This window comes from Flavobacterium sp. BFFFF1 (assembly GCF_002256285.1).
Taxonomy (GTDB): domain Bacteria; phylum Bacteroidota; class Bacteroidia; order Flavobacteriales; family Flavobacteriaceae; genus Flavobacterium.
This window is the reverse complement of record NZ_NKJE01000010.1, coordinates 1-115,343: the sequence shown is the minus strand read 5'-3', so window position 1 is coordinate 115,343 and position 115,343 is coordinate 1. Positions and strand designations below refer to the sequence as shown.

Here is a 115,343-nt window from a genome sequence, read left to right as displayed (position 1 = left end):
ACGAACCCCGTGGCGGCAATTAAATATTTGTCCGAAAATAAGGTCGATCTGGTATTTCTCGACATTGAAATGCCGCTCATAAATGGTGTCGATCTTGTTGATGCCCTGAATCACAAACCCAACCTAATTTTTACTACGGCGTTCCCACAGTATGCGATCGAAGGGTTTAATCTTGACGCTGTTGACTACCTTTTAAAGCCTGTGTCGTATAAGCGCTTTTTAAAAGCAGTCAATAAGATTACTAAGACATTGCCTGAAGGCGATGGTCAGCAGCCGTTGAATTACCAAAAGAAATCAGCGTCAGAACATCGGTTTATCTTCGTTAAGTCTGACTACGAAAATCTTAAGGTAAATATTCATGAAATCACCTATATTGAAGGGCTGAAAGATTACTTGAAAATAAATCTATGCAACGGTAAATATGTTTTGACCTTATCGAATTTTTCATCACTCATCCAAAAAATTGACACTCCGGATTTTATCAGGACGCATAATTCTTTTATAGTTAATCTAAACTACGTCGTCTCCATTCAGAAAAACAAAGTCCTGGTAGGGGATAAACGAATCCCTATTAGTGAAACCTACAAAAAAGACTTTTTTGATAAAGTCAGGCTCACTTAAATAGCCTTATGCCGCAGTAACGATCTGTTAAAACACAATACCTGTAGACAGATACATTGTGGTTGTAGAACTTTTTTTTTAACCTTTTTTATCCGTTGTAACTTCGTCAGAAATCTACTGATGATGAATCCAATATACACACAATTTCTTTCCATCGTCTCTTTTTTCATGCTTCAGGCAAAAAGTGACCCACTCATCGGCACATGGAAATCTAAAGAAACTAAGCCTAAAACAATTTACTTCACTGAAAAGGACGGTTTCCTGCAAGGTAAAATTGTGATGAATGATAACGATTCTTCTGCCGGAGGTGAAATTAAACAGCTGATTTTTAATCCCAAACTCAAAGCGTACGAGGGTGAAATGTCACCTCCAGGCGAAGACAAGTCTCTAAAAATCAAGATCATGATAGTCCAAAAAAATGAATTAAAACTAATACTAGAAAAATTCTACCTGTCTAAAACAATCTATTTTACCCGAGTTCAATAAGTATGAAGAAAATTGTTACCGTGCTGCTTGCATTAACCGTAAACATTGTTGCTGCACAGATTAAGTTCAACAACTTTAATGACGTGTTGGTTCATGTAAGACAGAATAATACGACACTCGAAAAAGACCAGTTAAAAATCGAGCAGGCACATAAAGCAAAGATTGCAGCCGTAGTCAATGTCGTCAACCCATTAATAAACAACACCATGACATACGTTGACAACATCAAGCTTCCTGTATCGGTGTTCCCGTCTGAAATACTGGGTGGCACGCCCGGAACATATTCAGAAGTAGAAACAGGGATCAGGTATACGAATACGATCAACCAAAATGTAGAATTGAATTTGATAAATTTCCAGGCATGGGAGAATGTAAGGCTTACAAAATGGAATGAACTGGCGGTTGGCCTGGACAGCAGCCTTAATAAAAAGTCGCTTTTTGAAAATATAAATGCCAGCTACTACAATATCCTGACATTGCAACAACAGCTAAGAAGTACCATCACGAATCAGGTTGCGGCAGACAGCCTATTTAAAGTAGCCACAGAAAAATATATGCACGGATTGGTCCGCCAGCAAGATGTAAATGACTCCCGGGTAAACTATATAGCAACTCGGGAAAACGCCCGCCAAATTGCATTCCTTCTGGAAAACAATATTTTAGAGTTCAAGATACTATGTGATATCCGACCAGATGAAACGATAGATTTTAACGACCCTGTCGGGCAGGAACCCATATCAGAAATTAACGTAAATGAGAATGGTCTCGAATTGTCGAGGCAGTGGGCGTTGGAGCAGTATGCCTTAAGCAACCTGAATTACCAAAGGAAAGAAAGTCTTCCAACACTCTCGCTAATAGGATCTCAATCATGGCAACTGTTCAACAATGATTTTAAGGTTTTTGACGGCCGTTGGGTGAATTCAAGTTACATCGGCTTTAAATTGTCATTGCCACTGCCGACCTCCAAATCTGTTGGCAGTCTGGCAAAGGCAAAATACGAGTACCAGATTGCACAAAAAAATACTGAACAAGCCCGTATAAAATCCAAAAACCTTTCGATGCAGTTAAAAAACGATTTCGATAAAACAGTTTCTCAGTATCATACAGATGAGGAAATTTTTTATTTGAGAAAAGACACCTACAACAAGAACAAAAGCCTGTATGCTGAAGGATTAATTGGGATGGACCAAACATTAAACAGCTACAATGCCATGGTGAATGCGGAGTATAGCCTTACTGCGTCGAGACTGAATATCAAGAAACTCGCCACAAAAATTTCAATTAATAATGACATAAACCAATGAAAAAAAACATACACCTCACGATACTGATTACTTTTTGCCTGTTGTCATGCGGCAGGAAAACAGAGGAAGTCACCCCAATCAGGAAAGACGTAACGGAAGCGGTTTTTGCGTCTGGTATTCTCGAAGCTGACAACACCTATACCTTAAAAGCCCAGACTGATGGCTATCTAAAAGAGATCCATTTTGTAGAAGGAGATAGGATCACCATAGGATCCCTATTGGCAGTGATTGATAACAGGGAAAATGTAATCAATGACAAAAGTGCAGCAGCCCTCTATCAGATAGCCGAAAACAACATAAAAGTCGATGCTCCTGCACTCCTACAGGCCCAAAATAATATTGCTGTCAATAAACTGAAAGTCAGCCAGGACTCGCTACAGTTGGCGCGATACAAATCCTTGTGGCTGCAAAATAGTGTTTCAAGGGTAGATTATGAAAATGCATCATTGCAATACAACACGTCGCTGGCGAACTACGAGAACGCGCTTGAAAGTTTCAATATCCTGAAACAGCAGGCGAGACAGCAGTTAATCAGCAGTACGGCTTCAAAGAATGTGAATAAAAGTCTGTTTAACAATAATACGCTCAAGGCCATTGTTCCGGGAAAAATACTCAGGAAGTACAAACAAGCTGGCGATTATGTGTCGCGTGGTGAAGCGATTGCTCTGATTGGAGATTCGAATGCGTTATATGCCAAAGTAAATGTTGATGAAGGCAACATCGGCCGGGTTAAATTAGGGCAAAAGGCCTTGGTACAGCTTAATACTGACAAAGGTATTGTATATGACGGGGTGGTTTCGGAAATATATCCTTCTTTTGACGAAGCCAGCCAATCTTTCCTGTGCAAAATTAAATTTTCGAAAAAGCCCGGATTTGAAGTGGTCAATACACAACTTCAGGCCAACATTATTGTAGGCTTTACGAAAAATGCGATGCTCATTCCAAGAAACTATGTGGACTACTCCGGAAACGTGATGATAAAAGGAAGAAAAAACAGCACCCGAATTAAAACAAAGTTTATGAGTAGTGATTGGGTGCAGGTGATTAGTGGTATTCATGACTTTACCATTTTGAGTACTGAAAATATCGCCGAAAATAATGTACCTGTATCTGAACTAGGTTCTCAAATGCACTAGTACCATGGTAAAAGATGTAAATATAGAAATTGCGTTGACCCATGTAATCACGAGAAAAAAACAAACCATCGTCGCTGCCCTGGGTGTTACAATTGGCGTTGGAATTTATCTGTTCATGAATTCGTTGGGTTCGGGGTTTACCAGTTTTTCAAGAAATGAGATATTTAAGAACAATGCGCACATTAAAATATATAAGGACGACGAGTTAAGTGTACCCATTACTAAAAACACTACAAATACAGGTATTACATTGATTGTAAACCCGCAGATAACGACGCTGTCAAAAAAAATAATCAATCCGGAAGCGCTTTTACAACAGGTTAAAAAACAACCCTACGTTACGAATGCATTAGCCCAAGTCAATTTCGATGCGTTTTATAACAAAGGAAAGGCACAAATAAAAGGTACTGGAAATGGTGTCGTTATCGCAGATTATAACGCGATGTTTAACCTGGGAAAGTATATGGTTGCGGGAAGTATAAATTCATTGAATGGAAATAACAACGGCATCATTATCGGTAGCGGTATAGCCAAAAAATTATGTTTAGGCCTTAACAACAGTATCACGGTGTCCTCTTCGTTCAATGTAATCAAGGTGATGAAAATCGTCGGCATATTTACTACTGGAAATAGCATGAACGACCAGCAAAAATCATATGTTAATATCGCCACTGCACAGCAGTTCCTGAAAGAAGGTCCCTCCTATGTAAGTACCATTTTTATCAATACGCCAAATCCGGACAATACAGAAAGTTACGTAAAAAAACTCCAGCGTTTAACCCACTACACTGTAGAAGACTGGAAGACCACAAATGCCGACGTGTTGATGGGCGCCATATCTTTCTCTATCCTATTCGTGGCCGCTTTCGGGATTTATAACATTTTAAGTGCTACGATAACACAAAAAATAAATGATATCGCGATTTTGAAAGCAACTGGGTTTTCCAGTGGAGATGTCGTAAGGGTTTTTGTTCTGGAGGCATTGATAATGGGGTGTATAGGCACTTTTTTTGGTTTAATACTGGGTGCAATTCTGATAGCAATAATGTCAAAAATTTACATGGGGGGGCCAGTAGGATACTTCCCAATATCTTTTGAATTAAATCTGTTTGCCTACAGCCTGATGCTGGGAATATTTATAACCGTATGCGCCGGCTATTTTCCCGCGAGAAGGGCTGCCAGAATTGATCCGGTAGAAATATTCCGAAAATAGCCCAGGTATACGCAGGAATCATTTTCAAATTTTAACCTATGGAGAAAGAGATCGTTTTAAGCACGGAAAATATCAATAAGTTTTTTCACGAACCGGTAAAGTTTCAGGTTTTGAAGGATATTACTTTCGACGTTTTCAGTGGAGAATTCCTAACACTCGTAGGAAAAAGCGGTTCTGGGAAATCGACGCTGCTGTATTGTTTGAGCACTATGGACACTCAGTATGAAGGGAACCTGTACATCAAAGGCGAAAATCTGCAACATAAGTCGATTAATGAATTGGCTGCTATTAGGAATGAGAACATCGGATTCGTTTTTCAGTTTCATTACCTTCTTCCCGAATTTTCCTGTTTAAAAAACGTCATGCTGCCCGCCCAAAAACTGGGTAGACACTCCATACAGGAAATAGAAGAAATGGCCTATAATAAACTCGAATTGTTGGGTGTAAAGGATCAGGCCTTAAAACCCGCTTCAAAATTAAGTGGTGGCCAGCAACAAAGGGTTTCAATAGCGAGAGCGCTTATAAATAATCCTGCCATCATCATGGGCGATGAACCTACTGGTAACCTTGATTCGAAGAACGCACAAAACGTATTTGAAATTTTTAAGGAATTAGCACATGACTTTGGTCAAACCATTATTGCCGTCACGCATGACAAAGATTTTGCCGATAATAGTGACCGGATCATTGTTTTGGAAGATGGCAGGATCGTGTGATCTGAAGGCTTACGGAGAATATCCTTCTATGTAATTATATAATAGAACATCAAAATCTTATGCTTTGGAACCCCGAATTATTATAATTACTGACTGCGCTGATGGCAGCCGTCTGAGAGACTTCCTGATGGTAAATGATGTCAACGTGACCACTACTACCCACGTTGAGCGCGGTTTTAAAAAACTGGGAACAGCGTTTTTTGATGTGTGCATCATTTATACGCAAGCGGTTTATAGCGATCTCCTGGATGAAATTCGAAAAAACAGGGCGGACAACATCAGATTGCCAATATATATTATCGCGCAGCATTTTTCAAAAACTAACGTTCTCGATGCCTATGCCTCAGGAATAGACGATTTTTTTGATAGTGCCTTCGATGCAGAAATCTTATTAATAAAAATCTCAAATGTTATTCGGAGAAGATCACTACTGACTGCTGAAAGCCAAGGTATCGTCTTCGGCAAATACCATCTCAGGCATGAATTAAGGCAACTCGTCTATGATGGTGATACGGTCATCCATCTCACGATCAAGGAATTCGAGCTACTTTTTTTAATGGCATCAAATTTTGGTGAATTGGTTCCTAAAAATCAGGCCATGCGGACGGTTTGGAAAAGGAACGATTGCTTTACGAGTAAATGTCTCGATGTCTATATCTGGAAATTAAGAAAACACCTGGCAATGGATGTAAGCCTGTCAATAAAAAACGTAAGAAACAGTGGATTTTTACTTACCAACAAAAATTAGTATTCGCAATTGTCTATAAAAATCGGGCTGTCATGCGAACAAACAGCCTATCGGTATAATGGTTTTTTTTATCTGAAATTATACCTGGTATTTTGCCGCAGTGAACCACGCAATAATAGCAATTAAAATCCAGGCACCTGGAAACACCTCATATGACACATCTTACATTAATAGAAAAAACCGCTTTAGTTTTTCTTTTCTTCGTAAATGCAGCGCTTGCTCAAACGTTTACAATAAATGGGAAAGTTACCGACGCGTCTAATGGAGAGACGCTGCTGGGTTGTAATATTTTAGTTATCGGGGAAGGGAAATCCATTCGCGCATCTACGAATGAATATGGATTCTATTCCATAACCCTTGCGAAAGGAACGTATGAGTTAAGATTCAGCTACGTTGGATATATCGAATATGGAACCGATATTGCGCTAAACGGGAATACAGTATTGAATGTTGTCCTAACGGATAATAGTACACTCAGCGAGGTGGTAATAAGTACTAATAAAAATGATAAGACCAAGTCTACCTCCATTGGGTCCGAAAGGATAAACATCAAAGACATAGAAAATCTGCCGGTGATATTCGGTGAAAAAGATATCCTTAAGACCATACAGCTTTTGCCCGGCGTAAAATCAAATGGTGAAGCAGGAATTGGCTTTTCTGTACGTGGGGGCGGATTTGATCAAAATCTGATTTTACTTGACGAAGCGCCAGTTTACAATGCGTCACACCTACTGGGCTTTTTCAGTACTTTTAACAGTGATGCGTTAAAATCTGCTACATTAATCAAAGGAAATCCACCTGCACAATATGGTGGGAGACTTTCATCTGTTCTCGATGTCGTTATGAAAGATGGGGGGAATCAGGAAGCTACTTACAGTGGGGGACTTGGCTTGATCAGTAGCCGAATTAATATCGCTGCCCCTATCCAAAAAAATAAATCATCCTTTTTAATTTCTGCACGAAGGACTTATGCCGATCTGTTTTTAAAGGCATCAAAGGATTTTAAGGACAACCAAATTTACTTTTATGATCTGAATTTTAAGGCGAACTATGAAATTAACGCAAAAAACAAAGCCTACCTTTCCGCCTATTTTGGTCGGGATGTACTGGGTATAGGAACAGGGTTTGGCATCGATTGGGGAAATGCAACCGCAACATTTCGGCTGAACAGTATTCTGAGTCCAAAAGTCTTTGTAAACACATCACTGATTTACAGTAAATACTCCTACAACGTTTCCATCAATTCCGGAAGTGATGTCGACTTTGGCTCAACATTGGAAGACTATAATTTAAAACAGGACTATCAATGGTATTTCAATACCCGGAATAAGCTTCGATTCGGCTTTAACACCATATTTCACAACATTGACCCCACACGTGTTTCGGGCGACCAGATCAGTCAGGACGTCTCTGCAAAAACCATAAGGAAAAACATCGAAAATGCCTTATACCTATCGCATGAATATCAGGTCTTTGATTGGATGAAGACCGAATACGGCGTTCGATACAGCGCCTTCAGCATTATGGGTTCCGGGCTTTATAATTACTATTCCGCTGGCGTTAAAACAGGGTCTGTAGAACTAGAAAAAGGGGAAATCGGTAAAACTTACTCCAATCTTGAGCCGCGCCTTTCCGTTAACTTTAATTTGTCACAGCATTCGAGCATCAAATTAGCCTATGCGAAGAACACACAAAACCTGCACCTTTTAAGCAATTCTACTTCCGGACGCCCTTCGGATCAATGGATAGGAAGTACGTTCAACGTTAAACCTGAAATCAGCCATCAATTTTCAGCAGGATACTTTCGGTACTTCGGAAATGGAAACTATGAACTCAATACGGAGGCTTATTACAAAAAGCTTACGAACCAAATAGATTATAAAAATGGGGCCAATATTAATACCGCACCAGATTTGGAAAGCGAACTACTTTATGGGAAGGGAAGGGCGTATGGGTTTGAAATGCAAATAAAGAAAAACAAGGGGAAATTTACAGGCTGGCTCAGCTATACCCTATCAAAAACCGAAAAGCAAATTGATGGAATCAATAACGATCGGTGGTATAACGCAAGACAAGACCGCACCCACGACCTATCACTTGTCAGCACGTATGAGTTTAACGACAAGTGGACATTCTCCGCTTTATTCGTTTACAATACGGGGAATGCAGTAACATTTCCGAGCGGAAAATATGAGATTAATGGCTCGACCGTCTTCTATTACAACGGGCGAAATCAGGACAGAATGCCAGATTACCATCGCCTGGACTTAAGCGCTACATTAAAATTACGATCATCTAAAGAATACAATAGCAGTCTCAACTTCAGTCTTTACAATGCTTATGGCCGGGAAAACGCATACCTTATCGATTTTGAAGATGATCCAGATAATCCGGCGCAAACACGTGCAGTCCAAACAGCACTATTTAAGTTTATTCCAAGTGTGACCTACAATTTTAGCTTTTGATCTTATGAAAAAATATCTTTTACTAAGTGTGCTTTTTTGTTTGATATCCTGTGAGAAAGAAATTACATTATCACTGGATCCAATGCAAAGCCAGTATGTTATTGAAGGGGTTATTACAAATAGCGCAACGACACAAACGGTCCGTATCAGCAAATCTGTTGACTTTTATGATGCAGCACCCTATCCTGCAATATCCGGAGCCACCGTAACGGTTACAGATGGTGGCAACAGCCCTGTCGCATTTACTGAGACGAGCCCTGGCACCTATACTGCAGAAAATTTCCAGGGTATTCCAGGACACACCTATACCCTTTTAGTGACGATTAACAACATCGCATATTTTGCGACAAGCACCATGCCATTGGTTGTTCCATTAGACGGTTTAGCGTATGAGGAAAATAGCTTTAATCCCCCGGGAGAAGAGACCAACTATGTCGTAACGCCTAAATTCATCGACCCCGCTGATGAAAAAAATTTCTACAGGTTTGATTTGGTGGTCAACGGCATTAAAGATAAAGGCTTTTTTACACTTGACGACAACCTCATCAATGGCCAGATAAATACGTTCGGTATTTCAAGCACTGACGAAAACAATACCATAAAATCTGGTTCGACAGTAGATTTAGATTTGATCGGAATTGACAAAAATTGTTATGATTATTTTTATGTTTTAGAGCAAAATGCTGATAGCCAGAATACCCCTAACAACCCTAACTCGAATATATCCGGTAATATTCTTGGTTATTTTTCAGCACAGAATAGGCAAACTCAAAGCGTCACAATACCGTAATACTGGCCATGCTATTTGGCTTAAAGGCTATGGGTGTATTCACTCATCTGAATGAATCGACAGCGGCGGAAGGAAACACCCTATGGCGTAACCGAAAACCATGTATCGGCCGGATGTAAACGCTCGATTATCGCGCATTCAATTCCGGTGCTAATAACGCAGCGCACATGTTCACTCACGGTTGTAACCAAAAACTAAAATAACATGTAAAAAAACAGCCACAACGCACCGCAATAATACGGTACGCTGTGGCTGCTTATGAAAACCAACGAGACTTACACGACCATGGTGTCAATGACGTTTTGCAGGACTTTGTCGCCATCGGGCATTTTGAGGCCTTCGGCACGGAACGTCGTGATGTCGGTGAGGCCGATGAAACCAAGGGCCTTGCGCAGGTAAGGATCGGTGAAATCATAGGCTGACATCGCCCCTTCGGCATAGATACCGCCCGAGGCAATGGCCAGGTAGATCTTCTTGTCGCCGAGCAAACCGATTGGGCCGTTGGGACCGTAACTGAAGGTTACACCGGCCCGAAACACGTGGTCGATCCATGCTTTTACCGTGGATGGAATTCCGAAATTGTACATCGGGATGCCGATCACGACAAAATCGGCTTCGCTGAGTTCGGCGATGGCCGCATCGGATTTTGCGATGGCAGCCCGTTGTGCCTCGCTGTGGATGTCTGCCGGGGTAAACAATGCGGCAAGCAGCGTATCGTCTAAATGGGGCAAAGGGTTTTGGGACAGGTCGCGCACCGTCACTACGCTGCCGGGATTTTCGTCCTCAAGGCGCGCGGCAATGCTCATAGACAATTGGGTACTGGTGGATTCCGCACCTCTTGGGCTGGAAATAATAATCAATATTTTTTTCATGGTTTTAAATGTGATGCCGTTTCCGGCGTTATGCCGACAATTTTGCTTGTTTTGTCGATACAAAATTACATACCTTTGCTATACAAAAGGAAGTACTATACCGTTGTATAGTGCTATACTCTGATATAGTGATCCAAAAAACCTACAGCTATGATGGACAAACCTGAAAGAAACCGCACGGAATGCCAGTCTTTGATACGCCCGGTGCATGATGCGCTCGAAGTACTGCAGGGCAAGTGGAAGCTGCCGATTATTATTGCGCTGTCGTTTGGCAGCAAGCGGTTTTCAGAAATGGCCAGGGAGATCCCAAAGATCACGGACAGGATGTTGTCGAAGGAACTTCGGGATATGGAGGTCAACGGGCTGGTCAAACGTACGGTACATGACAGCATCCCGGTGGTGGTGGAATATTCGCTCACCGAATACGGGCAGTCGCTCGACCCGGTGATCATCGAACTGCGGAAATGGGGTATGGAACACCGCCGCCGTGCCGGTGTGGCAGCCGGACAAAGTGAATAGCTGGGGTAAACCAGTAATGCGCCTGCTTTCCGCTATCGTGGGTTGGTTATAGTTGAAGTGGGAACTGCAAAGCGGCTTCAGCGTGCCTCCTCACATTCACCGTAGGAAAAATGTTTGACTTATTTCAAAAAATCATCCAAACCAATAGCATCTTTCCTGACGTGTTCCTGCCAGGCTTTGCCATATTTTTTTGACAGGTATTTAAAGACCAGCCTATTGTATCGGCGTAAGTATTGTGGCTTATGGTCTGCATAGGGATTGTAGACAATTTTATAGGTTTGCTGAAAGGAAACGTCTACATCACTCAACGCTGGCGTCGCCGAAATGTATAATACGTAGACATTGGTTGTACTACTTCGCTTAAATTGATACCTTGGATTGTTGGCGTTGTTTAAGTCTTTCACACTGACTTTTGTATGTCTCAGCGCCACATCCGATTTCATTTTTTCACGCGCTCTGAATCCTAACCCACTGTCCTGCAATGCGGCATTGACCTCCACTTGATCGGCTTTTACGATTTTGCCTTTCATGCCTTCCAACCGGAACATCAGGGACTCGTCAGGTGCAGCCATGATGGTGTAATTGCCATCTGGATCCGTTTCTGCATACCGGGTCCGGTCGGTTAAAACAGAAACCCATACGTTCATCATCGGCAGTCCCGTTAGGCTATCAGTAACCACGCCGGAGACACGCCTTTTCTCTACATCATAAACCGTAACTTTTATCGAAAGCACAATGATCTTATCATCGATATTCGTCCCCACCATGACGGTCTGTCGGGTAGTACCCGCGAAATCTGTCGGCATTTTAAACAGCAGCACCCCTTCCCCATTTGGTGGGATGGGATCGAGCGGCCTGCTTATCGACGGTGCTCCCTGCCCCCGTGCGCTGGTGATGATCAATGGCTGGTCGCCGGTGTTCCTGAACGGGATATTTAGAGATGCCGGTGCGCCTTTCTTAACGGGTGCCATGGTATACTCGAGGGTGTCGAATGCGATTCTGGGCTGTGCTGATGCGCTGCCGATCAGGAGCAGGCTGAAAATAAGGATTTTGAGGATCCTGCGGATGCTTGTATTTGGGGTGGCACTTATCATTTGTGTAAATTAGTAATCATTCAAAGATTGGAATTGTGAGACATCTTGTAAAATTCATTGTCCTGCCAATTTCTGTATTTAAAAAATACTTCCTTCGGAATTTCGTACTTTTCCAAAGTATCGTCGTCTACAGCCAGGTATTTTATGACGTCCTGATTCCAGTAATAGGTTACCACCCAATATTTTCTTCCCTTAGCAATAACGGGATTGATGATGATGTACCGGGATTTGGAACCCTGGATAGCGACGGGCGGTTTTGGAAAGATCTCTTTCGCAATGTAGACGATGGCTTTAGTATCCTGTTTAAAATCATTGCAGCTGTGATCGACGGGATTTCCTTTCGCCGTACGGTCAATGGAAATAAAATCCAGGTAGTTTACCTCCAATGAGTCACTGATCACCGTGGAGCCCTGTAGCGTAAACTGCTTTAATTTCCCGTCCGGAAAATACTCTACATTCCCTTCGCAATCGATACGGTATTTGTCCTCGGTACCGGGAATCAAATCCCGGCCCCGAACATTCATGTTAACCCGGTAGGCCGTCTCCGATTTCGATGAAAAATAATAATACATCGTAGTATCCCCAATGCTTCTTTCGATCATGCGATCACCAGATCCTCCCCCATTTTCGGTGAATTCAGAACCCTCCTCATACTTTAAGTCCTTAAGCCTGGGCACATTTTTAAACCGTTTGTTCAGCTCCATATGCTTTAGCCAATCCAGGTCAAACGTTTCCCAGGGGTTGTCATCGGCTACAAAATCCGATTCTTTAATCGCCGGTGCCTTTTTCAAATATTGTGAAAACTGCGTGATGGCCTTTTTATTCGCATCGCTGCTGCCTTTGACGTAAGCATTGATCCGCTCCATGAATGTCCCGATTTTTAAATTCATATCATAGCCTCTCCGGTAAAGGATCAATCCTTGCACTGTCATGGCGGCAATTGTTTTCATATCTTCCTTATCAAGGTATCCCGGAGTAGCAAAAGCTGCGGCCACTGCGACGGCATGGTTTTCAATATACCGCGCCAGCCTGTAATACTGTTCCGTTCCGAAATAGTCTTTGCGTGTGGACGGCGCGCTTTTACAGATGTTGAGGAACGCCCGGAGGTTAAACTGTACACGCTCGACAGTTAAAGGCTCCAGGGTCACAGCAACCAGGGATTTCGCTTCGCGATACAATGGCTGAACATCATAGAAATCGTCGGCGGTCAGCTGATTCAGGTAGGCTTTTTTTGCCAGTGCGCTTATGGAGGAATCTGTAAGGAATGGGCTGGTATGAAGCGTTGTGTCTCCACTATTTCCATTTTGACATATGGCAAGCTGCGCAATAAGAACCGAAAAAAGTAATAGACATATCCTCATTGAAAAAATGTTTTGATTATGAACTTTGAGAGTGAGGGACGAACTTTAAACATATGATGCATTTATCGGCGTGATGGTTGTACATTCTTTAAAAAAAATGATGTTGTCCTAAAATAATGTGCAAAATAAATTTAAGAAAAAGTCTGGTTTTCCCGTAAGATTACATTCCGGAAAATTTGTATTTTTACCTTATGGGAAGGGGATAATGGAAGTATTCCCTACAAAATTCCCGAACCATTTCGATACGGAAATTCCATATATTTTGTTAATATTTTCATTGGTAATTACATCATATTACACTCCAATTTAGGACAATGCTTAAAAAAAAGGCGAAATCTTAAGGACTTCCATTTAAGACCTGCAATATATTCAGAAGCGGTGTGGCATATTACACAATCCCTTTATTCACACAACGGATAAAAATTGTAGGCCATACTACTGCCAAATACGCAATTGCCTTTGATTTGCAGGACCCGATGGTCATCATTGCACACTACTTCCTTCCCGTTTCTCTTGCTGGCAACGTTTCCCCGTAAATCTCAAAATCCTTTACCTGAAATTTTTGCTTTAACCAGGCAGTCAGCCTTTCTTTTTCGGCCTTATCAAGGTCTCTTCCTGTTTTATACAACATCACATAAACCGTTTTTGTGCTGTCGGTGCCTTCATTGAACAGGTGTTTCGCTATGGAAATATTTGTAATGCCGGGAAACAGGATTGTTACTTCAGGTAATACTTTGGAATTGTCGACCCCTGACAACGCCAATTGCTTCTGAAGATTGGCAATGGCTACGTCCTTCTGATTGAGCGTTTTTCGCTCTGCTCCGATTTCATTGAGGATATCCCTTTTTAAATCGGTGGTATCCTGCCGGATTCGCAGCACTGAATTTTCGATGCCATACGCCCGCATCCGGCTGGTGAGCTGTGCCACTTCGTCCTCACTGAATTTATGCGAAAGGAAGGCCAGTTCTATGGTATGTGGATTGGCGAGGTAGCGTGTTTTCCTATACAACACCGTATAACCCCTGGCATCAAATTCTTTTTCGATGAACTGGTCCACCTTTTGGTTGTATTTCTTTTCTTCATACAGGCGGAATGCAAACCAAATGCTGGGCAGCAGCATCACGGCAATCAGGAAGGTCATCACATATTTCACCTGACGCTGCCGGCGGGCGTCGAGCTGCTCCACTGGCGGGTACTTCAGATACTTGACTATCAGGAAGGTTGCGATGCAGATGAATACGCAATTGATCGAATAAAGGTATAAGGCTCCGAAAAAGAACTTAAAATTACCAATTGCCAAACCATATCCGGCGGTACAAAGCGGGGGCATTAACGCAGTGGCGATGGCTACCCCGGGTATAGGGTTTCCCTTTTCGACCCTGGTGATGGCGATGACACCGACCAACCCGCCGAAGAAGGCGATGAGGATGTCGTAAATATTCGGCGCGGTCCTTGCAAGCAATTCAGTTTGTGTTTCCTTAAACGGACTCAGGTAAAAGTAAATCGTTGAAACGGTCAGGCTCACCACGGTGGCGATCAGGAGATTTTTTAATGACTTGCGCAGCAGCGAAAAATCGTACATCCCCAGTCCGAAGCCTGCCCCGACGATGGGACCCATTAATGGGGAAATCAGCATCGCGCCGATAATCACTGCCGTGGAATTGACATTGAGGCCAATGGAAGCGACAACGATGGCGCAGGCCAACACCCAGAGGTTGGAGCCACGGAAGGAAATATTGGACACTACATTTTCCACGACCTTTTGACGGTCCTCTTCGCCGCGGTTTAGGTTTATAAATTGGAGTATTTTATTCATCTGTTTCTGCTATCTCTTTGTTAAGTATGAACTTCAGGGATACAAATCCCAGCAGCCCCGCCACAAGCGAGGAAAGCATGATAATACACTTTGCATTGCTGATGATGGCCTGATCGTCGAATGCCAGCAGCGTAATGAATATCGACATCGTAAATCCAATACCGCCTAAAAAACCGACGCCCAAAATAGATTTCCAATTCAAATCGTCCGGCAACTTGCATAAACCACAGGTTGCGGCAATATATGTGAGGATGAAAATACCCAAGGGCTTGCCGACAATAAGCCCTAACGCGATCCCAATGCTGTAATGGGCGGTCAGCACAGCACCAAAATCCGAACTCAGTACAATGGCTGTATTGGCCAGTGCAAACAGCGGAAGAATGATAAATGAAACAGGCTTATGAAGAAAATGCTGCAGGATGTATGAAGTTGACTTTTCGTCTCCGTTTCCGAATGGAATGGCGAACGCCAGCAACACGCCCGTGATGGTGGCATGCACTCCCGAATGCAGCATGAAAAACCACATGGCAACGCCGCCGATCAGGTACGGAATCAGGTTCCTGACTTTCAGCCTGTTCAACACCAGCAGGATGCCGAATATGCCTAACGAAATAAAAAGGTCTGTAAAGGCAATGGTCTTCGTATAGAAAAATGCGATGACGAGTATGGCCCCCAAGTCATCAATGACTGCGAGCGCCGTAAGGAAAATCTTTAACGATGTGGGAACGCGGTTCCCCAGCAAAGCCAGGATGGCCAAGGCGAACGCGATGTCTGTAGCCATTGGGATTCCTGCGCCGGATTGTGTGGCTGTCCCAAAATTGAACAGCAAGAATATTCCCGCTGGGACAAGCATGCCACCGGCCGCCCCGAAAATGGGCAGCATGGCATCTTTGATGTTTGAGAGTTCACCAAGGTAAATTTCGCGTTCCAGTTCGAGCCCAATCAACAGGAAGAAGATGGTCATCAGGCCATCATTAATCCAATACTCTATGGTCTGGTTCCCGAGTGCACTATGCCAGAAATGCTGGTATCCATCGGCTATTCCGCTGTTTGACAGCCCGAGCGATACGATTGTACAAAAAATCAGGACAAGTCCCGCGGTCTTTTCGTTTCTGAAAAAATCCTGAAAAAGGCGTGTAAGTTTCATTGGTTTGCCGCGTTTTTGTTTTATACTGTATTTTGGTGTCCCTTGAGTTACCATCGTTACGGACAGCATCGGCCAAATATGGTCGGCTATCCCTATTACAAAGAAAACAAAAAAGAAATGAACTGCTTTTATAAAAGCGGGAACTACTCTTGCAAAATTCACCCATTCGCTTATAAGATGGAAGCTTTACTTTCTTTTCCTCATTTTTCAACTGCACCTGTCCAAACCAGGCCACAAAAAAGCTATTGTATTTTACATGGAAATCCCCATGTTCAGGAACGGGATGTGTTCCTAATGGGCTTAATCAAATCGGCGTGTTCCATTATAAATAAAGCTTTTTCCGTTTCGTTTTTTCCATCATTCATTGAACCGGGCAGCATAATTAACCTATTTTTCAACTTTCCATTTTCATCTTCAAATCCAATTTCAAAATAGGCCCGGGTTCGTCCGGGTTTTGCCGAATGAAACGTCACACCTTTTATTTTATCACGCATAATAATAGGAGTTGCTGAATTATTGACGCTTTTGGTTATTCCATACACGATGTAGGATACGATAAAAAGGTACAACAGTGCAAATCCATTTTCTCCGCTTTTAAAACTGGTAAATGCGAAGTACAATGAAGACAAAGCGATCACGCCGTAGATGATCAGCATCCTAGATATTCCGTTCCCAACGACGATTTTGGAGACTTCACCCACCGTTCCGCTGCGGGTTAATATAATTTTGTCAGGCAAAATATGACAATATCCGGTTTTCGTTTTGAATTTGCTCTCGTTATGCATCGGATTGGGATTTCATTAAGGTTAATGCCCAAATATAAAGCTGTTGGCCAAAATATCGGTCGCCGTAAAGATACATAACAGTCTCGTTACATTTTCTTGACAATGAAGCCTTGATAATCAATATTCTCATCAATTTCTTTAACATTTCGTAAATTGATTTTAACATATATATAACAAAGTGACGGTAGTTTAGCAAAATTAAACTTACAAACATGAAATTTTGCTACGCGCTGCTGTTATTGCTATGTTCTCAGGTTATTTTCAGTCAATCCGCATCCCTATCGGGGACCGTTGTTGAAGAGGCAAACGGGCAGCCGCTCCCCGGTGTGACCGTTTCGATTAAAACGCTTAATAAGGAAACCATTTCTGATTTGAATGGTAAATTCCAATTCCGTAACGTTCCGTTTGGCAGTTACGAGGTGACCTTCCGTTACATTTCTTTTCAGACAAAAGTGATCCAGGATGTTACCATCACCAATGCAGAGGGCGTCGTTTTAGACGTCATGATGTCGGAAAATTCCAAATCACTCGATGAAATCGTGATTACGGCACCAAAACTGAAAACGGAATCGGTGAAGCTGTTGCTGCTGACCCAGAAAAACAGCGCCAGCGTATCCGATGGAATATCTGCTGAAACCATCAAAAAGACGCCGGATAAGAATGTTTCGGATGTTTTGAAACGGATCTCCGGAGCGAGCATCCAGGAAAATAAGTTTGTCATCATCCGCGGATTGAATGACCGCTACAATACTTCTTACCTAAACGGCGCGCCGCTGCCCAGTTCTGAACCAGACCGTAAGGCATTCTCATTCAATATTTTCCCAGCCAATATGATCGACAACCTGATCATCAACAAAACGGCAACACCGGACATGCCTGGCGAATTTGCCGGCGGAATCATTCAGATCAATACCAAAGGCATTCCGGAAAAAGACTTCCAGACGCTTTCCATCGGGAGCGGTTACAACACCTTTACGACGGGTAAAAAACAATTGTACTATAAAGGAGGCAATACAGACTGGATTGGCCTTGATGATGGTACAAGGGATTTGCCTTCCGGGTTTCCGGGCTATACCGCGTTTCAAAACCTCGACTATCTTGACCGCGCTGAACTGGCAAAATCATATAAAACAGATTGGAGTATTCGAAGCAAAAACTTTGCACCAAATCTTGCTTTTCAGTATTCAGCCGGATACCACCTGCAATTTGGGGGCAAAGAAATGGGTATCCTTACCGCAGTGACGTACAACAGGACCAACAACTATACGGAATCCATCAGCCGTGACTTTGAGGAACAGGGAGCAGGCCTGCGTCCGGTGATTTACAAAGATTACTTTGATAAAAACTATAATGTCCAGACACTTGCGGGAGGCATGGCCAATTTTTCGCTTAAATTCAACAACAACAATACGATTGCCTTTAAAAACCTATATTCGATTAATTCGGATGATCTGGTCGTTGAGCGTACTGGCATCCCTTTTGAAGCTACAGCGGTGAATCCGATACTGATCTATTCTACTGTCCGTTGGTTTACAAGCAATACCATTTATTCAGGGCAACTGGTGGGAGAACATTACCTGCCCAGGGATAAATTCAGGATTAACTGGGTGGTTTCGTATAACGATATCCAGCGGTCGATTCCAAACCTTCGAAGAAATATTTACACCCGCTTCAAGGATTATCAAGACCCTTCCAACCCAAATCCACTTGATATTACCAATACAGCCAATATTGCCAATGGAAATATTGGGCCTGATTACGGCGGCGGAATCTTCTTTTCTGAAAATACTGAGACCAGCTCCAGCGCAAAATTCGACCTGTCCCAGAAATTCAATTATGGCAGTGTATTGTGCGATTTTAAATTTGGGATTTTCCTACAGAACAGGAACAGGAATTTCTACGCAAGGCAATTGGGCTACAACCAGCTCGGCGGTGTAGGCGATTTGGTATTTGACCAAACTTTGCTCAACCTCGATGACGACCACATCTTCGACCAACAGAATATGGGGATCATTGCTCCCGGCGTCGGAGGGTTTACACTTTATGACGGAACAAAATACTTTGATGCTTATGATGCGTCCTCAAACCTGCGGGCAGCATTCATGATGATGGACAACACGTATAGGAAATTCCGTTTTGTGTATGGGATTCGAATTGAAAATTACCACCAGAAACTGAACACCAAACTTAGTGAAACAGAATTGCTCAAAATAGACGTGGAAAAAATGGATTTCCTGCCTTCAGCGAACATCATTTTTGCAGCGACTAAGGAACAAAACATCAGGCTGAGCTATTCAAAATCGCTAAATAGGCCGGAATTCAGGGAATTGGCACCATTTGCATTCTATGATTTTATGACACGGTTTGTTACTTCCGGAAATCCGAATCTTAAGCGGGCCATTATTGATAACGTGGACTTCCGTTATGAAATCTATCCCGGAAAAGGACAAATCCTGTCGCTATCAACCTTCTACAAAAAATTCAAGGATCCGATAGAAATAAAAGCAACTGTAAACAATAGGGAAATCACTTACGACAATGCCAACAGCGCTACGAATTATGGGTTCGAGCTGGAATTCAGGACATTACTGGGTTCGTTGATGCATAGCGAAAATAGTATCCTGAACAACCTGACCGCATTCTCTAACCTGGCGATCATCAAATCCAAAGTAGATGTGTCCAACCTAGCTGCCGTTTCAGACACGGAAAAAGAAAGACCGATGCAGGGCCAATCTCCTTATGTATTTAATGCCGGTTTACAATATATCACAACCGATAAAGACTGGTCTGTTTCCTTAAACGTGAACCGGGTGGGGAATCGGATCGCCATAGTCGGAAATACAGAAGTAGAGCCTACGCTTTGGGAGAAAAGCAGGACCTTCCTCGATTTCCAAATTTCCAAATCTTTCCTGAACAACAAGCTAGAGCTAAAACTAAACGGTCAGAACATCCTGGCCCAGGATTTGGTGTTTTACCACAACCGGGATTTGGGCGTATCGGAAGGCACCGGAGTAAAAGGCTTTTTTAATGCTGTTTTTACCGGTGACCGAGACAATAAAAATGGATACAACAGCAAAGAAGACGATTTAATCTGGTCTACGAAGTACGGCCGAACGTTCTCATTAACCGCAACCTACAACTTTTAACTTTACGTTGGCTGCCCATTATAAGTTTTTTATAATGAATAATTTAAATTGTTAACGTAAGGGTATTCTTAATATAAAAAAGTGTTAAGAATTAGTTAACATCACCGCGATACCTTTACCATTATAAACCAAAACTTTTATTTAAAATGAAAAAATTCTATTTATGGGCATTGCTCATTCTGGTGAGCAGTGTGTCAAAGGCACAGATCACGCCAACCAATTATCGCGGTGCGTTTGCGCCTGCACCAATTGCCATGTGGACCGATTCCTGGACCAATTATGATCCACAGAATACAGTGTATCCTACGACGGCAATTAATGTAAACACAAACATTACCACAAACACTACCTGGACCACAGGCAACACCTATAAGTTGCAGGGACAGATTTACGTTAAAAACAACGCAACACTGACGATCCAGCCTGGTGTTGTCGTATTGGGTGACCAGATTTCCAATGGGGCCGGTTTGTTTATTACAAAAGGAGCGAAACTAAACGCTGTGGGTACTGCAGCCAACCCAATTGTCTTTACCTCGGATAAACCAGCCGGACAAAGAAACAGAGGTGACTGGGGTGGTATTATCCTTCTGGGAAAAGCTTCCTTTAACATTAACGGAGGCGTAAACAACATCGAAGGTATTGCTCCAACTGCCGACACGCAATACGGCGGTGGTACAACGCCAAACGACAATGATTCTTCGGGTACGCTGAAATATGTTCGTATCGAGTACGCTGGCTATGTTTATGCGCCAAACAATGAGATCAATGGTCTTACTTTTGGTGCTGTTGGAAGAGGTACGGTTGTTGACTACGTACAGGTTTCGTTTTCCAATGATGACGCTTTCGAGTGGTTTGGTGGTTCAGTAGACTGTAAGCACCTTGTTTCTTACAGGAATCTTGACGATGACTTTGATACTGACAACGGTTACAACGGAAGGGTACAGTTTTGTCTTTCTGTAAGAGATCCTCAAATCGCAGATGCTCCATCTGTATCTACCTCTGAAGGATTTGAATCGGATAATAATGCTGCGGGTTCTGCAGTAAGTCCATATACCAGCGCCATCTTTTCGAATATGACCATGGTTGGGCCAACATTCCGTACCACATTGGCTAACGGTGGTTCATTGGCAGCAGGTTACAAACGTGCTGCCCGTATCAGAAGGAATTCACAGTTGAAAATATTCAACTCAATCTTTGTGGATTACCTTGAAGGATTGCATATTGACGGTATCGCCTGCGAAAACAATGTACTTGCCGGTACTTTGAAATTCAACAACAACATCCTTGCAGGAATTACCACTACTTCAAAAGTATTACAGGTAACTTCACCAGGAACCATTACTGCAGGAAACAATCCTTCTTTTAACATGACATCCTGGTATGCTGCAAGCAACAATACAACGGTAGCATCAAGTAACGGCTTACTAGCTGCTCCTTACAATACCTCAAATGCGTTAACGTATACGGGATTAGACTACAGACCCGCTTCGAATTCAATTGCTTTGTCAGGGGCGAACTTCACTGACAGTGCATTTGCCGGAATGCTGAGCGTAGGAGAGCCAATTGTAACTTCCTCTTTAAAATATTGCCAAAATCAGGTTGTGCCAGCATTGACCGCAACTTTAGTTAACGCTACCTCTTTAAAATGGTATACTGTACCTGCCCTTGGGTCGGCCAGTTTAACAGCACCAACACCATCAACTGCTATTGTTGGAACAAAATACTACTACGTTTCACAGGTAAGCAACGGTGTGGAAGGACCAAGAGCAGTAATTGAAGTTGTGGTGCTGCCACTCGCTACAAGACCTGCGATGATCACTGGACCTGATGCGGTTTGTAACTATGTTGGAACCACTACCCCGGTAACCTACTCTATTCCAGCTGTTGCTGATGCCGTTTCTTACCAATGGAGTGTTCCTACCGGAGTTACTTTAGTATCGACTGCAACAGATGGTTTAAGCATCATTGTACATTTCAATAACGTACCAGCAGGTGCAGGAAATGTTGGTAACATCAGCGTATCGGCTGTATCGGCTGCAGGTTGTAACAGTGCGTTGAGATCCATTGCACTAAGCAAAACACTGCCCTACAGACCAGGTTCGATTGCAGTAAAGAATGCTGCCGGTAGTTCGATCAATACAAGCCTTTTTGGTAACTATGTAGGAACTGCAATCCCGGTTACATTTAGCGTTGCCGCTGTACCATCAGCACAAACATACCAATGGGATATCCCTGCCGGAGCCCAGATTCTTTCAGGAGACGGAACCAACACCATCACGGTAAGTTTCCAAAACGCTTCAACTGAAGTTGGTGTGTTCGTCGTATCGGTTAAATCAGTGGCACAATGTGGTGTCTCTACACCTAGAAACGTAGGTTTAACAAAAGCGCTTCCATTGGCTCCTGCTGTAATTACCCCATCCCTTACTAACGTGTGTGCCGTAGTGGGTACAGGAACAGCTGTAACTTACAGTGTTGCTCCAAATCCTTTCTACAGCTTCATCTGGACGGTTCCTGCTGGTGCTTCGATAAGCGGTGCCTCAAACGGTTCGACAATCAGTGTGATCTACAGCAACGACTTTACTTCAACCGGCGTAGTTACAGTAAAAGCTGTAAACGGCGTTGGACCAAGCCTGCCAAAAACCATCACGGTAAGCAGAAACCTTCCTTCACTACCAGGTTTAATCTCTGGCCAGAATTATGCAGTTTGTTCAGGAACGCCTTACACGTACACATTCCCAGGGTCTGCTTATGCTTCGTATTGGATCATTACAGTTCCAACTGGTGCTGTCGTTAAAACCGCGAATCACCCATCCAATACTTCAAATGTATTGACTACAAACGAGACTTCATTCACTGTAGTTTACCCTGCAAATTATGTTTCCGGGTCAAGCATTTCGATCACTGCATACAACGGTTGTGGGTCTAACCCAATGCCAAGCACGATGAAAGTATACACTACTTTGGCTACGCCATTGAGTATTTCTGGTCCTGCTACCATCGAGTGTAGTATGATTGGCGTTCCTCAAACATACAGTACTCCAATTGATCCACAGGCTTCAGGTTACATTTGGACTGCCCCTGCAAATGCTACTATTGTTTCTGGTCAGGGTACCAATACAGTACAAGTTACTTTCTCAGAGGCATTGGTTTCAGGCACCATCCTTTCTGTGGCGAAAACAGGTACCGTTTGCGGTGCACCGACGCAAACTTCATCTAAGAAACTGACGCTGACAAAACCTTCATGTGGTCCTGCTCCACGTCCTGAAAACACAGTACAATCAAAAGAAGCCACTTATTCAGAATTGTATCCAAACCCAACCAATGGTAATTTCAATGTTGATGTCGTACTCGATAAAGCATCGAAAGTAAAACTGGTGGTGTATTCTTACAGTGGAAATGTCGTAAGCGAAAAAACGTATGACATTGCTGCAGGTAAAACTTCATTGAATACGGACATTTCTACACTTCCAGGTGGACTTTATTTCGTGAAGCTGATTGACTCAGCAACGGATTACGTTGTTACTAAAAAAGTATTGAAAAGGTAATACTTGTTTGTTTGTTATTTAACTATATTACCCAAGCTGCCCGAAAGGGCAGCTTTTTTTTGCTTTATTCCTTATCAAACAACCACAACACATTTTCCTGTGTCAACATGATCGGCCTATATTTGCTCGAAACGTGATTCTTTTAATCCCAGCCATCGGTTAATTGCAATGGAATCAAGTGGTGGAACGATTCTTAGTGTCTTCATCGCCTCTTATTCCATAAACTTCTATATCAAATTTCCACAAAGCAGGCATTGTATAAAAACATTTGTTATTTTTACCACCGTGAAAACGTTGAGCCTCATATTGTCCTGCCTTTTTGCCGTGCTGTCCTGCATACCCTGTGCAGATGGCGGCGATGATGCCGGTTGCTCCGATTCAAAGGCAACGACAGAAAAGGGATCCGCCGATAACGACCACAAGGGAAGCGACCTTTGCTCCCCATTCTGCATTTGCAGTTGCTGTGCTGCACACGCGATCAATTTTTCGACAGCACTCACTTTTGAACCCGTCATGATCTCTGAACTGATCTCAAGACAGGAAATCATATACAAATCTCCCCTCGCCTCCAGCTTTACAGGAAGCATCTGGCAACCGCCTCAATTGGTATAATGGTGCCCGTTTGATTACGGGTTAAAACGGCGTGCACTGGCACGAACATCAGGATAAATCCTGTGATTTCCATTTCTTATACCATACTGAAAATGTTAAACAAAATCATTGCGTTCTCTGTGCAGAACAAACTGGTGGTTGGTCTTATGGTTTTTGCGCTGATCCTTTGGGGCGTATACTCCGTCAGGCAGCTGCCCATCGATGCCGTTCCTGACATCACCAACAACCAGGTCCAGATTATAACAACTTCCCCAAGCAACGGCGCGGAGGATATCGAGCGTTTTGTAACGTTCCCCGTAGAACAGACCATGGCCACCATTACCGATATTGAAGAAGTGCGCTCGTTTAGCCGCTTCGGATTGTCGGTTGTAACCGTAGTTTTTAAAGAAGATGTTGATGTGTACTGGGCACGTCAGCAGGTCAGCGAAAGACTTGCTGCCGCCACTGAGCAGATTCCTCCCGGAATGGGCCGTCCTGAAATGGCTCCGGTTTCGACGGGATTGGGCGAAATCTACCAATATATTATCCATACCAAAAAAGGATATGAAAAGAAATATGACGCGACTGAACTGCGCACCATACAGGACTGGATTGTCCGCAGGCAGCTGCTTGGCGTTCCCGGTATCGCCGACGTCAGCAGTTTTGGTGGCTTCCTGAAACAATATGAAATCGCGCTAAACCCTGACAAATTGCGCAGTATGAACATCAGTATTCACGACGTTTTTACGGCTTTGGAAAAAAACAACCAGAATACGGGTGGCGCCTATATCGATAAAAAACCCAATGCTTATTTCATCCGCAGCGAAGGCTTAATTAAAAACATTGACGACATCGAAAATATCGTTGTCAAAACCAATGCCAACAGCATTCCGGTACTGATCCGGAATGTTGCCGACGTCACCATCGGGGCGGCAACAAGATACGGCGCGATGACCCGCAACAGTGAAGGTGAAGTGGTCGGTGGTATTGTACTGATGCTTAAAGGTGCCAATGCTTCAAAAGTCATTAACAATGTCAAAACACGGATGGCACAGATTGAAAAAACACTGCCAGCAGGTGTTACCATCGAGCCCTTTCTCGACCGTACGAAACTGGTGGACAACGCGATCGGTACCGTCACAAAAAATCTGGCCGAGGGCGCACTGATCGTGATCTTTGTATTGGTATTGCTGCTCGGTAACCTCAGGGCGGGATTGATCGTGGCATCCGTAATTCCGCTATCGATGCTGTTTGCGATTTGCCTGATGAACCTTTTTGGTGTAGACGGCAACCTGATGAGCCTCGGTGCGATAGACTTTGGACTGATTGTCGATGGCGCCGTGATCATCATTGAAGCCACGATGCACTATTTGTATGTGAAGCACAAGGGATCGCAGATTACACAAGACGAAATGGACTCCGGAGTCATCAGCAATGCCAGAAAAATGATGCGCTCTGCCGCTTTCGGGCAAATCGTCATCCTGATCGTCTATCTACCGATCCTTGCTTTGGTGGGCGTTGAGGGCAAAATGTTCCGGCCGATGGCACAAACAGTGTCTTTTGCGATCGTCGGTGCGTTTATTCTGTCGCTTACGTATGTACCGGTCATGAGCGCGTTGTTTCTAAATAAGAAAATTTCGGATAAGCCGAATATCTCTGACAAGATCATTAATCGCGTGCAGCGCTGGTATACGCCAATATTGCAATTTGCCTTAAGGGCGAAAGTAATGGTGGTAGGCATCGCCGCAGGTTTTTTGGTGTTGAGTTTTGTCGTATTCAGTTTTCTTGGTGCCGAATTTATCCCAACACTTGATGAAGGGGACTTTGCAGTGGAAATGCGCGTATTGACCGGAAGCAGTCTGTCACAAACGGTCGAAGCCGCACAGAAATCGGCTAAGGTTATTAAAGACAATTTCCCTGAAGTGAAGGAAGTGATTGGTAAAATCGGCTCTTCAGAAATCCCCACCGATCCCATGCCGGTTGAAGCCTGTGACCTGATGATTATCCTCAAAGATAAAAGCGAATGGACCAGTGCCGATAATTCGGAAGACCTCGCTGAAAAAATGCAGGCCACGCTGGAACAGCACATTGCCGGAACAACCTTTGGATTCCAGCAACCGATACAGATGCGTTTTAACGAATTGATCTCGGGTGTGAAACAGGATGTTGCGATAAAAATATATGGCGAAGACCTCAACAAACTCACAAAATATGCGAAACAGATAGGCAGTATCGCCAGAAAGATCGAAGGCGCTGAGGATATTTATATAGAGGAGGTTTCAGGCCTGCCGCAGGTGGTGATTGCTTTTCACCGCGACAAGATCGCCCAGTTTGGCTTAAATATTGAAGATGTCAACTCGGCTATACGCGCGGGATTTGCAGGCGAATCCGCCGGACTGGTCTTTGAGGGGGAAAAGCGGTTTGACCTGGTCGTTCGACTGGCGCACGACAACCGCCAGACGCTCGACGATGTGAAAAACCTTTTTGTTACTGCACCGAATGGCAATCAGGTTCCTCTAGAGCAGGTTGCCGATATTGATTATAAAGAAGGGCCAAACCAGATCCAGCGCGACGATGCCAAACGGCGTATTATTGTCGGCTTTAATGTACGGGGCCGTGACGTGGAGAGCATCGTTTCGGAGATACAGGAAAAAATAGCCGGACAGGTACAATTTGATTCCGGATATTACCCGACCTATGGTGGTACGTTTGAAAATTTGCAGGCCGCAAAAGACCGGCTTTCCATTGCCGTCCCGGTATCGCTGGCGTTAATATTCCTATTGCTGTTTTTAGCATTCCGGTCTGCGAAGCAGGCGTTGTTGATCTTTACAGCCATTCCATTGTCTGCGATTGGCGGAATTTTTGCGCTGTGGTTGCGTGGGATGCCGTTCAGCATTTCGGCTGGTGTGGGCTTTATCGCCTTGTTTGGCGTGGCGGTGTTGAATGGGATTGTATTGATCGCCGAATTCAATGCCTTGAAAAAAGAGGGCATGACAAATCTTCGTGACATCGTAATCCGCGGAACATCGGTACGCTTACGCCCTGTCATCATGACCGCGCTTGTTGCATCATTGGGTTTTCTTCCGATGGCCATTTCGCACGGCAGCGGTGGTGAAGTACAAAAACCGCTCGCTACGGTAGTGATCGGCGGGCTGTTTACGGCGACGCTGCTGACATTATTGATCCTGCCGATTTTATACATCTGGTTTGAAAATTTTAAACGAAAAACAATGAAAATACCTTCCGCAATAATCATTTTAATCCTGCTATTCAGCGCCAATATGTCCCAGGCACAGATGAAGCCAATTACCATGGCTGAAGCGATTGCGTTGGGACTGAAAAACAATAAGGACATAGCCGCTTCGCAGCTCGACGTGACCTATCAGGAACAGCTTAAAAAGGCAGCGATTGAAATTCCAAAAACGGAATTCTCAGGGCAGTTTGGGCAAATCAACAGTGCTGCTAAAAATGACAACTATTTCTCCGTTTCCCAGACTATCCCCTTCCCTACTGTCTTTTCTGCACATGCCGCTTTGGGCAATGCGATGGTCAAAAGCAGCACCCTTCGGGTAATAATTGCTCAAAACGAAGTCGCCTATCGGATCAAACAGGCCTACCTCAATCTGCAATATCTGTATGCAAGGCGCGCACTGCTCAAAAAACAGGACAGCATTTACAGCGGTTTCCTAAAATCAGCGGCATTGCGCTATAAAACGGGAGAAAGCACGCTGCTGGAACAAAGTACCGCTGAAACCCAGCTGAATGAAACGCGGAACATCCTGGGTCAGGATGAAGCCAATATCGAGATTTATCTTTCGCAATTGCAGGTGTTGCTGGGAAGCGATGAGAAGATCGACATTGCAGAAACTGGTTTCGATGCATATGAATTTGAGGCTTTCGGCGATCCGGCAGCCATCAGTAACAACCCTGCTTTGGCTTATTTCCAACAGCAGCTCGAAGTTGCCGATAAACAAAAACAACTGGAGCGGTCGAAAGCCCTTCCCGACCTGACCTTCGGGTATTTTAACCAATCCCTGATTGGAGCAACCATTGATGGATCCGGTTTAGCGATCGCCGATTCGGGCAACCGGTTCCAGGGATTCCAATTCGGCATTTCGGTACCAATATTCTTTGGCGCGTATAACGCCAGGGTAAAATCAGCTGCCATCAGCCGCGAGATTGCCGGCAAAAATCTCGAAAGCCAGCAAGTCAACCTGAAGGGCCAATATGAACAAGTGTTGCGCGAATTTGGGAAAAACCGGAAAAGCCTTGAATACTACAAATCATCAGGACTACCCAATGCGGACCTGTTGCTGTCAAAAAGCGAAAGTGCTTACCGCAACGGTGAGATCAGCTATTCGGAAAACCTGTTCAATTTACGCACGGCGAACAGCATCCGCGAAAATTACCTCAACGCGATATTGCAATACAACCTTAGCATCAGTCTGTTAGAATACCTTTCAGGAAAAAACAATTAAACAATAAGATGAAAAAAATATACACCATCACGGCACTGCTTATTGCATCCTTACTCCTGGTACACTGTAATGACAAACCAAAAGAAACACCAGCAGCCGCAGAGCCGGAAGTTCCCGCAAACATCGTGGAAATCAATCCGGAACAATTTAAATCTGCCGACATACAGTTTGGTATGGTCGAGCTGAAAGCGCTTAGTGGCACTACCAAAGTCAATGGCATGCTGGACGTTCCGCCACAAAACCTTGTTTCGATTTCTACGCCTTTCGGCGGCTTTGTAAAAAGTACGGCCATGCTGCAGGGCATGAAAGTGCGCAAAGGACAGGTGGTTGCGATGATGCAAAACCCTGATTATGTGCAGCCGCAACAGGATTATATCGACCTGAAGAGCCAGTTAAACTACCTGAAGCAGGATTATGAACGCCAGCAGGAATTGTCCAAAGAAAATGTAAATGCGCTGAAGACGCTGCAGAAATCAAAGGCTGAGTATGAAAGCATGCGTGCCCGCGTGGCCGGATTAAAAACGAAACTGCAGCTGATGAACATCAACATCAGCAGCCTTGAAAACGGTACCATACAAAGCACCATTCCACTCTACTCTCCTATTGACGGCTACGTGACGGAAGTGAATACGAATATCGGTGCGTATGCAAATGCTACGGACGTATTGTTTGAAATTGCCGATACCGGACACTTACATGCGGAACTCACCGTATTTGAAAAAGATGTCCCAAAACTGCAGATTGGCCAAAAGGTGCGGTTTACGCTCGCCAATGAAACCACCGAAAGAATGGCGACCGTATACCTCGTCGGGAAAGAAATCAGCGCCGAAAGGACTGTCCAGATCCATTGCCACCTTGACAAGGAAGACAAAAACCTGCTTCCCGGTATGTACCTTAAAGCTTTGGTAGAAAGCGGGACACAGCAGGTTCCGGCAGTGCCCTCAACGGCTGTTGTGGAATTCCAGGGAAGCAAATACATTTTCATCGAAAACAATGAGGGAAAAGCCGACAAAAAGACCATGCAGTATAAGCTGATGAATGTAAAAGTGGGTGTTACGGAGTTAAACTACACCGAATTGATCCTTGAAGAAAGTGCGGATTATACAAACTGGAAAATCGTGACCAATGGCGCGTATGAACTGCTTTCTAAAATGAAAAACAGTGAGGAAGAAGAATAGGCTATTTCCTAAAAACCAGCATGGGCGTTTTGGTCCCAAAACCCAACTCGGCAGTTTTGCTCGACAGGAATAACCGTTCGAACCAATTGCGGTCCTGCTTTGTAAACATTACAACCAATGATGGTTTGGACAAACGGATGTCCTTTTCCAAGTGACTTAGCAAGGGATATTCCGGAACAAGTTTTCTGAAATGGAACGAGACCGAGGGGGAACAGTGTGCAGCAGCTGCGGCATCCAGTTTGCCCATCACCCCATTGTCTTCCAGAAAATAATCATAATGAAAAACCTTGATGTCTGCCGCTAAGGGAAGTGAAAATTGGGAAACAACCTTGAGTTCTGCTGCAATGTTCTCCATGTCGGAGGCATATAAGATCGAGTCCAGCCACTTGCTGTGGTACGTTTGCGGTACCACAAATAATGGTATCGGTGATGTCGTAATCAATTTTGATACGTTGCTTCCCAGCAATTTGCGAACTGTGCCACCGCCACGGGTACCGATACAGATAAAATCTGCGTTGATCTTTTGGGCGTAAGCAATCATAGCCGAATCAGTATCCGCACTATTGTCAATCACACATTCCAGCTTCCCGCCCTGTTTTCGCGCTGTCCGGTATACTCCCGCAACAAATTTCCGCAGCTTTTCTTTTAGCTGCGCATTTTCGGCCGACTTAAAGTCGCTATAATTCAAGTCTGTCCATGCATTGATGGACGAAACCTCATTAACATTAAAGAAAACGAGCTCAAATGGTGCCTGTGATGCCAATTGTATGGCAAAGCGAATGCCTGCTTTAGAGTTGCCTGAGAAGTCGGTGGCGACAAGAATCTTTTTCATAGCCTATTTTTTTCGTTTAAACAGTCCTGCTTTTGGACCGGCTATTTCTCCTTTGGCAATCCCATCTCATTCAATTGCAGATCAAGCCGTTTCCATTTGGAATGGTCAATATTAGTCGTATCCACGTCCGCGACCCAATCCATAAATGGCGCAATCCGGTATACGCCAATGACCCGTTCCTTGTACCCGAAGGCAAACCGGTCGCCTCGCAGTTGGATGTTAATCGTCTTGTTTTTATCGGTGTTACTTTCATAAAGAACCGTCTGCGTTTTCCAGTCGCCACTCCATGTCAGGAAACCTCTTACGAAACACAATGCGGCGATGACAATACACGTTACGATCACAGAACGGCGGCTTTGCAGTTTTTTAAACAAACGCCCTGCAATGATGACAAAAGAACTCGCTGCAAAAAACAGGAAGAAAAAGTGCACACGATAATCGTTGATATAAAACGAGGTAAAGCGATTCAGTAGCACAATGGATGCGGTAATTACAAAAAGGAAATACAACAACAGGTCAGATTTTTTCATAATATTTTTCATTTACGGATGGATGCGTATTGCTGTTATTTTAAATGGGAACGTAGGAACCATGCCATTTTTTCATGCGTCTCCATCAGGCCGGTAATAAAATCACTGGTACCCGCATCATGGTACTTTTCAGAAAAAACAGCGACATTAGCGCGCAGGAATATGATGAGACTTTCATGATCGGCAAGCAATTCCCGAATGTGGCCCGCGCTATCGTTTCGTTCGCGTTTTTGTTCCGTAAAATGCGTCACACTGAGAAAGGCTTTCAGCATTGCATCAACATAATGCCCTAATGTCCGGATTCGCTCCGCCACACTGTCGATAATTGCATCGAGTTCTCCCGACTGTGCTTCAAAAAATTTATGCTTTTCATAAAAGTCCGGCCCCTCAACATTCCAATGCGCATTCTTGGTTTTCGTAAACAGTACATACTCATCGGCGAGAACTTTTGAAAGCTCATTTGCTACCGCTTCCCGCGCGTTTTCAGTCAATCCAATATTTGTTTTCATATAAGCCATTTTAATTTGTTTAGTTGTGCTATTCGTCGAATTCTACATAAAGGTCATTCTGTACCTGCACCACTCCCGGCGCGTTCCAGGCGATTCTTGCCGATTCGCATTTCTGGTACCAGGAATCGACGTGGCCAGTCAGCGTGACCACATTATTCAGTACATAAACGCCAATATTCTTACAGTCGATGGCACTGTTGCGCTGGATGGCCAGCTCAATGTCCTTTTTCTCCAGACTGTCTTTCGAACAGCTTATGATATTAATATTGTTCGTAATACCCTTGATACCAATCAAATTAGTAACGGCATTTTTAGCAGCTTCCTTCTGATAATTCCATTCCAGCTCTCCTGTCATGAATACCCATCCGTCTTCGACAGCAACATGCACGCGCTCCGTTGGAATGTCCCAGTGCCATTTAAATACATTCTCAATGGCCGCCTTAATTTCAACGTCGGTACGTTGGTCTTTTTCATTTGACACCACGCTGATGCCTGTTATTACTGACTTGACCCCGGCTAGGTTCTTGGCTACTAGTTCTGCTTCCGCTTTCTTGGCATAATGGTCAACAACGCCTGACAATGTCACCACGCCATTATTCGCCACAACCGTAATTCTTGCCTTTTGCAAAAGTGGCTCCCAATAGATTGCGTCCTGAACGCTCTTTTGCAGTTCTTCGTTGTTTTTCATCTCCAGACGGTTCGTTGTTGATTCCCTACAAAGGTGCGCGTTTCACATAATCGGTGAAATGACAGCGCGGGTGCAAAAATGTGATGGGCATTACTTTATCATTGATTCAGCAACATCTTTGGCGTTGCAGCCGTAACTTCATTCTCGCTCACAACACCCTGTTCGAAATGATCGAAGTTTTCTATCGTAATGTCGGCAATCGCGGTAAGGGCTTCAGTGGTAAAAAATGCCTGGTGCGGGGTAATCAGCACGTTGTTAAACGACATCAGCCTCTCAATCTGGTCGTCGTTGATGATGGTGTCTGATAAATCGCGGAAGAAAATATTTTCCTCCCCTTCATATACGTCGATGCCGAGGTAACCGATCTGCCCCAACTTAAGCGCCTTTATGGCATCCTTCGTATTGACGATCGCCCCGCGGCTTGTATTGATTAACATTAACCCCCGCCTGATTTTAGAAAAAGCCATCGCATCAAACAGGTATTTTGTCATTGGGGTTAGTGGACAATGGATTGAGATAATATCGCTCAGGGCCAAAAGCTTTTCAAACGAGACATATTTTACACCCTTTTCTATCAACGGCTCCGATTTCGTGATGTCACAGGCAACCACTTTACACCCGAAACCGAGCATGATGTTGCAAAAAGCGGTGCCAATCTTACCCGTTCCCACAACACCGACAGTTTTGCCGTGCAGGTTGAAACCCATAAGGCCCTGCAATGAAAAATTGTTTTCCCGGACACGGTTGTAGGCTTTGTGCGTTTTCCTGTCGAGTGTGAGAATCATCGCAGTCGCATGTTCCGCAATGGCTTCTGGTGAATAGGCCGGAACCCGCATGACCGCAATGCCAAAAGCGGTAGCCGCCTCAACATCAACATTATCATAACCCGCGCTGCGCAGGTCGATCAGTTTGACCTTCAATTCAGACAGCCGGGAAATCACCTTCGCGTTCACGCGATCTGTAATCTGGATCGATACTGCGTCAAATCCCCTGGCCATATCCATCGTCTGCTCCTGCAAGGGTACATCAAAGTAAGTAAGTTGGTGCTGGCCCGCTGCATTGGCGCGTTCCAGATATTCTCGTTCATAGTACTTTGTACTGAAAATAGCTACTTTCATATTGGTTGGTGTTACAGGGTTAAAAAAATAAATGGCTGTCTTATGATAGTCGTTTTTAAGCAGGAATCACTATTTCCGCGCGTTACGTTTGTTGATTTTCCTTGCGGTTCTACCAAAATGGTTCATCAGGAATGTTGCTGCTGCAGCACTCAAAAAAATGGCCGCAAATACTGTTTTCATCATTACATTGGATTTTAATTAAATAATATCTGGCTTTACAGCGTTTTAATTTCGAAACGTTTAAAATGATCCCGCACAAACGCGTGCTGCTGTTTGTCTGTCATTTTATCGGCGTTATGCAATTCGATCTTAATGTCGGCAAAACGATGGTCCTTTCTCAAAAAATTCAGTAATTCTGCTTTTGCCGAAGTTGGCCCGAACAGCAGCACTTCATTAAAATTCCTGATTTCGGCGGCTAGGTCTTTGTAATAGGAACCCTGTTTATGCTGTTGCTTGTTGTGCATTTCATTTTCGCTCCGCTGCAGCGTTTCTTCCATATCCCTGTTGTCAAAGTCTGCCGAAATGGTCCTCGTAGGTTTCACTTCGTCCGAAAATTCGATCAGGTTTGCATTGGAATGATCCATCCAGATGCCTAATTTTTTAAGGGTTTTCATGATATTTGGTTTTAATACGAATAAATACTTGTGTATATTTTAGTGGTTAACGGCTTATTATTCGTCAACAATGAGCTCATTATTCACATGGATGACGCCGGGCGCCTTCCACGCAATCCGGCCGGCCAGTTCCTTTTGGTACAATGAGTCGACACTGCCCGAAAGCGTCAGGTCATGTCCTGATACCGTTACGGCGATATGTTCAACGTCAACTTCTGCATGGCTTTTCAACGCCCTTTCAATGGTTTCCCGGTGAACCTCTACGTCATTTGCAGTGCGGATCGAAATATTATTTGTCACCCCTTTGACTCCAATTAAATTGCCCGCAGCCACCTTTGCCGCTTCTTTCTGGTAGTTCCATTCGAGTTCCCCGGAAAGTGTCACCCACCCATTTACAACGGTAGCCGCAATATTGTCATTCAAAGTATTCCAGTTCCACCGGAAGACGTTGATCAACTCGGCGGCAATCTCAATGTCTCTCTTTTCCTCCCACGGATTGGCAATCACATCGATCTCATTGACAACCGATGTTACACCTGCCATACTCCGCGCAATGGTCTCTGCTTCTGACTTATCAGCGCGCTCATTCACGTTACCCGTCAAAGTAATCCTGCCGTTAAAATCAGACACATTGATTTTGCTGGCTATATGCAACAACCTGCATTTCAGTTCGTCGATCACTTTTTCCTTTAAAATCGTATCCTCGCTCATCCTGTCTTTTTTAAAAAGCGGTTTGCAATCCTCGTCCGCCAGTAGTAAAGGTGCAATTAAATGGGCTATTTTATAATGAGGAATGTCAGGCTGATTAGTGATGTGCGTCATATTTTGGCCCTTGAGAGATGACCTGGCCGACGCGTAATTCCTGACCAAAGCACTGCAATGCGATCATTTTTAAACGTTATTAAAATCAAACTTCCCATTTTAAAAGCCTACATTTACCCTGAACCGATATTATTTGGCTCACCAATGTTCATGGAAAATGCCGCCCTGTTACATGCCCTCGTGCACAATGCGATAGATGGCATTATTACAATCGATGAACGCGGTACGATAGAAAGTATCAATCCGGCTGCCTGTAGGCTCTTTGCCTATGCGGAATACGAAGTACTCGGCAACAACATTTCCATGCTGATGCCGTCACCGGAGCGGGAAGACCATGATAAACACTTACAACATTACAACGAGACCGGGCAGGCACACATCATCGGCATCGGGCGCGAATTGACGGGCAGGACGAAAGAAGGATACCAATTCCCATTTAAGCTGGGCGTCAGCGAGGTGAAATACTCAGGCCGAAAGATCTATGCGGGATTTATCCATGATCTTACCCAGCAAAAAACCGATGAGGTACGGTTGAAAAACTATGCTTCGCACCTGGAGGAACTGGTAGAAGAGCGCACAAAGACCTTAAACAACACTATACGGGCGTTGGAAAAATCGAAGGGAAAGGTCAGCGCCGCACTCGAAAAAGAAAAAGAATTTGGCCTACTTAAAAACAGGTTCCTTTCGATGGCATCGCACGAATTCCGCACCCCTTTGAGCACCATCCAGCTATCTGCATCACTGATTGACAAATATGCTGAGACTTACGAAGATGTTAAGATTAATAAACATGTCGGAAAAATCGTGAATTCGGTAACAAACCTGAACATGGTGCTGAATGACTTCCTGTACATCGAGCAGCTGGAATTCGGCAAAATACAGTCAATCCCCATACCCTTTAACCTTTTCGAGTTCGCCGCTGATATTACCGAGGAGATGCAATTGCTCACCAAAAATGGCCAACGGATACAATTTACGCATCATGGTAACCTGATGATTTCACTAGATCAGAACCTGCTTAAAAACTGCATCATTAACCTGGTGACTAACGCCATTAAATATTCCGGTGACGACGGCATCATTTTACTTAATACCACCATCAATGAAAGCCACTGCATCATAAACGTGCTTGACCGGGGGATTGGCATTCCTGAAGAAGACCAGGAGCACCTTTTTCAACCCTTTTTCAGGGCGCATAATATCGGTAATATTCCCGGAACGGGACTTGGACTCAATATTGTCGCCCGATACATTAAACTCATGAACGGACACGTGGCATTCGTAAGCAATAAGGAAGAAGGTACTTTATTCACTTTAACTTTTCCGATATGAACTGTGCGCTGGACGTGGATACGATGCGTCCACTAGTAATCTAGTATGCGTTTTTTGTACATTAAAATCAATCCAAAACAGCTTGCAATGATTTAGTTTTTGCGCGTGCTTTCGTACCTTTGCTAAAAAAATTAGCTTATGAACTCCCACGTAACAAAAATCAACAACACCATTGCGCCGCTTCGGGACGCCATTGTGAACCACCAGGTGTACTCAGCCATTAAAGACGTTGAGGACCTGCAAACATTTATGAAATACCATATCTATGCGGTTTGGGATTTCATGTCTTTATTAAAATCCCTGCAACGCAATTTAACCTGTACATCGGTGCCCTGGTTTCCTGTGGGCGACGCTGATACCCGGTTCCTGATCAATGAAATCGTAGCCGGCGAGGAATCAGATATCGATCCCGAAGGGAACCGCAAAAGCCATTTTGAGTTGTACCTTGAAGCGATGCGCCAATGCGGTGCCGACCTGTCCCAAATCGAAACCTTTACTTCCGTATTGCAAGCCACGTCGGATTTTGAGCAGGCACACCGAACTTCGGAAACGCCTGCTGAAGCGAAAGCGTTTGTCGATTTTACGTTTGAAATCATCAACAGTGGCAAAAATCACCTGCAATCGGCGATATTCACGTTTGGCCGCGAAGACCTGATTCCGGGCATGTTTATTTCGCTTGTCAATGACATGCACCGGCAATTCCCTGACAGTGTATCGATTTTTAAATATTACCTCGAACGCCATATTGAAGTAGACGGCGACCACCACAGCCATCTGGCATTAGACATGACATCAAAACTTTGTGGGGACAATGAGGCGTTTTGGGACGAAGCACTGGAAGCGACTGTGACTTCGCTTCAAAAGAGGCTTGCGCTATGGGATGGTGCCTGCCGTGAGATCATGCTGCGGAAACACGCTGAAGTGTTGTAACAATACTTTCTAAAAATGAAAAAACCGGGACTAAATCAGTTCCGGTTTTTTCGTGTAATATTTGGCGGCCGTGCAATCTTACTGCCCGCTGGTTTTTTTCTTCTGGTCGATTGTGGAACCTACACCAGCTCCTAAAATGGCGCCAGCAGCACCACCGATGATTGCACCCTGACCTTTTTTATGTTTCGAAACAACAGCCCCGGTCACGGCACCAACTCCAGCACCAATTACGGCACCCTTGGCAGTATTGCTCCAGCCTTTTTTCTTGGTTGTCGTTGTGGTGGAACTGGAGGTTGAGGTGGATGAAGAAGCATTCCCAGCCACGGCCTGTTGTTGTAGACGCTGCGTTTCTGCTACCGCCTTCATCGAGTCTATCGTCCTTTGCTGTGCTTCTTCCGCTTCCTGTTTTGCGACTTCCATCCTAATGGAATCTATTGTTGCCTGTTTGGCCTGTTCCATTTCTGCCTGTTCTTTTGCAGCGTTCTTACATGACATGATGGCGAGGGCAGCGATCAATGTTATTGCTATTTTTTTCATGGCTATACTATTTTTGGTTTATATGTTGTAAAATTAGTATGCTGTCCACGAAAACCTCTTACGGGATTTACGCCATTTGTTGTAGAATTATCGTCATTAAGGCACTAGCTTATAGCCCAATTTCTTTTTTAAAGCGGCTAAAGACACTTCCTGTACTGATTTGCTGTCGTCATTTGGAAAGAGCAGGCACCACAGGATTTTCTGGGTTTTAGCATCAAGTACGATTTTATAACAGTAATCCGGAACGCCGATCTTGTTTTCGCCAATTGTTTTAGTGCCATAAATACCCCCGGTTACAATGAACAACTTTGTTTGCTGGGATTTATCACGGATCCTTTCCTCCCAGGTTTTCCAAATGCCGCGGTTAAGTGCGACAGTTTGCGGCAGGCAATTGTAATAACAAAATGTAGTTTCCTCTTTGGCACAGTCGAATGCAAAATCTTCTGCATTAACAAGATGTCCTTTGTCATAACTGGTTCCGGCATAGTCTTTATCTGCGCCCGACTTTATTCCGCATTTCTTAAAGCTGAAATGCTCTTTTCCGCGGTCACAATCACCGCCGCCTTTGTATAAAGTATAGGTGACGTACAATGGCTCTTTGACCTCGTAACAGAAATATGACTTGTACACGCCGGTGTTGATGATGGTGTCTGTCTTTAACTGTGGATATGCCTGCAGTGAAAAAAGCAGGGTGACGAGAAGCATTTTTTTGATGTTCATGTGATTATCGAATTAGGAAAGTATGCCTCAAATGTATACAAATGCATAGCACGAAAAAATACCCTTTAAAGGGCATTTTTAGGGATTGATTTAGATTCTGGTTTTTAACTTTGTATGGTTCTTTCGAATACAAAACTCCCGCCTGTTTCCAGAGCAGGAGTTCCCTCCCATCTTAGTATGGATCAATAGACTACTTTTTTTATGAATTTACGATTGTCATCTGAGATGATCTGTACCAATATGACCTGCTCTTCTGCCCTCAGGTCATCGAGCGTTACCTGCTGGGCATTGATATCATTTTTGGTGTAAATCAGCCTGCCCCGAGTGTCGAAAATCTTTACCTCATGCATCAGCAGTTTTCCACTGTTGACTTTTAGTATACGTTGTTCTTTGTACACCACAATAGCATTTTCTTCGTCTATAGAATGATCCGCAGACAACGGCGCATTCTGGTATAGTATTTCGAAACGGTTTGTAAAACTGCCGGCATCAGAGGCAAAGGTATAGCCAGTGTTTTTGATGCTTTGGATAGTTCCCAATAAATTATCCCTTAGATAAATTTCCTGTTCACCACTAAAAAGACCGTCGACATGGTCTACTGCAATGGAAAATGTTCCGGCTGTTGTTGCTTCAAAGCTTAGAGGCACAACATCGGCTGTTTCGAATGGCAATGGCCTTCCCTGAATTACATAATTTTGTCCGGAAATGGTACTCGAAATCATCGTCCCTGCTTCAATCTGCTTTCCATCGATCGCAATATCGTCGCCAATGGTAGCCCCATCCATGTAACCAACCAAAATCTGGTTTATCGGAGAAACACTACTATTGAGATTAAGCCAGATGCGGTGCTTCCCGTTGTCCGATCGGAAGAAAACAGCATCATTGCCAGTCCTCATGCTATTCTCGAAATGGGCATTCCCGGCCGCGGAAGTCTGTAAAATAAATCCCTGCCCAGACGCAATACTTCCATTTTGGGCATTACCCCCAGTTATTGCAGCGGTTCCGCCAAGGGTGTTATAACTGCAATAATTTGCGCCGGAAGCCGATCCCTGCGCCCTATGCGTCCAGAAATAAATTGTCCCGGGGTTCTGCGCAATGAACAGGTCTGCATTTAAGGATGATGGATATGGATTTCCAATAAGATTGTACCCAAGATTATCAACAGTTATTGGAATATCAACAGGTCCATTATTGGCAACTCCTTCAAAAGTACCAATGAAAAGCTGAGGGGAAGCCGGCGGATTTAAGAAATTGTTTGGGGCTCGGATCATGAATCCTTTCGCAGGTTCAAAATTATTAACGGCAGGGTTAATTGAAGCAAAATTGTTCCCGGCTTCGTTGAGTGTGTAAAAGCGGTTCAGCAATGTCTGGGGTGAAAAAGCCCTCAGGTTTTGGCCGACAACCGGTGCAGACCAGTACACATAATCCTGACGAACCATTTGTGTCTGTTTCTTCACAATGATATCGCCTGAATTGGCATCATCCAGACCCTGCAATAAACTGGATCCGTCTTCAATCGTCAACGTGGCTCCGGACACAACTGTAACCACACCCTGAATATTGAAATCATCATGATCATTGACAAGAACATCAGCATGGTTTACAACGGTCAGTGTACACGCAAACAGGTCGCCATCAGAAGTAAAGTTTCCTGAAATGATTGCAGCCGTATTGCTGTCCGGGGCACCATTACTCCATGCAGCACCATTCCAAACGGTCACAGCATTACAATAAGAAGGCAATGAATGCCCGAACACCCAATTGCTGGAATTCCCATTTAGGGTGAAATTGTGCAGCGTACCATCAAAGTCCGAGCCTCCATTCACAGCGGGAAGCGCAGTCAATCCGGCATTGTTGCCTCCAGGGGTTCCCACGTTAAAATCGTAACGTGCGACGATACCGGAACCCGGAACACCACTATTCATATCACTTTGTATTTCTGCATCTGATCGTACAGTATTATATATCCTCACATCATCGATATTCCCTTTAAAGAAGGTACTTTCAGTCTGGCTGTTGCCCAGGGAGAGGAAATGGTTGCCGTCCAATAACAAAATGTTAGCATTAACATCAATCTCACCCACAAGAGCACCGTTGACATAAAGCCTGTATTTTTCAGGAGTGACCACGCAGGCAATATGCATCCACGTGTCAGCAGCATAACCGTGATCGATATCTGCCGCGGTATTTTCCCAGTTGCCCCCGGTTCCCAGATCTGCATGAAAAATATGTCCATCGGTGATTTGCAGGTCAAATGACTGATCGCCACCGCCTCTTGTACTGAAAACATGCATCCTCTTTGTAGCTTCTTCGGGCTTAAACCAACCTTCAATCGTGAAATTAGCTGAAACGGTTACGGGTGAATTTGGCATATTCACATAATCATCGATTCCGTCAAAATGAAGGGAATTATCGGTAAATGTCGGCTGGTTCACTATTACCGTTACCGATTTGGTAAATTTACAGCCGGAAGCAGTTATTCCGGTAACCGTATAGGTTGTTGATGAAGACGGCGATGCAACGACGGTTTCTCCAAAGGCGGTATTTAGTCCCGTTGAAGGAGACCATGAATACGTTAGCGCCCCTGAAGCCTGAAGCGTTACGCTGTCATTATTGGCTATTACCGCACTTGACGGGCTTACATCCAATGTATACGGATTCACGGTAACTGTAATGTTTTCAATTGTGGTACATCCTCCATTATCAGCTGTAACAGTATAGGTTGTAGTCGATAATGGATTTGCAATAACCGTATCCCCTGTAGTCGTATTTAAACCTGTTGATGGGCTCCATACATAATTTACCGCGCCTGATGCAGTCAGTGTAACACCAGTTCCGCCTTCGCAGATGGTTTTGTCATCCGAAACGGTAATATGCGGCGCAGCGCCTACATTTACTGAAATCGTATTGGTTGTGGCGCAGCCGGAGTCAGCCGTGGTGGTTACAGTGTAAACCGTTGTAGCCGTTGGATCAGCATATACCGTATCAAGCAACTCTCCGTTGTATGGCGTGGTGGCGGAGGCGTCAGTGTATAAATCCGAAAGGGGCGACCACGATGAATATTTGGCTTTAGAACCCAACTTTATATTGTCCAATCGCCATACCTGAGTAGTAGCGCTTACATAGTTAAACCTGATGGTTACGGCAGGCCGGTTGACATAAGCCTGTAAATCAAATCTTGCGTGCATACCGCTTACAAATGAACCTTCGTAGTTTGCCAACTGATCCCATGTGGCGCCATTGTCGCCAGAAACTTCAACCGCTGCAATATTGTAATTGCCTGAACCAGAGAAATAGTCATAATCAAAGTCCAATGCCAAGGCTTCAAGTCCCATCGTATTTACAGTTGGGGAAATCAATTGCGAGTCCATATCTCCTGAATCCCGTTGCGCAATTGCTTCCCTGCCGGCGCCAAAATTTTGATAGCCCCATCCTGCGCCTGCTGTCGGTGCAGTAATGATGGTCCAGTCTGAAGGATTTCCGGAGAAATCCTGATCAATAAGCATCAATGGCGGATCAGGATCATTAACCGTAAGTGCTACAGGACCTGTAGCGCCACATTTTGCAATGCTGGGGTAAGGAACTGTCGCTGCAATCGGCGTGTGTGCCGTCACGGTAATTGTTTGCGTAGAAGAACAACCATCCTTAGTCCCGGTTACGGTATATGTTGTTGTCGACGAGGGATCGGCAATAACTGTGCTGCCGGTATCGGTATTCAACCCTATTGAAGGACTCCAGGAATAGGTGTCGGCACCCGTTGCAGAAAGTACCGTACCCTGTCCGATACAGGAATCTGTATTTCCGGAAATACTCAATGTCGGTGGCGTTGCGACCGTTACATTAATAGTATTTATTGTCCGGCAACCATTGGGCACCGTAGTGTCCGCTGTGTAGACCGTCGTTGATGCAGGTTGGGCAAATACCTTGTCTAATTTCTGCCCTGTATAAGGGATTACAGCAGCAGCATCGGTATATAATCCTGTTGTCGGTGACCAGATGGTGTTTGAAGCAAAGCCCTCAATTTGGACATTGTCGATATTCCATACATAACCGCCATTGGTACCATAGAAAAAACGGACTTTAACATCAGGCTGGTTCGTATAGGCATCCAGGTTGATGGTCATATTCTGGCGGCTGTGGCCATTGTCGGGGGCATTTCCGGTATAGTTTACAAGCGTGCTCCAGTTGGCTCCATTATCAACAGTAACCTGTACTCCAACAAACCAATCGCTATACCAACTGCCATAGAAGCTGTCAAATGTCAGTACACAGCTTGTCATGCCTGTTGTATTGAAAGAGGGGGTCGCCATATAGCTGTTTGCCGATGTAAAATAGGGTGATTGTGCCTGCCCTCCGGTTGGGCCATTGTAATTAAAAGTCCACCCTGCATTCTCCCAATCCGGTGCGGTATCTTCAAAATCTTCATTAATTAAAGTATAAGTTGACAGCGGGTCACTCACTTCCAAAGCCACAGCCGGCGCACCAACACAGGAGGTAACCGCATTGGTATTTACGGTTGCTGGCGTATAAGGAAGTACGGATATGGTTACTTCCTTCGTAGTGATGCAGCCATTGGCAGCTACTGCGGTAACGGTATAAGTCGTGGTGGCAGATGGACTCGCAACGACATCAGTTCCTGAAGCAGTATCTAATCCCGTAGTCGGGCTCCAGTCATAACTTATAGCGCCCGTACCGTTGACATGTAGTGCTGTCGAACTGCCCTGACAAACCGATGTATTTCCGGTAATAGTCATTGTCGGTGACGGATTTACATGCACCGCTATCGAATTTACGGAAGGCTGGCATCCTGAGGCTGTCGGTGTAGTGGCGGTATAAGTTGTTGTCGTATTTGGTTTGGCATACACATACCTGATTCCGTTGCCCGTGTATGGCGCGGTCGCTGCACTGTCGGTATATAATCCTGCTGTAGGAGACCAGGTGGTCTGGGACGGTAGGCCTCTAATCGTTACATTATCTACATACCAGTTTTGCCCGTTTTTACCTACCTGCCTGAACCTGATTTGCAGGTTTGGCGTATTGGAATAGTTTGCAAGGTCAATATCATAATAATCAAAAGTGGCGATATCATCATTGATGTAATCGTATAAAACATTCCAATGTGCTCCGGCATCGGTCGAGATTTCCACAGCAACAGCAGTGACATCAGCGGTCCCAGCATAGTATTGCTGGAATGTCAACTTACAGTCGCTATACCCCACGGTACTGAATACCGGAGAAACAATACGCACATCAACCGGGGTTTCCAACACGTTTTCGATATGGCTTTTTGCCAAAGTAGTCGTGTCGTAGAATTCGACAAGCCAATCCGCTTCTGTAGGCGATGAAGCACCGCGGTCTATAGACCAGCCTGTACCGCCGTTTTCAAAGTCTTCAGTGAAGAACGTGGTCTCTGAACCGACTTCAGGATCGTTTACGCTTAATTGCACCGGAGCATCTGACGAACACATGGTTGCGCTGTTAAAGGGAACAGTAGCCGGGGTATGCGGCGTTACGTTTACCGTAATTGTCGTTGTAGTACTGCACCCATTTGAGTTGCCTGTAACGGTGTAGGTTGTAGTATTGGAAGGGCTGGCAATCACTGTGTTTCCGTTGGTCGTATCCAATCCGGTAGACGGACTCCAGGAATAAGTAGTCGCACCGTTTGCAATCAGCGTCACACTATTGCCATTGCAGATTGTTGCGGACGCAAGATTTAACGATACTGTTGGTGGATTGTTTACGGTAACCGTAACCTGACGGGTGCTGGTACAACCTGCTGATGTAGTACACTGTGCCGTATAAGTTGTCGTTGTCGTTGGTGATGCCGTCACGGAAGCACCTGTCGTGGTATTCAATCCGGTCGATGGGCTCCAGCTGTAGCTGTTTCCTGCACCACCACCTGTAATCGATATCGGTTGACTGTTTCCAAAACATATAACAGGACTGGCTACATTAAAACTAAAAGAACCATTGGTATCTACTGTAACAGTTACCGTTTTGGTATTGGTACAACCGTTCGCATCGGTTCCTGTTACGGTATAAGTTGTGGTTGATGCCGGTGAAGCCACAACCGTAGCACCGGACGTCGTGTTTAAGCCTGTTGCAGGGCTCCAGGTATAAGAAGTAGCACCATTTGCAGTGAGGCTAACTGAATTCCCGGGACAAATCGTGGGTGCGGCCGGTGAAATATTTAACGTTGGTTTGTTATTTACAGTAACAACAACTGTTTTTGTATTAATACAGCCATTGCTGTCTGTTCCTGTAACGGTGTAAGTCCTGGTAGTGGTCGTAGAACAGATCACGGTATCACCGGTAGTGGTATTCAAACCTGTGGCGGGACTCCATACGTAAGTAGAAGCGCCATTTGCCGTTAATATTACGGAGCTTCCGGCACAAACACTCGCTGCTGATGGCGATATGTTTACTGTTGGTAAAGTGTTTACTGTTACTGTTACCGTATTTGTCGCTGTACAGCCATTGGAGCCCGTGCCGGTTACCGTATACGTAGTCGTAGATGTTGGCGAAGCGGTTACTGAAGCTCCTGTGGCAGCACTCAGTCCTGTCGCAGGGCTCCACGAATAGGAAACACTGCCTCCTGAAGCAGTCAATGTCCTTCCTGAACCGGGACATACCGCTCCTCCTCCACTTACATTGACTGTTGGAGGTGTTTTCAAGGTCACGGTGAAAGTGGTGGTATTGACACAGCCGTTGGCATCCGTGCCTGTAAGGGTGTAAGTTGTTGTCGATGTTGGACTCGCAATAACCGTATTTCCAGTTGTTGTGTTTAAGCCTGTTGCAGGACTCCAGGTATAGGAAACACCGCCGCTTGCGGTGAAGGTTTGGCTTTCACCATTGCAGATGGAACCTGAAGTTGGTGATACGCCGATTGCAGGTAAAGTACGGATGCTTACCGTAACGGTTCTTGTATTTACACAACCATTGCTGTCTGTTCCTGTAACGGTATAAGTGGTCGTGGCTGAAGGCCTTGCGATTACTGTTGCTCCCGTAGTTGTATTCAATCCTGTAGCCGGGCTCCAGATATAACTGATACCGCCCGACGCTGTCAGGGTGGCACTGCTTCCGGGACAAACCGAGGCAGATGCCGGCGTAACATCTATTGTAGGCAATTGGTTTACAGTCACCGTAACAGAATTGGTATTGGTACAGCCTCCTGCATTGGTGCCCGTTACAGTATAAGTCGTTGTTGCTGTTGGCGTTGCAGTGACTGATGCGCCGGTTGTCGCACTTAAACCTGTTGACGGACTCCAGGTATAACTTACACCGCCTGTAGCGGTAAGCGTCGTGCTGGTATTCCTGCAGACGGTTACCGGTGTTGAAACCCCTATCGTTGGCCTTTGTTTGACCGTAAGCGTTACCTGATTTGAGGTTACCGTTCCACAATTGCCGGCATCGGTGATCAATACATCATACAATGATCCGTTTTGTGAAAAGTCAGGGTTCGTAATCGTTAAAGTCGATGTTGTCACATTACTGAAAGGTGGCGTATTGGTCAATTGAATACCATTCCTTCTCCATTTGTATGTGCTTCCGCCGGCAGCGGTTACGCTGATGGTTGCTGATTCATAATTGGCGCAAACAGCGGCAGGCGTTGCAGGCTGGGATGTAATCACCGGCGCACTGTAAATTGTAAATGTACCTCCTGTGCCGGTTCCTGTAAATGCATCAACCGCTACTGCTCCTGAAGCTCCTGATGGTACGGTTACTGTAACGCTATTGGATGTGCTGCCTGTAATGGAACAATTTGTCGTACCAATCCTTACTGCGGTTACCTGATAGAAATTATTTCCTGTGATGGTCAATGAGGAGCCTACACAGCCTGAGCTGGTACTGAGGTTTGTAATTGCAGGCGTTGCGAATGCTGTGAAATTGCCTTCATCAGCGCCGATATCGGTAGCGCCGGAGCGTACCTCGTTGTCAATATCCTCTGCAGGACGATAAGATGTATCGTTATCCGCGTTGCCTTCCGCATAAGTTGGGATTGTGGTGCTCAGGTGTAAGTCGGGAGCAGTCGCATTTGCCGGATCGAGGTACTGCGGATTGGAGAAAAAACCACCGCCTTCATTATAACCGGGCCCTAAGTTGCTTCTGTAATCGGCAAACGTGGTACGATTGACACCATTTAGATTAGCAACCATAAATCCGGCTCCGTTTCCGAAATAGATGTTCCTGTCCATGTACATCAAGGTGCCCAATACGGAGAGGTTCATGCAATAATGTGTACCTGAAGCACCTGCGTTGGTCCTGTTATTGACCAATATGTTATTGAAGAATCTTCGGTAATTAATGTTGCTTATATTGATTACTTCTGAACTGGCTGTACCAGCAGTTTGTGTACCGCCTATGTAAAAGCTGTTGTTTGTAATTGTCACTTCGGTAGTACTGGTATTAAGGCCAGGGCCATAAACGCCACGTATGGTGGTGGCAGTTGGAACATTGATTCCCAATGATACCATATTATTGAAGACATCATAGTTTCCCCTGCCGGTCAATTTCACACCGCTCATAACTGCCCCTGCAGCAGTGGTATTGAAACTGTGGATGTAGTTTTTTTCAAACTTTATTACTGAGAATGCCTGTATGGAGGAACCTTCAACACCATTAATCGCCCCCGGGGTGTTGCTGGTGTTGGTCAGGTTGTAAATCTTGTTTCTGCTTACGGTAACGTCGGACGAATATTGATTGGTTGTAAATGCATAAATACCCGTTACGCGTCCGTTGGCATCCGGTGCTTTACCGGTGATATTCCGTACTGTATTGTCTGAAACTAAAGCAGATCTTTCAGTATAAATCCCGACTATGTCCGATCCTGCGGTGGTAGACAGGTTCGATATAGCATCTGGCGTAATGCCCCCTACCGTGTTTCCGACACAATACCGCACTGCGTCCTGGGATACCTCACTCGCAAGCTTGATCATCGACATTCTTAGTTGTCCATTAGAAATGGCAGTAATTCCGCTGATGTCGTTATATGAAATATCAAAATTACCCAAATTGGCTTTGTGAATACCATAAAATTCCATCGCTGATGTCGACGTGGAATTAAAATTGATACTGGAGCTGCCACTCAGGCTCCCGATGGTGTTGTGGTGTATCGTACAGCCTCCTATGTAGTCAACTATGGCAGTAAAAGGCGCGGCAAGGCCTTCACCCGAAAAATTTCCGGACATTGTAATACCTGCAATGGTGTTGTTGGCTATGGTTGTTGTACCGACCGTTGCTTCCGAATTCAACACTGCTATAGGCTTGAAATCTCCTGTTCCTGTAAGCGTATAGCTACCTGCCCCTGTTGCTGATGAATATCCGATGGTGTTGTTGTTGATGGTGGACAACTGGTTGTCTGCATAGGCATTGCCGATGAAAATTCCGTAGTGGCCGCCGCTTATGGTTTTCGGTGTGGTCTGGAAAAGTTTATTGCCGTTGATGGCCGCGTTGACGGTACCGTCCTGACCGTATACGCCCGCAATGCCATAGTCATAAATGTTATTTGAGGTGATATTCAACCCCCTGATCCTGTAGACGCTGTTTGATTCCCAATAGATTCCGTAGTTTGGGATATTTGCATCGAATGGCCCGATGGTACATTCGGTGATGGTGTTGTTTATAGTATGCGAACCAGCGTTCGTAAATTTGATGATCCCTGCTGCGCCGGAACCCAGTACAGTACATTTGCTGATGGTATTGTAGTTTGCATTGTTGTGTATCCAAATAGTCGAAAAGCCTGCATTGGCGTTTACAATTTTAAGGCTGTTTCCGTCGGTATTGAGACCGTCTATGGTGACATTCGACGCATTGCTCAGGAAGATACCGTTCCCACCGACATTGATGGTACGCTGTACGCCACCGACGGGTTTGATGGTGATTGATGAGTAGGATGCACTTCCGGTACCGCTTCCATTAAGCTGGGCGGTGTCTGGCTCATTTGTATCGCGTATGATCTGGATTGTAACATTTCCGGTATGTGTTCCAGCGTTGATTGCATCAAATGCCGATTTCAGGTTTTGGTAAAAAGTAGTCCCATTGACCAGTACCGAATAATAATCACGGTCTGTAGTCCAGTTTCCGATGTCGCTTTGGAGATAAAAGGCATTCATTGTCCCGTAGCGCGTACTATTTGCTTCATTTACGACAGTAGTCTGTCCCGGGTTGTTTCCATTGGCGGTGGTTGCTGCATTATTGAAGCTGTAGGAAAGCACTATACTTGGTATGCCGTACACTGGGCTGTTCATTTCCGCCGTCATTAATGCCTCAGAGGGATGACCTGAGGTACGATTAATCCGCACCTCGTCAATAGCACCACGGTAATACGTGCTGTAGTTCGGGTTCCTTCCAATCTGCAGCTGGTGATTGGTGTCAATCAGTACGTTATTTTCGGTGTAATCCAACGGTCCACTCGCGATAATCTTTCCATTAACATAAATGTAATATCCAAAGTAATCAACGGATAAGGCGACATGAAACCATACACCGGGTGTGTAGTTGTAGGTCGCGTCGGCGGAAACGGTTTTCCATGACGTCCCATTACCGATGTCGCAATGGATGGTATTCCCATTCAAAATCTGCATATCAAATCCGCATTCACTTGGAGATCGTGAATCGAAGATATGCATGTTTTTCGTGGCATGCTTTGGCTGCACCCATGCTGATATGGTCCAGCTTCCCACGACCGGCGTCGCGGATGAGGCAACAGTGACATAGTCATCATTCCCATCGAAATCAAGTGCCTTTCCTATTCCCTGACCCGACATGATGCCAATACCCGTGAAGAAAATTGCTATTAATTTGTAGAGATTTTTCATAGTAGGGAGATTTTATCTATGTAAAGGATTAATTTTTTCATGACATGCAAAAAAAAATGGTACGTATGCCCTTTAGGTTGTGACGAAATGCTTCCTTCCTGTGATATTATTTTTGAGCAGGTTAAAAAAAAAGTGAGGAACGCAACCTCAGTGTCATTTGGGTATCTTCCCTATGGCATGCGGCAAAAACACCAAAACCAAAAGCTTATGAAAAAAATTACCTTACTACTCCTTTCCTGCATTTCTGCCGGATACTCCCAAAATTTCCAATGGCTGCAAACTCCGGAGATCAATTTCAACCTCAATCCGGACGGAATCAGCTATCCGCTTGCAACGGATGGTTCAGGAAATGTTTACATGGCTGGGTACAAAGAAAATCCCGTCCCTTATAACGACGTCATGGGCACTGTTTTCTACAATAAATATGGCGAAAATGGAAATCTTATCTATACCAAAACACTCAGCGGTGAAGTAACAGTATACGAAATGGCAACTGACAATGCCGGAAACCTCCTGATGGCTGCCGGTTATACCAATTCGATTAATTTTGATAATATTTCAATTCTTACAATAAATCAGGGCGTTCAATTCCTGATGATCAAATTTGACCCCGATGGAAACCTGGTCTGGTACAAACCCATCGAAATCCAGGACAGTTTTGTGAACGATTTTAGAACCATAATTACTGATTCGCAGAACAATATCTACATCGCATATGATGACTACCAACATTCCTACATTTCAAAAATGAATGCCGCTGGTGAAGAACAAATGCTCATCACGCAGCAATATGCTAAAATGGTTTCTTCGATCAGCATTGACGATCAGGGCAATATTTATGCTGCCGGTGCCTGCGCGGAAAGTATCGCTACCTATGGCGGTGTTTCCGCACCGACCACATTTGGTTACAATACTTTCGCGGTAAAATACAGTCCGACAGGTGCATTTCAATGGATCAAATATGTAGAAGATGTAACCTGCCCATTTCCCCAAATAAAGGCTAGGACACCGGATGAGGTGTACTTTAGTTCCTACCTGTTTGGCAGTTATGCGTTTGGCCCAATAACTTCAGAAGGCCCAATTGATGGTGGTTTTAGTGACTTCTTCCTCGCAAAACTGAACCACGAAGGGGAATACCAATGGGTACGCGAAGTCGATGGTGGCGGAAAAGTGATTACTGGCAAGAAAAACTTCCTGGAGCTTGATTCTGAAGGAAATATCTACTTCGCAGGGGCGACACAGGGCACCGTAAACTGGGGCAATGGGATTACCACTACAGCCGATAGTTTCATGGATGATGCGGTCCTGGTAAAATATAATACTAATGGAACAGTACTCATGGCGGTTACCGCAGGCGGAAGTTCTTATGACCGTACCGATAGCGTACGTGTGGCCGCTGATGGTTCCGTATTCCTTAGTGGAATGGCAAACGGGAATGCGAATTTTGGAGACCTAAGCCACAATGCCGGCGAATTTCAGAATTACCCGTATCTTACAAGGATTACCAACGCTCCGCTGAATGTACCTCAAAATTCAGATATAGAATTTTCGATATATCCGAACCCCGCGTCCTCCGTACTTCATTTTTCAACCAGTACGATACTGAATGGTTCGATATTTAACATGGTAGGACAACGGATGAACGATTTCACGGTACAGCCGGGACAGTCCATAGACATCAGCGCGTTGGCACAGGGAAGCTATATTCTTAAGGCACATGGGAAAGTTCTTAAGTTCGTGAAGAACTAAAGTTTTGAAGTAAAATGCCATCCAAACAAACTTTCCACAGACGTCTGGGTTTTATGACAGCGTTTTCAAATCCCTGAACGACACCATAAACGAAGTTTGCTGTTCATCTGATTCGAACGAAAATTTACCGCGAAGCTGCCTGCTTAAGATGGACACCAACTTAAGTCCAAGTGATTTTGTAGCATTGATGTCAAAATTGGTTGGTAAAGGCCTGCCATCGTTGTCAATATGCAATTCATAGTCGTCGCCGACAGCCTTAATATTGATTCTGATCCTGCCGTTCTCCCTGTTCTCAAAGGCATACTTATAGGCGTTGGACACCAACTCGTTCACAATCAAGCCTAAAGGGATTGCCGTATCGATGTCAAACTGGATGCCATCGGTGCTGATCGCAGTTTCAATCTTTTTCGAATCGGTATTAAACATTTGTGACAAATACACCACCAGTTCCTTCAGGTAGTTTTCGATATCGACATTATTGACTTGTTCCGATTGGTATAAATTCTGGTGAATTAAGCTCATCGCCTGCACCCTGCTCTGTCCTTCCCGGATGGATGACAGGAGATTTTTATCTTCGATATTTTCTGATTGTATGTTCAGAAGGCTTGAAATAATCTGCAGGTTGTTCTTCACCCTGTGGTGGATTTCCCGCAACAGTGTTTCTTTTTCTGATAGTGACTGCTGGATTTTCTCGTTCTGGGCTTCAATGATTTTCTTCTGTTTTTTATTGCGCTGCAGGTTATGGTTAATCCAGAATGCAAAAAACGAAACGACAACCAACGCGATTACTGCCGCGTAAATCGCACTGCGCTGCTGCTGTGATTGCTGCGCCACGGCCGCATCCTTTTTCTGTTGCAGCGCCTTTTGTGCGTCTTGTTTTTTATTAAACTCGTAGGTCAACCGGAGCTCTGTAAGCTTTTTGTCTTTGTTTATACTAAATATGGAGTCGTGGGTATCCTTGAACAGCACCATGTTTTCATAAGCACTTTTGTAGTTTCCGCTTTTAGCATAGGCTTCAGCAAGTACTTCCGACGCCCTTTCTACTTCGCTCAGGCTGCCAGTTTCCTTCGATCCTTTTAAACCGCGTTCCAGATAAGGAATCGCTTTGGTATAATTTTGCATGTCGGTATAAATACGTCCGAATTCAATTTCAGAAGCGGCCATATCTGCTTTGGCATCAATACTTTTCCTGATTTCGTAGGCCTTTGTGTACTGGACTAATGCCTCTTTGTACTTTCCCTGCGCTTTCAACAAATTCCCAATACCGATGTATATGTTGGCCTCACCGTCTTTATTCCCGGATAATTTAGAACCTTGAAGGCTTTCAGTGAAATACTGCATTGCCTTTGCATATTGCTTTCTTTCCAGATATTCGCTCCCTATGTTGAATTGGGTGATTGGAATATTATAAATGTCCTTTAGTTCCTTAAACAATCGCAGCGCCTTAATATAACTGGCGAGCGCTTCATCCGGTTTGTCGATTGCTTTATAGATTACCGCCATATTATTATATCCTGAAGCTACTCCGTAACTGTTTTTTGCCTTTGCGGCCATTTCAGTTGCGTTAACGATATTATAAAGTGCTGCCGTATAATTGCCCTGCATGCTGTATACCGTCCCGATATTCATATACGTAAACGATAACGCTGCCGGGTCTTTCATCTGTTTGCGTACGACCAATGTATTTTCAAAACATGCTAATGCTTTAGGGAGATCACCTTGGTTTCCATAATACATTCCCATTACGTTGTACGCGTCGGCGATACCGTCTTTGAATTTCAATTGCTTTGCCAGCTTTAGCTCGGCGTTGATAAAACCCAGCGTTTCTTCTGAAAAGTTCTTTTGTGCCTCAAAAGCCAACGCATCGTAAAGGTGTACTTTCGCAGTATCCATCTGATGAATACCACTAATCCCTGCTTTCTTTTTGCGCGCCTCATATTTTACCAGCGCGGACTTCAGGCTGTCCAATGTGGATTGCTGGGCATGTAGCAGCATCGTTCCACATAAAAAGATAAAAACCACGGGGCTCGCGACTTTTGTTTTGCCCATAAAAATTAAACACGGTACTGCTAACTTCCGAAGAAAAAGTCCAAATTTCATTCCAATATCTTTTTTTGGCAAGGTAAGAAAAATCGTCAGCTATACCAACAACTGCAGTTTTGCCATCCATGTTAAACGATTGACCAGCTTATAAATGCTGCTGAACAGCGCGGATAATATCGGCTTTGGAAACCACTCCTGACTGCCGCCAAATCGTTTTTCCGTTCAGGAACAGCAACATCGTAGGGACGCCTTTCACCTGATACTGATGCGAAAGCGCCTGATTTTTATCAACATCAACCTTTATGATCGAGAGGGCATCACCAAGCTCGGCCTTGACTTCACTAAGTATTGGTGAAAGCGTTTTGCACGGGCCGCACCATGTAGCAAAAAAGTCCACAAGAACAGGTTTGCCTGTACGAATCAATTCCGAAAAGTGTGCCATAACGGTTGTGTTTTTTCTAAAATTACTAATAAGTCGGCTACCATTAACGAAACATGGAAATTCTATAACAATCGCAGCGGCAACTATAATCGATAAAACGGGCATTTACACCAAATTTGTAAGTAAATTGGCTCAAATTCCCGATGTAGATGGCATTAAATAAATACGTCAGAAAAACCCTGAAAATACTCGCGTGGACGATTGGCTCGCTCATCGGGCTTTTTTTATTGTTGGTTTTACTGATTCAGATTCCATACGTACAGCAAAGAATTAAAGATAAGGCAGTAAGCTATCTGGAAGGAAAGATCCACACGCCCGTCAGGATTGGACGAATTGAAATTGGGCTTCCAAAATACATCATCCTCGAAGATGTTTATCTGGAAAGCCAACAACGCGACACCCTGCTGTCCGGCAAAAAAATCAAAGTAGACATCAGCCTTTTCAAGTTATTAGACAACGAAGTGGAACTGAATACGGTAATTCTTGATGGCATCACTGCGAATGTCCGACGCGACAAAGATTCCGTTTTTAACTTTGACTATATTATAAAGGCGTTCGACACGGGAAAACCAAAAGACACTGCGGCAAAACCGATGGTATTCTCTGTAAAGGATATCAAACTGGACAAAATTCGGGTGCGGTTTGACGACGCCATCAGTAAAAATAAACTGGCGGTTAAATTGGACCATTTTGATACCAATATCGAGAAATTCGATTTGGATAAAATGGATTTTGACGTTCCACAGATCAATCTAAGCGGACTGCAATTGAATCTAGAACAGGGTGACTTGGTTCGAGAAATTGCGGTAAATACAGCACAAAAGACAGATTCAATTGTCAAAGCCAGGCCCGATCTTGACGTTAAGCTTGGGAAAATAAAGCTTTCTAAAATCAATGTGGTTTACGACAACAAAGGTACGAGGCTGAACAGCGGCGTTTCTATAGACAGGCTGGCATTGGATTTCCAAAAATCAGATCTGCCAAACCAGCGCATCATCGTGGATCATTTTGAGTTGGAAGGTGTTAAAGGCGGGCTTACTATCGGGAAGTACGATAGCACACCCGAAATAAAAACCGCTCCCGAAGCCGTCCGAAATGATTGGGTCGTCACTGTAAATAAAACCGTGTTTAATGACGTTAACTTCCGCTTTGATGATGAAAACGCAGTGCCGACTGCAAAAGGAATGGATTATAAGCACATGGACATCACCCGCTTTAATCTCAAAGCCAATCAGCTGAATTACAGTAAAAATGGCATTTCCGGAAGCCTGACCTCTTTTTCAGCAAAAGAAAAAAGCGGGATCAATATCGAGTCGCTCAAAACCGATTTTGCGTATAGCGACAACGGTGCCTCCTTAAAAAATCTGTACCTGAAAACACCCCGGACATTGATCCAGGATCAAATTGCTGTAGCCTATCCATCTTTAAATGCAATTAAAGAAAATCCAGCTTCCGTATCCGTAAATGCTTCACTAAAAAATACCACAGTTGCCGTTGAAGACATCCTGCTTTTTGTTCCTACACTGGAAAACACAGCGCCATTCAAAGGGAACACAAAAGCCGTTATAGCGATTGACGGGAAAGTCAATGGACAACTCGCTGATTTACATATTCCAAACCTCGAAATCAGCGGTATTGGGACCACCAGGCTCGCCGCCAGCGGAAATATAAAGGGACTACCGAATATTAAGACGGCTTATTTTGACCTGAAAATCAGGAATTTCAAAACGACTGCAAGGGACATTCAGTCTTTTATCCCAGCGAACACTTTGCCTGCCAATTTACAGCTTCCATCACAACTTTCGTTAAAAGGCCAATTCAAAGGCGCGGTGAACAACTTCAATACCGATGTCGCGCTGAATAGCAGCTTTGGCAACGCCAAAATCAGCGGCCGCTTTGACCAGCGTTTCAAAAATCGGGAGCAGTACGATGGCATCGTCGCTCTCGATAACTTCAATGTCGGGCGATTGTTAAAGAATGATTCGCTTGGAAAAATCAGCCTCAGGGCAAAGGTCAAAGGCATCGGCCTAAATCCCAAAACCGCCAATGCCACAGCCGACATCAACCTAATAAAGGCGCGATTTAACGGATATGATTACAAAAATCTTACAGTAAAAGGAAATATAAAAAAGGGCCGCTTTGACGCTGATGCCGCAATGAACGACCCTAATCTGGCTTTTGACCTCGTTTCGGAAGGTGATTTCAGCGGAAAATATCCCGCAGTAAAAATGCGGCTAAACCTTGACATCGCTGATTTAAGCAAACTCAACCTCCATGCCGGCGTGATGAAACTACGTGGTAAGGTCGATGCTGATATCGCTACCGCGGATGCTGACTTCCTAAACGGGAAAATTAGTGCTTACCATTTTGCCATTGCTAACGAAAAAGAACAATTCCAGCTGGATTCTGTCAATGTGGTCGCAGTTTCGACTGCAGCAAAAAATACGCTTCAGCTGCGCTCCCAATTCCTTAAAGCCGATATTGATGGGAAGTACCAATTGACAAAAATCGGGGCGGCACTTTCGAATTCCATCGCAAAATACTACGATACAAACCCCAGCGTCAGGAAAACCGTTACGGGTCCGCAGCAATTTTCTTTTAAGGTCAATGTAATCAACGACCCTGTAATCATGAAACTGGTACCGCAAATCACCAGAATTGAGCCGATCAGCATCACTGGCCGCTACAACAGCGTGAACGATACCATTGCGGTAAACGCTTCAATTCCGAGACTGGTGTATGGAGCCAATACCATTTCAAACGCTGTAATCGATATCAAAAAAGAGGACAACGCGCTCGTTTATAGTGCTATTATTGATGAAGTCCAAAGCGACCAATTGCGACTGCCCTACACAAACATCTCCGGAAGGATTGAAAACAACCTGTTGACGTACCGACTGCAGTTGAAGGATGCAAAAAACAAAGACCACTATATCGTAGCCGGAACGCTTAAAGCAATTGACGGTGATACAGAACTGCATTTGATTCCTGAGAATTTACTTTTAAACTACGATCCGTGGCTGATTGCCGACAACAATGTGGTGCGTTTTGGCAGCAAAGGAATTTATGCTGATCAGTTCGAACTGAGCCATGATGGCAGTGCTATAAAAATCCAATCACAGTCGAAAGCAGTCAATGCCCCAATCGACTTGAATTTTAAGGATTTTGATATCGAAACCTTATCGCGGATGGTGCAAAAAGACTCCCTTCTGTTGGGCGGACGGCTGAACGGCAACGCAACGCTACGGGACTTGATGAAAAAACCGTTGTTTACGTCAGACCTGAAAATCGGAAACCTGACGTTTAAAAAAGATACGATCGGCGACATCGCATTGCAGGTCGATAACAAACTGGCCAATACATACCGCGCAAAAATGCAGATTACCGGACAGGAAAATGCTGTAAACCTGGACGGAACTTACCGCTCAGACAACAGCAGTTTCAACATGGACCTGAACATTAGAAGGTTGAATATCGCAAGTATCCAGCCATTTACTGCCGGCAATATCGATAAAGGAAGTGGCTATGTCTCCGGGGATTTCAGGATTACGGGTACCATTGACGATCCCAATGTAATAGGAGGCCTTCAATTTCACGACGGCGCGTTCACCGTGGTGAAACTCAGTTCACCGTTTAACCTCATGAACGACCGCATTGACTTTACTGAAAACGGCATTGTCTTCACAAATTTCTCGCTGTCGGACGCTGAAAAAAATACACTTGCTGTCAAAGGAAAAATTGATACTCCCAATTATAGGGATTACGCTTTCGACTTAAATGTCAACGCCGATAATTTCAGGGCAATCAATTCTAAAGCGAAAGACAACGATCTGTATTATGGGAAATTGTTCCTGAATTCGCGTTTAAAGATTAAAGGCGACCTAAACAAACCCGTTATTGATGGCACGATTAAGGTAAATGAAGACACCAGGCTTACGATTGTACTGCCACAAGCCGATCCTTCGATTGCCGACCGCGAGGGCATAGTCGAATTCATCGATCAGGACAATCCACAACTGACAGAAAAATTAATTACCGATGGCGACCTTATCAACAAAACGCCATTTAAGGGCATCGACGTTTCGGTAAATATAGAGATTGATAAAGACGCTGAGCTCACGTTAATCATCGATAAGGGCAACGGTGATTTCGTAAAAGTAAAAGGCGAAGGACGGCTTTCCGGCGGCATTGACGAGTCAGGCAAGACAACTTTAACAGGCCGCTATGAACTGTCTGAAGGCTCCTATGAAATGACATTTAATCTGATCAAACGGAAGTTTGACATCAGGGAAGGCAGTTACATTCTTTGGACTGGGGAACCAACATCAGCGGACATCAACATCACCGCCGTTTACGAAGCGAATGTCGCACCGATAGACCTGCTCGATGACCAGTTGGGCGCTGTAACACCAGCGGTAAGAAACACCTACAAGCAGCGGCTGCCATTCGAGACTTTGTTGCAATTGAAAGGCGAACTGCTAAAACCGGATATTACGTTCGATATCACGTTACCGGAGGGAAATTATGGCGTTTCTTCGGATGTGACGACAAACTCGAGGGCCAAGCTGGAACAACTGCGTCAGGAACCCGCCGAATTGAATAAACAGGTTTTCGCATTGCTTTTGCTAAACCGATTTGTAGGGGAAAATCCATTTTCCAGCGAATCCGGTACAAGTGCTGAAGGATTGGCGAGACAGAGTGTCAGTAAAATCCTTTCGCAGCAATTGAACAACCTGGCTTCAGATTTAATAAAAGGCGTTGATATCAATTTCGACCTTGAATCGACAGAAGATTACACTACGGGACAACGCCAGAATAAAACCGACTTAAATGTGGAAGTCTCCAAACGATTGCTCAACGACCGGCTTAAAGTAAGTGTGGGGAGTAATTTCGGCGTCGAAGGTACGCAACAGGCGAACGAACAGGCAAACAACATTGCAGGCGATCTTTCTGCCGACTACCAGCTGTCCAAAGACGGACGGTATGTGCTTCGCGCCTATCGCAAGAACGAATACCAGGTCGCATTACAGGGACAGGTGATTGAAACTGGTGTAGCCTTTATCATTACGATGGATTACGATAAATTCCGCGAGTTATTTCATCGGACAAAAGAGGAAAAACAACTCGAACGCCAGCGACGCAAAAAAGAACAGGAAATGCGCGACAAGGAAAACGCCCTGAAATCAGCGGAATTCAAAGAAGGACAAAAAGAAAAAAAAGTAGAGCAGTCAGATCCCGAAACCAAAAAACCATGAAAAAGCGGTTCCTAAAATATTTCCTTTGTTTATTGGTGTTCGTTGCCTATTCCTGCAGCAACACAAAATACCTTCCTGATGGAGACCTGCTGTATACCGGAGGAACAGTCAAAGTGAAGGACTCTTCTATCTCGCGCCGGGAACGTAAATCGCTCGAAAAGGAGTTAAAAACATTGTTGCGCCCAAAACCCAATTCGAAAATTCTGGGTTTACGCCCAAAATTACTCATTTACAATTTGGCCGGTGAGCCAAAAAAAGAAAAGGGATTCCGGCACTGGCTGCGAACAAAGGTAGGCGAACCGCCGGTTTTGTTCAGTCAGGTGGACCTAAATTTCAATGCCGATATCCTGCAAAATTATAGCGAAAACCGCGGTTATTTTAAAACCATCGTAACGGTCGATTCCACACGCCGCGGCAAACGCGTGACCGCCGATTATACTGTAATGCCCGGAAAACAATATAAAATAAAAAGTGTCACTTTCCCACAGGATTCCAGTGCCCTGGAACAGGCAATCACCCGTACAAGTGACAAAACACTTCTGAAGGCAGGAAACCCATATGACCTTGAAACCATCAAAATAGAACGTACCCGTATTGACGCCCGATTGAAAGAGGAGGGATTTTATTTCTTCAGCCCCGACTTCCTGAAAGTGCAGGTAGACAGTACCGTTGGAAGTTACCAGGTGGACTTGTTGGTAAAAGCCAAGGAAGAAATGCCTGCCCGCGGTTCAAGGGTCTTTACAATCAACAATATCTATGTTTATCCAAATTATTCGCTTCGGCGCCAGCAACGTGATAGCATAAAAGGCGACACGTCAGGAATTGTACTGTACAAGGATTATACAATTATCGACAAACAGAAGCTTTTTGACCCACGCATTTTCGACCGGACGTTGTACTTCCGTAAATATGATGTTTACAACAGAACCAATCATAATCTGTCGTTAAACCGGCTGGTTAATCTGGGTACGTTTAAGTTTGTGAAAAACCAGTTTAAGGTATCACCTGACAATGAAAGCGCACTCGACGCCTACTATTACCTGACGCCGTTACCGAAGAAGTCGATACGCGTAGAGGTACTGGGAAAAACGAATTCTGCCAATTACACGGGTACTGAACTCAATGTCAATTGGAGCAACCGGAACACTTTTAAGGGAGCGGAATTATTAAATGTGTCGGTTTTCGGCGGTTTAGAAGCGCAGATTTCCGGACAAAACAATGGGTATAATGTGTATCGGATAGGCTCTGAAGTAAGCCTCACATGGCCTAGGTTCATTTCCCCATTCAAACTACAATCGTCAAGTGGTTTTGTACCCAAGACAAAAACCACGTTGGGCTATGAATTTCAAAAAAGGGAACAATTGTATTCACTCAATTCATTCAAGGGATCGTTCGGTTACCTGTGGAAAGAAAACGTGCGTAAAGAACACCAATTAAACGTGACAGAGATCAATTATGTAGCACCATCATTGGTCACCGATCTTTACCAACAACAAGTCAACGAAAATGCTACATTGGGGAAAGTCATTGAAAAGCAGCTGATTTTTGGACCAACGTACGCGTTCACCTACACAAACACCATGTTGACTGCAAAAAAGCATACGTTCTATTTCAAAGGAACCCTCGATATAGCTGGCACTATTACCGGCCTTGCGCTTGGCGCCGATGTAAAAGCCGGGAAAGAAAAAGAAGTTCTTGGGGTCCCGTTCAGCCAGTTTATTAAAATGGAAAGTGATTTCAGGCACTATATGAAATTAGGGGGTGAAACAGTACTCGCAAGCAGACTTATCGTTGGTGTGGGATACGGTTACGGCAATTCGACAGCGCTGCCTTACATCAAACAATTTTTTATTGGTGGTACAAACAGCATCCGTGCATTCAGGGCAAGGTCTCTGGGTCCCGGAACCTATAATGGCGAAAATGAAAGCAGCGATTTCCTCCCGGACCAATCCGGAGACATTAAACTAGAATTCAATACCGAATACCGTGCAAAACTCTTCAGCATAGTGAAAGGAGCTGTTTTCATGGATGCAGGAAACATCTGGCTGATGCAAAAAGACCCTGAAAAAGCCGGTGCCGAATTCTCTAAGAAGTTCCTTAGCGAGATTGCTGTGGGTACCGGAGTGGGCCTACGATTTGACTTATCCTTTCTGGTCCTCCGAACCGATCTTGCGTTTCCACTGCGTAAACCTTATTTGCCGGCGGGCCAGCGATGGGTCATTGATGATATCAGTTTCGGAAGTGGATCATGGCGCAAGGAAAATTTGATCTTTAACCTGGCGATTGGATACCCGTTTTAAAATGCATCGGTTAGCGTGATTTTTGCTTCAATTCTTCATACGCTTGTGATTCGGGATAATTCCACGACAAGATATTTTTTGATTCCCACTTTTGAATAAACTCTTTTTTTCGGCGCTCCATTTTGTTATGGTAAATGGCTGGCGACATCAAGTCGGTATCAAAATGAAACTTTGTCTGCTGCAGCTTATCGATTTCTGACAGCTCGGTTTCGGGTTTATCCAACTGCGGAAGTACTTTATCAGAGAAATCAGAATTGTAGTCCAGGTCAACAAAGGATTCGCGGTAATTCCGGAAATTATAGTCGACGATGATCTGATCCCAATTAAATACCGAGGCGGAAATAAACAAAAGATACAGTACAAAAGCGTTGGCGCGTACGAGGTAAAATGCTGACTTCTTTTGCCTGACTTTCAAAGCAACGGTGTATAACCAATACAAAACGAATACTAAAAACACTGCCAGGGCAATTCGTTTATATGCGAGCGCAAAATAATGGATGTAATGCAGATTCCGGACGCCAACGGAAACCGCCAATACGGCATTCTGAAAAATCCAAATGAGGCAAAGCGTCTTAATGAATTGATTGCCTGAATAAAAATTGAGGTTGCCACGGAAGAAATACAAAACCACAAGGATCGAGCTCACAATCGACAACAGCAACAAATAAGTGCCTTCGTGAACAAATTGCTTGAGGACATTTCCATCCCAGGTAAAATTAAACCAAACCCAATACACATCTATACAATTCACGACTAACAACACTCCATTCAGTGCCAATAAAAGGAATATCCCCGCCCGCAACTCTGCCTTTAACCCGGTCGCAAGCCCACGCAAAGGACGACGCCTTTTGATGCGGATCACCTCGTCACGGGCATTGGTATCGTCTTTGATGGTTTGCTCGTTCGTATTTCTGATAAAGAAATAGTTGCAGACGGCCAAACCCAGCAGAAATGTAAACACCATCGTGAAATCAAGATTTAAGAAAATCAGATCAAAAAAATCACCCACCCTGAACAGTACTTTCGACACCAGTTTATCAAATACCGGATTCGAGCTTCTGTAAATGCCGATAAACACAGCAATCACTACCAGCGGAATGAGAAAAATGCGGGACTTCCACAATACGTTTACTACTTTACCACCTCCCATTTTGGCAGTAAAAAATGCGTCTATGAACCGGATTTGCGCGTAAAATATATTAAAAAACGACAGTTTTGCCGAAGTAATCAGGGATTTTGCGTTTGGGTAAATCAGGATGCCTGTGAACACAAATAGTGACAAGGCGTTCATCACTACGGCATAATCCGAGAAGACAAACACGACAGCGAGCGCCGTAATAAAAAAACCGCTTCCAAAAATAAGATGGTTGCGGTTCCTGAAATCGATCTGCTTGGTAAACGCCAGCCAAAGTAAGGCGGCAGATTCTATAACTAATAAGTTGAGGCCCAGGTATTGGTTATGGAAAAGCAGTGTGAATACGACTGCAAACAGTAAGGCCCCGTTGAATCCCTTTTTAATATCGGTCATGTTTTGTTGGTTTGGATTTTAACGCGGAAATCCACGCCGTATTATCTCTGGCAATCAATTTCTTTAAATGTTTACAAAAAAAACGAATCCAGTGCGTCACCCAGCAAATTCACAGCTACTTTTTCAATCGGATGTGCCATGTCTGGAAAAACGGTCAACGAGGCATTCGGCAATTGCCGGTATACTGCAATCGTTTCCTCCAAAGTGACCATCGCATCCCTGTCCCCGATTCCAATCCGGACGGGCACGTGGATTCCGCTGAAATCTGCCAGTGACAAAGGATTTTCACTACCCATTGCAACCATCATTTTCGCTGTCTCTGACAACACCTGTTTCCAGTCGTTTGGATAGTGCCTTTGTTCCAATGCTGCTGCGAAAGCCGGCACCTTGTCCGCAATCTTTGCTGCATCCAGCATTCGGGTTTCTTTCAACGCGATTTCCGGCGACCAATCGAACTTCGTCGCCAAAGTAAAAATCCTATTGACCAATTGCGGATGTTCTTTTGCGAGATACAGCGCAACATATCCGCCCATGCTGTAACCAAATATACCAACCGACTGGAGATTTATTGCTGAAAGATATTCGGCAACGTCTTGCGCAAATCCTTCAATAGAAAACGATTCGGGCATCACTGCGCCGCCATGTCCGCTGAAATTCATCGTATGTACTTTGAAACGGCCTTCAAGTTTCTGCACCAGATCGTTGAACTGGTCCTTTGCACCGATGGCGCCGTGGAGCAATAAAATCTCTCTCATGCGATCTAGGATTACATATTCCTCCGGTACTGCCCTCCTACCTCAAACAAAGCACTTGTAATCTGTCCGAGAGAACACACTTTCGTAGCTTCCATCAATTTTTCAAACATGTTTCTGTTCGTGATGGCCGCTTCCTGGATGGCATTTAACTGTTCTTCTTCCTTACCGGCATGTGTTTTGTGTAATTCCTCAAGCATCGTGATCTGGTACTGTTTCTCCTCTTCTGTCGCACGGATGACTTCCGCGGGAATCACCGTCGGTGACCCCTTCGAGCTCAGGAACGTATTTACTCCGATGATCGGGAAATCACCATTGTGTTTGAGCGTTTCGTAATACAGGCTTTCTTCCTGGATTTTCGAACGTTGGTACATGGTTTCCATCGCACCCAATACGCCGCCCCTTTCCGTGATGCGGTCAAACTCCTGCAGCACGGCGTCTTCCACAAGATCGGTCAGCTCTTCAATAATGAACGAACCTTGTATCGGGTTTTCGTTTTTGGCTAAACCAAGTTCCTTATTGATGATCAATTGTATTGCCATCGCCCGGCGTACCGATTCTTCAGTAGGGGTTGTAATGGCTTCATCATATGCATTGGTATGCAGTGAATTACAGTTGTCGTAAATGGCATATAAAGCCTGTAACGTCGTACGGATATCGTTGAAGTCGATTTCCTGGGCATGTAAAGAACGTCCTGAAGTCTGGATATGGTATTTCAGCATCTGGGCACGTTCATTGGCGCCGTATTTTATCTTCAAGGCTTTTGCCCAAATCTTCCTGGCAACACGACCGATGACAGCATATTCCGGATCAATCCCATTGGAGAAAAAGAAAGACAGGTTCGGACCGAAATCGTTGATGCTCATGCCACGGCTTAAATAGTATTCCACATACGTAAATCCGTTTGCCAATGTAAATGCCAATTGCGTAATTGGATTGGCGCCAGCTTCGGCAATATGGTACCCTGAAATGGATACCGAATAGAAATTCCGGACGTTATTCGTAATAAAATATTCCTGAACATCACCCATCAGTCTCAGCGCAAATTCGGTGGAAAAGATACAGGTATTCTGCGCCTGGTCTTCTTTTAGGATATCCGCCTGGACGGTCCCACGCACCTGTGCCAGCGTTCTTGTTTTAATCTCATGGTATACATCGGCAGGCAATACTTCGTCGCCGGTCACACCGAGCAGCATCAGGCCAAGCCCATTATTCCCTTCTGGCAGTTCGCCCTGGTATTGCGGACGCTGTGTCCCTTTTTTCTTATAAATCTCACTGATTTTTTCCTCAACCACCACTTGTAGGTTGTTGGCCTTAATGTACAACTCACACTGCTGGTCAATCGCCGCATTCATAAAGAACCCAAGCAGCATTGGTGCAGGGCCGTTGATGGTCATACTCACCGATGTCAGCGGATGTACCAGGTCAAAACCGGAATACAGCTTCTTTGCATCATCCAGGCAGCAGATGGAAACCCCGGCATTCCCAATTTTCCCGTAAATATCAGGGCGGATATGCGGGTCGTTACCGTATAAAGTCACGCTGTCAAAAGCGGTCGACAAACGCTTGGCAGGCAATCCTGCAGAAACGTAATGAAAACGCTTGTTCGTCCTTTCGGGACCACCTTCGCCTGCGAACATACGCGACGGATCCTCGCCCTCTCTTTTAAATGGATATAAACCGGAAGCAAATGGAAACTCGCCAGGTACGTTTTCCTGCAAACACCAACGCAGGATATCGCCCCAGGCTTCGTATTTTGGTAAAGCCACCTTGGCAATCTGCGTATGCGAAAGTGATTCGGTATGGGTCGCAATCTTGATTTCCTTATCGCGCACCTTGAACGAATACACCGGATTTTTGTATTTATTGACCTTATCATCCCAGGTTAGGATAATTTCCCAATTGTAAGGATCGAGGTCCATCTTGACTTTATCAAACTGGTTCAGCAGCAAATTCAGGAAGATGCGGTTTTCACTGCCTTCATCAATCGCGTTCAGCACAGAAGTGTCGTCGATACCCGCCTTGTTGATGGCGGGGATTTTGCCCGAAACCGATTCAATAGTTTTGTAAATTCCGTACAATTTCTGTGCTACTTTTTGTTGCGTCGTAGCGTCGTTGTCGTATTTGCGGTTGTTTTCAGCAATTTCGGAAAGATAACGCGTGCGGTGTGGCGGAATCACGAAAATCTTCTCGCTCATCTCCCGTGTGATGTGGAAATCAGATTCCAGCCCGGAATCCGTTTTCTCATGAATCTTATCCATGATGGACTTATACAACGTATTCATACCGGGATCGTTGAACTGCGATGCAATCGTACCAAAAACCGGAAGGGTATCCGGATCTGCATCCCAAAGCTGGTGATTCCGCTGGTACTGTTTCTTAACATCGCGCAGTGCGTCTAATGACCCGCGTTTATCAAATTTATTGATGGCCACCAGATCAGCAAAGTCAAGCATATCAATCTTCTCCAATTGGGTTGCCGCTCCGAACTCAGGCGTCATCACGTACAAAGCTACATCAGAGTGGTCCATGATTTCCGTATCCGATTGTCCAATCCCGGATGTTTCAAGGATAATCAGGTCGTATTTCGCCGCCTTTAATACCTCAATCGCTTCCGCAACGTATTTTGATAAGGCCAGGTTAGACTGCCTTGTCGCCAATGAACGCATATACACCCTCGGGTTGTTGATGGCGTTCATGCGGATGCGGTCTCCCAGCAGGGCGCCACCTGTTTTACGTTTTGAAGGATCGACAGAAATCAATCCGATGGTTTTCGTTGGAAAATCAATCAGGAACCTGCGTACGAGTTCATCTACAAGCGACGACTTGCCTGCGCCACCCGTACCTGTGATTCCGAGTACCGGGGTTTTAGAGTCTTTATTGATTTCGTGTATCTTATCCAGTGCGGCCTTTGCTACTTCAGGAAAGTTCTCTGCCGATGAAATCACGCGCGCAATAGCGGTTGGGTTCTTATCTTCAAGATGATCCACTTCACCATTCAGCGTATCCCCTACCGGGTAATCCGACCGCTGTACGAGGTCATTGATCATCCCCTGTAGCCCAAGAGAGCGCCCGTCATCTGGGGAATAAATGCGTTCAATACCGTATTCATGCAGCTCTGAAATCTCAGAAGGCAAAATCACACCGCCGCCACCGCCAAAAATCTTGATATGGCCCGCGCCTTTCTCCTTCAACAAGTCGAACATGTATTTGAAATACTCATTGTGCCCGCCCTGGTAAGACGTCATCGCAATCGCATTGGCATCTTCCTGAATGGCAGTATTGACTACTTCCTCCACACTGCGGTCGTGCCCAAGGTGTATTACTTCTACACCAGTCGACTGGATGATGCGGCGCATGATGTTAATTGCGGCATCGTGCCCGTCAAAAAGGGAGGCGGCAGTTACTATTCTTACTTTATTGACAGGAATATAAGGCTTTACTTGTTCCATTTGTATTTAGGTGACGTTTTTGTGTGCGCAATTTAAGGATTTTTCAAAAAATTTAATGCTCCACAGTGGAAAAGTTCGGAAGAAAGTCCGTGAGCCGTTTTCAACACACCCGATCCGCCTGAAGCCACCCTGCGATTCAACACCACCCGAAAATGCGATGGCTTAAATATCGGATAGCGAATGAAAATAAGTATCTGAACAAGTCATCCCGCGGCCATGCATCAACACCGTTCAGAAAATAAAACAGTATATTTGACTTCGTCATCAAACCTTTCACAAAACCGATAAATCAATCGCTATGGCAGCTGAAAACTTCAATACCGATCCCGACCTGGAAATTATAGCAAGCCGCATTATCAATGCATCCCAGTCGATGGTCTTTGAAGCCTGGGCCAACCCAAATCATTTAAAGCACTGGTGGGGACCTGCTGGCTTTACGAATACCTTTCACGAATTCGACCTTCGTGTCGGCGGCAAATGGGATTTTACCATGCACGGCCCTGACAAAGGCCACTACCACAACCTGGTCGAATTCACCAAGATTGAAAAGCCTGTGCGCATCGAATGGAGACGACACTCCAAACCCTTGTTCAATATTGCGGCGCGCTTCGACAAGATTACAGAAAACACAACAAGCGTCATCTTTCGGATGATTTTTGACACTGCAGAAGAATGCAGCAAGTTGCGACCCTACGTGGTCGATAAGAATGAAGAAAACCTCGACCGGCTGGAATCCGAACTCGCTAAAATGAAATAGTTTAGCCTGGATAAAGCTATTGATCAAAAGCATCGGCTTCAGCAAAAGCAATAAATGCCCCCTACAATTGACGCTAAAGCAAAATCAGCCGCGGGCTTTGGCTAATTTTAATATTTTTCTCTTGGTTTTATTGGTAAAGATCTTTACCCAGTAAGTTACGATGACATCGTAGCCGCCGGACGCTGCCCGCTCTGTCGGAGTCAGCAGCACTGCCGACGTAGCAATTTGGTGTCCCGACTGCTGTGCTGCGCGTATCAGTTTAAAGTACGCGGATTTTTCGCTTATTTCCTTTCCGCTGTTTCACGTTACGAAAATTGCCTTTTTATCCTTAAAGTCAATTCCATTGCGTTGCGCAGCGTTCAGGTAATCGTTTAAAAGTAAGGACTCCGCCACGGTGAGTTTCGGGTCGTTGTCGACAACGGGCTTTCCCATGTCCTGAGCGAAAAGAGGCAGGGATACCATTATGCCCAGCGTGATAAAAAAATGCTTCATTGTGTTTGCGGTGTTACATAATCTGTTGCGAACGAAACCTGAATGGCATCGCGATACGAATGACTAAGTAATGAAAAATATACCACTGTTCCAATACCATCAATTTCAATACGATAAATACCGCACACCAAAGCATTTTTGAAGCACAAATGTTAATGTTGTAAGTTACAACAGCCTCCTGGATTAATTTTACAATATGCAAAAAGGAAAACCAAAATCTGCCTATCTCATTTCAGGGGTGTGGCGCGACTACGGGCAGGTGACACACTATGCCGTACACGAACTTTACGACCCGGGCGTCTCCGGGATTCGAAAATTTTCCAAAGAAAAAACTATTGAATTGGTGATTTCCTCCGGACTGCCTTTTTACACCTGGGAGTGGAACTATGACAAAGGCCATTTTGAAATGGGAGAAGCCATCCATGCAGTCCATGATCATTATTTATGGACCACGTCTAAAAACGAAATGCGTAAGAGCCTGGGGCATTTGATCAGCTACTCTTGGCTGCCGGATGAATGAGGCACGATAGTACTTGTAATACCGTGCTTTGCCAACTGAATTATTTTTTATAAATTGGTAATGAGAAAGCCACTACCGGTTAAAATCGGCCTTAAATGGTAATACAATATGAAATATAAAGAAAAACTTCTCGACCTGATCCTGAACCACGATGACGACGCATTGATGGAATGGATTGGGACCCACCCCGAACTGGAGCAGGTCGATATCTTCAGGGAAATGACCGCGCTCGTCGAACAAATGGCTGCCGAAAATGGCGAGGACATCCATGATACTATTCCTAATTTTGATACCATTCCACACCTGATCGATGACTACGAAGACAAGATCCTCGACGAAAAACTAGCCGAAGTCCAATACAACATGGCGGTTGAAGCCGAAGAAAAGGCATTTGAAAAACTCGAAGAGGCCTATGAAGGTATTAGGGAATCAGTCATACAGGGTGTCCTTGAAAACCCCGGTAACGAAGACATGCTCGAGGTCGCCCGGAAAATCGTCGCCATCGAAAAAGACGCCGGCGCGTACGAACCCGAAAACTGGATCCGCATCGGATTGTAATAGCACACACTAAAATAGAAAAGCAGCCCGGAAGCTGCTTTTTTATATCTCAGTATCGTAATTAAATCGCTGCAACAATCGCTGCAAAATCGGCAGCCTTCAACGCTGCACCACCAATCAGTCCGCCGTCAACATCAGGTTTTCCAAAAATCTCCGCAGCATTCTCCGGCTTCACACTGCCACCATACAGGATGGAAACATCGTCAGCCACTGCACCGAAACGCGCCGCAAGTGTTTCACGGATAAAATGGTGCATCTCCTGCGCCTGCTCGGGAGTGGCCGTTTCACCGGTACCAATAGCCCAAACCGGCTCATATGCCAGGATGATGTTTTCCCAATCTTTCCCTTCAAGATGAAACAACGCGTCTTTCAACTGGTTTTCCACAATATTAAAATGGTTACCAGACTGCCTGTCCTTGAGCTCTTCGCCAAAGCAAAAAATAATTTCCAGATTGTGCTTCAAAGCCGTGTTAACCTTTTCTGCCAGCAGCGCATCAGTCTCATGAAAGTAAGCCCTTCTTTCAGAATGGCCCAGAATTACAGTATTTACGCCAATGCTCTTGAGCATATCAGCAGATATTTCTCCGGTAAACGCGCCGCTTTCTGCCTGATGCATGTTCTGCGCCGCCACACCGATATTCGTAAATTCAAGATGATCCACAGCCGAAGCCAGGTTTACAAATGTCGGCGCCACGATTACCCGCGCCTCTTTTCCGTCCGGAAGCTTGTCAATCAACTCATTCAACAGGTCCTCAGTCTCTTCAGCATTCTTATGCATCTTCCAGTTTCCGGCAACAATTTTTGTTCTCATTTATTGTAGTGTTTTTAAGGTTTGGTCCATAGCTTCAAAGTCGGTTTCAATAGCACGGTAAGTAACCACCTGTCCTTTGCTGTCGATAATGATGTAACGCGGAATCCAATCCAGGTCAATCGACGTTCCAAATGCGCCTTTCATCATCTTCTCATCGTTTGCCCAGTAATGGTCTCCGGCAAGCGCGTGCTTCGCTATACCTGCACGCCATTTGTCATCCGCCTTATCCATAGAGATGAAGACATAATCGGCTTCAGGATGTTGTTGTTGCAGGTTTTTAAGTTTCGGCATGGCCTTCGTACAATCGCCACACCAGGATGCCCATACTTCAATCACGGTGACCTTACCCTTGTGTTTCCTTAGGATTTCGCCAAAGGTTGGCGTACCGCCGTCAAATGCGGTCAGCTTCTGCGAAAGCGCACCGGCAGAGAACTTCTTTTGTGCATTGCAGGAAACCGAAGTAACCAAAACAAGCAACAGCAAAATTATTTTTTTCATGCGATAATCTAATTGGTTGACATTCAAATACATCTTTCCCATAGCATATTTTGTATATATTTGGGCAATACAAAAATACTGTTTTTACCGTTTCCCCCCGGATTTTAATAGCGATGTTTCCATGAAAAAAATGTATTCTCTTTTCCTGCTCATTGTTGCAACCTACCTTAATGCGCAGACTTTCAACGGCTCCACCGGCAGCATTTCTGACGACGGAACCGTCAATTACTATACTTCCGCTGTTTCAGGACTTTCGACAAACCTGAATGAGTCACAAGGCGTCGTGCAGGTTTGCCTCGACATTTCCCACACCTATGACTCGGATTTGAATGTGTTCCTGGAAGCACCGGACGGCACCACCATCAACCTGTTTTCCGGGATTGGCGGCGACGGACACAACTTCTCTGATACCTGCCTGAACCAGGATGCAGATACGGCAATAAATAGCGCGGCAGCTCCCTTTACAGGACTTTTTAAACCGATGGAAAGCATCGGGAATGTAAACAACAACCAAAATGGCAACGGCACCTGGAAGCTGAGAATCGTAGACACCTACCCTTTTGCAGATACTGGTACCGTAAACAGCTGGAGCATCTCCTTTGCCGCCAACGCCCCGACGCCGTTCGTTTTCACAGAATCCAATCTGCCCATCGTTCTGATTGATACCAATGGCGAAACCATCCCCGACGAACCCAAAATCCCTGGGCTGATGGCCATCATCGATAATGGACCGGGTCAATTAAACCATATCACAGACGTACCAAACAATTTCAACGGCAATATTGGCATCGAAATGCGCGGAAACTATTCGCAGGGCCTACCGCAAAAACCCTATAAATTTGAAACCCGTGACAGCGCCGCAGCAGAACTTAATGTTTCCCTACTCGGCATGCCGGAAGAACACGACTGGTGCCTGATCTCAAATTACAATGACAAGGTTTTCATGCGCAACACACTGGCTTACCAGTTGTTTACTGACATGGGGCACTACGCCCCACGCAGTCGGTACTGTGAAGTCGTCCTGAACGGCGTTTACCAGGGTGTATATATGCTGATGGAGTCAATTAAGCGCGACAACAACCGTGTCGACATCGCAAAGCTTGAAGTTACTGAGAATACAGGCCTGAACCTGACCGGCGGCTACATCATTAAGAACGATTATTGGAACGATACGAACAGTTGGCTGCTGAACTACCATCCGATTGACCATCCCGACTTTGACGTGCACCTTGTCTACGACTATCCGAAAGAAGAAGACATCACCGCACAACAGAAAACATACATACAGACATTCACCAACAACCTCGAAACGGCTTTGTACGGCCCTGATTTCGCCGATCCTGTAAATGGCTACGCCAAATTCCTCGATGTAGATTCGTTTATTGATTACTTTATCGTAAATGAGCTTGCCAGAAACAACGACGGCTTCAAGAAGAGCAGCTACTTTCACAAAGATAAGGACAGCAATACCACACTCGCCAAGCTCAAGGCAGGCCCCGTTTGGGATTTCGACTGGGCATGGAAAAACATTGACGAATGTGCCATCTTTGCTGCAACGGACGGCTCCGGCTGGGCGCACCAGATTAACGACTGCTATCCCGATGTAAATTCCCCTGGCTGGTTTGTGCGCCTGTTGCAGGATACGGCATTCCAAAACAAGCTGCGGTGTCGATGGGAGTATTTTCGGGCGACCATAATGAGTGATACCGCATTAGAAACCTACATTGACGATACTGCTGCCTACCTTAACAACGCACAGGCAAGACACTTTACCCGTTGGGAAAACCTGGGCGTCAGTACCGGGACACCGGAAGTGGATGCTGATCCGTCAACTTTTGATGGGCAAATTGCAAAATTTAAGAATTGGATTGCGTTAAGGCTCGCCTGGCTTGATGCCAACATGCCCGGCAATGCGGTAAACTGTAACCTTGGGCTCGTACAAAGTCAGGTGCAACAAAGAAAACTATACCCTAATCCGGTGAAGGACGTATTGCATATTTCAGCAAAGACCAATAATGCTCAAATTGAAATTTATGATATCACGGGCAAGCTGATGGTGAAAACTACTTCAGAATCAAACGACAGCAATATCAATCTGGCCGCGTTTTCAAATGGAATATACAATTGCCGAATTTCAGACGGAAACACTATCACGGTAGAAAAGGTAGTTGTGATGCATTGATTTAGGCGAGCCTGATTTTCGGGTCAAGCCACGCATACACCAGGTCAACGAGAATATTGATAATGACGAAAGTGGTTGCGATGACAATTACGGATCCCATGATGACCGGAAGATCAAGGTTATTTAATGCCTCCACAATTTCCTTTCCGAGGCCATTCCACCCAAAGATAAACTCAACGAAAACCGCGCCGGCTAACATCGACGCGAACCATCCTGAAATCGCCGTAACTACAGGATTCATCGAGTTTTTTAACGCGTGTGTACGGATTACCTGCCACTCGCTCAATCCTTTCGCGCGTGCCGTCCGGATATAATCCTGGCTGAATGTTTCCAGCAGGGAATTGCGCATCAGCTGAATCACCACACCGAGCGGACGTATTCCCAACACCACCGCGGGCAGGATTAGGTTTTTCCATTGGATGTAAGAGCCATTACCGAAATTATCCACTTCATAAAGACTTCCAGTCATGTTCAAATGGGTGTAGTCATGCAGTACGAAACCAAAAATCCATGCGAACAATATCGCACTGAAAAACGATGGAATGCTCATCCCCAGCGTACTGACCAAAGCGATAAGCCGGTCCAGCGCCGTATCCTTATAAACCGCTGAAATAATACCCAGAAATATCCCGAAAAATACTGCGATGATGATTGCCGCAAGCGCCAACAGGAACGTATTGGGCAAGGTATTCCCAATGATATCGGATACTTTCTTGCCGCTTTTCTGGAAACTCTCGCGAAGGTAAGGTGTCTTTAAAACCAATTCATTACCCCCTAAAGGGAAAAGTTTCACTGCGTTGTATTTGCCTTCACTCAGGAATGTGTAATTGCCCTGCGTCCTGCTGTGCAAAGAGACCGGCGAAAGGTCATTGAGATAGTAAAGATATTGTGTTGAAACGGGTTTGTCGAAACCATACTTCTTCCTGATTATAGCCAACTGTTCCGAATTCTCATTCTGGTCCAGCATCATCCTTGCAGGATCTCCCGGAAGTATGGTGAACAGGAAAAATATCACCGTAATGACGCCAAAGAGTGTCAGCAACGCATAACCGGCTTTATTGAGAAGGTATCTGATCATGTAGCGGCCAGCGTTTAAAAGTTATTTAATCTTTGGAAGCTCAGAAAATGGCTTGTTAATCAGTTGCACCATCTCTTCCGGATTGAATTTGTTGTCCGTGATTCCCCAATAGTATTTGTATACATTTCCGTTCCACATATACTTTACCCCCGGTGTATCCTTACCGCTTCCGAGCACATTCCAGAATGGGATAACATCAATGATTTTATAAGGATATTCGGCGCCGGCATACTTAAAGAATTCTGGGATCAAATCGATTTCCTCGTTCATAAAAATAATCCGTACCGGTGGGAAATTCTTGTCTTTTTTTCTCAATTCCGTAATCTCTTTTGCGGCATCACGGCAATGGTCGCAGCCCGGCACCAGGAAGCACAGTAGTTTTTTACCCTTATCGATATCCGCAAAATACGACTTGTATCCTGATTTGTGTGGCGCAGGTTCTGTTTGTTCCTTCGGAGCGGCAGCCGTTTTCACAGTATCCTTCACCGGGGTAAAGGCGGCAGGCGTATCGTCCACCACGACAGATTCCGGTGTTGCTAAGGTTTCCTGGACATTTTCAGTTTCAACTGCGGGCTCCGGCAGTTGCACCACTGGTGGCTGGATTGGCGCCAACATGAATATCCCTAAAATCGCAGCAAACAATACCGTCGTCAGCACCCAGAAGTTGCCTCCGTATTCTTTCTTAGGCAGTAAGAAAAATAACCATCCCAGCATCCCAATCGCCACAATATTCTTGATGATGGCCTGAATTGGAGTCATCGGGAGCAACTCGCCAAAGCAGCCGCAGTTTCCTGAATTTCCGCCGCTAAGGAACGTTACATATGTCAAATGCCCCACGAAGACCAACAGCATCAAAGTCGTTACCGGAATGATAAATCGTTTCAGGAAATTATTCTGCAGAATTAAAAATCCTAATGCCAATTCGATCCCTATTAATATCCTTGAGAAATACGGCGCAAAACCTTCTGAAAAACCCATCGGATACAATTGCTTGACTTCGAAAGTAGAAATGGCAAAATAAGGCGAATCCAGTAAATGTCCTTTTGACAATTTGGCTACCGCAGAAAGGATGAACAGGAAAGCAATGATGACGCGAAGTGTCCAGGCAATGTAATTCTTAGTATTGTTAGTCATAACTTTAAAAGTTTTTCCAAAAATAGTGGATACCGCAATTGCGGCTTGTTAATGAGTTGTTATTTGTGAAAATCCATCAGGATTAAAGCAAAAACGGCGTAGTTGATCATGTCCTGATAATTCGCGTCGATGCCTTCCGAAACCAGCGTTTTCCCTTTGTTGTCTTCAATTTGTTTCACGCGCAGGAGTTTCTGCAAAATCAGGTCGGTCAGTGAGCTGACACGCATTTCGCGCCATGCCTCGCCGTAATCGTGGTTCTTGGCTTCCATCAGCGCCTTTGTCATGCGAATTTTCTCATCGTACATCGCGGTGGCCCGTTCCACGTCCAGGTCAGGCTGGTCTGCAACACCCAGTTCCAGCTGAATTAAAGCCATCAACGCATAATTAATGATACCGATGAACTCGCCCGCTTCTCCTTCGTCTACCCTGCGTACCTCATTTTCCTGCAGGCTGCGGATGCGCTGTGCCTTAATAAAAATCTGGTCCGTCAGCGAAGGAAGCCTTAAAATACGCCAGGCGCTTCCATAATCTTTCATTTTGTTGATGTAAAGCTGACGGCAGATCGCAATCACCTGATCATATTCCTGGAGTGTATTACCCATTTCGGTGTATCTTTGTTTCGTAATTTTTTCAAAAGTATGGAAATTAGATTGAAGTACAAAGCCACTGCCACACTGAAAACCGAATCCCATGACGATTAACTGCAACGGAAAACTGATCGACCTGAATGTCCCCAAAGTGATGGGAATCCTGAATGCAACACCTGACTCCTTCTACGATGGCGGGCGTTATAATTCTGAACATGCCCTTTTGGCCCAAGCGGAGAAAATGCTCAGTGACGGTGCGGATTTTATCGATATTGGCGGGTATTCCAGCAAACCGGGAGCCGACTTCGTGTCCGAGCCTGAAGAGATTGACCGAATCATCCCCGTCATAAAATCGATATTAAAACAATTCCCTGAAACGATACTGTCTGTTGACACCTTCCGCAGTACTGTGGCGAAGGCCGCTGTCGAACACGGTGCCGCCATCGTAAACGATATTGCTGCAGGAAACCTTGATCCAAACATGATGAAAACTGTTGCTGGCCTTGGCGTTCCTTACATCATGATGCACATGAAAGGCAATCCAAAAACGATGCAGGAGCTCGCGCAATACGACAATATTGTCGCAGAGATGCTGTTTTATTTTTCTGAAAAAGTCAATGAAGCCAGGCGTTTTGGCATCAACGACCTGATTATCGATCCCGGGTTTGGATTCGCAAAAACACTGGAACAGAATTACGAAGTCATGCAAAAGGCGCAACTATTTCAAGTGCTGCAACTACCGATACTAATTGGTATTTCAAGAAAATCAATGATTTATAAGTTATTGGAAACCAGTAGCAAAGATTCGCTCAACGGAACCACGGTTTTAAACACCATTGCACTCACTAAAGGCGCAAATATCCTGCGGGTCCACGACGTCAAAGAAGCAGTAGAATGCGTGAAACTTTGTCAATTGATAATTGACAATGGCACAATTGATAATTAACAATTTAAGACGTGGTATGATAATTGTCAATTGTGCCATTGTCAATTATCAATTGTGGTGATAGGGTTCGTTCCGCAATATCGTAAACCCCCGATACAATTGCTCAATAAAAAACAGCCTGACCATCTGGTGGGAAAAAGTCATTAACGACAACGAGATTTTTCCATTGGCTTTGGCATACACTGCTTCCGAAAAACCGTAAGGGCCACCGATGACAAACACCAGCGTCTTTACACCCGAATTCATCTTCTTTTGCAATTCATCGGAAAAACCAACGCTGGAGTAACTTTTCCCATTTTCATCAAGCAAAATCAATTGATCGGTAGGTGTGATTTTTGAAAGAATCAATTCACCTTCCTTTTCCTTTTGCTGGCTTTCAGAAAGGTTTTTTACATTTTTGATATCGGGAATGATTTCAAGATCAAACTTGATATAAAACGACAACCTCTTCGTGTATTCGTCAATGAGCGCCTGCAAATGTTTGTTGTCTGTTTTCCCGATGGCGAGCAATCTGATGTTCATTTCGCAAAAATTGGTACCACAAAGGTGCAAAGTTATTTAGTATTTTTGGCAAAAATTATGCAGATGCCAGATTTTACAGACCAGCTCGGTCACCTGTTCCAGTTTGAAGAAACCCCGAAACGCATCGTTTCACTCGTGCCTTCTCAAACAGAATTACTCTATGACCTTGGGCTGGAGCAGGAAATCGTAGGCATTACGAAATTCTGTGTGCATCCGTTCCACCTTAAATCAACCAAAAAGATTGTCGGTGGTACGAAAAAAGTCCACATCGAGAAAATCCGCCTGCTACAGCCTGACATGATCATCTGCAATAAGGAAGAAAATACGCTTGAAATCGTGGAAGCGCTCCGTGACATTGCGCCGGTCTGGGTCACCAACATTGTTACGCTCGAAGACAACCTGGAAATGATCCGGCAATTTGGCGCATTGTTCAACCGCCGGACAGAAGCACGGAAGTGGATTGACAAAATCAACTTTGCGCAGCGCGAATTCCAACAATTCGTCATGGGCAGGCCAATTCGTAAAGTTGCCTATTTTATCTGGAAAGATCCCTGGATGGTAGCAGGAAACGATAACTTCATTGACGAAATGCTGCAATTAAATGGGTTTACAAACATCTATGCCAACAAAGGACGCTATCCTGAAGTACACATCCAGAAGCTCCGCATACAAGGCGATCCTGAAATCGTATTCCTATCGTCAGAGCCTTACCCGTTTAAAGAAGAAGACGCTTTTGAGGTGGGTCGGTTCACGCACCATGCCAAAGTCGTCTTTGTCGATGGGGAGATGTTTTCCTGGTATGGCAGCCGGGTATTAAAGTCGTTTGCGTATTTCAGGCAGCTCCAAAACCGAATCGGCGATTAGCAGGGGCAGGCCTCCGTATCTTCAAATACTGTTTCCGGAATGTTTAATTTATGGGAAGCGAAGTTTGTTTCTGCGGCAATCTTGTATTCGTAGCGAAGCTTTTCAACATCTGTTTTCTCTTGCAATAAGCCTTTCATAAGTAAATTTTCGGCAAAGGTACGCCAACAAAAAGGTATTAAATCATCAAATTTTGTTAAGAATTGGCCCGCTGGCGTTAAATCGCTGTGGTACAAATAAAAAGAGCCGGAAAAAATTCCGGCCCTTTAAAACTCTAACTAACCAAACCAATATGAGTGTATTTCTACGGTACAAATATCATACTTTTTTAAAAATCAATATGTTAACACTCTGTTATTTATTTGTTATGGCTTTTATAAAATTAATCCTGCAATGCAAAGACGCGTTTCAACAAATCACTGCTTCTGGCGCTTAGGTTCGTGCGGATATCCTTTTCTTCTACCGCGATCATTTTAAAAACACCCTTCATCGCCTCTTTGGTCACGTAATCCTTAAGATCTGGACTGACTTTATTCACCAGCGGTACTGCGTTGTATTTTGAAATAATATTTGCCCAGACCTTGTCGGCACCAACTTTTGCCAATGACGCCTTTACTACCGGACTGAACTTTGAATACAGCGCGCCTGACGTCGCGTTTTCAAGGTATAACGTAGCGGCGCTGTCATTTCCCAGGAGTATGTTTTTGGCATCCGTAAACGTGATGTTTTTTACAGCATCCACGAAAATTGGTGTAGCTTCTTTTACAGCACTTTCGGCGGCGCGGTTCAATACTTTAAGTCCCTCATCGGCCAAACTGGACAAACCTATGTTTCGCAGCGTTTTATCAACCTTTTGCAGTTCAGCGGGCAGCAAAATCTTCACTGCCTCGTTCTTAAAGAAACCATCCGTAGCGGTTAACTTGGTGACTTCTTTGGAAATGCCATTGTTCAGTGCTTCACGCAATCCGGCGGCGATATCGGGATTGGTCAGCACACCACCCAATTGCGGGTATTGGCTTGCTACCTGCTGCAATTCAGCACAGCCCGACAATGAAAACACGACAAGAACGGCTAGTATTTTTTTCATATTTATTTAGTTTTGGTCCTGCATGGCGAATACTTTCCTGAGCAGGTCGGACGTCCTTGATTCGAGATTGTTCCTGATGTTTTTTTCTTCCACGGTAATCATTGTAAAAACACCATCAAGCGCTTTGTTGGTGACATAATCGTTGATGTCGGGATTTACTTTTGTCACCAATGGAATCGCGTTGTATTTCTTGATGATGGATTCCCAAATGACATCGGCGCCCACCTTCCCAATCGATTGCTTCACGATGGGATTGAATTTCGCGTACAAGGGTGTGGTGGTCTGCCCCTGGAGGTATGTGGTTGCCGCATTGTCGCTGCCCATCAGGATGTTTTTGGCATCTTTGACAGTCATATTTTTAATCGCGTCGACAAATATCGGAGTGGCTTCTTTTACGGCGTCTTCAGCTGCGCGGTTCAGGGCTTTGATTCCATCATCGGCCAGTTTGCCCATACCCATTTTCCGCAATGCCTTATCCACTTTCTGGAGTTCTTCGGGCATTAATATCTTTACGGCTTCATTTTTATAGAATCCGTCAACGGCGGTCAATTTCGAGACCTGTTCGGAGACACCCTTGTTGAGCGCTTCCTTCAACCCGGCAGCAATATCTACCGTACCATTGTTTTTGGTTACCGCATTCACTTTTTCAGAGGCCTTCTTCACCAGCCCTTTCAACTGGGCGTTGCCTGCAATGGGTAACACCAGAAGCAACAGGAATAATTTTTTCATACTTTATTTTTTGCAAAACAAATATAAAGCCGTTTGCAGCAACTGAACCATTTAACCTGAAAATTTAAAAAAACATTATGAAATTTTATCGCAAAACGTTTATGATTATATTCGCTTAAAAAAGGAATGAAAGCTGTATATTGGGAGGTCACCGATGAACAGGTGGTGGGAAAAATGGGGAAAGTAAAATCCGAACGGGTTAGCATACCCGACGATTTTAATGTATCGGATAAAAAATCAAACGAAGTCGCAGCACACCTGCAACAGGAATATGACGTACAGAAATACTGGGCACAGCCTATAACTAGATGTTACCTAAAGCAGAAAATTTAATGGCTTAACCGCAATGAAACCCATCAAAAACATGTTCATCGTAATCGCTATAATTCTTTTCGTCATCGCCGGCTATTACTGCTGGCCCGAAACGGCTTTGCCGGAAGACACCAAAGTTGATTTGCTTGTGGTGTATAAATCAAAAAGGAAACTCCTCGCCTACGCCGATGGAAAACTAATCAAAACCTATACGATCTCACTTGGCTCCGATCCCATTGGCCACAAGGCTTATGAGGGTGACATGAAAACACCGGAAGGGATCTATACCATCAATGCCAAAAATGCGAACAGCGGCTACCACAAGAACCTAGGCGTATCCTATCCCAATGATGCAGACCGTGAGGCTGCAGCAGCAATCGGAAAAAAACCCGGTGGCGACATTAAGATCCACGGACTGCGCAACGGCCGCGACTGGATAGGGAAATTGCATCGTTGGACCGATTGGACCCATGGCTGTATGGCGGTGACGGATCGCGAGATGGACGAATTGTTTGACGCTGTCGCCATGGGTACACCTATTGAAATTAAGCCATGAAACAAATATTATTATTCTTACTTTACTGCGCAGCGGCCCTGGGGCAGAAAGCTGAAATTCAGGATATTCATCCAGGCCCATATACACAACTGGTGGAAAGCTTTCCTAAAATCATTATGGAAAAGTCATCTGTGATTGCACAGAAGATTAATGACACCCTGCAGTCTGAGCTATTTAAGGCGAAGCCTGGAACTGCTGAAGAACACTTGCTTGACGAAATCCGAACAGATGCCATGCCAATGCTGAGGGATGTCAGTTATAAAATAATATTGAATGACGATCGCATTCTATGTCTGGAATTCAATATGGAAGGCTGTGGTGCCTATTGTGAATCTTTTACCCGCTATTATACGTTCGACCTGAATAATGGGCAGAAAATAATGCCGAATGACTTATTTACCGAATCAGGACTCAAAAAACTTACAGCAAAGATCAACACTGATAAGGTGAATAAAATAAAAAGGCAACTTTTGGAAATCAATAAAAGCCTGAATACAAACAGCAAAGGACCAAACGGTGAAAACCGCAATACTTTAAACGAGATGCTTGTTATGTATAAGAATTGCCTTCAATATCAAGCCGAAGATGGGGAATTGTCAGATTACAAATTTGCCGTCAATCCAGGAAAACTATATTTCTATACCGAACGCTGTTCCGCCCATGTGAACAGGGCCATCGACGAATTGGACGAATTCGTCTATGAACTTGAAATTAAGTATTGGACATCCTATCTTACTCCGTACGGAAAATCTATTTTCGCCGTAAAATAAAAAAAACCGGCCTAAACCGGTTTTTTTGTCATATCCCTGCAATCGCTTTGATTTCATCAATAATACGCAGTGCCAGCGCATCAGCCCGTTGCTGCGAGGGCGCTTCCGTATAAATCCGGATAATCGGCTCCGTGTTTGATTTGCGCAGGTGTACCCACTCTTCCGCAAAATCAATCTTCACCCCGTCAATCGTGGAAATCTTCTCGTTTGCGTACTTCGTCGTCATGGCTTCCAGAATCGCATCTACGTCAATCTGTGGGGTAAGCTCAATCTTATTTTTGCTCATATAATATTCCGGATACGACGCACGCAGTTCGGAAACCTTCATTTTCTTATTGGCCAGGTGTGTCAGGAACAGTGCGACCCCTACCAGGCTGTCGCGGCCATAGTGCAGTTCAGGGTATATGATGCCGCCATTTCCTTCTCCGCCGATTACGGCGTTGTTCTTTTTCATCAGTTCGACTACGTTTACCTCGCCTACGGCACTGGCTTCATACGAGCCATTGTGTTTATTGGTCACATCACGCAAAGCACGCGACGAAGACATATTCGAAACCGTATTTCCGGGCGTTCTGCTCAACACATAATCCGCAACGGCAACCAGCGTATATTCTTCCCCAAACATCTCGCCATCCTCACTAATAAACGCGAGGCGGTCTACGTCTGGATCGACCACAATCCCCAAATCCGCTTTCTCTTTTACTACAAGCTCGCAAATATCCGTTAGGTGTTCTTTCAGCGGTTCAGGATTGTGCGGAAAATGGCCATTGGGCTCGCAGTACAATTTTACCACTTCGACCCCCATTTGCTCCAGGATCATCGGGATGATGACCCCTCCTGACGAGTTTACGCCATCAACCACCACTTTAAATTTCGCGGCTTTAACGGCTTCAACATCAACCAAAGGCAAATCGAGCACTTCATCAATATGGATGTCCATGTAGGAATCATTGGAAGTAATTTCGCCAAGGTGATCCACATCAGCAAAATCAAAGGCTTCCGCTTCCGCAATTTCAAGGATTTTGGCCCCATCGGCACCGCTTAGGAATTCGCCTTTGGCATTTAAGAGCTTCAATGCATTCCATTGTTTCGGATTGTGTGAGGCGGTAAGGATGATGCCGCCATCAGCCTGTTCCAATGGCACGGCTACTTCTACTGTAGGTGTGGTGGACAGCCCCAAGTCGATGACGTCGATTCCGAGTCCGATTAACGTATTCATCACGAGGTTATGAATCATGGGGCCTGAAATACGGGCATCGCGACCGATAACGACGGTCAGTTTTTCTTTGGCAATGTTGTTTTTTAAGAAAGTACCATAGGCCGATGCGAATTTTACCGCATCAACTGGTGTCAGGTTGTCGCCGGTTTTCCCGCCAATGGTTCCACGGATTCCGGAAATGGATTTAATAAGTGTCATAGTAGTTTGTTTCATGCAAATATAATAGTTGCTGGGTAACTGCGTGCGGGAGTGCATGAGTTTTTTGTAGTCAGCATCATGATCGCATCTTGTCCGAGTCTCATTCGGGTTTCGTTCGAAACTGCTCGGGGCTGAGGAAATATAACATTTACAGGATTCCTACAAAAATTATTGAAAGCGAAACACAATGATCTGCTTCAAATGAGTCCTTTTCGCAACCAGCTAAAAATGGCTTTTTGAAGTTCTCGAAGGTGAGTAGAACGAAACTCGAACGAAACTAGAACAAGACTATACGCAAATATCAGCCTAAAATTACATATAATTCTTACAATTATATGCTTTTTTGCCACATTTAAGCTGTTGAAGAATATCTTTTTGGCAATCGAAATTCCTACAAAAATTATTTTTTTGAAATCTGCTTCAAGGTAGTTTAATTGCTGTCCGATACTGCCGCTGTTCCTGACACGTGGTAACTGATAATCCACTCAACAATATTCCTTGGGCATCCTGTTTCCAATCGGTTTTACTATATTTACAAAACTAACTTAGCTACTCAGGCACTCAGCTACTCAGGCATTAAAAAAATGAACTTCCTTGCCCACATCTTCCTTTCCGGCGACAACGACCTGATCAAGATCGGGAATTTTATGGCGGATGGCATCCGCGGAAAACATTTTGACGGTTTTCCGGAAGCGGTGCGCAAAGGAATCCTGTTGCATCGGGAAATAGACACTTACACCGACGCCCATCCTGTCTGGCGTGCCAGTACCAGAAAACTACATGAGCGCTACCACCATTATGCCGGCGTCATTGTCGATGTGTATTACGATCATTTTCTTGCTAAAAACTGGAGCCAATATTCAGAAGACAAGCTAGAAGATTTTACAGAACGGTTCTACCGTTCCCTGCACCAACATTACGACATCCTGACGGAGAAGACCAAGGGCATGATGCCACACATGATCCAACGCAATTGGCTGTTAAGCTACCGCACGATTGAAGGCATGGAACGGATTTTTTCACAGATGGACAGCAGGACGGGCAACCAGTCGAACATGCGCTTTGCCACGGAAGAACTGCGGCAGTACTATGAGGATTTTGAGCAGGAATTCACCGCCTTCTTTACGGATTTACAGAATTTCTGTCTGCAAAAACGGGATGCACTATGAGACCAAAGCTTTTTGTTTGCCTGTTGCTTTTATTCCGATGCAGCGCCTTTGCCCAGACGCCTGTCGTCACGGCGAAAGCCATGGTTGTTTCGGCACGCGAAGAAGCGTCGCAGATTGGCAGCGACATCATGAAGCAGGGCGGCAACGCCTTTGATGCCATGGTCGCAACAGAACTGGCTTTAGCGGTGGCGTATCCCTATGCCGGGAACATTGGCGGCGGCGGATTCATGGTCTACCGAAAAGCCAATGGCGACAACGGCGCATTGGATTACAGGGAACGGGCGCCCCTCGCTGCCACAAAAGACATGTACCTGGGTAAAGACGGAAATGTCATTCCCAATTTAAGTACCGAAGGCGCGCTGGCGGTGGGTGTTCCGGGAACCATTGCGGGTGTGTTTGCCGTACACGAAAGATTTGGAAAACTCCCGATGTCCGAAATTATGAAACCCGTCATTGCACTGGCAAAACGGGGTGTCGTGGTGACCAGCGGGCAGGAAAAACAAATACGCAATAACGCAGCAGCAATCGTCCGAGCCAGTGGCAGGGAGGCGCTGTTTGCAAACGCTTACAAAACAGGCGATACCATCAAATATCCGGCACTGGCAGCCACATTGGAAAGGATACTCGCCAAGGGCCCATCCGAATTTTATGAAGGCGAAACAGCAAAGAAAATGGTCGCTTTCCTTCGTGATAAAGGCGGTATCCTTTCCATGGAAGACCTTAAGGGATACCAGGTGAAATGGCGCAAACCAATCGATTTCCGATACAAGGGATTGAAGATCATTTCCATGTCCCCACCTTCGAGCGGTGGCATTACCCTGGCCCAGATCATGAAAATGGTAGCGCCCTACCCTTTAGCAAAATATGGGCACAACAGTGCCGAAGCAATACAGGTCATCACGGAAGCGGAACGCCGGGCTTATGCAGACCGGAATTACTTCCTTGGCGATCCGGATTTTGTCAAAATTCCTACGAAGCGGCTTTTGGATAAAAAATACCTGAAGGAACGCATGGGTACATTCGATGTGAACAAGGCAACCCCTTCGTCTGAAGTGTCCCACGGCAGCATCACGATTTCCGAAAGCAATGAGACCACCCATTATTCCATCGTCGATCCTGACGGGAATGCCGTTGCAGTAACGACAACACTCAATGGCGCGTTTGGCGCTAAATTGTACTCCGATGAACTGGGGTTCTTTTTCAACAACGAGATGGACGATTTCAGCGTGAAGCCGGGCGTCCCTAACTCCTACGGCCTCATCGGGGCAGAAGCGAACAGCATCGCGCCGAAGAAAAGGATGTTGAGTTCGATGACGCCGACCATAGTCGAAAAGGAAGATAAATTATTCATGGTACTGGGTACACCGGGCGGTTCCACCATCATTACCTCGGTACTGCAAACCATTTTGAATGTCTGCGAATACAAGATGGACATACAGCAGGCCGTCAATGCGCCGCGCTTCCACCACCAATGGCTCCCGGATGAAATATGGTTTGAACCCGGTCAATTTCCAACGGAAATACTGAATGCACTGACGGCCAAAGGTTATCATGTGAACGAAAAAAGCGCGCCGGTGATTGGTAAAGTGGATGCGATATTAATCAATGCTGCGGGCCAGTGCGAAGGCGGTGCAGACCGTCGGGGTGACGACAAAGCGGTCGGATTTTAAACAAAGAAGCGTTAAACTATAAAGTCTTAACACCAAATAATCTTAAATTTGCGCACACAGAAAAAACAAATGCTCAGAAAGTACTTTTATCGGCTGGAAAACCTGTTGGTCTGGGCGCGCAACCAACTGACGGAAAAGCAGTTTATTTTCCTCTCGAGCGTACTCGTCGGGATCTCGGCGGCGCTTGCTGTGATCCTGCTGAAGACGTTTGCGCACTATGTGTTCTATTTTGCGACGTATATCAATGGGATATTGAAGCTCAGTTTCATTAACAGTATACTGCCCATTGTCGGGATTTTATTAACCGTTGTGGTCGTCAAGAAAATCCTCGGCGGAACAATTGAAAAGGGAACCTCACAAATCCTTTATGCCGTGGCCAAGAAGGCCGGTATTATTGATAAAAAACAGATGTATGCACAGATTGTCACCAGCTCGCTGACAGTAGGGCTTGGTGGATCGGCAGGACTGGAAAGCCCAATCGTCATCACTGGAGCCGCTTTTGGTTCCAATTACGCACAGCGCTACCGGTTAAGTTACAAAGACCGCACCCTTTTGATTGGATGTGGGGTTGCAGCCGGAATTGGTGCGGCATTTAATGCCCCGATTGCCGGTGTGCTTTTCGCTATTGAAGTCTTATTGGTCGATGTGAGTATCTCGGCATTTACCCCAATCATGATTGCCGCAGCAACTGGTGCCCTGGTGGCCGAGATTGCGCTGAATGAGGACATTTTACTCACGTTTAAACAACAGCAAACGTTTAACTACCACAACATTCCGTTTTACATTGTACTAGGGCTGTTTACAGGTTTCATTGCGGTGTATTATTCACGCAATTTCCAGCGCGTAGAGCATTTCTTTGGACGGTTAAAATTATCTCCCTACAGAAAAGCGTTGTTTGGCGCATCGATTTTAGCGGTGATCATCTTTATCTTCCCGACGCTTTTTGGTGAAGGGTATGAAAGCATCAAGACCCTGTCTGAGAGTGACCCGGGACAATTGCTGGAGAATACGTTGTTTGGTAGCTTGCGCGACAATAAGTTTGCGTTGATTGGTTTCGTTGGCTTAACAATGATGATGAAGGTATTTGCAACGGGAATCACGCTGGGCAGTGGTGGTAACGGCGGTAACTTTGCCCCTTCCCTATTCCTCGGTTCCTATTGCGGGTTTTTCTTTTCCTCATTGCTGAACATCACAGGATTGACAAAATTACCTGTCAGCAACTTTACGATGGTGGGCATGGCCGGAATCCTTAGCGGATTGTTTCATGCGCCGCTGACTGCGATATTCCTGATCGCGGAAATTACCGGCGGCTACAACCTCATGATCCCGCTAATGATCGTTTCTTCCATCAGTTATGCCGTATCCAAACGGTTCGAGAAACACTCCATGGACGTGAAGCACCTCGCTAAAAAAGGGCACGTTTTTACCAGCAATAAAGACACCAACATCCTGAACACGTTGGAGACCACGCAAATCATCCAAACCGACTACCTGACGGTCACAGAAGGAGAGAATCTGGAAAAACTGGTCGACCTGATCTCCCATTCCAACCAGGTCATCTTTGCCGTGGTGAACAAAGAAAATGAATTGCGGGGCATTGTGCACTTCAATGACATCCGGGAAATCATCTTCAGTAATTTTAAGGTGAAATATACCAAAGTGAGCGAAGTAATGACACAGCCGAAAGAACTGATTGCGCCTACGGACAGCATGGAAACCGTCATGAATAAATTTGAGGTCAGCAAAATGGCATTCCTGCCTGTAATCAAAGACGGAAAATATTTCGGATTCATTTCGAAAGCGCAGGCTTTGGAAGCATACCGGAGCAAACTGAAGTCAATGGTTTTCGAATAAAACCTCCTATCCCTTAAGCTTAATAATACCGTTCAACACCGTAAGGAGGACGCGATGCAACACCCTGAACAGACAATGTAAACAGCATCACTCATCTGATATAATTTTGTTATATTAGCCTCACCATCAAACTACAAACATTTTTATTATGAGCAAGGCGTACCGCGACGGAGTCAATAATATTCCTTACATGGGCGGTGGCAGCCTGTATGAATACAACAAGGGCCTGCAACAGGGAGGGCACCACATTCCTAACAATACTGGTAACGCCGGTGGTGACGGATGCTCGGGCATGATACTCATCGCAATCGCTGCAATTTTTGTGTTTGTCGTGACGCTTCCCATTACCGTGCCAGCGGCAATCAGCGCACTAATTTCAGCAGGGATTTTTCTAATGGCGAGGTCATTTTTCGTTCCGGAAGGTCATGCACCCGGCTATTGGCGGGTTTACCGGGCTACGCTGTACAGCTGTCTTTTCTATGTCCCAATTTCTTTCGTACTTGGCTACGCGATGGTGTTCCTGATGGCATTTTTTCCGGAGACTTTCTCTGAATCCACACTTTTCGATGGGAACAGTGATCCATACAAAATTGCCACAACGATGTACGGCGTCTACTTCGCGCTGCAGATTCCCTCGCTATTGATTACCACTTTGATTTTCAGACGTCTGCTTAGAGATTACGTGTACGCTCCAATGACTTATTTCAAGGGACTTTTATATTTCGTGATCGCCTGCCTGGTTTGGTTTGCGGTTGCCATGATTGCCCTTAAATTAATGGAATCGTACTTCCCGGAGGTGTTGGATAATTGGACAAAAATGCTCTCCAAAATGTAAAATTGCGTGCACTTTTCAATTGAAAATATTTTAATACTAAAAAAAGTAAAAATCAAATGCACCTAAAAACTGTTACAATGAAATGGATCTTATGGATTGTAATTTATGCAACGACCGGTGCCTTTTCACAACAGTTATTGTTACCCAATGAAAGCAGCGTATTTTCATTCAAAACAATGGATGGTAAAACCATGATGCTCGCGAAGGACAAAACAAACAAATACCTGATTTATCGTTTTGGGACACCGGATAAAATTGAACTCGAGTTCCCGCTGAAAAAAAAGGACAGTTGGAAGCAGTTCCGCTATAACTTTTATCTTCGCGGGGGTGGAAAACAAAATGCGGGTTTAGATGTTGACAACCTACGCTTTACAAATAAAAAAACAACCTATGTGGTCTATGCGGCGTATAGCGCCGGGGAACAAGGCGCCGAGGGTGAGCCGGATACCGAAGAATCTTACACTGTGGGAATCATCATACACCAGCCCGGCAAAGAAGACGTGGAGATTACCGGAAATCCAGAGACAGTCGTCGGGAGTTTAAAGGAATTCAGGACAAACGGCCAAGTCACTATTGACTGGGATGCGGCGCTGGAATTTTAGTCCCAATATTTCAAAGTGAATTAATAACGCAAAAAATAAATATGAAAGTACTTTTTACCGCCTGGGCATTAATTGTGGCGATAACCATGTCAGCACAGGAAAAGCTCAAATTTGAAAAGAGGTATGTCCAGAGTGAAGACCATTGGGTGGCGTTTCCGGCCGACAGTTTGGGGAACTACGACTTTGGGTTCATCTACATCGATCAGCAGGCGGGGCTTACACTTGATTATTCCGGGCACTTCCAGATCGATGGCAACGGAAAATACACCGTTACAAAAAAGGAATTGGACGGCTCAATGAAAGTCAGGCTGGAGCCCAATGAAAATCTGGTGGCATTTATCCCCGATTCAAAGCTCGCAGACCTGGAAGTGCCAAAAACCCCGAATTGGCTTCACTTTTACAAGGAAGGTGAAGATTCAATCAAAGCGCTGTACGACAAAGGCTATTTGTACAACGGCTGGAACGAATGTGAAAAAGCGCTGGATTTCCTTGAAAAGGCGATGAAAATAAATCCTGAGTATCCCGGCCTTCGGGTGGAAGTCGCTTTTGCATTCAACTGCCTGGAACAATACCAAAAAGCCATTGATGTGCTACAGAAAGCATTAGCCGCAAATCCTAAGGATGCATACCTCAATAAAGAACTGATTTATGCCCAGGCAAAGAATGGGCAATTGGACAAAGCCGAGTCAACCTGCCGGTTTGTATTCCGAAAAGTCGAGGACAAAACGTACAATGCTGAAAATGCCATTAATATTTTGCAAGGCTACTTTCTCAATAACGATGTTAAAAACTTCAACCGGTGGTACAAGGAGACTGCCGTGCAAATTGACTCCAATGCCCGTTTTAAGGATTTGGCGGCAAGAATGAAAGCCAAGTTGAATCCGTGATGATTTGCTGCATTACTATCTTTGTGACACAAATGCTAAAATACTGGCCTGACGACTACAATGGGAATAAACAATAATATGAACAGAACGCTATCGCCAGGGGATCAAACTGATTTACTGAATAAACTTCAAACGCGGTTCAAAAACAATATGTCGCGGCATCCCGGTATTGAATGGGATGCAGTGCACGACAGACTTGTCGCCCAACCCGATAAACTTTGGTCGCTAAACGAGATGGAACGCACCGACGGAGAGCCCGATGTCATCGCCTTTGATAAAAGCACAGGAGCATACCACTTTTGTGACTGCGCCACCGAAAGTCCGAAAGGCCGACGAAGCCTATGCTATGACCGCAAAGCACTGGATTCCCGAAAAGAAAATAAACCAAAGGATAATGTGGTTGATGTAGCCGCATCCATGGGAATCAAAATGCTCACCGAAGAACAGTATCGTGAACTACAGGCGATTGGTGCATTCGACCTTAAAACATCCAGTTGGATTCAAACGCCGAACGAAATCAGGTCGCTGGGTGGTGCCTTGTTCTGTGACAGGAGATACAACCACGTGTTTGTGTATCACAATGGTGCTGAATCCTACTATGCTTCAAGAGCTTTTCGCGGTATCCTGACGGTTTAAAGAATACCCTATTTTACCACAAGTTTTTTTACAGTCGTTTTACCACCCGATGTCACCTTCGCAAGGTACATGCCGCTGCTTAATGACAGCGGAATGGCTGTATTCTCTGTGAAACCCTTGTTGAAAAGTGTGACGCCAGTCATACTGTATACCACCACATTTCCTGAGGAAACACCGGAGATAAAGAGGCTGTCGTGTGCCGGATTCGGATATAGCCCGACTTTTACATCCAGATTATCGGCAACAGCCAAAGAAGCAAACCAGGTTTCCCCGGCATGACTTCCCCAGATATACTCCGCCAAAAGCGGGTAGTCGATAAATGGGTTTCGGTTCCTTTGCCAATTGTAAACTACATTGTTTCGGTTCATTTCATAATCGTCTGCCACGTCCGCCATATTCCATGTGAGCAGCGTGGCGAGGTCGCCAATATAACCGTCAGGGTTGTTGGGCGGGTTGCCATTGACGACATTTAATCCGTTGTAACGGACGCACATGTAAAAAATGGATCTTGCTACATCACCATGCCAGCTGCCAGCAGAGCCGGAAGGTCCGTTGTAGTCTACTCCGTAATTGCGTTCACTGCGCAACGAATTCTCCGGACTGTCCTCAGCGCGGATGTGGTGCCCGTCTGCATGCCCGGCCAGGATATCATCTGCATTTGTGGAATCCCATACATCAAATCCATCTGCATTGCTCGAAGTCCCGTTTGTAAATCCCCCGCGCGACTGTGCATAGATGTGCTCCCTGTTCCAAAAACCAGCCGCACCGCTTGTACCGGTTTGGTAGTCAATCTTCGAACGTGGCTGTTCTACGTACATCAGCCAAACCTGGCTTCCATTCAGCGGATTCTGGTCTGCCTCTTTGAGGATGTCAAAAATGTCTCCATAATTGTGTTTCCGAACGACAGCGGGGTTGGCGATAATGTCCTGGATAGCCTGTTTCAATGCTGTTCCTGATTTGCCTTCGAGTGTGCTGTAGTAGCCTGTTGGGGCAGTGCTCGTGGCAAGGCCGAATGTCGGATTTAGAGGTGTTCCCCATGGCTTTACCTCATAGTCGTTGTCGTGTATCCGAATCTCAACGTTGTCATTCAATTTAGAATAATTCGACGGTACAGCCCCCATGGAAACCTTCATGATTTCATCGCCTTCGTCTATCGCGTCGTCTGTGAGTTGGAAGGATTTGCTGGCCGTAGTAGCACCGGTTGGAATTACGACCGTAAGATTTCCGGTATAATCTGCGGTGTTAAAACTGCCATTGGCAATGGAAAATGAGAATCCAAGGTCGGCGGTTACCGGTGTTTGGGTTGTGAAAACCACATTGAAAATATTTCCTTCAATGATGTTTGACGGTGTCACCGAAATGGTAATGCCATTTGTCCCGACGCCGCTCCCATCGTTATTCGCTCCCGGAGTAGGTGCCTTGACCTCATAAGTCCCGTCATCTTTTCTTTGGATGGATTGGGTTGAGGCGTTGCTGTTTGCATTTTCGTTGGTGCTTACGGTCAGGTTCATTGCCGTCATAATTGCCGTTGGCAGAATGGTATTGCTGTTGGTATATGCCACGCCATCAATCAGGTTTGTGGAGGTAGCCACGGTATTGAATGGAAAATCAACGGCATTGCCCAAATAAATTCCGGCACCATCAGGACCATTCTGTATCGCGCCGTTGTTTACGGTAATAGACGGTGAGGGCGATACCTGTGAATTGCCAATAAGGAAAATACCGTTAACATCCGTAGTATATCCGTCCAGGTCAAGCGCCATATAGGCCGTTGCCGCATCACCGTTTGTAGTACCATTAAAAAGCACCAATACATAGCCGTCAAGTGCTAAATTCGGGGTTGCAGATTTTAATTCAATAAATTCCAAAACATCGGTTGATGGTGTATCCGCTTCTATTTCGTTGATCACAATCTGGGAGAATCCCATAAAGCTGCAAAGCAACAATGCTGCAGCGAGTATCATTTTTTTCATGCCACTGAAAATTAATTATCGGCTGTAAATGTATAGATAAAAAAGGTTTAAGTGCATGAATTTTAGTTAATATGCCTATTTTCCGCTTAAAGTGCAACCAGAACCAGCTGGACCAGACAGACGATTGCGACACCATTTAACATTGCGGGCCCGCCTCTAGCCCTGATGGTCCCTAAACTTCGGAAGGCATCTCCCGATTTAGAAAAACAAGGCGTTCAGCCGTAGTTTTTGTTAATCGGGAATACAACGCACAGCAGGATTAAACTCCTGAAAATTCCGATAAATTAACTTTAAGGCAGTTGCATTCAATCCATTAAAAGATGTACTTTTGCAAAAAATTTAAAAAAGGCAGTTGTGCCTGAAAAAAGAAGGATATGAAAAAAATTGCCGAGTACAGACAGCTGTTGAACGTTGATAAAACTGTAGAGTTGAAAGAGCTGAAGACCATTTACCGCAACTCGATGAAAGAATGCCATCCTGATAAATTCCAGGGTAATGATGCAGGACTTGCAGCCGCTGAAGAGCAAAGCAAAGGCGTTATTGAAGCATATCACTTTTTGGTCAGCATCCACCCTGACACCATAAAACAAGGACTTGAGGAATACAACAATACAATCGCTACGGCCACACTGGTAGATTTCAACTATGAAAACATCCGACTTAAAGCGGTGTTTTCAAACGGAAGCAGCTATGAGTACTTCAGTGTTCCTAAAGCGACATACATCAAGATGGTAAACGCCGATTCGCCGAACCGTTTTGCGAAAAGGCATATCTTCCAGGCTTTCCCATACCGGAAATTGACAAACCAGGAGTAAATAATTTTGAATTAGGAATTATGAATTACGACTGAATCAATGCGTAATTCATAATTCGCAATTCATAATTCGCTGTTTATAATTTCCCAATATAGCTTCCATACAAATCCTTGAACTGGTGCCCGCTGACTACACGGTCTTTGCTTAGTTTATTGTATTCTGCCAATCCCCATAGCAGAAATTCCTTCATGAAATAACGCTCTTCTTTTGGGAGGTCAGCATGGTATTTTTTTAACAGCGCTTCTAAAGGAGGAACGGCGTCGAGTAATTTGTGGTAGGCCTCGTCAGAACATTCATCGGGAATTTCAAAGCCCGATTCTGTAAAAAACCATTCCGCCAAATCGGAGTACGCGTTTTTCTCATTGCTTTTTTCCAGTTTTTCAATCTTAGGAAAATAGCCGGGAAAAAAGGTCTTGATGGCACTTCCGATCAGGTTTTCGGCCACCGCAGCAGCGCCTTCCTGTTCCCCTTCGTAAACCAATTCTACTTTTCCTGTTATGGAAGGCACAATTCCCATGAAATCGGACAACCGAACCGTAGTATTGGATTCGCCATTGCGCAAAGCCCTTCTTTCAGCAGTACTTAATAGGTTTTCATAAGCCGTGATGCTCATTCGCGCACTCACACCGCTTTTATGATCGATAAATTCGCTGTCACGTGCTTCAAAACTGATCTGTTCCAGCAAATCTTTGGCAAGCGATGGGACAAATACCGTATCCGCCTGCCGCGCGTCAAGCCTGGCTTCCTGCTCTGTAATGGTACGCGCGGTAGCAACCGTTTCAGGGTAATGTGTCAGGATCTGAGAGCCGATCCGGTCTTTTAGCGGGGTAACAATGCTACCGCGGTTCGTGTAATCTTCCGGATTTGCGGTAAAGATAAACTGCATGTCCAATACCAATCGGAGTTTGAACCCCCGAATCTGGATATCTCCTTCCTGCAGGATATTGAATAGCGCCACCTGGATTCTAGCCTGTAAATCCGGCAACTCGTTAATTACGAAAATACAGCGGTTGGCCCTTGGAATCATCCCAAAGTGGATGACACGATCGTCGGCATAGGAAAGCTTCAAATTCGCCGCCTTAATGGGGTCGATGTCACCAATCAGATCCGCCACAGTAACGTCAGGCGTGGCGAGTTTCTCAAAAAAGCGTTCGCTTCGGTGCAACCATGCGATTGGGGTCGCATTGCCTTCGATGGCGATCAGTTCTTTGGCAAATCTTGACACCGGACGCAACGGATCATCATTGATTTCTGAGCCTTTGACATACGGAATATACTCGTCCAGCAATTCGAGCATCAACCGTGCCAACCTGGTTTTTGCCTGGCCGCGAAGCCCAAGCAGGTTGATGTTGTGGCGCGAAAGTATCGCTCTTTCCAATTCGGGGATAACGGTGTTTTCATAGCCGTGAACCCCTTCAAAAGCAGGCTTTCCTGACTTTATTTTTTCCCGCAGGTTGTCGCGCAATTCGTCTTTGATGGATTTACTTTTGTAACCCGCGGCTTTAAGTTCGCCTAATGTATTAATTGTCTGTATATTCATTTTCTTATTTCGTAATTCTTAATTCTTAATTCTTAATTCTCAATTCTACTTAATCCTTTTCTTCCTATTGGTTTCATAATCTTCAAAAATCATTTCACCCAGTCCCTGAAGTCCAGTGTAGAATGCTTTGCCCTGGTTGGCTTCAGTAAAATGATCCACAAATTGCTGCAGGTAGGGATCACGCGCAATCATAAATGTTGTAATCGGAATGTGCAGTTTTCTGGCCTGCTGTGCCTGCGCATAACATTTATCGACAATGTATTCATCAAGGCCATTGCTGTTCATATAATAGGACCCGTCACGCTCTCGCACGCAGCTTGGCTTGCCATCCGTAATCATGAAAATTTGCTTGTTGGTATTGCGTTTGCGTCGCAAAATATCCATCGCAAGCTGCAGGCCCGCAACGGTGTTCGTATGGTAAGGCCCGACTTTCAAATAAGGCAAATCCTTAATCGGGATGGTCCAGGCATCATTTCCGAAAACGAGAATATCCAAAGTATCTTTCGGATAACGCGTTGTGATTAATTCGGCCAAAGCCATCGCCACTTTCTTAGCCGGTGTAATGCGGTCTTCGCCATACAAAATCATACTGTGGCTGATATCGATCATCAAAACCGTGCTCATTTGTGCTTTAAACTGCGTATCTTCGACAATAAGGTCGTTCTCAGTCAGCTGAAAATCGCCGGCACCGTGGTTAATTTGGGCATTCCTCAGGCTTTCCGTCATGGAAATCCGTTCGAGGTTGTCGCCAAAATGAAATTCTCTAAACTCGCCAGTATGCTCATCACCGTTTCCGGAATGTTTGGTTTTGTGGGTCCCGGCACCGCTGCGTTTTAAATTCCCGAAAATATGGTCCAATGCCTGTTGCCGGATGGCGCGTTCGGTTTTTGACGTGATGCCAAGTCCGGCTGTTCCGTCGTCCTTAAATTCTTCACGGATATATCCTTTCTTTTTCAGGTCTTCAATAAAATCGTCGATGGTATAATTTTCATCGGTGAGTTTGTATTCCTTATCGAGTTCGCGAAGCCAGTCAATGGCTTCATCAAAATCGCCTGACGTATAAGTAATCAGTTCTTTGAAAATTTCAAAAAGTTTGTCAAAAGGTGAAAGGAACGGAGCCTCGTAGGTGCGGAAGCGGAACCCCTTTTTTGTATCTTTTTCCATAGCTTATAAAATTACCAATATTTATTCCTCGCGGTTTGCAAACAGTTATTAATATTTCGTTAAAAACGAAATTGGCAGCCTCATTTCACCAAACCATTTGTTTTCTGCTTAATTTTGCATCTTTAAACCATTTTTTATGAAAATAGAACAAATATATACCGGATGCATTGCCCAGGCAGCGTATTACATTGAAAGCGATGGTGAAGCCGCAATATTCGACCCGTTGCGCGAGGTTCAGCCATATATAGACAAAGCGGCAGGAAATGATGCTAAGATAAAATACATTTTTGAAACGCATTTTCATGCCGACTTTGTGTCAGGGCATCTGGACCTCGCCCAAAAAACAGGTGCAAAAATTGTGTATGGTCCTACTGCCAGTCCAAAATTTGAAGCAATAATCGCTGAGGACAACCAGGAATTCAAGGTTGGGAATTGTACCATAAAAGTGATACACACGCCTGGCCACACGCTGGAGAGCAGCTGCTATTTGTTAAGCGATGCGTCGCAGACCCCACTTGGTCTCATTACCGGTGATACCCTATTCATAGGTGATGTAGGGCGCCCGGATCTGGCCCAGACCATCGTGGGTGAACTGACTCAGGAGAAATTGGCTTCGATCTTATTCGATTCGTTACGCAATAAAATCATGGTCCTGCCGGATGATATTACGGTCTATCCAAGTCATGGCGCGGGAAGTGCCTGCGGGAAAAACATGAGTAAGGAAACTACAGATACGCTTGGGAACCAGAAAAAAACCAATTACGCCCTACGTGCCGACATGACGCGCGAGGAGTTTGTAACAGAAGTGTTGGACGGGCTGGCCATCCCTCCTGCCTATTTTCCACAAAATGTCATGATGAACATCGAAGGGTACGAAAGCCTGGACAGCGTTATCATCAAAAGCATGAAGGCCCTCAGTCCAGAAGCATTCAGAAATACCGCCTCAGTTACAGATCCTGTGATTTTGGACGTACGAAACGAAAGTGAATTCGTAAAATCACACATTCCGGGATCGATATTCATAGGGATTGATGGGAATTTTGCACCATGGGTGGGCGCGATGATTATGGATGTAAACCAACCTTTGCTGATCATTACGCCGGCGGGTCGCGAGCAGGAAACGATTACAAGGCTTTCCAGGGTTGGGTTTGACAAAGTAGCGGGATATCTTGAGGGCGGAATAGAAGCCTGGAATCAGGCTGGATTTGAAACGGACCACATCGAATCGATCACCCCGGAAACATTTGCGGCACACTTTACTGATCAAAGTTTGGTTGTCGATGCGCGAAAACCCGGCGAATTCAACGCGGAGCACATTCCGGGAGCGCTGAGCATCCCATTGGATTTCATCAACAACCATCTCAATGAAATTCCTGAGTCCTCTTTTTTCCTACACTGCGCAGGTGGATACCGTTCTGTCATCATGGCTTCGATTTTAAAATCGCGCGGAATCCATCACTTTATCAATGTTGAAAATGGAATCAGTGGCATTCGAAAAACCGATATAAAACTGTCTAACTTTGTTTGTCCATCGGAAAGCCAATGATTTGCAATTGGTAAATCTTAAAAATTTGTTTAAAAAACACCCAATCCAGTTAAAAATAAATACTTTTGCACTCTAAAATAAAAATCGAAACAATGAAAAAAGTTCTTTTGGTATTGCTGGCTTCTATTGCTGTAGTATCATGTAAAAAAGTTGCCGACAACGAGTTCATCATCACCGGAAAAGCCGAAGGCGTCAAAGACGGTTCAGAAATCTACCTTAACAAGCAGGATTCTATGGGTGTTGTACATGTCGATACCGTCAAAGTAAAGGATGGTAAATTCCAAATGGAAGGCAAATTGAAAAATGGGCCGCTTTTGCACTTCATACAAATGAAAGATGTACAGGGTGGTTTCCCTTTTGTACTTGAATCTGGCGAAATCGAAATCAAGATCAACAAAGATACCCTGGGGAAAAGTAAAGTTTCCGGAACGTATAGTAATGACAAGTTGACCGAATATACCGAAGCGTATACGAAGATCGATAAAAAAATGCAGGCCTTCCAAAAAGCCAACATGAGTAAATGGCAGGAAGCTGTGGCAAAAAACGACACCGTAACCCGAAATGTCCTGATCAAAGAGAATAAAAAATTCCAGGAAGAGATCAAAGCGCTGTCTTTAAACCACATCGAGAAATACCCTAAGTCATTCATTTCAGTATATTTCCTTGAGCAGTTTTCCATGCAGCCAGACGCTGATATTGCTAAAATCAAAAAGTTATACGAAGCTTTGGATCCAGAGTTGAAAAAAGCAAAACCGGCTAAAAATGTCCTGAAAAACCTCAAATTGATTGAAGCGGAAAAGACGAAAGGTCCATCTGTTGGTGCCGCTGCTCCTGATTTCACAGCGCCTTCACCCGAAGGAAAGCCAGTATCATTAAAACAATCGCTTGGTAAATTGACATTGGTTGACTTTTGGGCATCATGGTGTGGTCCATGCCGAAAAGAAAGTCCGAACGTTGTAGCGCTTTACAATGAATTCCACCCAAAAGGATTGAACATTATTAGCGTATCATTGGACAAGGAAGCGGCAAAATGGAAGGAAGCCATCGTAGCAGATAAACTAGCCTGGACGCATGTTTCAAACTTAAAATACTGGCAGGATCCCATCGCGGCACAGTACAACGTAAAAAGTATTCCGGCAATGTTCTTATTGGATGAAAATGGAGTAATCATTGCTAAAGATCTTCAGGGAGAAGCGCTTAAAACAAAGGTAGCTTCCATCCTGAAATAATAATTTAAACATCCTCAAATCATGAAAAAAGTTTCTTTAATTATTTTGATGGCCATTGGGTTGGTATCGTTTACCGCCTGGATTGGCGCTGATTTCACAATTACGGGAACAGCAGCAGGGGTTGAAAACGGGAAAAAGGTCTACCTTCAGAAACAGGACGAAAAGAAACCGGGAACTTTTATCACATTGGATTCAGCCAAAGTTGAAAATGGCAAATTCACTTTAAAAGGAAAAACAGAGGAACCTGAAATTCATTTCTTGCAGGTTGATAAAGCCGAAGGAAAAGTTGTTTTTATCCTTGAGGGTGGAAAAATTAATTTTACGATTTACAAGGACAGTATCGGTAAAAGCAAAGTGGGTGGCACGCGCAGCAATGATGACCTTCAGTCATTTAACGGTGCGGCCATGAAAATTCAGGATAAATTGATGAAATTCCAGGAAGCCAACACGGCAAAATGGAATGAGGCAAATGAAAAAAACGATACCATCGTTAAAGACCAATTGATACAGGAAGTAAAGGGATACCAGGACCAAATGGTAGCGCTTTCTTCAAATTTCCCTGAGAAAAATCCAAAGTCATTCCTGTCCGTTTTGTTCATCGACAATATGTTCAACAATCCTGAAGTTGATATCGAAAAGATCAAAAAGGTATTTAACAGCCTTGATGCACCATTGAAAGAAACAAAAACAGGAAAGCTGATCCAATCGAAAATTTCAAATTACAGGGCACTTACCGCTGGAAATGAAGCACCTGATTTTTCTGCTCCAACACCGGACGGAAAAACGGCGTCACTGAAAGGTTCTTTAGGAAAAGTGACCATTATCGACTTTTGGGCTTCGTGGTGCGGTCCGTGCCGTAAGGAGAATCCAAATGTCGTGAAACTTTACAACGACTATCATGCGAAAGGCCTTAACATCATCAGCGTTTCGTTGGATAAAGATGGTACCAAATGGAAAGAAGCGATCGCAAAAGATAATCTGACCTGGACGCACATTTCAAACCTGCAGTTCTGGGAAGATCCCATCGCAGTAATGTACAACATCAAAAGCATTCCTGCTACTTTTGTCCTTGATGAAAAAGGTAAGATTGTTGCCAAAGACCTTCGTGGCGAAGAGCTGCGGGCGAAAATTGCATCACTATTGGACAAGTAAGCACCGCTTTTTAACATATCATCAAATCTCCCCAAAAGGGAGATTTTTTTATTTCGTTCATGCACAAGGAATTAAAAATATTCGTGAAATTATCTCTATTTTAAGTTTGCAAAGCCCAAAAGTGTTTTTATATTTGCAACCGCTTCGGCAATGGGGAGATACTCAAGCGGCCAACGAGGGCAGACTGTAAATCTGCTGTGAGAACTTCGCAGGTTCGAATCCTGCTCTCCCCACACCACACTTTAATAAGAAAAACCACAAGTCCGCTTGATGGTTTTTTTTTGTTTTAACGGCTGCCTCAGGTGAATAATTATAATCCAGGCGATTTAATCCCGATATTTAGAAGGGTATCTTCCTTTACTCAAAAAAATTGGTTTAATGTCTAAAGATTTGTAACATTTCAAATAAATGAAGTACTTATACCACTAAATTTCAGCCATGTTGGTAAATAAAACGATCTTTTCGGACAATCAAGGCAACGAACTGCGGCTTTCCAAAGTAGTTCAGGCAGAAGAACAGGCGTACTTTCGAAATTTTTCAGTAAAATACGTCGTCGATGGGAAAGAAAACTACACCATAAATAAAAGGAAATTTACATTACATCAGGGCGATTTTGTTATCGGTAACACACATGCCGATGGAAAGGTACTTATTGACGGCAGTGCGCCCGCAAAAGGAATCTGCTTAGACATCGCCAAAGAGTGCATTGCCGATGTGATTAATTATCATTTTGAAGAGCCCAATACATTTTTTGAATTCCTATTTGATAGAGATTGCGTAATCCAAAAATACGGCAGGCATAATTCCCAGTTAGGTACTGCACTTTACAATTTATCCAACGATTTCGAAGACCTTATCAATTTAGATTTAAACGTTACCGGTGAGATTTTTCCCAGCATCGCGGAGCGCGTTGTTTTTGACCAATACAGCATCTTCAAAAATTACCATCGGCTGAAGGTGGTGAGGCAGGAGACAAACTGCCGTCTGTTCAACTTCATCAACGATGCCAAGAACTTCATTGATGACCACTATCTTGAGAAACTCAACATTGGGAAAATGGCCAGCGAGGCCAGATTGTCTGAGTATCATTTTATCCGGTTGTTTAAGACGTTCTTCCATACAACACCATACAAATATGTCATTCAGAAAAGGCTGCGTTTTTCCATCGAATTAATGAAGAATCAATATTCAGTGTCCGATATAAGCAGCATTTTAGGCTTTACTGATGTTCCGGCCTTTAGCAATGCCTTTAAGCAACATTTTGGATGTTCACCACGGAATTACCAGATTAGCAATTTTTTACAATAATGGAATGGTCGCTGTCCCCTAATTTCGGCACATCAATTTAAAATTAGTGGAAAATGATAAATTACATATTAAAAATTACGCTTTTATTTCTCGCTGCCACTTCTGCATTACTAGCCCAGGAAAGTAGCTGGCGGAAACTGACTACGGAGCCTTATCAGGGAAAACAGGACGATATTGCGTTTGTTGATGAAAATAACGGTTGGTATGTCAATGGCTATGGCAGGATATTTCATACCACTGACGGAGGCACCACGTGGGAAAAACAGTTGGAGCAAAAAGGCACCTTTTTCCGGACCATTGCCTTCCTGGATAAAAACACAGGGTTTGCAGGAACTGTTGGGACTGATTATTTTCCAAATGTTACCGATACGATTCCGTTGTACGGCACAAAGGACGGTGGTAAATCATGGAATCCTGTTGCTTACAAAGGGCCTTATGTAAAAGGATTGTGCGCAATCGACATTGTAAAAGAGCAATTCATTAACCATGGGAAAATTGATTACAAAGTACATATTTTCGCAGTAGGTCGCGTGGGCAGCCCAGCCAATATAATGATTTCTCACGATGCCGGCGAAACCTGGACGTCACATAGCATGGACAACGATTGTAAAATGCTCTTTGACATTAAAATGTTAAATAAAAACGAAGGGTTTGCCTGTGCCGCTACCAACGAGGACATCACACAATCCAATGCGCTGATCCTAAAAACAACCGATGGTGGAAAAACCTGGAAAAAGGTCTACCAATCCAGCCGCCCTTTTGAAACCACCTGGAAAGTGGCATTCCCGTCTGCAAAAGTGGGCTATGTAACAATCCAGTCCTATAACCCGGATACAAATGTTACGCAGCAAAGGATCGCAAAAACTACAGATGGCGGCAATACCTGGAGCGAAATCAACTTAGTCGCCGACAATAAGGCACGCGAATTCGGAATCGGATTTATCGATGAAAACCATGGATTCGTTGGAACGATGAGCAGTGGTTTTGAAACAACAGACGGCGGGCAAACCTGGCAAAAGATTGATCTTGGGACCGCCTGTAACAAAATCCGCATTTACAAAGATGAAAAAGGGAAAACCTATGGATACGCGATTGGCGTTAACGTTTTTAAACTATAGTGACAATGGAAAATGTAAAAGACCAAACAACACTGCCGTTTAACAAAGTACTTTATTCCCTATTTATACTCTTTTCGCTGTACCAGATATTGGTCAGGCATTTATATATTGACGCTTCGGCATCCTTGGGTATCGCGTTGGCGTTTGACCCGTTCGATGTAAAACAGCCGTGGAACGAAAGGCCACTGTGGCAGAAAATTTGGCTTTTTGTACATTTGGCTGCCGTTGGGGGCATTTTCGGTTTTGGCGTTGGCTTTGGAGACAAATAGCAATATTAACCAGACTTATGAAAAAAGATAGCATTGTGTCAAAAGGATTGAGGTTCCTGATCACATTCATCAGTTTTGGGGCCTTTGGATTTTTTGCAGGGAAGGCCGCTGTAGGCGCGTCATCACAAATGTCGGGCAGTGCAATAACTACCATTCTATTGCTTTTTATACCGATATTTTTTATAGTGATCGCAGTCCACGAAGCCGGACATGCCATAGCCGGGGTGTGGATGGATTTTGATTTTAAGACGTATGTTGTCGGTCCATTGATGTGGGAAAAGGAAAAGCAAAAATGGCGCTTCCGATGGAACAGGAATGTCAATACAGCGGGTGGACTGGTCATTTGCATACCGATGGGAACCCAGGACCTAAAAAAACGCTTTTCAGTATATGCTGCTGGGGGTCCGCTGGCCAGCTTGCTGCTTGCCCTGATTGCTTTCGGGATGTTTTATGCAATTTCACCATCAACGATCTTTCTGGAAGTTGCTTCCGGTAGCCTTTGCATAATGGCATTTTTGTCAATCGTAATCTTTATCGCTACCGCACTCCCGATGAGGGCGGGTGGATTTTCCTCTGACGGTGCGCGCGTACTGCGCCTCATGCAGGGAGGAGATATTTCACGGTTCGAATTGCTGATTTTATTGCTGATCACCAATGCTTCAGCAGGTGTGCGGCCTCGGGAAATCAATACAGATGAACTTCGGGAAGCTTCGGTTTTGGCCAAAAAGCTGCAAGCGCCATTTGGAGTGTACCTTCACAGCTTTTCTCATCAGGCTGAATTTGACAAGGGCAACATGGACGAAGCGGAAAAGCACTTGTTAGAATATATCAGCAACGTAGAATCGATTCCGAAAGGCATCCGCAACATTGTTTGGCTCGATGCCGCTTTCTTTTATGCTTATGCCAAAAGAAATATTGATGAAGCTGAAAAATACTGGACTAAGTTCCAGCCGGCTGCGTTGATTCCGAAAGCTCAGATTTTCGCTACTGAAGCTGCCATTGCCGTGCTCAAAAACGACAATCCAACGGCATTGACTAAAATATCAGAAGCGGAAAAAGAAATTCCAAACATGATCGATAATGGCTTGGGGTTAGCATTAAAGGACAAGCTGTCGATTTTAAGGGATTTGGCTACAGGACGCAATTGATATGATTATCATCTCAATGGCGCATTGGATTCTGAATCAAATTCCGACATCAATTTCAAGCCGTAACTGCGCAACGTATCGATAACAATAATGGATTCTCTTCCCCGTATTGTCAATCTATATTCGGTCCTCGGCGGTACTTCCGCAAATACAGCTTTGCTGATAAATCCGTCCGTTAATAACTCGTTTAATGATTTTGAAAGCATCCTGTCTGACGCATGTGGGAGGCTTTTCCGAAGTTCATTATAACGCCATGTTCTCTCTTTCAGCCGCCAAAGTATCGGCATTTTATATGTCCCCCCGATTTTACTCAGCGCAAATTCAACAGGGTTGTGAAACAGATGATTGTCGTTGATAAAATCAGGCATAATTCTTTTTTTCAAAGATATTTTATTTCGCTGAGCCTACGAAAACTACACACTCACAATTTTGTAAGTAACACACATCAGAAGACTTAACATTTATTCAATCCTCCACTGACTTAAATTTGAGTAACCTTAAACATAAAGAAAATGTCACATAAGAATTTAAACCCCGTCAACGCAAAAAAACCAAAACGGATTGCCATCGTTTTGTCCAACCCGGCAAACTCATCCACCACTGGCTGGCCGGTCGGCTTCTGGTGGAGCGAACTTACCCACCCCTACTATCATTTGACTGAAAAAGGGCACGAAGTAGAAATTTTCAGTTATTTCGGTGGTAAGTGCGAAGCCGATGCCATGAGCAATCCTGAAGATCCATCACAATGGCAGGCAGAAGATGTCATCAGCCGCGGATACCTGCATGACCCCGCTTTCCTGTCGCTACTTGAACACACCAAACCTGCAGCGGCAATCGACGTCAATGCATTCGATGCCATCATCTTCGCGGGCGGCCAAGGTCCTATGTTCACAATCGCGAAAGCCCATGAAGCGGTACAAAAATTTGCAGATTTTTATGAGGCGGGTAAGTTGGCCGTAGCGCTTTGCCATGGCGTTGCGGTTTTAAGGCATGCAAAACTATCAGATGGCACCTTCATCGCGGCAGGAAAAACAATCACCGGTTTTGCCAATGTCGAAGAAGATTTTGCCGATGAAGCAGTTTGGAACATGGGCGCACTACCACGTGGGCAGCACCTGATGCCTTGGCGTATCGAAGAGGAAATGAGAAGCATGGGCGCCAACTTTATCCAGGCTGGCCTTTGGAAAGGGTTCGCCATCCGCGACGGGAACCTGATTACGGGCCAGCAAAATTTTTCAGGAACTGAAACGGCAGAAGTATTACTAAAGGCATTGGGCGAATAAGATCAAATAACATCACCATGAAAATAGCGTTTATTGGCATAGGCAACGTGGGGTTTGCGTTGGCAGCAAGACTTCAAAAATGTAGACACGAAATAATAATTGCTGCCGATAAGGCGTCGGACAGCGTCACAAAAGCATTGCTGCAAAATCCCGATTTTACGACCGCGGCGACACAAAAAGCAATAGATTCCTCGGATGTCGTTTTTCTTGCGACGCCGTTTATGGCAAACGAGGAAGTTCTCAAGACATTATCTTTCAATGGAAAAACGTTGGTCGATTGTACAAACCCTGTTGGACCGGGGATTTCCCACGGACTGAACAGTGTCATTTCCGGCAGCGAAAGAGTTCAGCAATGGGCTCCTGATGCAAAAGTGGTCAAAGCTTTTTCTATTTACGGCTTCGAAAACCTTGCCGAAAGCAAGTTCCCCCACCCTGGAATCCTACCGGTGATGCTGCTCTCCGGAAACGATTTGAAAGCTAAAATCACCGTATCGCTGTTAATCGACGATCTCGGATTCCGACCACTTGATACCGGTAGCCTCGATCAGGCATTGCACCTTGAACATCTTACACTACTATGGATCAAGATGGTGCGCCGTGACGGGCACCATCCTGATTTCACATGGGCTTATCTCGAAAAATAATGCAACGATCCATAGAAACAAAACCAAAACGGTTGCTGCCTGACCTGCCCGTTAGAACTGTTTCACAATGAGCAGGTAAAGCGGCATCCCAATGGTGATATTGACCGGAAAAGTAACGCCCAATGCCATGGGCAGGTATAATCCGGGATTCGCATCAGGCACAGCAATTTTCATTGCCGCAGGCACGGCGATGTAGGAAGCGCTCGCTGCAAGTACTGCGAAAAGGAATCTGTCGGCGATGTCGGTAGTGAAATAACCACTGGCGAATGCAACGACCGATCCGTTAAACAGCGGTATGATGATTCCAAATACAAACGGAAACCATCCCTCCTTGAACAGCGACCCCAGTTTTCTTCCGCTGACAATTCCCATATCCAAAAGAAATATCGCAAGGAACCCCTTAAAAAGATCGTTTGTGAAAGGCTTGATGCCTTGCGCCTGCTCCGCACTGGCGAGATAGCCGATGACAAGGCTTCCAAAAATCAACAGCACACTGCCATTGGTAAGTGAATGGTGCAACACTTTTCTAAAGCCACTTTGTTCCCGGTCTTTTTTACTGAACATTGATATCAATATCAACCCCGCAATAATGGCGGGCGATTCCATAAGTGCCATAATAGCGACCATGTGTCCGCTAAACTCGAGGTGCTGCAATTCCAAATATGAAGTCGCGGTAACAAAGGTAACAGCGCTTACAGATCCATAAGCTGCGGCAATCGCCCCGGAATCATAAACACCGAATTTACGCCGTAAAATGAAATAGGTATAAATGGGAATCGCGACGGCTATAAAAACAGCGAACAACATGGACAAGGCGATCTCGACGCTGAATGCTTCATGCGACAGCTCTTGTCCGCCCTTAAAGCCGATAGCAAATAACAGGTAAAGCGAAATGAACTTTGAGGTATTTGCCGGAATTTCAAGATCACTTTTCAGATACACCGCGATGATTCCTAACACAAAGAAAAGCAATGCGGGATTGGTAAGGTTTTCAAAGAGTAATTGAAGATTCATAAGTTTCTGTCTTTATTGGTTTATTTGTTGTAAAAATTCATTTTAATAAGTGTCATGGATTGCAATGGTCACAATAGGCCGGATCCTCAACCGTAACTCCGCGCGGGTGATATCTCCGCTCCGTGAACCCGCATTTCTGGCAGCCGTCCAGGACATAAAGTATCGATTTGGTAGGAGAGCCGCAGAACGAGCAGCGCAGACCGGCCACCGCATCTACGGCGCCAAAGCCCGGAATACCACAATCAGGGCACAACGTACTGGCGCGTGCCACAAGTTTGTTTACTGCTTTTTCGATTACGAGCATCCTGCTGGGGTTGTAGCACGCGCGCATGTCTGTTTCAACGTATGCAGAACCGAACGCAGCCAAGAACTTTCTAAAAACCGCCAGGGCGACGTCCATCGCTACGATTCCTTTCTCCATACCTTCTAACGCACTGGCGGCCTTCCTGATGATAATGCCGTGCGACGGAAACTTAACGGTCTCCAGGAAGCTTAAAAAGTCTGCTTCATTGCTTATTTGGGCGCCGTTGAAATTGGTATCCAAAGACAACTCCCTGCTCACGATTTCAATACCGTTCCTGACGTCCAGAAGCATTACCAGCTCATCATCTGCTGGAGCAATAAATACGGTGGGGTGCATTCCGAACGAACCTTCACTGGCCACAGCAAGGTCTAACTGGTACATCGCAAGACCTTGCCGGCATTTCTCCCTGAGTGTTTCCAATACATCCCGCTTTCGAAGAACCTCTCCTGAAAAAGTTCCCAACGTATCCGTGTCGAAGTCGGTAGCCACCAAACATTTCACGTCCAAAACCTTTTCCAAAACTGGAGCAATTACGGCCTCTTTTCCATGTTTTGTTACAATCAGCAACTTCCTGCCTGCAAAAAAGCTCATTTTTTGTGAAGCGTAATTTCGGCGAATACCTCAAACTCGGCTACGGGGTCAACCCCATGCAGAAACTTGTCAAAATCAAGTTGCATGGTTTTCAATTCCTGAATCCGCAGAACAGAATGATGGTCTCCAGTTCCGGTCCGTATTTCATTACTGAAATTCTTCTTTTCATGAAAGGTGATTTTGAATTGCAGCAGGCTGCCGATAACTTCACGTGCATCTTCGGCGCTGAAAACGCCATCAATAAGTTTAATGTTCTTGTCCATTTTGGGTTATGATTTTTAAAAGGGTTAATGAAGTAATAATAGATAAGGCTGTGACCGCCCTTTCGGCAAGGATGCCCGGATGTATAAATTGCATGAACAGCGAAAGTTCGATTAGTATGCCGGTAATCGCTATCAGTGCCGCGAAAAAATAATACTTTGGCTTGCCATCGCGCTTTTGTGCCAGGTCCTTAAAATAGTGTCTTAACTTTTCCATATGATGTGTTACTTTGAAACAGGCAGGTCGGCGATGGTCTGCTCAAGGAACGTTACTTTACCAGTATGGATGTCATAGACCGCCCCGACAATCAACAGCTCGCCCGTTTTGAATTTTTCGTCCAGTATGGGTGCCAGTTTTCTTAAGGCATTCACCTGGTCGATCACATTCTGGCGCACAGCATTGTCTAAAGGGTTGCCAGAAAGCTCTTGTGATTTCAATACCGCCGGCCGAATAGCAGCTGTAAGGGTATTAAGGTGTCCGGGCAGATGCGTGTCGCCGGACAAGCTTGCGGCCACCGCCCCACACTCGGTATGTCCCATCACCACAATGAGTTTGGTCCCGAGTTTCAATGTGGCAAATTCCATGCTCGCATACGAAGCATCTGCAGCGACCTGGCCCGCTGTCCGGATGATAAATAAATCCCCAAACCCCTGATCAAATATGAGTTCGTTCGGCACCCGCGAATCGGAACATCCAACAATTACCGCAAAGGGGTGTTGCCCTTTTTCAAGGCTTTTAACGGTGTACTTGTCCTGCCTTGGTTTCTGTGCTTTTCCGGCCACGAAACGTTTGTTGCCCTCCATGAGGACGTCGATGGCAATTCGCGGATTTGCATACGCAGAATCCCGTGCAGAAACACAGCCTTCATAATTGAAAACAGGTTCGCTTTCTGTCTTTTTCGATCGGGTCTGTGCACCGAGATTATTCTGGCACACCAACCATGCAACGGCAATAAATACAATTTTCTTCATAAATGTTATTTTAAGTTGCAGCAAAGCTACAGGGCGTAATTCATTAATTTTTATTTATATTTGAAATGATATCTATAAAATATTATTATGAATTATACCTTGCATCAGCTCGAAATATTTGCCAGGATTGCCGAGACCGGAAGCGTTACGAAGGCCTCCGAGATACTCAACCTTACACAGCCGGCCGTCTCCATACAGCTGAGGAACTTCCAGGCACAGTTTGACGTTCCGTTGACGGAAGTCGTTGGCCGGAAAATATTTGTCACCGATTTTGGGCGTGAGATTGCCTCCGCTGCCAACACCATTCTCGAGCAGGTCTATGCCATTAATTACAAAACCGGTAATTACAAAGGGCAGTTAGCGGGCCGTTTAAAGCTGGCCGTGGTGTCGACGGGAAAATACGTGATGCCTCATTTCCTCGGCGACTTTCTAAAGCTTCACCCGCATGTCGAACTCATCATGGATGTGACCAATAAGCGCAATGTCATAGAGAGCCTGGAAAGTAACGAAGTGGATTTGTGCCTGGTTTCCCTGCTTCCGAAAAAGCCGGAAATCGAAAAGCTGGATCTTTTACCCAATAAGCTCTATCTGGTAGGAAATCATGATTACCAAGTTTCCGACACCGAAAATCCTGTAGAAATTTATGGCAAATCCACGATCATCTTTCGGGAGGATGGCTCAGGCACACGGCAAACCATGGAACAGTACCTGCTCAGGAATAATATTCCGGTCCATAAGAAGCTGCAGCTTACGTCGAATGAGGCTTTGAAACAGGCGCTGCTTGCGGGCATTGGTATTTCTATCATGCCGCTGATTGGCTTGAAAAATGAGCTGAACAATGGCGAACTGAAGATCATCCCGACCAAAAACCTACCCATCCGGACCACTTGGAGCCTGATTTGGCCTAAAGCGAAGAAGCATGGGCCGGTGGCAGAAGCTTACCTGCAATACCTTCGTGAAAACAAACAAACGATCGTCGACGAGCGCTTTGGATGGTATGAGTCTTTTTCGGAGTGACATTGGGCTACTGCACCCGATATCTGCAATTTTCGCAGCTCTTTGTAACAACAGCCTTTCAAATGATAACAAATTAAAACAACTTTTATACATTCGCATTTAAAACAGTATCGTTGGGTTGACCAATCCAGAGATAAAATGATTTGCCATCCGTTATCGTCACGGTATAAAACTTTGTCATGATCAACACGCTACGCCAACACATCATTGCCCGCCTGGGTGATGACATCGAAAACCTTGAAACCGTTTTGGCAACTTTCAAATACGTGAAGGCAAAACGAAATGAGCCGTTGTTGGTCCAGGGCGATGTGTGCCAGTACGTATATTTTATCGCTTCAGGCTGCCTCCAGGTATATACATTGGACAGCGACGGGAACGAAACCACCAGGGATATCATCACCGAAGACAACTGGTGCGCAGAATTAATCAGTTTTGGCGGTCAGCTGCCTGCAACCGAAAATATAAGGGCGGTCGAGCCATCAGATTTGTTTGCCATTGACCGGCAGTCTTTCGCCCTGATGATGGAAACGATTCCGCAGTTCGATAAGGTTTACAAACAAATTCTGGAAGCTTCCTATGCCAATTCGGTATACAGGATAAATACATTCGTGTCGTTGTCGGCTTTGGAACGGATTAAGTGGCTCATGGATTACCGTCCAAAACTCATGAGCAGGTTGTCAAGCAAATTAATTGCTTCATATCTTGGCATCTCACAGGAAACTTTCAGCCGATTGAAAACGAGGCTTTAAAACATTGACATTTGTCAAGAACCAGCAGGTTTTAATTCTTGAATTTTGTGTTGTTCAACAATTAAAACTTTATCAAATGACAGAGTATCTTTTATTATTCAGGAATGCAAGCGCCCCGGAAGGCTACCTTGCAACAACACAGGACATGGCCGAGGATATGCCCCGCTGGCAGGCATGGATCGGAAACATTGCCGTCCAGGGAAAATTGGTTTCAACAGCACCCATGGTATACGATGCTACGGTGGTCAAAGCCGACGAAAACGAAAGTGGCCCATACAAAGCGCCCAATTCAGTACTGGTATCAGGCTATTTAACTGCCAAATCAGATACTCCTGAAGAAGTAGAGGAATGGGCGAAATCCTGCCCTATCCTGAAGTATCCGGAGAGTAGCGTAGAAATCAGGGCGCTTGTTCCTTTTCCAATTTAAACGCTATGGACAGGATATTAGACATTGGAAAATGGCTGTTCCCGATTTCCTTCCTGATGTATGTGGGACTACACCTGAGCAAGCCCGATGTCGGTGCGGCCTTCGTGCCCGATTATTTGCCCTTTCCTTATTTCCTGAATTACCTCACGGCTGTGTTTATAGTAGCATTTATCATTAGTGCGCTTACCGGTAAATATGATAAATTGGCCTACACGCTGATGGCATTGTACGTCATTTTAATGGCATTCATAGTGCACCTGCCACGGGCTATGGGAAGCGAATTGGATACCGCCATGATGGCCGATAACCTTGCCCGGGAAAAGGAACTCGAAATGGTCAACGTATTCAGGAACATTATGGTGTGTGGCGCATTAATGGGCTTTGCACGCTTCGTTGCGAAAGACAAACGGGTCGTCGGCTAAACGGAAACTACCAAATCCGCACGCCTAATGGCATTGTTCACCAAAAATAAAACCCGATACGATAAATGAGCCTGCTCAAATACCGTATCGGGTTTATCTATGTGTAGGAAACGCCGCGTTGCTTTAGCCGTTTCGTCCGGGTGTAAAAGTAATCTTATTACTTCCTTTCCCCGATTTGCTGTCTCCACATCGCGTAGTACAATCCTTTCTCGTTTAGCAAATCCTCATGCCTTCCCTGTTCTATAATGTTGCCCTGTTCGAGCACATAGATCCTGTCGGCGTGCATAATTGTCGAAAGCCGGTGTGCAATCAACACCGTAATCTGGTTTTGTTTTGACGAAATGTTCCTGATGGTCTGCGTAATTTCTTCTTCGGTAATGGAATCCAGCGCAGAAGTAGCTTCGTCAAACAACAGCAACCTCGGGTGACGCAACAATGCGCGTGCAATTGAAAGCCGCTGTTTTTCACCGCCCGATACTTTGATACCGCCTTCGCCGATGGTCGTGTACAGCCCATTCTCTGCGCGTTTCAACAGGTTGTCACAGGCCGCCTTATTCAATACGTCGTATAGCTCCTCATCGGTGGCATCTGGTTTTACGAAGAGCAGGTTGTCTTTAATCGTTCCGGAAAACAACTGCGCGTCCTGTGTGACAAAACCCAGTTGCTGCCTGAGTTCGTTCAGGTCAATGTCGTTCGCATCTTTTTCGTTATAAAAAATATGGCCTTCATTAGGCTTATACAGTCCGACCAACAATTTGACAAGCGTGGTCTTTCCGCTTCCCGAAGGGCCTACGAAAGCAATGGTTTCGCCGGCTTTGGCTTCGAAAGAGATCTGCTTTACAGCATAAGTTTGTGCGCTGAGGTGCCTGAACGAAATGTTTGAAAACCGCAGGCTGCCGATCATACCAATCGTTTCAGGCTGTGACGGTACCGCCTCGCTTTCAGAATTCATCAGTTTGCTGAAATTGTCCATCGACGCCTTCGTCTCGTTGTAAGTAGCTATAACATTGCCCAATTCCTGCAATGGGTTGAATAGGAAAAAGGAGAAAAACATCAGCGTGATTAAATCGCCTGGCTTAATAATGTCATAAAAGATAAACAAATACAACGCAAAGACCAGGCTCGTACGCATGAAATGCACCGTCGTACCCTGGAAGAAACTCAGCGAACGGATGTAACGCACCTTCTTGAGCTCAAGGCCAAGAATCTTGGTTGTCGTCGAATTCAGCCGGTTTACTTCCTGTTGCGTCAGCCCAAGGCTTTTCACAAGCTCGATGTTGCGCAGCGATTCGGTAGTAGCACCCGCCAAAGCCGTCGTCTCCCCGAGGATTTCCCGCGACACCTTCTTGATCTTTTTACCCAGGAACGAACTGATAAAAGCAATGACCGGTACGGTTGCCAAGAATATCGGGCCAAGCAGCCAGTGGATATTGATCGCATAAACAACCACGAAAATAACACCCACTACCGACTGGAAAATCAGCGATATCGACAGCGTGATAAACTTTTCGCAGTCAATTTTGACTTTCTGCAGTTTGCCGAGCGTTTCGCCGCTACGCTGGTCTTCAAATTCCTGGAATGGAAGCTGGAGCGCTTTGCGGATGCCGTCAGTATACATTTGGGCGCCCGTGCGCTGGATGATGATGTTCGTAAAGTAATCCTGGAAGTTCTTGGCAATACGCGAGACCATGGCCGCACCGACAGACAGTGCAAGCCATCCGAGTACCACCCTGGTGAAATAATTAAAGTCACGGTGAAAATTGGCTACGCCCACGCCGCATTGGTTCATCAGTTTCCCGATGATGATCGAATCACACAAAGAAAAACATTGGTTTATCGCCGCAAGCAGCAGTGCGAAAAACAACAGCGATTTATGGGTTTTAATGTAAGAGAATAATATTTGCATACAGGCTTATAATTTTTGGATGCAAAATTACGGTTATAATGGACGTACCGTATGCGATTGGATTCTTTTTATTTATATTATCATACAATGCTTAAACACGAGGAATGTGAAAACGTTTTCGCATAATTTTTTCTTAAAAAAAACCGCCAAAATTCATTCTATATAAACTTTTTTTAACTTTGGCTCCGGTATGAGGACTTTTGTAATTTTATTCGCGTTATTGTTTTCCCTGGTGTCTAAGGGAGCCCATCCCAGCGGTAACTTATACCGCGAGGCGTCCATTGCATCGGAAAAGGTCGAGCCAAAGCAACATCTTTTAAACGATACCGACCACCAGGATACTTTTTTTGAAGACAACGATTCGGATTTCAATGAAGAAAACCAGACTTCCGGTGACCGCAATTACCGCGCGATAACCAAACTGCCTTCTGCGGAACCGTATCCGTCCTTTGGGTTGGTCTATCGCAAGCTGCAGGCCATCGCCATCCCCAATTCCTGCAAACGGGATTTTACCTTCACGCCGCTTGGCAGCTACTCCCCTATTTACATTACGATTCGGGTGTTGCGGATTTGAAATGTGATGTTTCCTGATTTTCGCTGATGGCCCAAATGCCATAACATGCACCCGTCTTGGGATGCGTTGCCATTTGTACCATCGGCAAACATTAATCTCAACATTTAAATTCCACCATTTCATTTTTATTATCATGACAAGAATCGCCATATCTATGGGCGCCATCGCTTTATTGTTGCTAAGCAGTTGTACGTCCAAAAAAGAAGCAAAAAAAGAAGCCGGCAGCTACGCGGTAACCAATCCTATGGTTGTCGACACTTCCATTACAAAGGAATATGTCTCCCAAATCAAGTCGGTTAGAAATATTGAAATCCGTGCCCTCGAAAAAGGATTTCTCCAGGACATTTACGTTGATGAAGGGCAGTCGGTGAAAGCCGGGCAGCTGCTGTTCCGCATCGTGCCCAAAATGTATGAAGCGGAAACACAAAAGGTGGAAGCGGAGAAAAAAGCTGCCGAAATCGAACTGCAGAATACAAAGCTGCTTGCCGACAAGAATATTGTCTCTAAAAACGAATTAGCCATGGCCCAAGCCCGCCTCGACCAGGCGAAAGCAGAACTGGCCACCGCAAAGTTTCACCTGGCGGCTACCGAGATCAGGGCGCCGTTCGCAGGAACCATAGACCGCATACCCAATAAACTGGGCAGCCTTATCGATGAAGGGGAACTGCTGACCAGCCTTTCTGACAACAGCCAGATGTTTGCGTATTTCAACGTTTCAGAGCCGGAATACCTGAATTACCAAACGAATGTAAAGGACCGCGGAGACAAAAAAGTGGGCCTGATCTTGGCGAACAACCAGCCTTTACCATACAAAGGTGATGTGGAGACGATTGAAGGGGAATTTGACAGTGAGACGGGCAACATTGCGTTCCGCGCGAAGTTCCCCAATCCGGACAAACTGCTCCGGAACGGCGAAACCGGCAAAGTACAGATCAAGCTTCCGTTGCGCGATGCGCTTGTGATTCCACAAAAAGCGACCTATGAAATCCAGGATAAGGTGTATGTGTTTGTCGTGGGGAATGACCATGTGGTGCGTTCGAAAAACATCACGGTATCGGGAGAAATGCCGGATCTGTATGTCGTGGGCAGCGGCCTGACCGCAAACGACAAAATCCTGCTCGAAGGCGTGCAGAGTGTGAAAGACGATGACCTGATCAAATCAAAATTTGTCGCGCCCAAAGAAGCGATCTCCCATTTAAGGCTCGCCGCCGAGTAACCATCCAAAAAAACAAAACAATGTTTAATAAATTCATACACAGGCCTGTCCTGTCTATCGTAATATCGCTGATCATCACCTTTCTCGGTGCGCTCGCGATTACAAAATTACCGGTCACACAGTTCCCTTCCATTTCACCGCCTAAGGTAAACATCACCGCGGAATATCCAGGTGCGAACGGCGAACTGATGACCAAAGCGGTCCTGATTCCATTGGAGCGTGCCATTAATGGTGTACCCGGAATGAAATAC

Annotated in this window: 95 protein-coding genes and 1 tRNA gene (1 of these 96 running past the window's edge); 54 read left to right on the top strand and 42 right to left on the bottom strand. The window is 44.8% G+C overall.

Annotated elements, in window-relative coordinates:
- From CFE23_RS08300 to CFE23_RS08260, 9 genes are all read left to right on the top strand, one after another.
- Positions 1-621, top strand: the 3' portion of a protein-coding gene (locus CFE23_RS08300; protein WP_291086665.1) for a LytTR family DNA-binding domain-containing protein. It extends 102 nt beyond the left edge of the window; 621 of the gene's 723 nt are visible here — the last part of the coding sequence; its start codon lies beyond the left edge, outside the window; it ends in the stop codon at positions 619-621.
- A gap of 120 nt (positions 622-741) precedes the next feature.
- Positions 742-1,107: a hypothetical protein gene (locus CFE23_RS08295; RefSeq protein WP_291086662.1), complete on the top strand. Its 366-nt coding sequence runs from the start codon at positions 742-744 to the stop codon at positions 1,105-1,107.
- A gap of 2 nt (positions 1,108-1,109) precedes the next feature.
- Complete coding sequence (locus CFE23_RS08290) at positions 1,110-2,411, top strand: TolC family protein (protein WP_291086660.1); 1,302 nt, start codon at positions 1,110-1,112, stop codon at positions 2,409-2,411.
- On the top strand, positions 2,408-3,547 hold the full coding sequence (locus CFE23_RS08285) for an HlyD family efflux transporter periplasmic adaptor subunit (RefSeq protein WP_291086658.1): 1,140 nt from the start codon (positions 2,408-2,410) through the stop codon (positions 3,545-3,547). The genes CFE23_RS08290 and CFE23_RS08285 overlap by 4 nt, the downstream gene beginning before the upstream one ends.
- A 4-nt stretch (positions 3,548-3,551) precedes the next feature.
- Entirely contained in the window at positions 3,552-4,760 is a 1,209-nt protein-coding gene (locus CFE23_RS08280; RefSeq protein WP_291086656.1) for an FtsX-like permease family protein, read from the top strand.
- Between the two features lie 38 nt (positions 4,761-4,798).
- A complete protein-coding gene (locus CFE23_RS08275; RefSeq protein ID WP_291086654.1) occupies positions 4,799-5,476 on the top strand; it encodes an ABC transporter ATP-binding protein in 678 nt (225 codons plus the stop codon).
- A gap of 64 nt (positions 5,477-5,540) precedes the next feature.
- Complete coding sequence (locus CFE23_RS08270; RefSeq protein ID WP_291086652.1) at positions 5,541-6,224, top strand: response regulator transcription factor; 684 nt, start codon at positions 5,541-5,543, stop codon at positions 6,222-6,224.
- A gap of 152 nt (positions 6,225-6,376) precedes the next feature.
- Positions 6,377-8,689: a TonB-dependent receptor gene (locus tag CFE23_RS08265; RefSeq protein WP_291086650.1), complete on the top strand. Its 2,313-nt coding sequence runs from the start codon at positions 6,377-6,379 to the stop codon at positions 8,687-8,689.
- A 4-nt stretch (positions 8,690-8,693) separates the two neighbouring features.
- Positions 8,694-9,479 carry a DUF4249 domain-containing protein gene (locus tag CFE23_RS08260; RefSeq protein WP_291086647.1) on the top strand — a complete coding sequence of 262 codons (786 nt, stop codon included), beginning with the start codon at positions 8,694-8,696 and terminating at the stop codon, positions 9,477-9,479.
- 275 nt (positions 9,480-9,754) lie between these two features.
- On the opposite strand, the gene CFE23_RS08255 is transcribed toward CFE23_RS08260, so the two are convergent.
- Positions 9,755-10,351 (bottom strand): NAD(P)H-dependent oxidoreductase, encoded by a 597-nt coding sequence (locus tag CFE23_RS08255; RefSeq protein ID WP_291086645.1) that lies wholly within the window; start codon positions 10,349-10,351, stop codon positions 9,755-9,757.
- A 150-nt stretch (positions 10,352-10,501) separates the two neighbouring features.
- Here CFE23_RS08255 and CFE23_RS08250 point away from each other — a divergent pair, with 150 nt between their 5' ends.
- Positions 10,502-10,870 (top strand): helix-turn-helix domain-containing protein, encoded by a 369-nt coding sequence (locus tag CFE23_RS08250; RefSeq protein ID WP_291086643.1) that lies wholly within the window; start codon positions 10,502-10,504, stop codon positions 10,868-10,870.
- A gap of 119 nt (positions 10,871-10,989) precedes the next feature.
- Here the strand turns inward: CFE23_RS08250 and CFE23_RS08245 are convergent, their stop codons facing one another.
- From CFE23_RS08245 to CFE23_RS08225, 5 genes are all read right to left on the bottom strand, one after another.
- Positions 10,990-11,964 carry a DUF1573 domain-containing protein gene (locus tag CFE23_RS08245; RefSeq protein WP_291086641.1) on the bottom strand — a complete coding sequence of 325 codons (975 nt, stop codon included), beginning with the start codon at positions 11,962-11,964 and terminating at the stop codon, positions 10,990-10,992.
- A gap of 20 nt (positions 11,965-11,984) precedes the next feature.
- Positions 11,985-13,325, bottom strand: a complete 1,341-nt coding sequence (locus CFE23_RS08240; RefSeq protein ID WP_291086640.1) for a hypothetical protein — start codon at positions 13,323-13,325, stop codon at positions 11,985-11,987.
- A 493-nt stretch (positions 13,326-13,818) separates the two neighbouring features.
- Positions 13,819-15,141: a TIGR00341 family protein gene (locus tag CFE23_RS08235; RefSeq protein ID WP_291086638.1), complete on the bottom strand. Its 1,323-nt coding sequence runs from the start codon at positions 15,139-15,141 to the stop codon at positions 13,819-13,821.
- Positions 15,134-16,288, bottom strand: a complete 1,155-nt coding sequence (nhaA, locus tag CFE23_RS08230) for a Na+/H+ antiporter NhaA (protein WP_291086636.1) — start codon at positions 16,286-16,288, stop codon at positions 15,134-15,136. The genes CFE23_RS08235 and nhaA overlap by 8 nt, the downstream gene beginning before the upstream one ends.
- A 272-nt stretch (positions 16,289-16,560) precedes the next feature.
- The gene (locus tag CFE23_RS08225; protein ID WP_291086634.1) at positions 16,561-17,073 is read right to left on the bottom strand and encodes a phosphoribosylaminoimidazolesuccinocarboxamide synthase; all 513 of its coding nucleotides are present in this window, start codon (positions 17,071-17,073) and stop codon (positions 16,561-16,563) included.
- A gap of 212 nt (positions 17,074-17,285) precedes the next feature.
- Between CFE23_RS08225 and CFE23_RS08220 the strand changes: the two genes are divergently transcribed.
- From CFE23_RS08220 to CFE23_RS08200, 5 genes are all read left to right on the top strand, one after another.
- The gene (locus CFE23_RS08220) at positions 17,286-20,219 is read left to right on the top strand and encodes a TonB-dependent receptor (protein ID WP_291086632.1); all 2,934 of its coding nucleotides are present in this window, start codon (positions 17,286-17,288) and stop codon (positions 20,217-20,219) included.
- Positions 20,220-20,365: 146 nt separating this feature from the next.
- Positions 20,366-23,764 carry a T9SS type A sorting domain-containing protein gene (locus tag CFE23_RS08215; protein WP_291086630.1) on the top strand — a complete coding sequence of 1,133 codons (3,399 nt, stop codon included), beginning with the start codon at positions 20,366-20,368 and terminating at the stop codon, positions 23,762-23,764.
- Positions 23,765-23,932: 168 nt separating this feature from the next.
- Entirely contained in the window at positions 23,933-24,376 is a 444-nt protein-coding gene (locus CFE23_RS08210; RefSeq protein ID WP_291086628.1) for a DUF6660 family protein, read from the top strand.
- 92 nt (positions 24,377-24,468) lie between these two features.
- Positions 24,469-28,833: a CusA/CzcA family heavy metal efflux RND transporter gene (locus tag CFE23_RS08205; protein ID WP_291086626.1), complete on the top strand. Its 4,365-nt coding sequence runs from the start codon at positions 24,469-24,471 to the stop codon at positions 28,831-28,833.
- Positions 28,834-28,841: 8 nt separating this feature from the next.
- Positions 28,842-30,011, top strand: coding sequence for an efflux RND transporter periplasmic adaptor subunit (locus CFE23_RS08200; protein WP_291086624.1), 1,170 nt, complete (start codon positions 28,842-28,844; stop codon positions 30,009-30,011).
- 1 nt (position 30,012) lies between these two features.
- On the opposite strand, the gene CFE23_RS08195 is transcribed toward CFE23_RS08200, so the two are convergent.
- The 7 genes from CFE23_RS08195 to CFE23_RS08165 form a co-directional block, all read right to left on the bottom strand.
- Entirely contained in the window at positions 30,013-30,843 is an 831-nt protein-coding gene (locus CFE23_RS08195) for a universal stress protein (protein ID WP_291086622.1), read from the bottom strand.
- Positions 30,844-30,884: 41 nt separating this feature from the next.
- On the bottom strand, positions 30,885-31,373 hold the full coding sequence (locus CFE23_RS08190) for a hypothetical protein (protein ID WP_291086620.1): 489 nt from the start codon (positions 31,371-31,373) through the stop codon (positions 30,885-30,887).
- A 35-nt stretch (positions 31,374-31,408) separates the two neighbouring features.
- Positions 31,409-31,882, bottom strand: a complete 474-nt coding sequence (locus tag CFE23_RS08185) for a DNA starvation/stationary phase protection protein (RefSeq protein ID WP_291086618.1) — start codon at positions 31,880-31,882, stop codon at positions 31,409-31,411.
- A gap of 28 nt (positions 31,883-31,910) precedes the next feature.
- Positions 31,911-32,570: a BON domain-containing protein gene (locus CFE23_RS08180; protein ID WP_291086616.1), complete on the bottom strand. Its 660-nt coding sequence runs from the start codon at positions 32,568-32,570 to the stop codon at positions 31,911-31,913.
- A 98-nt stretch (positions 32,571-32,668) separates the two neighbouring features.
- Positions 32,669-33,688 (bottom strand): 2-hydroxyacid dehydrogenase, encoded by a 1,020-nt coding sequence (locus CFE23_RS08175; protein ID WP_291086614.1) that lies wholly within the window; start codon positions 33,686-33,688, stop codon positions 32,669-32,671.
- Between the two features lie 215 nt (positions 33,689-33,903).
- On the bottom strand, positions 33,904-34,302 hold the full coding sequence (locus tag CFE23_RS08170; protein ID WP_291086612.1) for a hypothetical protein: 399 nt from the start codon (positions 34,300-34,302) through the stop codon (positions 33,904-33,906).
- A 57-nt stretch (positions 34,303-34,359) separates the two neighbouring features.
- The gene (locus tag CFE23_RS08165) at positions 34,360-35,124 is read right to left on the bottom strand and encodes a BON domain-containing protein (RefSeq protein WP_291086610.1); all 765 of its coding nucleotides are present in this window, start codon (positions 35,122-35,124) and stop codon (positions 34,360-34,362) included.
- Between the two features lie 57 nt (positions 35,125-35,181).
- Between CFE23_RS08165 and CFE23_RS08160 the strand changes: the two genes are divergently transcribed.
- The gene (locus tag CFE23_RS08160; protein ID WP_291086608.1) at positions 35,182-36,456 is read left to right on the top strand and encodes a PAS domain-containing sensor histidine kinase; all 1,275 of its coding nucleotides are present in this window, start codon (positions 35,182-35,184) and stop codon (positions 36,454-36,456) included.
- A 138-nt stretch (positions 36,457-36,594) separates the two neighbouring features.
- Entirely contained in the window at positions 36,595-37,386 is a 792-nt protein-coding gene (locus CFE23_RS08155; protein WP_291086606.1) for a DUF3050 domain-containing protein, read from the top strand.
- A gap of 78 nt (positions 37,387-37,464) precedes the next feature.
- Here the strand turns inward: CFE23_RS08155 and CFE23_RS08150 are convergent, their stop codons facing one another.
- The 3 genes from CFE23_RS08150 to CFE23_RS08140 form a co-directional block, all read right to left on the bottom strand.
- The gene (locus tag CFE23_RS08150; protein ID WP_291086604.1) at positions 37,465-37,923 is read right to left on the bottom strand and encodes a YMGG-like glycine zipper-containing protein; all 459 of its coding nucleotides are present in this window, start codon (positions 37,921-37,923) and stop codon (positions 37,465-37,467) included.
- 96 nt (positions 37,924-38,019) lie between these two features.
- Positions 38,020-38,643 carry a DNA/RNA non-specific endonuclease gene (locus CFE23_RS08145; protein WP_291086602.1) on the bottom strand — a complete coding sequence of 208 codons (624 nt, stop codon included), beginning with the start codon at positions 38,641-38,643 and terminating at the stop codon, positions 38,020-38,022.
- Between the two features lie 182 nt (positions 38,644-38,825).
- The gene (locus tag CFE23_RS08140; protein ID WP_291086600.1) at positions 38,826-49,460 is read right to left on the bottom strand and encodes a LamG-like jellyroll fold domain-containing protein; all 10,635 of its coding nucleotides are present in this window, start codon (positions 49,458-49,460) and stop codon (positions 38,826-38,828) included.
- Positions 49,461-49,667: 207 nt separating this feature from the next.
- On the opposite strand from CFE23_RS08140, the gene CFE23_RS08135 reads away from it, so the two are divergent.
- Positions 49,668-51,209, top strand: coding sequence for a T9SS type A sorting domain-containing protein (locus CFE23_RS08135; RefSeq protein WP_291086598.1), 1,542 nt, complete (start codon positions 49,668-49,670; stop codon positions 51,207-51,209).
- A gap of 51 nt (positions 51,210-51,260) precedes the next feature.
- Here the strand turns inward: CFE23_RS08135 and CFE23_RS08130 are convergent, their stop codons facing one another.
- Together CFE23_RS08130 and trxA are read right to left on the bottom strand one after the other, a co-directional pair.
- Positions 51,261-53,258 (bottom strand): tetratricopeptide repeat protein, encoded by a 1,998-nt coding sequence (locus CFE23_RS08130; protein ID WP_291086596.1) that lies wholly within the window; start codon positions 53,256-53,258, stop codon positions 51,261-51,263.
- 139 nt (positions 53,259-53,397) lie between these two features.
- Positions 53,398-53,694 carry a thioredoxin gene (gene trxA, locus CFE23_RS08125; protein ID WP_291086594.1) on the bottom strand — a complete coding sequence of 99 codons (297 nt, stop codon included), beginning with the start codon at positions 53,692-53,694 and terminating at the stop codon, positions 53,398-53,400.
- A gap of 149 nt (positions 53,695-53,843) precedes the next feature.
- Here trxA and CFE23_RS08120 point away from each other — a divergent pair, with 149 nt between their 5' ends.
- The gene (locus CFE23_RS08120; RefSeq protein WP_291086591.1) at positions 53,844-58,949 is read left to right on the top strand and encodes a translocation/assembly module TamB domain-containing protein; all 5,106 of its coding nucleotides are present in this window, start codon (positions 53,844-53,846) and stop codon (positions 58,947-58,949) included.
- On the top strand, positions 58,946-61,249 hold the full coding sequence (locus tag CFE23_RS08115) for a BamA/TamA family outer membrane protein (RefSeq protein ID WP_291086589.1): 2,304 nt from the start codon (positions 58,946-58,948) through the stop codon (positions 61,247-61,249). Before CFE23_RS08120 ends, CFE23_RS08115 begins: the two co-directional genes overlap by 4 nt.
- A 10-nt stretch (positions 61,250-61,259) precedes the next feature.
- On the opposite strand, the gene CFE23_RS08110 is transcribed toward CFE23_RS08115, so the two are convergent.
- From CFE23_RS08110 to CFE23_RS08100, 3 genes are all read right to left on the bottom strand, one after another.
- The gene (locus CFE23_RS08110; RefSeq protein ID WP_291086587.1) at positions 61,260-62,777 is read right to left on the bottom strand and encodes a DUF4173 domain-containing protein; all 1,518 of its coding nucleotides are present in this window, start codon (positions 62,775-62,777) and stop codon (positions 61,260-61,262) included.
- Positions 62,778-62,848: 71 nt separating this feature from the next.
- Entirely contained in the window at positions 62,849-63,532 is a 684-nt protein-coding gene (locus CFE23_RS08105; RefSeq protein ID WP_291086585.1) for an alpha/beta fold hydrolase, read from the bottom strand.
- 11 nt (positions 63,533-63,543) lie between these two features.
- Positions 63,544-66,981 (bottom strand): methylmalonyl-CoA mutase family protein, encoded by a 3,438-nt coding sequence (locus CFE23_RS08100; protein WP_291086583.1) that lies wholly within the window; start codon positions 66,979-66,981, stop codon positions 63,544-63,546.
- Between the two features lie 298 nt (positions 66,982-67,279).
- Between CFE23_RS08100 and CFE23_RS08095 the strand changes: the two genes are divergently transcribed.
- Positions 67,280-67,738 (top strand): SRPBCC family protein, encoded by a 459-nt coding sequence (locus CFE23_RS08095; RefSeq protein WP_291086581.1) that lies wholly within the window; start codon positions 67,280-67,282, stop codon positions 67,736-67,738.
- Positions 67,739-68,038: 300 nt separating this feature from the next.
- Here the strand turns inward: CFE23_RS08095 and CFE23_RS08090 are convergent, their stop codons facing one another.
- Positions 68,039-68,230 (bottom strand): hypothetical protein, encoded by a 192-nt coding sequence (locus CFE23_RS08090; RefSeq protein ID WP_291086579.1) that lies wholly within the window; start codon positions 68,228-68,230, stop codon positions 68,039-68,041.
- Positions 68,231-68,426: 196 nt separating this feature from the next.
- Here CFE23_RS08090 and CFE23_RS08085 point away from each other — a divergent pair, with 196 nt between their 5' ends.
- The gene (locus tag CFE23_RS08085) at positions 68,427-68,750 is read left to right on the top strand and encodes a hypothetical protein (protein WP_291086577.1); all 324 of its coding nucleotides are present in this window, start codon (positions 68,427-68,429) and stop codon (positions 68,748-68,750) included.
- Between the two features lie 108 nt (positions 68,751-68,858).
- Positions 68,859-69,308, top strand: coding sequence for a hypothetical protein (locus CFE23_RS08080; RefSeq protein ID WP_291086575.1), 450 nt, complete (start codon positions 68,859-68,861; stop codon positions 69,306-69,308).
- A gap of 61 nt (positions 69,309-69,369) precedes the next feature.
- Here the strand turns inward: CFE23_RS08080 and tpiA are convergent, their stop codons facing one another.
- Positions 69,370-70,119, bottom strand: a complete 750-nt coding sequence (gene tpiA / locus CFE23_RS08075) for a triose-phosphate isomerase (RefSeq protein WP_291086573.1) — start codon at positions 70,117-70,119, stop codon at positions 69,370-69,372.
- Positions 70,120-70,617 carry a TlpA disulfide reductase family protein gene (locus CFE23_RS08070; protein WP_291086571.1) on the bottom strand — a complete coding sequence of 166 codons (498 nt, stop codon included), beginning with the start codon at positions 70,615-70,617 and terminating at the stop codon, positions 70,120-70,122. It lies immediately after the preceding gene.
- A gap of 121 nt (positions 70,618-70,738) precedes the next feature.
- Here CFE23_RS08070 and CFE23_RS08065 point away from each other — a divergent pair, with 121 nt between their 5' ends.
- Complete coding sequence (locus CFE23_RS08065) at positions 70,739-72,799, top strand: CotH kinase family protein (protein ID WP_291086569.1); 2,061 nt, start codon at positions 70,739-70,741, stop codon at positions 72,797-72,799.
- Between the two features lies 1 nt (position 72,800).
- Here the strand turns inward: CFE23_RS08065 and CFE23_RS08060 are convergent, their stop codons facing one another.
- Genes CFE23_RS08060 through CFE23_RS08050 form a run of 3 tightly spaced genes read right to left on the bottom strand, consistent with a single transcriptional unit; the run spans position 72,801 to position 75,613 of the window.
- Positions 72,801-73,877: an ABC transporter permease gene (locus tag CFE23_RS08060; RefSeq protein ID WP_291086567.1), complete on the bottom strand. Its 1,077-nt coding sequence runs from the start codon at positions 73,875-73,877 to the stop codon at positions 72,801-72,803.
- 21 nt (positions 73,878-73,898) lie between these two features.
- Positions 73,899-75,011, bottom strand: a complete 1,113-nt coding sequence (locus CFE23_RS08055) for a MauE/DoxX family redox-associated membrane protein (RefSeq protein WP_291086565.1) — start codon at positions 75,009-75,011, stop codon at positions 73,899-73,901.
- A 59-nt stretch (positions 75,012-75,070) separates the two neighbouring features.
- Entirely contained in the window at positions 75,071-75,613 is a 543-nt protein-coding gene (locus CFE23_RS08050; RefSeq protein ID WP_291086563.1) for a DUF1599 domain-containing protein, read from the bottom strand.
- A gap of 88 nt (positions 75,614-75,701) precedes the next feature.
- On the opposite strand from CFE23_RS08050, the gene folP reads away from it, so the two are divergent.
- Entirely contained in the window at positions 75,702-76,544 is an 843-nt protein-coding gene (gene folP / locus CFE23_RS08045; RefSeq protein WP_291086561.1) for a dihydropteroate synthase, read from the top strand.
- A gap of 48 nt (positions 76,545-76,592) precedes the next feature.
- Here folP and rlmH read toward each other — a convergent pair whose 3' ends face one another.
- Positions 76,593-77,066 (bottom strand): 23S rRNA (pseudouridine(1915)-N(3))-methyltransferase RlmH, encoded by a 474-nt coding sequence (rlmH, locus tag CFE23_RS08040; protein ID WP_291086559.1) that lies wholly within the window; start codon positions 77,064-77,066, stop codon positions 76,593-76,595.
- Positions 77,067-77,129: 63 nt separating this feature from the next.
- Between rlmH and CFE23_RS08035 the strand changes: the two genes are divergently transcribed.
- Complete coding sequence (locus CFE23_RS08035; protein ID WP_291086557.1) at positions 77,130-77,930, top strand: helical backbone metal receptor; 801 nt, start codon at positions 77,130-77,132, stop codon at positions 77,928-77,930.
- On the opposite strand, the gene CFE23_RS08030 is transcribed toward CFE23_RS08035, so the two are convergent.
- The 3 genes from CFE23_RS08030 to CFE23_RS08020 form a co-directional block, all read right to left on the bottom strand.
- Positions 77,927-78,067, bottom strand: a complete 141-nt coding sequence (locus CFE23_RS08030) for a hypothetical protein (protein ID WP_291086555.1) — start codon at positions 78,065-78,067, stop codon at positions 77,927-77,929. The genes CFE23_RS08035 and CFE23_RS08030 overlap by 4 nt on opposite strands.
- A 242-nt stretch (positions 78,068-78,309) precedes the next feature.
- The gene (locus tag CFE23_RS08025; protein ID WP_291086553.1) at positions 78,310-79,014 is read right to left on the bottom strand and encodes a DUF4197 domain-containing protein; all 705 of its coding nucleotides are present in this window, start codon (positions 79,012-79,014) and stop codon (positions 78,310-78,312) included.
- A 6-nt stretch (positions 79,015-79,020) separates the two neighbouring features.
- Positions 79,021-79,743 carry a DUF4197 domain-containing protein gene (locus CFE23_RS08020; protein ID WP_291086551.1) on the bottom strand — a complete coding sequence of 241 codons (723 nt, stop codon included), beginning with the start codon at positions 79,741-79,743 and terminating at the stop codon, positions 79,021-79,023.
- Between the two features lie 126 nt (positions 79,744-79,869).
- Between CFE23_RS08020 and CFE23_RS08015 the strand changes: the two genes are divergently transcribed.
- From CFE23_RS08015 to CFE23_RS08005, 3 genes are read left to right on the top strand one after another with little or no spacing between them, the layout of a single operon-like run.
- Positions 79,870-80,076, top strand: coding sequence for a hypothetical protein (locus tag CFE23_RS08015; RefSeq protein WP_291086549.1), 207 nt, complete (start codon positions 79,870-79,872; stop codon positions 80,074-80,076).
- 13 nt (positions 80,077-80,089) lie between these two features.
- Positions 80,090-80,611 carry a L,D-transpeptidase family protein gene (locus CFE23_RS08010; protein ID WP_291086547.1) on the top strand — a complete coding sequence of 174 codons (522 nt, stop codon included), beginning with the start codon at positions 80,090-80,092 and terminating at the stop codon, positions 80,609-80,611.
- The gene (locus CFE23_RS08005; RefSeq protein ID WP_291086545.1) at positions 80,608-81,381 is read left to right on the top strand and encodes a hypothetical protein; all 774 of its coding nucleotides are present in this window, start codon (positions 80,608-80,610) and stop codon (positions 81,379-81,381) included. Before CFE23_RS08010 ends, CFE23_RS08005 begins: the two co-directional genes overlap by 4 nt.
- 28 nt (positions 81,382-81,409) lie before the next feature.
- Here CFE23_RS08005 and glmM read toward each other — a convergent pair whose 3' ends face one another.
- Entirely contained in the window at positions 81,410-82,798 is a 1,389-nt protein-coding gene (gene glmM / locus CFE23_RS08000) for a phosphoglucosamine mutase (protein WP_291086543.1), read from the bottom strand.
- Positions 82,799-83,382: 584 nt separating this feature from the next.
- Between glmM and CFE23_RS07995 the strand changes: the two genes are divergently transcribed.
- The 7 genes from CFE23_RS07995 (at position 83,383) to CFE23_RS07965 (ending at position 90,451) form a co-directional block, all read left to right on the top strand.
- Positions 83,383-83,967 (top strand): acyl carrier protein phosphodiesterase, encoded by a 585-nt coding sequence (locus tag CFE23_RS07995; protein ID WP_291086541.1) that lies wholly within the window; start codon positions 83,383-83,385, stop codon positions 83,965-83,967.
- Positions 83,964-85,637 carry a gamma-glutamyltransferase gene (gene ggt / locus CFE23_RS07990; RefSeq protein WP_291086539.1) on the top strand — a complete coding sequence of 558 codons (1,674 nt, stop codon included), beginning with the start codon at positions 83,964-83,966 and terminating at the stop codon, positions 85,635-85,637. Before CFE23_RS07995 ends, ggt begins: the two co-directional genes overlap by 4 nt.
- A 69-nt stretch (positions 85,638-85,706) precedes the next feature.
- On the top strand, positions 85,707-87,491 hold the full coding sequence (locus tag CFE23_RS07985) for a chloride channel protein (RefSeq protein ID WP_291086538.1): 1,785 nt from the start codon (positions 85,707-85,709) through the stop codon (positions 87,489-87,491).
- 148 nt (positions 87,492-87,639) lie between these two features.
- Positions 87,640-88,326, top strand: coding sequence for a hypothetical protein (locus CFE23_RS07980; protein ID WP_291086536.1), 687 nt, complete (start codon positions 87,640-87,642; stop codon positions 88,324-88,326).
- A gap of 77 nt (positions 88,327-88,403) precedes the next feature.
- Complete coding sequence (locus CFE23_RS07975; protein ID WP_291086534.1) at positions 88,404-88,928, top strand: hypothetical protein; 525 nt, start codon at positions 88,404-88,406, stop codon at positions 88,926-88,928.
- A gap of 41 nt (positions 88,929-88,969) precedes the next feature.
- Positions 88,970-89,815: a tetratricopeptide repeat protein gene (locus tag CFE23_RS07970; RefSeq protein ID WP_291086532.1), complete on the top strand. Its 846-nt coding sequence runs from the start codon at positions 88,970-88,972 to the stop codon at positions 89,813-89,815.
- A 78-nt stretch (positions 89,816-89,893) separates the two neighbouring features.
- Positions 89,894-90,451, top strand: coding sequence for a DUF4256 domain-containing protein (locus CFE23_RS07965; protein ID WP_291086530.1), 558 nt, complete (start codon positions 89,894-89,896; stop codon positions 90,449-90,451).
- Positions 90,452-90,459: 8 nt separating this feature from the next.
- Here CFE23_RS07965 and CFE23_RS07960 read toward each other — a convergent pair whose 3' ends face one another.
- Positions 90,460-92,424 carry an endonuclease gene (locus tag CFE23_RS07960; RefSeq protein ID WP_291086528.1) on the bottom strand — a complete coding sequence of 655 codons (1,965 nt, stop codon included), beginning with the start codon at positions 92,422-92,424 and terminating at the stop codon, positions 90,460-90,462.
- A 374-nt stretch (positions 92,425-92,798) separates the two neighbouring features.
- Here CFE23_RS07960 and CFE23_RS07955 point away from each other — a divergent pair, with 374 nt between their 5' ends.
- Entirely contained in the window at positions 92,799-93,239 is a 441-nt protein-coding gene (locus tag CFE23_RS07955) for a KTSC domain-containing protein (RefSeq protein ID WP_291086526.1), read from the top strand.
- Positions 93,240-93,315: 76 nt separating this feature from the next.
- Here CFE23_RS07955 and CFE23_RS07950 read toward each other — a convergent pair whose 3' ends face one another.
- Entirely contained in the window at positions 93,316-94,779 is a 1,464-nt protein-coding gene (locus tag CFE23_RS07950; RefSeq protein ID WP_291086524.1) for an AAA family ATPase, read from the bottom strand.
- Positions 94,780-94,824: 45 nt separating this feature from the next.
- Positions 94,825-95,943 carry a VWA domain-containing protein gene (locus CFE23_RS07945; RefSeq protein WP_291086522.1) on the bottom strand — a complete coding sequence of 373 codons (1,119 nt, stop codon included), beginning with the start codon at positions 95,941-95,943 and terminating at the stop codon, positions 94,825-94,827.
- A gap of 136 nt (positions 95,944-96,079) precedes the next feature.
- Between CFE23_RS07945 and CFE23_RS07940 the strand changes: the two genes are divergently transcribed.
- The 8 genes from CFE23_RS07940 (at position 96,080) to CFE23_RS07905 (ending at position 103,713) form a co-directional block, all read left to right on the top strand.
- Positions 96,080-97,489, top strand: coding sequence for an MBL fold metallo-hydrolase (locus CFE23_RS07940; RefSeq protein WP_291086520.1), 1,410 nt, complete (start codon positions 96,080-96,082; stop codon positions 97,487-97,489).
- 92 nt (positions 97,490-97,581) lie between these two features.
- Positions 97,582-98,718: a TlpA disulfide reductase family protein gene (locus tag CFE23_RS07935; protein ID WP_291086518.1), complete on the top strand. Its 1,137-nt coding sequence runs from the start codon at positions 97,582-97,584 to the stop codon at positions 98,716-98,718.
- A gap of 21 nt (positions 98,719-98,739) precedes the next feature.
- Positions 98,740-99,870: a TlpA disulfide reductase family protein gene (locus CFE23_RS07930; protein WP_291086516.1), complete on the top strand. Its 1,131-nt coding sequence runs from the start codon at positions 98,740-98,742 to the stop codon at positions 99,868-99,870.
- A gap of 152 nt (positions 99,871-100,022) precedes the next feature.
- Positions 100,023-100,103, top strand: a tRNA-Tyr gene (locus CFE23_RS07925).
- 205 nt (positions 100,104-100,308) lie between these two features.
- Complete coding sequence (locus CFE23_RS07920) at positions 100,309-101,178, top strand: AraC family transcriptional regulator (protein ID WP_291086514.1); 870 nt, start codon at positions 100,309-100,311, stop codon at positions 101,176-101,178.
- Positions 101,179-101,231: 53 nt separating this feature from the next.
- Positions 101,232-102,296, top strand: coding sequence for a YCF48-related protein (locus CFE23_RS07915; protein WP_291086512.1), 1,065 nt, complete (start codon positions 101,232-101,234; stop codon positions 102,294-102,296).
- Positions 102,297-102,301: 5 nt separating this feature from the next.
- Entirely contained in the window at positions 102,302-102,565 is a 264-nt protein-coding gene (locus CFE23_RS07910; protein ID WP_291086509.1) for a hypothetical protein, read from the top strand.
- A gap of 17 nt (positions 102,566-102,582) precedes the next feature.
- Positions 102,583-103,713: a site-2 protease family protein gene (locus CFE23_RS07905; protein ID WP_291086507.1), complete on the top strand. Its 1,131-nt coding sequence runs from the start codon at positions 102,583-102,585 to the stop codon at positions 103,711-103,713.
- 8 nt (positions 103,714-103,721) lie between these two features.
- Here the strand turns inward: CFE23_RS07905 and CFE23_RS07900 are convergent, their stop codons facing one another.
- Positions 103,722-104,096 carry a helix-turn-helix domain-containing protein gene (locus CFE23_RS07900; protein WP_291086505.1) on the bottom strand — a complete coding sequence of 125 codons (375 nt, stop codon included), beginning with the start codon at positions 104,094-104,096 and terminating at the stop codon, positions 103,722-103,724.
- A 129-nt stretch (positions 104,097-104,225) separates the two neighbouring features.
- On the opposite strand from CFE23_RS07900, the gene CFE23_RS07895 reads away from it, so the two are divergent.
- A complete protein-coding gene (locus tag CFE23_RS07895; protein WP_291086503.1) occupies positions 104,226-104,996 on the top strand; it encodes a type 1 glutamine amidotransferase domain-containing protein in 771 nt (256 codons plus the stop codon).
- A gap of 17 nt (positions 104,997-105,013) precedes the next feature.
- Positions 105,014-105,640, top strand: coding sequence for an NADPH-dependent F420 reductase (locus CFE23_RS07890; protein ID WP_291086501.1), 627 nt, complete (start codon positions 105,014-105,016; stop codon positions 105,638-105,640).
- A 51-nt stretch (positions 105,641-105,691) separates the two neighbouring features.
- On the opposite strand, the gene CFE23_RS07885 is transcribed toward CFE23_RS07890, so the two are convergent.
- Genes CFE23_RS07885 through CFE23_RS07865 form a run of 5 tightly spaced genes read right to left on the bottom strand, consistent with a single transcriptional unit; the run spans position 105,692 to position 108,781 of the window.
- Positions 105,692-106,654, bottom strand: coding sequence for a sodium-dependent bicarbonate transport family permease (locus tag CFE23_RS07885; protein ID WP_291086499.1), 963 nt, complete (start codon positions 106,652-106,654; stop codon positions 105,692-105,694).
- A gap of 52 nt (positions 106,655-106,706) precedes the next feature.
- Positions 106,707-107,549, bottom strand: a complete 843-nt coding sequence (locus CFE23_RS07880; RefSeq protein WP_291086497.1) for a DUF6671 family protein — start codon at positions 107,547-107,549, stop codon at positions 106,707-106,709.
- Entirely contained in the window at positions 107,546-107,812 is a 267-nt protein-coding gene (locus CFE23_RS07875; RefSeq protein WP_291086495.1) for a hypothetical protein, read from the bottom strand. The genes CFE23_RS07880 and CFE23_RS07875 overlap by 4 nt, the downstream gene beginning before the upstream one ends.
- Complete coding sequence (locus CFE23_RS07870) at positions 107,796-108,026, bottom strand: hypothetical protein (protein ID WP_291086493.1); 231 nt, start codon at positions 108,024-108,026, stop codon at positions 107,796-107,798. Before CFE23_RS07870 ends, CFE23_RS07875 begins: the two co-directional genes overlap by 17 nt.
- An 8-nt stretch (positions 108,027-108,034) precedes the next feature.
- Positions 108,035-108,781, bottom strand: coding sequence for a carbonic anhydrase (locus CFE23_RS07865; protein WP_291086491.1), 747 nt, complete (start codon positions 108,779-108,781; stop codon positions 108,035-108,037).
- 87 nt (positions 108,782-108,868) lie between these two features.
- On the opposite strand from CFE23_RS07865, the gene CFE23_RS07860 reads away from it, so the two are divergent.
- The 4 genes from CFE23_RS07860 to CFE23_RS07845 all read left to right on the top strand — a co-directional run bounded on the left by CFE23_RS07860 (position 108,869) and on the right by CFE23_RS07845 (position 111,396).
- Entirely contained in the window at positions 108,869-109,798 is a 930-nt protein-coding gene (locus CFE23_RS07860; RefSeq protein WP_291086488.1) for a LysR family transcriptional regulator, read from the top strand.
- Positions 109,799-109,977: 179 nt separating this feature from the next.
- Positions 109,978-110,547, top strand: a complete 570-nt coding sequence (locus tag CFE23_RS07855; protein WP_291086486.1) for a Crp/Fnr family transcriptional regulator — start codon at positions 109,978-109,980, stop codon at positions 110,545-110,547.
- Between the two features lie 76 nt (positions 110,548-110,623).
- On the top strand, positions 110,624-110,974 hold the full coding sequence (locus CFE23_RS07850; RefSeq protein WP_291086484.1) for a hypothetical protein: 351 nt from the start codon (positions 110,624-110,626) through the stop codon (positions 110,972-110,974).
- A gap of 5 nt (positions 110,975-110,979) precedes the next feature.
- Complete coding sequence (locus CFE23_RS07845; RefSeq protein WP_291086482.1) at positions 110,980-111,396, top strand: hypothetical protein; 417 nt, start codon at positions 110,980-110,982, stop codon at positions 111,394-111,396.
- Positions 111,397-111,553: 157 nt separating this feature from the next.
- Here CFE23_RS07845 and CFE23_RS07840 read toward each other — a convergent pair whose 3' ends face one another.
- Positions 111,554-113,302 (bottom strand): ABC transporter ATP-binding protein, encoded by a 1,749-nt coding sequence (locus CFE23_RS07840; protein WP_291086480.1) that lies wholly within the window; start codon positions 113,300-113,302, stop codon positions 111,554-111,556.
- Between the two features lie 190 nt (positions 113,303-113,492).
- Here CFE23_RS07840 and CFE23_RS07835 point away from each other — a divergent pair, with 190 nt between their 5' ends.
- The 3 genes from CFE23_RS07835 to CFE23_RS07825 form a co-directional block, all read left to right on the top strand.
- The gene (locus CFE23_RS07835) at positions 113,493-113,876 is read left to right on the top strand and encodes a hypothetical protein (RefSeq protein ID WP_291086478.1); all 384 of its coding nucleotides are present in this window, start codon (positions 113,493-113,495) and stop codon (positions 113,874-113,876) included.
- Positions 113,877-114,009: 133 nt separating this feature from the next.
- Positions 114,010-115,092, top strand: a complete 1,083-nt coding sequence (locus CFE23_RS07830) for an efflux RND transporter periplasmic adaptor subunit (RefSeq protein ID WP_291086476.1) — start codon at positions 114,010-114,012, stop codon at positions 115,090-115,092.
- Between the two features lie 20 nt (positions 115,093-115,112).
- The coding region (locus CFE23_RS07825; protein WP_291086474.1) for an efflux RND transporter permease subunit at positions 115,113-115,343 on the top strand (231 nt) is incomplete at its 3' end.

Coding starts and splice junctions, on each gene's coding strand:
- CFE23_RS08295 (WP_291086662.1), top strand. CDS start 742: ATGATGAATCCAATATACACACAATTTCTTTCCATCGTCTCTTTTTTC.
- CFE23_RS08290 (WP_291086660.1), top strand. CDS start 1,110: ATGAAGAAAATTGTTACCGTGCTGCTTGCATTAACCGTAAACATTGTT.
- CFE23_RS08285 (WP_291086658.1), top strand. CDS start 2,408: ATGAAAAAAAACATACACCTCACGATACTGATTACTTTTTGCCTGTTG.
- CFE23_RS08280 (WP_291086656.1), top strand. CDS start 3,552: ATGGTAAAAGATGTAAATATAGAAATTGCGTTGACCCATGTAATCACG.
- CFE23_RS08275 (WP_291086654.1), top strand. CDS start 4,799: ATGGAGAAAGAGATCGTTTTAAGCACGGAAAATATCAATAAGTTTTTT.
- CFE23_RS08265 (WP_291086650.1), top strand. CDS start 6,377: ATGACACATCTTACATTAATAGAAAAAACCGCTTTAGTTTTTCTTTTC.
- CFE23_RS08260 (WP_291086647.1), top strand. CDS start 8,694: ATGAAAAAATATCTTTTACTAAGTGTGCTTTTTTGTTTGATATCCTGT.
- CFE23_RS08255 (WP_291086645.1), bottom strand. CDS start 10,351: ATGAAAAAAATATTGATTATTATTTCCAGCCCAAGAGGTGCGGAATCC.
- CFE23_RS08250 (WP_291086643.1), top strand. CDS start 10,502: ATGATGGACAAACCTGAAAGAAACCGCACGGAATGCCAGTCTTTGATA.
- CFE23_RS08245 (WP_291086641.1), bottom strand. CDS start 11,964: ATGATAAGTGCCACCCCAAATACAAGCATCCGCAGGATCCTCAAAATC.
- CFE23_RS08240 (WP_291086640.1), bottom strand. CDS start 13,325: ATGAGGATATGTCTATTACTTTTTTCGGTTCTTATTGCGCAGCTTGCC.
- CFE23_RS08235 (WP_291086638.1), bottom strand. CDS start 15,141: ATGAATAAAATACTCCAATTTATAAACCTAAACCGCGGCGAAGAGGAC.
- nhaA (WP_291086636.1), bottom strand. CDS start 16,288: ATGAAACTTACACGCCTTTTTCAGGATTTTTTCAGAAACGAAAAGACC.
- CFE23_RS08225 (WP_291086634.1), bottom strand. CDS start 17,073: ATGCATAACGAGAGCAAATTCAAAACGAAAACCGGATATTGTCATATT.
- CFE23_RS08220 (WP_291086632.1), top strand. CDS start 17,286: ATGAAATTTTGCTACGCGCTGCTGTTATTGCTATGTTCTCAGGTTATT.
- CFE23_RS08215 (WP_291086630.1), top strand. CDS start 20,366: ATGAAAAAATTCTATTTATGGGCATTGCTCATTCTGGTGAGCAGTGTG.
- CFE23_RS08210 (WP_291086628.1), top strand. CDS start 23,933: ATGGAATCAAGTGGTGGAACGATTCTTAGTGTCTTCATCGCCTCTTAT.
- CFE23_RS08205 (WP_291086626.1), top strand. CDS start 24,469: ATGTTAAACAAAATCATTGCGTTCTCTGTGCAGAACAAACTGGTGGTT.
- CFE23_RS08200 (WP_291086624.1), top strand. CDS start 28,842: ATGAAAAAAATATACACCATCACGGCACTGCTTATTGCATCCTTACTC.
- CFE23_RS08195 (WP_291086622.1), bottom strand. CDS start 30,843: ATGAAAAAGATTCTTGTCGCCACCGACTTCTCAGGCAACTCTAAAGCA.
- CFE23_RS08190 (WP_291086620.1), bottom strand. CDS start 31,373: ATGAAAAAATCTGACCTGTTGTTGTATTTCCTTTTTGTAATTACCGCA.
- CFE23_RS08185 (WP_291086618.1), bottom strand. CDS start 31,882: ATGAAAACAAATATTGGATTGACTGAAAACGCGCGGGAAGCGGTAGCA.
- CFE23_RS08180 (WP_291086616.1), bottom strand. CDS start 32,570: ATGAAAAACAACGAAGAACTGCAAAAGAGCGTTCAGGACGCAATCTAT.
- CFE23_RS08175 (WP_291086614.1), bottom strand. CDS start 33,688: ATGAAAGTAGCTATTTTCAGTACAAAGTACTATGAACGAGAATATCTG.
- CFE23_RS08170 (WP_291086612.1), bottom strand. CDS start 34,302: ATGAAAACCCTTAAAAAATTAGGCATCTGGATGGATCATTCCAATGCA.
- CFE23_RS08165 (WP_291086610.1), bottom strand. CDS start 35,124: ATGACGCACATCACTAATCAGCCTGACATTCCTCATTATAAAATAGCC.
- CFE23_RS08160 (WP_291086608.1), top strand. CDS start 35,182: ATGCGATCATTTTTAAACGTTATTAAAATCAAACTTCCCATTTTAAAA.
- CFE23_RS08155 (WP_291086606.1), top strand. CDS start 36,595: ATGAACTCCCACGTAACAAAAATCAACAACACCATTGCGCCGCTTCGG.
- CFE23_RS08150 (WP_291086604.1), bottom strand. CDS start 37,923: ATGAAAAAAATAGCAATAACATTGATCGCTGCCCTCGCCATCATGTCA.
- CFE23_RS08145 (WP_291086602.1), bottom strand. CDS start 38,643: ATGAACATCAAAAAAATGCTTCTCGTCACCCTGCTTTTTTCACTGCAG.
- CFE23_RS08140 (WP_291086600.1), bottom strand. CDS start 49,460: ATGAAAAATCTCTACAAATTAATAGCAATTTTCTTCACGGGTATTGGC.
- CFE23_RS08135 (WP_291086598.1), top strand. CDS start 49,668: ATGAAAAAAATTACCTTACTACTCCTTTCCTGCATTTCTGCCGGATAC.
- CFE23_RS08130 (WP_291086596.1), bottom strand. CDS start 53,258: ATGGGCAAAACAAAAGTCGCGAGCCCCGTGGTTTTTATCTTTTTATGT.
- trxA (WP_291086594.1), bottom strand. CDS start 53,694: ATGGCACACTTTTCGGAATTGATTCGTACAGGCAAACCTGTTCTTGTG.
- CFE23_RS08120 (WP_291086591.1), top strand. CDS start 53,844: ATGGCATTAAATAAATACGTCAGAAAAACCCTGAAAATACTCGCGTGG.
- CFE23_RS08115 (WP_291086589.1), top strand. CDS start 58,946: ATGAAAAAGCGGTTCCTAAAATATTTCCTTTGTTTATTGGTGTTCGTT.
- CFE23_RS08110 (WP_291086587.1), bottom strand. CDS start 62,777: ATGACCGATATTAAAAAGGGATTCAACGGGGCCTTACTGTTTGCAGTC.
- CFE23_RS08105 (WP_291086585.1), bottom strand. CDS start 63,532: ATGAGAGAGATTTTATTGCTCCACGGCGCCATCGGTGCAAAGGACCAG.
- CFE23_RS08100 (WP_291086583.1), bottom strand. CDS start 66,981: ATGGAACAAGTAAAGCCTTATATTCCTGTCAATAAAGTAAGAATAGTA.
- CFE23_RS08095 (WP_291086581.1), top strand. CDS start 67,280: ATGGCAGCTGAAAACTTCAATACCGATCCCGACCTGGAAATTATAGCA.
- CFE23_RS08090 (WP_291086579.1), bottom strand. CDS start 68,230: ATGAAGCATTTTTTTATCACGCTGGGCATAATGGTATCCCTGCCTCTT.
- CFE23_RS08085 (WP_291086577.1), top strand. CDS start 68,427: ATGCAAAAAGGAAAACCAAAATCTGCCTATCTCATTTCAGGGGTGTGG.
- CFE23_RS08080 (WP_291086575.1), top strand. CDS start 68,859: ATGAAATATAAAGAAAAACTTCTCGACCTGATCCTGAACCACGATGAC.
- tpiA (WP_291086573.1), bottom strand. CDS start 70,119: ATGAGAACAAAAATTGTTGCCGGAAACTGGAAGATGCATAAGAATGCT.
- CFE23_RS08070 (WP_291086571.1), bottom strand. CDS start 70,617: ATGAAAAAAATAATTTTGCTGTTGCTTGTTTTGGTTACTTCGGTTTCC.
- CFE23_RS08065 (WP_291086569.1), top strand. CDS start 70,739: ATGAAAAAAATGTATTCTCTTTTCCTGCTCATTGTTGCAACCTACCTT.
- CFE23_RS08060 (WP_291086567.1), bottom strand. CDS start 73,877: ATGATCAGATACCTTCTCAATAAAGCCGGTTATGCGTTGCTGACACTC.
- CFE23_RS08055 (WP_291086565.1), bottom strand. CDS start 75,011: ATGACTAACAATACTAAGAATTACATTGCCTGGACACTTCGCGTCATC.
- CFE23_RS08050 (WP_291086563.1), bottom strand. CDS start 75,613: ATGGGTAATACACTCCAGGAATATGATCAGGTGATTGCGATCTGCCGT.
- folP (WP_291086561.1), top strand. CDS start 75,702: ATGACGATTAACTGCAACGGAAAACTGATCGACCTGAATGTCCCCAAA.
- rlmH (WP_291086559.1), bottom strand. CDS start 77,066: ATGAACATCAGATTGCTCGCCATCGGGAAAACAGACAACAAACATTTG.
- CFE23_RS08035 (WP_291086557.1), top strand. CDS start 77,130: ATGCCAGATTTTACAGACCAGCTCGGTCACCTGTTCCAGTTTGAAGAA.
- CFE23_RS08030 (WP_291086555.1), bottom strand. CDS start 78,067: ATGAAAGGCTTATTGCAAGAGAAAACAGATGTTGAAAAGCTTCGCTAC.
- CFE23_RS08025 (WP_291086553.1), bottom strand. CDS start 79,014: ATGAAAAAAATACTAGCCGTTCTTGTCGTGTTTTCATTGTCGGGCTGT.
- CFE23_RS08020 (WP_291086551.1), bottom strand. CDS start 79,743: ATGAAAAAATTATTCCTGTTGCTTCTGGTGTTACCCATTGCAGGCAAC.
- CFE23_RS08015 (WP_291086549.1), top strand. CDS start 79,870: ATGAAAGCTGTATATTGGGAGGTCACCGATGAACAGGTGGTGGGAAAA.
- CFE23_RS08010 (WP_291086547.1), top strand. CDS start 80,090: ATGAAACCCATCAAAAACATGTTCATCGTAATCGCTATAATTCTTTTC.
- CFE23_RS08005 (WP_291086545.1), top strand. CDS start 80,608: ATGAAACAAATATTATTATTCTTACTTTACTGCGCAGCGGCCCTGGGG.
- glmM (WP_291086543.1), bottom strand. CDS start 82,798: ATGACACTTATTAAATCCATTTCCGGAATCCGTGGAACCATTGGCGGG.
- CFE23_RS07995 (WP_291086541.1), top strand. CDS start 83,383: ATGAACTTCCTTGCCCACATCTTCCTTTCCGGCGACAACGACCTGATC.
- ggt (WP_291086539.1), top strand. CDS start 83,964: ATGAGACCAAAGCTTTTTGTTTGCCTGTTGCTTTTATTCCGATGCAGC.
- CFE23_RS07985 (WP_291086538.1), top strand. CDS start 85,707: ATGCTCAGAAAGTACTTTTATCGGCTGGAAAACCTGTTGGTCTGGGCG.
- CFE23_RS07980 (WP_291086536.1), top strand. CDS start 87,640: ATGAGCAAGGCGTACCGCGACGGAGTCAATAATATTCCTTACATGGGC.
- CFE23_RS07975 (WP_291086534.1), top strand. CDS start 88,404: ATGAAATGGATCTTATGGATTGTAATTTATGCAACGACCGGTGCCTTT.
- CFE23_RS07970 (WP_291086532.1), top strand. CDS start 88,970: ATGAAAGTACTTTTTACCGCCTGGGCATTAATTGTGGCGATAACCATG.
- CFE23_RS07965 (WP_291086530.1), top strand. CDS start 89,894: ATGAACAGAACGCTATCGCCAGGGGATCAAACTGATTTACTGAATAAA.
- CFE23_RS07960 (WP_291086528.1), bottom strand. CDS start 92,424: ATGAAAAAAATGATACTCGCTGCAGCATTGTTGCTTTGCAGCTTTATG.
- CFE23_RS07955 (WP_291086526.1), top strand. CDS start 92,799: ATGAAAAAAATTGCCGAGTACAGACAGCTGTTGAACGTTGATAAAACT.
- CFE23_RS07950 (WP_291086524.1), bottom strand. CDS start 94,779: ATGAATATACAGACAATTAATACATTAGGCGAACTTAAAGCCGCGGGT.
- CFE23_RS07945 (WP_291086522.1), bottom strand. CDS start 95,943: ATGGAAAAAGATACAAAAAAGGGGTTCCGCTTCCGCACCTACGAGGCT.
- CFE23_RS07940 (WP_291086520.1), top strand. CDS start 96,080: ATGAAAATAGAACAAATATATACCGGATGCATTGCCCAGGCAGCGTAT.
- CFE23_RS07935 (WP_291086518.1), top strand. CDS start 97,582: ATGAAAAAAGTTCTTTTGGTATTGCTGGCTTCTATTGCTGTAGTATCA.
- CFE23_RS07930 (WP_291086516.1), top strand. CDS start 98,740: ATGAAAAAAGTTTCTTTAATTATTTTGATGGCCATTGGGTTGGTATCG.
- CFE23_RS07920 (WP_291086514.1), top strand. CDS start 100,309: ATGTTGGTAAATAAAACGATCTTTTCGGACAATCAAGGCAACGAACTG.
- CFE23_RS07915 (WP_291086512.1), top strand. CDS start 101,232: ATGATAAATTACATATTAAAAATTACGCTTTTATTTCTCGCTGCCACT.
- CFE23_RS07910 (WP_291086509.1), top strand. CDS start 102,302: ATGGAAAATGTAAAAGACCAAACAACACTGCCGTTTAACAAAGTACTT.
- CFE23_RS07905 (WP_291086507.1), top strand. CDS start 102,583: ATGAAAAAAGATAGCATTGTGTCAAAAGGATTGAGGTTCCTGATCACA.
- CFE23_RS07895 (WP_291086503.1), top strand. CDS start 104,226: ATGTCACATAAGAATTTAAACCCCGTCAACGCAAAAAAACCAAAACGG.
- CFE23_RS07890 (WP_291086501.1), top strand. CDS start 105,014: ATGAAAATAGCGTTTATTGGCATAGGCAACGTGGGGTTTGCGTTGGCA.
- CFE23_RS07885 (WP_291086499.1), bottom strand. CDS start 106,654: ATGAATCTTCAATTACTCTTTGAAAACCTTACCAATCCCGCATTGCTT.
- CFE23_RS07880 (WP_291086497.1), bottom strand. CDS start 107,549: ATGAGCTTTTTTGCAGGCAGGAAGTTGCTGATTGTAACAAAACATGGA.
- CFE23_RS07875 (WP_291086495.1), bottom strand. CDS start 107,812: ATGGACAAGAACATTAAACTTATTGATGGCGTTTTCAGCGCCGAAGAT.
- CFE23_RS07870 (WP_291086493.1), bottom strand. CDS start 108,026: ATGGAAAAGTTAAGACACTATTTTAAGGACCTGGCACAAAAGCGCGAT.
- CFE23_RS07865 (WP_291086491.1), bottom strand. CDS start 108,781: ATGAAGAAAATTGTATTTATTGCCGTTGCATGGTTGGTGTGCCAGAAT.
- CFE23_RS07860 (WP_291086488.1), top strand. CDS start 108,869: ATGAATTATACCTTGCATCAGCTCGAAATATTTGCCAGGATTGCCGAG.
- CFE23_RS07855 (WP_291086486.1), top strand. CDS start 109,978: ATGATCAACACGCTACGCCAACACATCATTGCCCGCCTGGGTGATGAC.
- CFE23_RS07850 (WP_291086484.1), top strand. CDS start 110,624: ATGACAGAGTATCTTTTATTATTCAGGAATGCAAGCGCCCCGGAAGGC.
- CFE23_RS07845 (WP_291086482.1), top strand. CDS start 110,980: ATGGACAGGATATTAGACATTGGAAAATGGCTGTTCCCGATTTCCTTC.
- CFE23_RS07840 (WP_291086480.1), bottom strand. CDS start 113,302: ATGCAAATATTATTCTCTTACATTAAAACCCATAAATCGCTGTTGTTT.
- CFE23_RS07835 (WP_291086478.1), top strand. CDS start 113,493: ATGAGGACTTTTGTAATTTTATTCGCGTTATTGTTTTCCCTGGTGTCT.
- CFE23_RS07830 (WP_291086476.1), top strand. CDS start 114,010: ATGACAAGAATCGCCATATCTATGGGCGCCATCGCTTTATTGTTGCTA.